The sequence below is a fragment of the Amycolatopsis sp. genome, from assembly GCF_035276945.1.
GTDB lineage: Bacteria > Actinomycetota > Actinomycetes > Mycobacteriales > Pseudonocardiaceae > Amycolatopsis_E.
Genome location: NZ_DATELF010000094.1, coordinates 1 through 85,779, shown reverse-complemented (window position 1 = coordinate 85,779; position 85,779 = coordinate 1). Strand labels below are relative to the sequence as shown.

The 85,779-nt window shown below is 69.4% G+C and carries 90 protein-coding genes and 2 pseudogenes; 53 read left to right on the top strand and 39 right to left on the bottom strand.

Translation table 11 applies throughout. The features are described 5' to 3' along the window. Positions 1 to 439: 439 nt before the first annotated feature. A complete protein-coding gene (locus tag VJT49_RS15865; protein ID WP_324165589.1) occupies positions 440 to 673 on the top strand; it encodes a hypothetical protein in 234 nt (77 codons plus the stop codon). Positions 674 to 675: 2 nt separating this feature from the next. Here the strand turns inward: VJT49_RS15865 and VJT49_RS15860 are convergent, their stop codons facing one another. Beyond that, a complete protein-coding gene (locus tag VJT49_RS15860) occupies positions 676 to 1,143 on the bottom strand; it encodes a hypothetical protein (RefSeq protein WP_324165588.1) in 468 nt (155 codons plus the stop codon). 99 nt (positions 1,144 to 1,242) lie between these two features. On the opposite strand from VJT49_RS15860, the gene VJT49_RS15855 reads away from it, so the two are divergent. Next, complete coding sequence (locus VJT49_RS15855) at positions 1,243 to 2,109, top strand: TetR family transcriptional regulator (RefSeq protein ID WP_324165587.1); 867 nt, start codon at positions 1,243 to 1,245, stop codon at positions 2,107 to 2,109. Between the two features lie 51 nt (positions 2,110 to 2,160). Here the strand turns inward: VJT49_RS15855 and VJT49_RS15850 are convergent, their stop codons facing one another. The 6 genes from VJT49_RS15850 to VJT49_RS15825 form a co-directional block, all read right to left on the bottom strand. Then, positions 2,161 to 2,583 carry a hypothetical protein gene (locus VJT49_RS15850; protein ID WP_324165586.1) on the bottom strand — a complete coding sequence of 141 codons (423 nt, stop codon included), beginning with the start codon at positions 2,581 to 2,583 and terminating at the stop codon, positions 2,161 to 2,163. Positions 2,584 to 2,669: 86 nt separating this feature from the next. Next, positions 2,670 to 3,242 carry a GTP-binding protein gene (locus VJT49_RS15845; protein ID WP_324165585.1) on the bottom strand — a complete coding sequence of 191 codons (573 nt, stop codon included), beginning with the start codon at positions 3,240 to 3,242 and terminating at the stop codon, positions 2,670 to 2,672. Further along, positions 3,226 to 3,567: a DUF742 domain-containing protein gene (locus tag VJT49_RS15840; RefSeq protein ID WP_324165584.1), complete on the bottom strand. Its 342-nt coding sequence runs from the start codon at positions 3,565 to 3,567 to the stop codon at positions 3,226 to 3,228. The genes VJT49_RS15845 and VJT49_RS15840 overlap by 17 nt, the downstream gene beginning before the upstream one ends. Next, complete coding sequence (locus VJT49_RS15835) at positions 3,564 to 3,989, bottom strand: roadblock/LC7 domain-containing protein (protein WP_324165583.1); 426 nt, start codon at positions 3,987 to 3,989, stop codon at positions 3,564 to 3,566. Before VJT49_RS15835 ends, VJT49_RS15840 begins: the two co-directional genes overlap by 4 nt. Next, on the bottom strand, positions 3,986 to 6,415 hold the full coding sequence (locus VJT49_RS15830; RefSeq protein WP_324165582.1) for a nitrate- and nitrite sensing domain-containing protein: 2,430 nt from the start codon (positions 6,413 to 6,415) through the stop codon (positions 3,986 to 3,988). The genes VJT49_RS15835 and VJT49_RS15830 overlap by 4 nt, the downstream gene beginning before the upstream one ends. Positions 6,416 to 6,599: 184 nt before the next feature. Beyond that, positions 6,600 to 7,700, bottom strand: coding sequence for a glycoside hydrolase family 172 protein (locus tag VJT49_RS15825; protein ID WP_324165581.1), 1,101 nt, complete (start codon positions 7,698 to 7,700; stop codon positions 6,600 to 6,602). Between the two features lie 141 nt (positions 7,701 to 7,841). On the opposite strand from VJT49_RS15825, the gene VJT49_RS15820 reads away from it, so the two are divergent. From VJT49_RS15820 to VJT49_RS15810, 3 genes are all read left to right on the top strand, one after another. After that, positions 7,842 to 9,923, top strand: a complete 2,082-nt coding sequence (locus VJT49_RS15820) for a prolyl oligopeptidase family serine peptidase (RefSeq protein ID WP_324165580.1) — start codon at positions 7,842 to 7,844, stop codon at positions 9,921 to 9,923. Between the two features lie 133 nt (positions 9,924 to 10,056). Further along, the gene (locus VJT49_RS15815; RefSeq protein WP_324165579.1) at positions 10,057 to 11,385 is read left to right on the top strand and encodes a ferredoxin reductase family protein; all 1,329 of its coding nucleotides are present in this window, start codon (positions 10,057 to 10,059) and stop codon (positions 11,383 to 11,385) included. A gap of 40 nt (positions 11,386 to 11,425) precedes the next feature. Beyond that, complete coding sequence (locus tag VJT49_RS15810; protein ID WP_324165578.1) at positions 11,426 to 12,085, top strand: response regulator transcription factor; 660 nt, start codon at positions 11,426 to 11,428, stop codon at positions 12,083 to 12,085. 47 nt (positions 12,086 to 12,132) lie between these two features. Here VJT49_RS15810 and VJT49_RS15805 read toward each other — a convergent pair whose 3' ends face one another. Next, a complete protein-coding gene (locus tag VJT49_RS15805; RefSeq protein WP_324165577.1) occupies positions 12,133 to 12,540 on the bottom strand; it encodes a hypothetical protein in 408 nt (135 codons plus the stop codon). A 308-nt stretch (positions 12,541 to 12,848) separates the two neighbouring features. Between VJT49_RS15805 and VJT49_RS15800 the strand changes: the two genes are divergently transcribed. From VJT49_RS15800 to VJT49_RS15785, 4 genes are all read left to right on the top strand, one after another. Next, positions 12,849 to 13,847 carry a LacI family DNA-binding transcriptional regulator gene (locus VJT49_RS15800; RefSeq protein WP_324165576.1) on the top strand — a complete coding sequence of 333 codons (999 nt, stop codon included), beginning with the start codon at positions 12,849 to 12,851 and terminating at the stop codon, positions 13,845 to 13,847. A 21-nt stretch (positions 13,848 to 13,868) separates the two neighbouring features. Continuing rightward, on the top strand, positions 13,869 to 14,225 hold the full coding sequence (locus VJT49_RS15795; RefSeq protein WP_324165575.1) for a hypothetical protein: 357 nt from the start codon (positions 13,869 to 13,871) through the stop codon (positions 14,223 to 14,225). Positions 14,226 to 14,807: 582 nt separating this feature from the next. Further along, on the top strand, positions 14,808 to 16,214 hold the full coding sequence (gene sthA, locus VJT49_RS15790; RefSeq protein ID WP_324165574.1) for a Si-specific NAD(P)(+) transhydrogenase: 1,407 nt from the start codon (positions 14,808 to 14,810) through the stop codon (positions 16,212 to 16,214). Positions 16,215 to 16,227: 13 nt separating this feature from the next. Further along, the gene (locus VJT49_RS15785; protein ID WP_324165573.1) at positions 16,228 to 16,989 is read left to right on the top strand and encodes a TIGR01458 family HAD-type hydrolase; all 762 of its coding nucleotides are present in this window, start codon (positions 16,228 to 16,230) and stop codon (positions 16,987 to 16,989) included. Here VJT49_RS15785 and VJT49_RS15780 read toward each other — a convergent pair whose 3' ends face one another. The 4 genes from VJT49_RS15780 to VJT49_RS15765 form a co-directional block, all read right to left on the bottom strand. Further along, positions 16,990 to 17,712 carry a WbqC family protein gene (locus VJT49_RS15780; protein WP_324165572.1) on the bottom strand — a complete coding sequence of 241 codons (723 nt, stop codon included), beginning with the start codon at positions 17,710 to 17,712 and terminating at the stop codon, positions 16,990 to 16,992. It abuts the gene before it with no gap. A 27-nt stretch (positions 17,713 to 17,739) separates the two neighbouring features. Continuing rightward, positions 17,740 to 18,393: a YdcF family protein gene (locus VJT49_RS15775; RefSeq protein ID WP_324165571.1), complete on the bottom strand. Its 654-nt coding sequence runs from the start codon at positions 18,391 to 18,393 to the stop codon at positions 17,740 to 17,742. A gap of 17 nt (positions 18,394 to 18,410) precedes the next feature. Further along, on the bottom strand, positions 18,411 to 19,502 hold the full coding sequence (locus VJT49_RS15770; RefSeq protein WP_324165569.1) for a hypothetical protein: 1,092 nt from the start codon (positions 19,500 to 19,502) through the stop codon (positions 18,411 to 18,413). A 174-nt stretch (positions 19,503 to 19,676) separates the two neighbouring features. Next, positions 19,677 to 20,735, bottom strand: coding sequence for a terpene synthase family protein (locus tag VJT49_RS15765; RefSeq protein ID WP_324165568.1), 1,059 nt, complete (start codon positions 20,733 to 20,735; stop codon positions 19,677 to 19,679). 784 nt (positions 20,736 to 21,519) lie between these two features. On the opposite strand from VJT49_RS15765, the gene VJT49_RS15760 reads away from it, so the two are divergent. The 3 genes from VJT49_RS15760 (at position 21,520) to VJT49_RS15750 (ending at position 24,066) form a co-directional block, all read left to right on the top strand. Continuing rightward, entirely contained in the window at positions 21,520 to 22,149 is a 630-nt protein-coding gene (locus tag VJT49_RS15760) for a helix-turn-helix domain-containing protein (RefSeq protein ID WP_324165567.1), read from the top strand. Continuing rightward, positions 22,110 to 23,030 (top strand): homocysteine S-methyltransferase, encoded by a 921-nt coding sequence (gene mmuM / locus VJT49_RS15755; RefSeq protein WP_324165566.1) that lies wholly within the window; start codon positions 22,110 to 22,112, stop codon positions 23,028 to 23,030. Before VJT49_RS15760 ends, mmuM begins: the two co-directional genes overlap by 40 nt. 226 nt (positions 23,031 to 23,256) lie before the next feature. Then, positions 23,257 to 24,066 (top strand): SAM-dependent methyltransferase, encoded by an 810-nt coding sequence (locus VJT49_RS15750; protein ID WP_324165565.1) that lies wholly within the window; start codon positions 23,257 to 23,259, stop codon positions 24,064 to 24,066. Here VJT49_RS15750 and VJT49_RS15745 read toward each other — a convergent pair. Genes VJT49_RS15745 through VJT49_RS15735 form a run of 3 tightly spaced genes read right to left on the bottom strand, consistent with a single transcriptional unit; the run spans position 24,063 to position 27,744 of the window. Beyond that, positions 24,063 to 24,971, bottom strand: coding sequence for a UbiA family prenyltransferase (locus tag VJT49_RS15745; protein ID WP_324165564.1), 909 nt, complete (start codon positions 24,969 to 24,971; stop codon positions 24,063 to 24,065). The genes VJT49_RS15750 and VJT49_RS15745 overlap by 4 nt on opposite strands. Continuing rightward, entirely contained in the window at positions 24,959 to 26,191 is a 1,233-nt protein-coding gene (locus tag VJT49_RS15740; RefSeq protein WP_324165562.1) for a cytochrome P450, read from the bottom strand. The genes VJT49_RS15745 and VJT49_RS15740 overlap by 13 nt, the downstream gene beginning before the upstream one ends. Further along, a complete protein-coding gene (locus VJT49_RS15735; protein ID WP_324165560.1) occupies positions 26,191 to 27,744 on the bottom strand; it encodes a prenyltransferase/squalene oxidase repeat-containing protein in 1,554 nt (517 codons plus the stop codon). Before VJT49_RS15735 ends, VJT49_RS15740 begins: the two co-directional genes overlap by 1 nt. Positions 27,745 to 27,955: 211 nt before the next feature. On the opposite strand from VJT49_RS15735, the gene VJT49_RS15730 reads away from it, so the two are divergent. Next, positions 27,956 to 28,861 (top strand): PAC2 family protein, encoded by a 906-nt coding sequence (locus VJT49_RS15730; RefSeq protein ID WP_324165559.1) that lies wholly within the window; start codon positions 27,956 to 27,958, stop codon positions 28,859 to 28,861. 76 nt (positions 28,862 to 28,937) lie between these two features. On the opposite strand, the gene VJT49_RS15725 is transcribed toward VJT49_RS15730, so the two are convergent. The 5 genes from VJT49_RS15725 to VJT49_RS15705 all read right to left on the bottom strand — a co-directional run bounded on the left by VJT49_RS15725 (position 28,938) and on the right by VJT49_RS15705 (position 33,181). Beyond that, positions 28,938 to 30,023 (bottom strand): glycoside hydrolase family 3 N-terminal domain-containing protein, encoded by a 1,086-nt coding sequence (locus VJT49_RS15725; RefSeq protein ID WP_324165557.1) that lies wholly within the window; start codon positions 30,021 to 30,023, stop codon positions 28,938 to 28,940. A 43-nt stretch (positions 30,024 to 30,066) separates the two neighbouring features. Further along, positions 30,067 to 31,422 carry a carboxylesterase/lipase family protein gene (locus tag VJT49_RS15720; RefSeq protein WP_324165556.1) on the bottom strand — a complete coding sequence of 452 codons (1,356 nt, stop codon included), beginning with the start codon at positions 31,420 to 31,422 and terminating at the stop codon, positions 30,067 to 30,069. A 228-nt stretch (positions 31,423 to 31,650) separates the two neighbouring features. After that, a complete protein-coding gene (locus tag VJT49_RS15715; RefSeq protein ID WP_324165555.1) occupies positions 31,651 to 32,280 on the bottom strand; it encodes a hypothetical protein in 630 nt (209 codons plus the stop codon). A 77-nt stretch (positions 32,281 to 32,357) separates the two neighbouring features. Further along, complete coding sequence (locus VJT49_RS15710) at positions 32,358 to 32,843, bottom strand: SRPBCC family protein (protein ID WP_324165554.1); 486 nt, start codon at positions 32,841 to 32,843, stop codon at positions 32,358 to 32,360. Further along, on the bottom strand, positions 32,840 to 33,181 hold the full coding sequence (locus tag VJT49_RS15705) for a metalloregulator ArsR/SmtB family transcription factor (protein WP_324165553.1): 342 nt from the start codon (positions 33,179 to 33,181) through the stop codon (positions 32,840 to 32,842). Before VJT49_RS15705 ends, VJT49_RS15710 begins: the two co-directional genes overlap by 4 nt. Before the next feature lie 109 nt (positions 33,182 to 33,290). Here VJT49_RS15705 and VJT49_RS15700 point away from each other — a divergent pair, with 109 nt between their 5' ends. Next, positions 33,291 to 33,692: a DUF4383 domain-containing protein gene (locus VJT49_RS15700; RefSeq protein WP_324165552.1), complete on the top strand. Its 402-nt coding sequence runs from the start codon at positions 33,291 to 33,293 to the stop codon at positions 33,690 to 33,692. On the opposite strand, the gene VJT49_RS15695 is transcribed toward VJT49_RS15700, so the two are convergent. Then, entirely contained in the window at positions 33,693 to 34,097 is a 405-nt protein-coding gene (locus VJT49_RS15695; RefSeq protein WP_324165551.1) for a hypothetical protein, read from the bottom strand. It lies immediately after the preceding gene. Between the two features lie 98 nt (positions 34,098 to 34,195). Then, complete coding sequence (locus VJT49_RS15690) at positions 34,196 to 35,395, bottom strand: glycosyltransferase 87 family protein (protein ID WP_324165550.1); 1,200 nt, start codon at positions 35,393 to 35,395, stop codon at positions 34,196 to 34,198. 113 nt (positions 35,396 to 35,508) lie between these two features. On the opposite strand from VJT49_RS15690, the gene VJT49_RS15685 reads away from it, so the two are divergent. Continuing rightward, positions 35,509 to 37,689 carry a transglycosylase domain-containing protein gene (locus VJT49_RS15685; RefSeq protein WP_324165549.1) on the top strand — a complete coding sequence of 727 codons (2,181 nt, stop codon included), beginning with the start codon at positions 35,509 to 35,511 and terminating at the stop codon, positions 37,687 to 37,689. A gap of 30 nt (positions 37,690 to 37,719) precedes the next feature. Here the strand turns inward: VJT49_RS15685 and VJT49_RS15680 are convergent, their stop codons facing one another. The 3 genes from VJT49_RS15680 to VJT49_RS15670 all read right to left on the bottom strand — a co-directional run bounded on the left by VJT49_RS15680 (position 37,720) and on the right by VJT49_RS15670 (position 41,058). Beyond that, a complete protein-coding gene (locus VJT49_RS15680) occupies positions 37,720 to 38,871 on the bottom strand; it encodes an acetyl-CoA C-acetyltransferase (RefSeq protein ID WP_324165548.1) in 1,152 nt (383 codons plus the stop codon). A 171-nt stretch (positions 38,872 to 39,042) separates the two neighbouring features. After that, positions 39,043 to 39,813: an SDR family oxidoreductase gene (locus tag VJT49_RS15675; protein WP_324165547.1), complete on the bottom strand. Its 771-nt coding sequence runs from the start codon at positions 39,811 to 39,813 to the stop codon at positions 39,043 to 39,045. 93 nt (positions 39,814 to 39,906) lie between these two features. Next, entirely contained in the window at positions 39,907 to 41,058 is a 1,152-nt protein-coding gene (locus VJT49_RS15670; RefSeq protein ID WP_324165546.1) for an acyl-CoA dehydrogenase family protein, read from the bottom strand. Between the two features lie 66 nt (positions 41,059 to 41,124). Here VJT49_RS15670 and VJT49_RS15665 point away from each other — a divergent pair. From VJT49_RS15665 to VJT49_RS15640, 6 genes and pseudogenes are all read left to right on the top strand, one after another. Further along, positions 41,125 to 42,615: pseudogene (locus tag VJT49_RS15665) on the top strand (FadD3 family acyl-CoA ligase); the annotation flags it as partial. Positions 42,616 to 42,678: 63 nt separating this feature from the next. After that, positions 42,679 to 43,512, top strand: a complete 834-nt coding sequence (locus tag VJT49_RS15660; RefSeq protein WP_324165591.1) for an enoyl-CoA hydratase — start codon at positions 42,679 to 42,681, stop codon at positions 43,510 to 43,512. Then, on the top strand, positions 43,512 to 44,666 hold the full coding sequence (locus VJT49_RS15655) for an acyl-CoA dehydrogenase family protein (RefSeq protein ID WP_324165545.1): 1,155 nt from the start codon (positions 43,512 to 43,514) through the stop codon (positions 44,664 to 44,666). The genes VJT49_RS15660 and VJT49_RS15655 overlap by 1 nt, the downstream gene beginning before the upstream one ends. After that, positions 44,663 to 45,577 carry an acyl-CoA dehydrogenase family protein gene (locus VJT49_RS15650; protein WP_324165544.1) on the top strand — a complete coding sequence of 305 codons (915 nt, stop codon included), beginning with the start codon at positions 44,663 to 44,665 and terminating at the stop codon, positions 45,575 to 45,577. The genes VJT49_RS15655 and VJT49_RS15650 overlap by 4 nt, the downstream gene beginning before the upstream one ends. Further along, entirely contained in the window at positions 45,577 to 46,611 is a 1,035-nt protein-coding gene (locus VJT49_RS15645) for an acyl-CoA dehydrogenase family protein (protein WP_324165543.1), read from the top strand. Before VJT49_RS15650 ends, VJT49_RS15645 begins: the two co-directional genes overlap by 1 nt. A 39-nt stretch (positions 46,612 to 46,650) precedes the next feature. Further along, positions 46,651 to 47,097 carry a hypothetical protein gene (locus VJT49_RS15640; protein ID WP_324165542.1) on the top strand — a complete coding sequence of 149 codons (447 nt, stop codon included), beginning with the start codon at positions 46,651 to 46,653 and terminating at the stop codon, positions 47,095 to 47,097. On the opposite strand, the gene VJT49_RS35270 is transcribed toward VJT49_RS15640, so the two are convergent. Together VJT49_RS35270 and VJT49_RS15635 are read right to left on the bottom strand one after the other, a co-directional pair. Then, entirely contained in the window at positions 47,078 to 47,557 is a 480-nt protein-coding gene (locus tag VJT49_RS35270; RefSeq protein ID WP_422652937.1) for a transposase, read from the bottom strand. The genes VJT49_RS15640 and VJT49_RS35270 overlap by 20 nt on opposite strands. 425 nt (positions 47,558 to 47,982) lie before the next feature. Beyond that, on the bottom strand, positions 47,983 to 48,690 hold the full coding sequence (locus VJT49_RS15635; protein ID WP_324165541.1) for an SIS domain-containing protein: 708 nt from the start codon (positions 48,688 to 48,690) through the stop codon (positions 47,983 to 47,985). 567 nt (positions 48,691 to 49,257) lie between these two features. Here VJT49_RS15635 and VJT49_RS15630 point away from each other — a divergent pair. Further along, a complete protein-coding gene (locus tag VJT49_RS15630; protein ID WP_324165540.1) occupies positions 49,258 to 49,638 on the top strand; it encodes a VOC family protein in 381 nt (126 codons plus the stop codon). Here the strand turns inward: VJT49_RS15630 and VJT49_RS15625 are convergent. Beyond that, entirely contained in the window at positions 49,633 to 50,025 is a 393-nt protein-coding gene (locus tag VJT49_RS15625; RefSeq protein WP_324165539.1) for an MmcQ/YjbR family DNA-binding protein, read from the bottom strand. The genes VJT49_RS15630 and VJT49_RS15625 overlap by 6 nt on opposite strands. A 138-nt stretch (positions 50,026 to 50,163) precedes the next feature. Here VJT49_RS15625 and VJT49_RS15620 point away from each other — a divergent pair, with 138 nt between their 5' ends. The 8 genes from VJT49_RS15620 to VJT49_RS15585 all read left to right on the top strand — a co-directional run bounded on the left by VJT49_RS15620 (position 50,164) and on the right by VJT49_RS15585 (position 58,987). Beyond that, the gene (locus tag VJT49_RS15620) at positions 50,164 to 51,447 is read left to right on the top strand and encodes a hypothetical protein (protein WP_324165538.1); all 1,284 of its coding nucleotides are present in this window, start codon (positions 50,164 to 50,166) and stop codon (positions 51,445 to 51,447) included. After that, positions 51,444 to 52,421, top strand: coding sequence for a glutamate ABC transporter substrate-binding protein (locus VJT49_RS15615; protein ID WP_324165537.1), 978 nt, complete (start codon positions 51,444 to 51,446; stop codon positions 52,419 to 52,421). The genes VJT49_RS15620 and VJT49_RS15615 overlap by 4 nt, the downstream gene beginning before the upstream one ends. Before the next feature lie 5 nt (positions 52,422 to 52,426). After that, on the top strand, positions 52,427 to 53,599 hold the full coding sequence (locus VJT49_RS15610) for a hypothetical protein (RefSeq protein ID WP_324165536.1): 1,173 nt from the start codon (positions 52,427 to 52,429) through the stop codon (positions 53,597 to 53,599). Further along, positions 53,596 to 55,812 (top strand): tetratricopeptide repeat protein, encoded by a 2,217-nt coding sequence (locus VJT49_RS15605; RefSeq protein WP_324165535.1) that lies wholly within the window; start codon positions 53,596 to 53,598, stop codon positions 55,810 to 55,812. Before VJT49_RS15610 ends, VJT49_RS15605 begins: the two co-directional genes overlap by 4 nt. After that, on the top strand, positions 55,812 to 56,663 hold the full coding sequence (locus VJT49_RS15600; RefSeq protein ID WP_324165534.1) for a PP2C family serine/threonine-protein phosphatase: 852 nt from the start codon (positions 55,812 to 55,814) through the stop codon (positions 56,661 to 56,663). The genes VJT49_RS15605 and VJT49_RS15600 overlap by 1 nt, the downstream gene beginning before the upstream one ends. Before the next feature lie 150 nt (positions 56,664 to 56,813). Next, complete coding sequence (locus tag VJT49_RS15595) at positions 56,814 to 58,109, top strand: vWA domain-containing protein (protein WP_324165533.1); 1,296 nt, start codon at positions 56,814 to 56,816, stop codon at positions 58,107 to 58,109. Next, complete coding sequence (locus tag VJT49_RS15590) at positions 58,109 to 58,786, top strand: FHA domain-containing protein (RefSeq protein WP_324165532.1); 678 nt, start codon at positions 58,109 to 58,111, stop codon at positions 58,784 to 58,786. Before VJT49_RS15595 ends, VJT49_RS15590 begins: the two co-directional genes overlap by 1 nt. A 48-nt stretch (positions 58,787 to 58,834) precedes the next feature. Then, entirely contained in the window at positions 58,835 to 58,987 is a 153-nt protein-coding gene (locus VJT49_RS15585) for a hypothetical protein (RefSeq protein ID WP_324165531.1), read from the top strand. On the opposite strand, the gene VJT49_RS15580 is transcribed toward VJT49_RS15585, so the two are convergent. The 4 genes from VJT49_RS15580 to VJT49_RS15565 are packed head-to-tail and all read right to left on the bottom strand — an operon-like array spanning position 58,977 to position 61,338. Further along, positions 58,977 to 60,128: a YncE family protein gene (locus tag VJT49_RS15580; RefSeq protein ID WP_324165530.1), complete on the bottom strand. Its 1,152-nt coding sequence runs from the start codon at positions 60,126 to 60,128 to the stop codon at positions 58,977 to 58,979. The genes VJT49_RS15585 and VJT49_RS15580 overlap by 11 nt on opposite strands. Positions 60,129 to 60,157: 29 nt before the next feature. Further along, positions 60,158 to 60,928: a polysaccharide deacetylase family protein gene (locus VJT49_RS15575; RefSeq protein ID WP_324165529.1), complete on the bottom strand. Its 771-nt coding sequence runs from the start codon at positions 60,926 to 60,928 to the stop codon at positions 60,158 to 60,160. 49 nt (positions 60,929 to 60,977) lie between these two features. Then, complete coding sequence (locus VJT49_RS15570) at positions 60,978 to 61,124, bottom strand: hypothetical protein (protein WP_324165528.1); 147 nt, start codon at positions 61,122 to 61,124, stop codon at positions 60,978 to 60,980. 40 nt (positions 61,125 to 61,164) lie between these two features. Further along, on the bottom strand, positions 61,165 to 61,338 hold the full coding sequence (locus VJT49_RS15565; RefSeq protein ID WP_324165527.1) for a hypothetical protein: 174 nt from the start codon (positions 61,336 to 61,338) through the stop codon (positions 61,165 to 61,167). A 209-nt stretch (positions 61,339 to 61,547) separates the two neighbouring features. On the opposite strand from VJT49_RS15565, the gene VJT49_RS15560 reads away from it, so the two are divergent. Both VJT49_RS15560 and VJT49_RS15555 read left to right on the top strand, forming a co-directional pair. Further along, entirely contained in the window at positions 61,548 to 62,003 is a 456-nt protein-coding gene (locus tag VJT49_RS15560; protein WP_324165526.1) for an SRPBCC family protein, read from the top strand. Positions 62,004 to 63,031: 1,028 nt separating this feature from the next. Then, the gene (locus VJT49_RS15555; protein WP_324165525.1) at positions 63,032 to 63,436 is read left to right on the top strand and encodes a PPOX class F420-dependent oxidoreductase; all 405 of its coding nucleotides are present in this window, start codon (positions 63,032 to 63,034) and stop codon (positions 63,434 to 63,436) included. Between the two features lie 41 nt (positions 63,437 to 63,477). On the opposite strand, the gene VJT49_RS15550 is transcribed toward VJT49_RS15555, so the two are convergent. Together VJT49_RS15550 and VJT49_RS15545 are read right to left on the bottom strand one after the other, a co-directional pair. Then, complete coding sequence (locus VJT49_RS15550) at positions 63,478 to 64,137, bottom strand: class I SAM-dependent methyltransferase (RefSeq protein WP_324165524.1); 660 nt, start codon at positions 64,135 to 64,137, stop codon at positions 63,478 to 63,480. A 5-nt stretch (positions 64,138 to 64,142) separates the two neighbouring features. Then, positions 64,143 to 64,850: an RraA family protein gene (locus VJT49_RS15545; RefSeq protein WP_324165590.1), complete on the bottom strand. Its 708-nt coding sequence runs from the start codon at positions 64,848 to 64,850 to the stop codon at positions 64,143 to 64,145. A gap of 145 nt (positions 64,851 to 64,995) precedes the next feature. Between VJT49_RS15545 and VJT49_RS15540 the strand changes: the two genes are divergently transcribed. The 10 genes from VJT49_RS15540 to VJT49_RS35265 all read left to right on the top strand — a co-directional run bounded on the left by VJT49_RS15540 (position 64,996) and on the right by VJT49_RS35265 (position 71,129). Continuing rightward, positions 64,996 to 65,268: a hypothetical protein gene (locus VJT49_RS15540; RefSeq protein ID WP_324165523.1), complete on the top strand. Its 273-nt coding sequence runs from the start codon at positions 64,996 to 64,998 to the stop codon at positions 65,266 to 65,268. Between the two features lie 15 nt (positions 65,269 to 65,283). After that, positions 65,284 to 65,421 carry a hypothetical protein gene (locus VJT49_RS15535; protein ID WP_324165522.1) on the top strand — a complete coding sequence of 46 codons (138 nt, stop codon included), beginning with the start codon at positions 65,284 to 65,286 and terminating at the stop codon, positions 65,419 to 65,421. A gap of 155 nt (positions 65,422 to 65,576) precedes the next feature. After that, the gene (locus VJT49_RS15530) at positions 65,577 to 66,197 is read left to right on the top strand and encodes a hypothetical protein (RefSeq protein ID WP_324165521.1); all 621 of its coding nucleotides are present in this window, start codon (positions 65,577 to 65,579) and stop codon (positions 66,195 to 66,197) included. Further along, positions 66,197 to 67,039: a DUF692 domain-containing protein gene (locus VJT49_RS15525; protein WP_324165520.1), complete on the top strand. Its 843-nt coding sequence runs from the start codon at positions 66,197 to 66,199 to the stop codon at positions 67,037 to 67,039. Before VJT49_RS15530 ends, VJT49_RS15525 begins: the two co-directional genes overlap by 1 nt. After that, positions 67,029 to 67,847 (top strand): DNA-binding domain-containing protein, encoded by an 819-nt coding sequence (locus VJT49_RS15520; RefSeq protein WP_324165519.1) that lies wholly within the window; start codon positions 67,029 to 67,031, stop codon positions 67,845 to 67,847. Before VJT49_RS15525 ends, VJT49_RS15520 begins: the two co-directional genes overlap by 11 nt. Next, a complete protein-coding gene (locus tag VJT49_RS15515) occupies positions 67,844 to 69,112 on the top strand; it encodes a ferritin-like protein (protein ID WP_324165518.1) in 1,269 nt (422 codons plus the stop codon). Before VJT49_RS15520 ends, VJT49_RS15515 begins: the two co-directional genes overlap by 4 nt. A 28-nt stretch (positions 69,113 to 69,140) precedes the next feature. Continuing rightward, positions 69,141 to 70,070 (top strand): non-homologous end-joining DNA ligase, encoded by a 930-nt coding sequence (ligD, locus tag VJT49_RS15510; RefSeq protein WP_324165517.1) that lies wholly within the window; start codon positions 69,141 to 69,143, stop codon positions 70,068 to 70,070. Positions 70,071 to 70,121: 51 nt separating this feature from the next. Further along, entirely contained in the window at positions 70,122 to 70,292 is a 171-nt protein-coding gene (locus VJT49_RS15505; RefSeq protein ID WP_324165516.1) for a hypothetical protein, read from the top strand. 342 nt (positions 70,293 to 70,634) lie between these two features. Continuing rightward, positions 70,635 to 70,997 (top strand): hypothetical protein, encoded by a 363-nt coding sequence (locus VJT49_RS15500; protein ID WP_324165515.1) that lies wholly within the window; start codon positions 70,635 to 70,637, stop codon positions 70,995 to 70,997. A gap of 12 nt (positions 70,998 to 71,009) precedes the next feature. Then, a complete protein-coding gene (locus VJT49_RS35265; protein ID WP_414635969.1) occupies positions 71,010 to 71,129 on the top strand; it encodes an AtzH-like domain-containing protein in 120 nt (39 codons plus the stop codon). Here the strand turns inward: VJT49_RS35265 and VJT49_RS15495 are convergent. Continuing rightward, entirely contained in the window at positions 71,093 to 72,214 is a 1,122-nt protein-coding gene (locus tag VJT49_RS15495) for a CdaR family transcriptional regulator (protein WP_324165514.1), read from the bottom strand. The two genes, VJT49_RS35265 and VJT49_RS15495, sit on opposite strands and share 37 nt — an antisense overlap. 135 nt (positions 72,215 to 72,349) lie before the next feature. Between VJT49_RS15495 and VJT49_RS15490 the strand changes: the two genes are divergently transcribed. The 4 genes from VJT49_RS15490 to VJT49_RS15475 all read left to right on the top strand — a co-directional run bounded on the left by VJT49_RS15490 (position 72,350) and on the right by VJT49_RS15475 (position 76,252). Next, a complete protein-coding gene (locus tag VJT49_RS15490; RefSeq protein ID WP_324165513.1) occupies positions 72,350 to 73,288 on the top strand; it encodes a transporter substrate-binding domain-containing protein in 939 nt (312 codons plus the stop codon). A gap of 158 nt (positions 73,289 to 73,446) precedes the next feature. Continuing rightward, positions 73,447 to 74,163, top strand: coding sequence for an amino acid ABC transporter permease (locus tag VJT49_RS15485; RefSeq protein ID WP_324165512.1), 717 nt, complete (start codon positions 73,447 to 73,449; stop codon positions 74,161 to 74,163). Next, positions 74,160 to 74,966 carry an amino acid ABC transporter ATP-binding protein gene (locus VJT49_RS15480; RefSeq protein ID WP_324165511.1) on the top strand — a complete coding sequence of 269 codons (807 nt, stop codon included), beginning with the start codon at positions 74,160 to 74,162 and terminating at the stop codon, positions 74,964 to 74,966. Before VJT49_RS15485 ends, VJT49_RS15480 begins: the two co-directional genes overlap by 4 nt. A gap of 2 nt (positions 74,967 to 74,968) precedes the next feature. Next, the gene (locus tag VJT49_RS15475) at positions 74,969 to 76,252 is read left to right on the top strand and encodes an NAD(P)/FAD-dependent oxidoreductase (RefSeq protein ID WP_324165510.1); all 1,284 of its coding nucleotides are present in this window, start codon (positions 74,969 to 74,971) and stop codon (positions 76,250 to 76,252) included. 175 nt (positions 76,253 to 76,427) lie between these two features. Here VJT49_RS15475 and VJT49_RS15470 read toward each other — a convergent pair whose 3' ends face one another. Further along, positions 76,428 to 76,643, bottom strand: coding sequence for a hypothetical protein (locus VJT49_RS15470; protein ID WP_324165509.1), 216 nt, complete (start codon positions 76,641 to 76,643; stop codon positions 76,428 to 76,430). A 127-nt stretch (positions 76,644 to 76,770) separates the two neighbouring features. Then, positions 76,771 to 77,466 (bottom strand): DUF899 family protein, encoded by a 696-nt coding sequence (locus VJT49_RS15465; protein ID WP_324165508.1) that lies wholly within the window; start codon positions 77,464 to 77,466, stop codon positions 76,771 to 76,773. A 374-nt stretch (positions 77,467 to 77,840) separates the two neighbouring features. Here VJT49_RS15465 and VJT49_RS15460 point away from each other — a divergent pair, with 374 nt between their 5' ends. Beyond that, the gene (locus VJT49_RS15460) at positions 77,841 to 78,524 is read left to right on the top strand and encodes a hypothetical protein (RefSeq protein WP_324165507.1); all 684 of its coding nucleotides are present in this window, start codon (positions 77,841 to 77,843) and stop codon (positions 78,522 to 78,524) included. A 204-nt stretch (positions 78,525 to 78,728) separates the two neighbouring features. Here VJT49_RS15460 and VJT49_RS15455 read toward each other — a convergent pair whose 3' ends face one another. Continuing rightward, a complete protein-coding gene (locus tag VJT49_RS15455) occupies positions 78,729 to 79,532 on the bottom strand; it encodes an SAM-dependent methyltransferase (protein ID WP_324165506.1) in 804 nt (267 codons plus the stop codon). A gap of 319 nt (positions 79,533 to 79,851) precedes the next feature. Between VJT49_RS15455 and VJT49_RS15450 the strand changes: the two genes are divergently transcribed. Next, the gene (locus tag VJT49_RS15450) at positions 79,852 to 80,238 is read left to right on the top strand and encodes a ribonuclease domain-containing protein (RefSeq protein WP_324165504.1); all 387 of its coding nucleotides are present in this window, start codon (positions 79,852 to 79,854) and stop codon (positions 80,236 to 80,238) included. Positions 80,239 to 80,303: 65 nt separating this feature from the next. Here the strand turns inward: VJT49_RS15450 and VJT49_RS15445 are convergent, their stop codons facing one another. Continuing rightward, the gene (locus VJT49_RS15445; RefSeq protein WP_324165503.1) at positions 80,304 to 80,756 is read right to left on the bottom strand and encodes a GntR family transcriptional regulator; all 453 of its coding nucleotides are present in this window, start codon (positions 80,754 to 80,756) and stop codon (positions 80,304 to 80,306) included. Between the two features lie 157 nt (positions 80,757 to 80,913). Here VJT49_RS15445 and VJT49_RS15440 point away from each other — a divergent pair, with 157 nt between their 5' ends. From VJT49_RS15440 to VJT49_RS15420, 5 genes and pseudogenes are all read left to right on the top strand, one after another. Beyond that, on the top strand, positions 80,914 to 81,756 hold the full coding sequence (locus VJT49_RS15440) for an FAS1-like dehydratase domain-containing protein (protein ID WP_324165502.1): 843 nt from the start codon (positions 80,914 to 80,916) through the stop codon (positions 81,754 to 81,756). Next, positions 81,753 to 82,565, top strand: a complete 813-nt coding sequence (locus VJT49_RS15435) for a CoA ester lyase (RefSeq protein WP_324165501.1) — start codon at positions 81,753 to 81,755, stop codon at positions 82,563 to 82,565. The genes VJT49_RS15440 and VJT49_RS15435 overlap by 4 nt, the downstream gene beginning before the upstream one ends. Positions 82,566 to 82,607: 42 nt before the next feature. Beyond that, the gene (locus tag VJT49_RS15430) at positions 82,608 to 83,759 is read left to right on the top strand and encodes an acyl-CoA dehydrogenase family protein (RefSeq protein ID WP_324165500.1); all 1,152 of its coding nucleotides are present in this window, start codon (positions 82,608 to 82,610) and stop codon (positions 83,757 to 83,759) included. A 124-nt stretch (positions 83,760 to 83,883) separates the two neighbouring features. Next, positions 83,884 to 85,203, top strand: coding sequence for a hypothetical protein (locus tag VJT49_RS15425; RefSeq protein WP_324165499.1), 1,320 nt, complete (start codon positions 83,884 to 83,886; stop codon positions 85,201 to 85,203). Positions 85,204 to 85,622: 419 nt separating this feature from the next. Continuing rightward, positions 85,623 to 85,779 (top strand): annotated as a pseudogene (locus VJT49_RS15420) (AraC family transcriptional regulator); the annotation flags it as partial.

Here is an 85,779-nt window from a genome sequence, read left to right as displayed (position 1 = left end):
CCCGCCACCGGTGGCCGCCGGGCCGCCCGCCCGCGGTCAGGAGCAGCACAACCCGGGCGGGGGCAAACACCACGGTCACGGCGGCGGCTGAGGGCCCCGGGGTAACGATTACCCGGCCGCCCGGCGATGGGCTTTGCGGATCCCGTCGTGCGTTGGGGGCACGTGAGATGTCTTTGCCGGAAGCCGCTGGCACGCAAAGCGCTCACCGAGGAGCCGGGGAAGGGGCTGGCGACCGCGTCCGTGTCGGTGTAGGTCGGCGCCGTCGCGCTGGTGCCGGCCGCCTCGACGTGGGCGGCCTGGCCGCTGGTCCGGCCCGAGGCGCAGGCCGCGTTGCGGAGCTTCTTCTGGCTGGCCGTGGTGCTCGACCTGGTACTCGGCGCGCTCTGGTTCGCCGCTCTGACGGCGGGAGTGCTCGCGATCGTCTGCGGTGTGCAGGCCGGTGCCCGCCGTCCCGGGGCGCCGGCCGCGGCCGTGCGGCACCTTCCTGGGCCTGTTCGCGGTGACGGGCGCGCTGGTCGGGGCACTCGTGTTCGTGCTGGCCACCAGGCAGTGGCCGCAGGTGATGTACCCGATGGTTCCCCGGGCGGGCGGTGAAGATCGGTGTGAAGTGGTCTGCGTGGCGGCGCGGGTGCCGTTCGGGGCAACCCCACCGCCAGCGGCTCCGCCGCTGTGAACCTAGCGGTGTGCGCTGGTTTCGAGCCGCACGCGGCAGGACGAGCGGATGCAGGTCAGCACGGCGGTGAGGCTGGGCAGCCAGCGCTGGCTGGTGTCCGGCGGGACGATCCAGTGGGCCAGCTCGTCGGCGCGGCGGTGTTCCGGCAGCGGGATCGAGGCGCCCGCGTTGAGCACCCGCACCCCGGTGGGCAGTGACTCCTCGCCCGAGGCCAGCGTGTCGGTCTCCACCAGGAGGATCACGACCACACCCTGCTTGGTCGGCAGGCTCAGCGCCGGCCCGGCGCAGCCCTGCCTGGCCAGGCTTTCCAGCACCTGATCGGACAACGCCCTGGGCACGGTGACCGCGCCGACCCCGGAGCCGGTCACGAGCATCAGCCCGCCGTTGTGCCAGCTCACCGGCCAGCCGAAGAGGCCACGGTAGTCCAGGCGTGGGGCGATCGCGGATACCGCGTTCTGCTCGGTCTGCATGAGGGGTCCCCTTGTGGGCTGGCGGCACTTCGTTGTCCGTACCAGTCCACTTTAATGGCACTGCGTGCCTTTAGGCAAGAGAGCTGTTAGGTTCAGGTCATGTCCGACGAGTCCAGGCAGGCGCCCCGGCCCCGGGCCGGCCGGACCACGGCGGGCCGCCGCAGGCTCCGGCACGCGCTGACCGTGGCCGCGATCGAGAAGTTCCTGGAGCAGGGCTATGAGGCGACCACCGTGGACGAGATCGCGTCCGCGGCCGGGGTCGGCAGGCGCACCTTCTTCCGGTACTTCCGGTCGAAGGAGGACGCGATCTTCCCCAACCATGACGAAGTACTGGCCGGCATCGAGCGGCTGTTCGAGACCGCGGGCGAGGCTCGGAATCCGGTGGAGGTCGCGTGCGCGGGGGTCGGCCTGGTGCTCGACCTCTACCTGTCCGACCCCGAGGTGTCGGTCAAGCGCTACGCACTGACCCGGACGGTGCCTTCCTTGCGGGACAAGGAGGTTGCCAGCGTCGACCGGTACCAGCGCGTGCTCGCGGGGTACCTGCGGAGCCGGTTCGAGGCGGCGGGTGACCCGCTGGCCGACCTCCGGGGCTCGGTCGCCGCGGCGGCCGTCGCGGCGGCGCACAACCACGTGTTGCGGAGGTGGCTGCGCGGCGGCGGCACGGTCGACGCGCACGCCCACGCGAAGGAGGCTTTCGGGCTCGTCATCGACGCCTTCGCAGTACCCTCCGGGGGTGCGGCCCCCGGGCTCCACCTGGGGACGGGCCCCCAGACCCCCTTGCCTTCCGGGGGTGCCACCCCCGGCCCCCAACTGGGGGCAAACCCCCAGGCCCCCTTGCCTTCCGGAGGTGCGGACTCCGGCGACACCGGCGACGAAACCGTGGTCGCGGTGCTGCGGACGTCGGCGCAGCTGTCGGAAGTGGTCCGCCAGATCAGCGCGGCACTCCGCGAGTCCGGCCGAAACTAGCCGTCAACGGCACCTCATGGCACCTCATGGCACCGCGTGCCGTTAGCGGTGTTACGCAGCCTGCCGCCGGTCCGGCACCGAGGCGAGCCGGCGGGACTTGCGGCGAGCGCCGGCGAGGCTGGCCTGGCAGGACCGGACGAGCTGGCGGTTCGCCATGCTGTCGGGGAACCGGCGGCAACGGGGGCAGGTCAGCGTGACGGTGCCGGAAAGCTCGTCGATCGCCACTTCGGCGGCGACGTTGCAGGAGCGGCACCAGCGGTGCCCGGTGACCGGCATGGCGTGCGCTGGCGAGGCCACGCACTGGTGCAGCCAGCGGCGGTGGAACGCGCAGGTGCACCGGGCGTGCGGGGACAGGGCGCCGCTCTCTTCGGCGGCGTCTTCCTGCGTCAGGGTGTCGGTGAGCCGATCCACGGTCTGGCTCGCCGCGATCCGTGGGTGGAGGACCAGCTGTCCTCGGTTCTCGAACTCGAACATGCACCCAGCATCGCGCCCGGCGGGCTCGCGCAAATCCGCTGTGCTGCGTATGTCGGTACGTACCTGCGTTACGTACGTGGCGTGCGTCACGAGGCGGAGTGCGTCACCAGGACCCGGTCGATGAGGGCCAGCAGCGTGCTCTTGACCGAGTTGCGTTCGCGGGCGTCGCAGGCCACCACGGGCACCTCCTCGTCGACCCCGACGGCTTCGCGGACCTCGCCGAGGTCGAACATGTCGGCGCCGTCGAACCGGTTGACCGCGAGCAGGAACGGCGTCGACCGCTGCTCGAAGTATTCGATGGTGGGGAAGCAGTCCTCGATCCGACGGGTGTCGGCGATGACGATAGCACCCAGCGCGCCCTCGGAGAGGTCGTCCCAAAGGAAGGTGAACCGGTCCTGGCCCGGCGTGCCGAACAGGTACAGCACGAGGGTGGGATCGAGGGTGATCCGGCCGAAGTCCAGCGCCACCGTGGTGGTGAGCTTGTCCGGCAGGTTGGTGGTGTCGTCGACGCCGACCGAGACCTCGGTCATCGCCGCTTCCGTGTCCAGTGGCTCGATCTCCGAAATCGACCCGATGAACGTCGTCTTCCCGACGCCGAAGCCGCCGCTGATGACGATCTTCACCGAGGACAGCGACTGCGCTTCAAAGGGCCTCGACAAGGTCCCGGATCCTTTCGATGACTCGCACCGGCACCCCTCTGGCCGACGCCAGGACCGACAGGAGGTTACTCGCCGCCAGGTCCGCGATGAGGACTCGTGCCACCCCGAGCGGCACGCCCAGCCCGGCCGCGATTTCGGCGAGCGACATCGGCACCTGGCAGATCTCCACGATCTTCCGGCGCTCGAACGACAACGGCGCGTGCCACGCGTCCGGCCGCGCGTGCACGAGTGTTTCCACGCGGAGGACGATCTTGGCGTGGGTGCGGCCTTCGGCGACGATGAACGGGCGGATGAACGCGCCGTCGGGGTCCGGTGGCTGTCTCATCTGGCCAGCGCTTCCCGGAGTTCGGAGACCAGTGCGGGTGTGAGCAGCCGGCCGGCGCGCTCGGCCAGCATGGCGATCTGGTAGCCGACCAGGCCGATGTCGCACTTGTCGTTGGCGATCACGGCGATGCAGCTCCCGCCCGCCATCGTGGAGACCAGCAGGAACCCGCGCCGCATCTCGATCATGATGAGCTTCAGCCCGGCGAAGTCGTAGCGGCGCGACGCGCTGCGTGCCAGGCTCGACAGCCCGGAAACCAGCGCGGCCAGCCGGTCGGCCTCCGCCCGGTCGAGGCCCTCCGACATCGCGATGAGCAGGCCGTCGGAGGAAACGGCCACGGCTTCGGTGACCCCGTCGGTGCTGCGCACGAAGTTGACCAGTAGCCAGTTGAAGGTGTCGGGGTCGGTCTTGAGCTCCGCGCTCACGGGATCTCCTCCTGGGGCCAGCTGAAGGGGGCCGGGGGGCGTGTCCCCAGCGGGGGTGTGGGGGCTGTGCCCCCATTGGACGGAGTGGTCTGGGGGCGTGTCCCCAGTGGGGGTGTGGGGGCTGTGTCCCCACTGGACGCTGCTGGGTTGGTTACCTGGGCGCGCTGCCTGCCGCGCTCGTGGCCGGCACGGAAGTTGCCGAGCATCGACCGCACGGCCTCGGGTGAGCGGGCCTCGGGGACCGGCTCTTCGTGGGCAAGGGGATCGTGCTGCGGGACCGGTGGGGGTACGGCCTTCCGGATGCGTTTGACCAGCCCGTTGCGGGTGCGGCCGGGTTCCGGCGGGTGGCCGTTGCCGTGGCCGTTGCCCCGGGTGTTCTGAGCGCCGCCGTTGCCGTTCGGCATGGTCATGACCGGCTTGAACATGTTGACGCGCGAGGGTTCCGCCGGTGCGGCGACGGGCTCGGGGTCGCGGGGTTCGGGTGCCTGGGCTTTGGCCTGCCGGGGTTCGGGGGCCTGCCGGACGAGCATGCCCTCCGGCAGCGACATCCGGGCCGTGATCCCGCTCGACGGCGACTCGAACAGCTTCACGTCCACGCCGAGCCGCTGGGCCAGCCGGCCGACCACGTAGTGGCCGAGGAACCGGGTCGGCGCGATCAGGAACCGCTCTTCGCCGCTCAGCCGCGCGTTCGCGGTGGCAAGCGCTTCGGGCGACATGCCCACGCCGTGGTCGACCACGGCCAGCAGGTAACCCGGCGGCAGCTCGCGGCCGTAGACCTCCACCTCGACCCCGGGCGGGGAGAACGACAGCGCGTTTTCCACCAGCTCGGCGAGCATGTGGGTGAGCTCGGTGGCGAACGTCCCGACCACGTGCACCTCGCCGACCCGCCGCAGTACGACCCGGCGGTATTCCTCCACTTCGGACAGTGCGGCCCGGATGATGTCGGTGATCGGCACCGGGTCCTCCACCCGGCGCGGGCTCGGCTCGCCGACCAGCACGAGCAGGCTCTCGGCGTTGCGGCGCATGCGGGTGGCCAGGTGGTCGAGCCGGAACAGCTTCGCCAGCGCATCCGGGTCGAGCTCCTTCTCCTCGAACTCGCTGATCAGCCCGAGCTGGCGGCGCACCAGGTTCTGGTTGCGGCGGCCCAGGTTGCTCAGCGACTCGGCGGTGTTCTGCCGGAGCAGGGCCTGCTCGCCCGCCAGTTCGAACGCGGTCCGCTGCACCCGGTCGAACGCCTCGGCCACCAGGCGGATCTCGGTGCCCGCCTGGTCGGGCAGTTCCAGCGGCGCGGGAGTCGGCGGGGCTTCCGCCGCGTCGTGCACCTTCGTGACCGCGTCGGGCAGGCGGCGGTCGGCGACCTGGTCGGCTTCCCGGGCCAGCGCGGCCAGGGGCCGGGTGATCGACCGCGCCGCGGCGATCACCAGGGCCACCTCGGCCGCGGCCACGAGCGCGGCGAGCACCAGCAGGCCGACGAGTTCGGCGGTCGCGCCGCCGCTGATCCGGTTGGCCTGGGCCACGCTGTCGTCGCCCACCGTCAGTTGCACGGTCCGCTCGTCGTCGATGACCTTCGTCATGGAGTTCCACCATGCGGCCGAATCGATATGCGCGGGCAGCGCGCCCGCTCCGCCGCCGACGGCCGTCGTCTCGTAGCCGGCCGCTACGGCCGCCGTCGGCGAGGTGAGTGCCGCGGTCAGCCGCGCCTGCTGGTCCGGAGTGGCCTGGCGGGCGAACTCGTCCAGCGCGGCCTGCTTGTTCGCCCGGATCTCCATGAACTGCTGGTATTCGGTGCCGGAGAACTTCCCGGCGGCGAACACCCCGTTGACGAACCCGCGCTCCTGGCCGGTGTACTCCTTGGCGTCGCCGAGCGCCCGCAGCGCGAGCAGGTTCCGCCGCAGCACGGGGTCCTGCGCCTGGTCGAAGCCGAGGTCCGGCTCGTTCAGCGCGGCGATGCTGTCCGTGTAGAACTGGAAGGTCTCCTGGCGGCCCGCCCTGTCGTAGTCGACCCCGCCGCGGACCGAACCCAGCCGGCCGAGCCCGCCGAGCGCCGCGCGCACGGTGTCGGACCCTTCCACGGTCGAGGAATCCACCTGCTGATGGAGCGAGGTCAGCGCGATGTCCGTCTGTACCCGCTGGGTGTCGACGCTCGACCGGTACTGGGTGTTCCCACCGAGCAGCCCGGTGCTGAGCCCACGCTCGCGTTGCAACTGGTGGATCAGGTTCTGGACCTCGACGTTCAGGCGAACCGCGGCGGAAAGGCGGCTCGCCGCCTGTGCGGTACCCACCGAGCCGGCGATCCCGGCACCCAGCAGCATCAGCGCGGTGGCCAGCGACAGCAGCATGATGCGGATGAGTTTCCAGCGGATCGTGCTGGGCCGGAACAAGGACCCGATGGCACGGCCCGACGTCGAATGGTGACGCGCGCTCACAGGGCTACCTCCGGATGTCCCACTCGAAGCCGCATCATAAAACCAGTGGGAAAACCGGGTGGCAATACTCCGAATAGCGCCATTTCCGGTGGAGAAATCAGCTCCGACAATCGAACGAAACCGGCCGGAAACATCGGCGAAACTTCACTTCTGGACGAGGTGTCCCGCTGCGCATCAATCGCGTTCACCAGATGCGGCGGCGGCGGAGGGAGCGCAGCAGGCCGCCCGCGGCCGGTGCGCGCCGGGCGACCGCCAGGTCGCCCAGTGGTGGGTGCGGGGCGTGCGGCTCGGTCTGGTACCACAGACCGACGGTGGCTATGTCGGCGTTTTCGAGTGGCAGGTAGCGTCCCTCGGACTGCCAGCCCAGCGCCTGCACGGTGACCCGCAGATCGGTGCCGAAGCAGATCGGATCGGGGGTGTGCCAGCGGTAGGCGCCGAAACGCTGCCGCGGCTGGTAGATCTGGTCGGCCGGCAGCACCTGCGGCAGTCCCAGCCAGGTGGTCGAATAGGGAACGTAGCGCCCGCCGAGATCGAAGTTCCAGGCGCCGCCGAAATAGTCCTCGGTACCCGTTCCGCAAATAGTGGGGAAATCGCCGTCGCCGTCGAGAAAGAATTTCAGCTCACCCTCGCCCCACCAGCCGGGCGCACCCGGTTCGATCGCCAGATAGGTGCCCACATAACGGCCGCGCCCACGCACACCGTCCACAATGGTGTGTACGGCCGGGCTGCCGAGCGGGTTGGCGCGCCGCCAGGTGGCGTGCAGGTACGCGGTGTCCTCGGGGAGTTCCTGGCCGGTGTAGGTGATCTGGTAGTAGACCCCAACGCCGTGCCCGCTCCGGTTTTCCAGGGTGATCCGGGCGTGATCGCGGAAGGGCATGGGCCAGTAGCTGTTCAGGCCGCCCGCCGGGGCGACCACGATCATGCCCGAGTCCACCAGCGCCGGCTCGCCCCAGCCGTTGCAGAAGAAGTCGCCCAGCGGCACCTCGACCGAGGGGTCCGGCTCGTCGTCCCAGAACATCCGCAGCACCAGGTGACGCAGGCTGGTGCGGTCGGTGGTCAGCCAGATGTGCCGGATCACGCCCGGCCCCGGCACGCCGGCCAGTGTCGCGGTGGTGGCGTCGGCGAGATCGATCGACGGCGAGACCTTCCAGCCCCGGCCCAGTTCTCTCGCCGCCCTGGCCCCGGTGCCCTCGGTCGCCATCCCGCCCGCGCCCTTCGCGCCGGTGAAGTTCTCGGGGCTCACCGAGCGCGTGGTGGAGTCGTCGAGTCGCCAGATCTCCGTCATGAGCCCTCCCAAAGTTTGCGGCATGAATGTGTTCAGGCGCACGAATTCCCTGGGCGACCGTACGTGTCCCCATCGCGGTTGGCGAAACCACCACGCGTTCGGAAGCTGACCGAGCGGCCTTCACGGTGGTAAGAAGGCAGAATGATCACCGACGCGTCCGCCGATCCCTTCGCCAACCTCGACGATTACGTCGGCCTGCCACGGCTGGCGGGATTGTGGCTGTCGCCGGACGGCCGCCGTCTCGTCGTCGGGGTGGGGCTGCCCGATGCCGAGCGAACCCGCTACAGCACGGCGCTGTGGGAGGTCGATCCGGAGGGCACCCGCCCGGCCCGCCGGCTGACCCGCAGTACGCAGGGCGAATCGACGGCCGCCTTCACGCCCTCGGGAGATCTGCTGTTCGTTTCGGCGCGGCCGGAGCCCGGCGGGAAGACCGACGACACCGACGACACCGACGACACCGACGACAAGGTGGCGGCGCTCTGGCTGCAGCCGGCCGGGGGTGGGGACGCTCGTGTGGTGGCCTCACCGCCCGGGGGCGTGCGTGACGTCGTCGTGAGCGCGAGCGGGACGGTCGTGGCCGGGTCGGCGATGATGCCGTCGGTTTCCGATCCCGCCGGGGACAAGAAGATCCGCGACCGCCGTAAGGACGCCTCGGTCACGGCGATCCTGCACGAGGAGTACCCGGTCCGGTACTGGGACCACGACCTCGGGCCGGACCGGACCCGCCTGCTCACCGCGCGGATCACCGAGGAGGTCACCGTCGGGGAGGCCGCGCTGGACTTCGCCGACCTCACCGGGCACGTCGGCCGCGCGCTGGACGACGCGAGCAGTTGGGACATCACGCCCGACGGCCGCACGGTGGTGGCCGCTTGGACGGTGGCCGAGCCCGCCGGGTCGCAGCGGAAGATCCTGATGGTGATCGATGTCGAAACGGGGGAGCGGCGCACACTGGCCGACGACCCTGGTCACGAGTACGAAGAACCCCGGCTTTCGCCCGACGGAACGCGCGTGGCGGTCGCGGTCACGCGCCGCTCGTCCCCGCACGATCCCGGTGACCGGTGGCTCGGCGTGGTCCCGCTCGACGGCGGCGAAGTGCGCGCGCTGACCGGCGCCTGGGACCGCTGGCCGCACTCGGCGCGCTGGACGCCGGACGGCACGGCGCTGGTCGTCGCCGCGGACGATCTCGGACGGTCACCGTTGTGGCGCGTGGACGCCGAGACCGGCCGGGTCGGCCGGCTGACGCCCGACCACGGCGCCTACGCCGACATCCGGATCTCCCCGGACGGGCAGTGGGCCTACGCGTTGCGCTCGGCGGTGGACGGCCCGCCCGCCCCCGTCCGGGTCGCGCTCGTCGGCGAGCCGGAGGTGACGCCGTTGCGCGGCCCGGCCGAGGCACTGGGGTTGAGCGCCGACCTGCCGGGAACATGCGCGGAAGTGACCACGACCGCCGAGGACGGCACACCGCTGCGCGCCTGGCTTGCGCTGCCGCACGGCGCGTGCGCCGACGAACCGGTTCCGCTGCTGCTGTGGATCCACGGCGGGCCCCTGAACTCGTGGAACGCGTGGCAGTGGCGCTGGAACCCGTGGCTCGCGGTGGCGCGGGGGTACGCGGTCCTGCTGCCGGACCCCGCGCTGTCGACCGGCTACGGCATCGAGTTCATCCGGCGCGGCTGGGGAGCTTGGGGCGCCGCGCCCTACACCGACCTGATGAGGATCACCGACGCCGCGCAGGATCGGCCCGACATCGACGCCAACCGCACCGCCGCGATGGGCGGTTCCTTCGGCGGCTACATGGCCAACTGGGTGGCCGGGCACACCGACCGGTTCTCCGCGATCGTCACGCACGCCTCGCTGTGGGCGCTCGACCAGTTCTGGCCCACCACGGACGTCGCGTACTTCTGGTACCGCGAGATGACCCCGGAGACGGCGGAAACCCATTCGCCGCACCGGTTCGCCGACGACATCACCACCCCGATGCTGGTCATCCACGGCGACAAGGACTATCGCGTCCCGGTCGGTGAGGCACTGCGCCTGTGGTGGGACCTGCTGTCCCGGTCCAAGGCCGAGGACGGGTCGAGTCCGCACAAGTTCCTGTATTTTCCGGACGAGAACCACTGGGTGCTGACACCCAACCACGCGAAGGTCTGGTATGAAACGGTTTTCGCCTTCCTCGCCCACCACGTGCTCGGCAAGGAGTGGGAACGGCCGGAACTTCTGGGCTGATCCGGGGACAGGTGCTTTCGAGGCGTTTTGACGCTTCACCTCACCCGGGCCATACGTCGACGGTCCTGTGGTGTTGGGTCGCTGTGAGCCGGTTCCAAGACTTCACCCAGAAAAACGCCCGACACTGGGAACCGTGACAGCGACCTGGTGGTTGTTCGGGTTGCTCGCGCTCAACGGCGCCGGGGCGACCGATCTGTTCATCCTGGGCAACGGGATCACCGATCTCGCTGCCCCAGGCGGCCTGCTGATCGGCTTGGGGAGGCTTACCGGGCTTTACGGCGCACTGGCGCTGGTGTTCCAGCTCGTGCTGGTCTCCCGGCTGCCCTGGCTGGAGGCCAGGCTGGGCTTGGACCGGCTCACCGGATGGCACCGGTGGAGCGGCTTCTGGGTACTCTGGCTGCTCCTGGCGCACGTGGTGTTCATCACACTCGGCTACTCCGCGCAGTCGAACACCACGTTCCTGCCGCAGCTCGGCACGATCGTCTTCGACCTCGACGACACCCTTCTGGCCGCCATCGCGTTCGTGCTGCTGATCCTGCTCGGCGCCACCTCGGCGCGCATGGTTCGCCGCCGGCTCCGGTACGAGAACTGGCATCTCGTGCACATCTGCGCGTACGGGGTGGTCGTGCTCGCCTTCCTGCACCAGATCACCATCGGCCGCGACTTCACCAACTCGCAAATGGGCCGGATCTACTGGTGGAGCCTGTACGGCGGGGCGCTGGCGGCCGTCCTGCTGTCCCGGGTGGCGCTGCCGCTGTACCGCAACCTGCGGCACCGGCTGCGGGTGGTGTCGGTGGTCCGTGAAAGCCCGAGCGTGGTCACGGTGTGGATCGGCGGCCGCCGGCTCGACAGGTGGCCCGCCCGCGCCGGGCAGTTCTTCCTGTGGCGCTTCCTGATGGAGAAACGCTGGCGGGAAGCGCATCCGTACTCGCTTTCGGCCATGCCCGACGGGAAATACCTGCGCATCACCGTGAAGGCGCTGGGAGACGGAAGCCAATGGCTGCAACAGGTCCAGCCGGGCACGCGCGTGTTCGCCGAAGGCCCCTACGGCGCCTTCACCACCAGGCAACGCGTCCGCCGGCATGCGCTGCTGGTCGCCGGCGGGGTTGGGGTGACGCCGATCCGGGCCCTCCTCGAGGAGTTCGCGCGAACCCGGCAGAACGTCGTGGTGATCTACCGCGCGAGCCGGCGGCAGGACGCGATCCTGGTGAACGAGCTGCACCAGCTCGCCCGCGTGTGCGGGGCCCGGCTGCACGTCGTGCTCGGTTCGTCCGCGGCGGTCGGCAGGTTCGGGCCGATGCTGGGCGCGCGGCACATCGTGGCGATGGTGCCCGACGTGCGCGACCGTGACGTGTTCGTTTGCGGGCCGCCGCCAATGACCAACGTGGTGAACCGCGCGCTTTTCGTGCTCGGGCTGCCCGCCTCCCAGCTCCACTCGGAACGCTTCGCGTTCGCGGCCTGACCGAACACCAGGTAAACCGGACCGGCGGCACAATCGCCGCGTGAATGCCCCACGGGTACTGGTCGTCGAGGACGACCCCCAGTTGCTAGGCGTGCTCGCCACCCTCCTGGGGGAGGAGGGCTACGCCGTCGATCCGGCCGCCGACGGTCAGCGAGGCCTGCACCTCGGGCTCACCCGGAGCTACGACGTGCTGGTGCTCGACCGCGGCCTGCCCGTCGTCGACGGCCTCGCTCTGCTGATGTGCCTGCGCGAACGCGGTGTCGTCACACCGACGCTGCTGCTGTCCGCGCTGGGCAACCCGGCCGACCTGATCGCCGTGCTGGACGCGGGCGCCGAGGACTACCTGGCGAAACCGTTCGACGTCGGCGAACTGCTGGCCCGTCTGCGCGCGCTGCGGCGCCGGCATCTGGACGTGGCGCGGTCGCTTCCGCTGCCGGGCGGTCGCGTGGACCTGGACGCCCAGCAGGTCGTGCGCGACGACGCGAGCGCGGTACGGCTGTCCCAGCGCGAGTGCGCGCTGCTGGCGACGCTGGCGACCCGGCCGCGGCACGTGTTCTCGCGCTCGCAACTGCTCGGGCTGGTCTTCGACGATGCCGGGAGCGAGGTGGTCGTGGACACCTACGTCCACTACCTGCGCCGCAAGCTGGGCCGCCAGATCATCGACACCGTGCGCGGACGCGGCTACCAGCTCGGCCGGTGATCGGTTCTGCCCGAGCGGGTGGTCACGTCACCTTTCGGCCTTGACGTTCAGTAGTCGTCACGGCCGGTGAAGATCTGTTCGAGGTCCTCGGCCGCGCCGGTGACCAGTTCGAGCGGGTCGACGAACTCGTTGATGTCGAGGTTGAGCAACGGCAGGGAGTGCCGCAGCACCAGGTACGGGCCCATGATCACGGCGCCGCCCACGATCGTCGTCGTGCCGATCTCCTCCAGCACCCTGGTGAGATCGACCTGATCCACCATGGCGAACGGCGACGCGATCTGGATCCAGTCTTCCCGGCCGTCCATGATCTCCCGCGCGACGACCACCGTCTGGGTCCGCTGCTGGACGTCGTCGTCCTCGCCGTAGGCGATCCGGATCCGGATCTCGTCCGGCTCGTCCCGGATGACTTCGTACTCACGTCTGATGAAATTCACAAGATCATGCCATGTCGCCACGGCAGTGATCAAAGCACAGGTGCTTCTCGTGTGGGGGGAGGTCCCGGCCGTCCTACCCGGACGGCCGCGCCGACCGGGCCGGATGGCGGGTCGGCGTCGTACCGCCGTCGCGGTGAGTGACGATCACGGCGTGCAGCTCGGCCGACCAGTTCGCTGTGCGGCGGGGCATGGTTGTGTCAATTCGTCATGTGAGCGCTAACACGGCATAGGGTGGCAAGTAGTGACATTACGGCCAAGGCAGAGCCGCGAACAACGTCCGATCGTCGGAAGCGGTCGATTTCGTCGAACAACCGGGAGAAGATGAACGCGTGGCCAGGCAACCAGCGTTAACGGACGTCGCCGCACTGGCGGGGGTGTCGCATATGACCGTGTCGCGGGTCATCAACGGCAACGGCCCGGTCCGCCCCGACACCCGGCGCCGCGTGCTCGCCGCCGTGGAGCAGTTGGGCTACCGGCCCAATTCGCTGGCCCGCGCACTGGCCACGGGCCGCTCGCACCGGCTCGGCGTGGTCGCGCTCGACTCCGTACTCTACGGGCCGGCAAGCACGCTGTTCGGTATCGAGAACGCCGCGCGCGAGTCGGGCTACGCGATTTCCATTACGAGTGTGAGCCGGCCCGACCGCGAGTCGATCGGGGAAGCGGTGGACGGCCTGTGCCGCCAGGGTGTGGAGGGAATCGTCGTCATCGCCCCGCACGTCGCCACCGGCCAGGCCCTCGAAGCCGCGGCCACCGATGTGCCGCTCGTGGCCGTCGCGGACAGTGACCAGGCCCCGGTCCCCGTGGTCGCCGTCGACCAGCACGACGGCGCGCGCCGGGTCACCGAGCACCTGCTGTCCTTCGGACACCCCACCGTCTGGCACGTCGCCGGCCCCTGCGACTGGCTCGACGCCCGCGCCCGCGAGAACGCGTGGCGGTCGGTGCTGACCGAGCGGGACACGCGCGTTCCGCCCGTGCTGCGTGGCGACTGGAGCCCGCGATCCGGCTATCTCGCCGGACTGGCACTGGTCGCGGAGGGCGAGGTCGGTGCCGTGTTCGTGGCCAACGACCAGATGGCGCTCGGCGTACTGCGCGCGTTTTCCGAGTCCGGGGTTTCGGTGCCGGACGATGTCAGCGTGGCCGGGTTCGACGACGTTCCGGAAGCCGCTTACTTCTCGCCGCCGTTGACCACCGTCCGGCAGGACTTCATCGCGCTCGGCCGGAAGACGTTTGACCGTCTGCTCCGGCAAATCGAGGGAACGCGTCCCTCGGCGCGGTCGATCGTGCCGCCGGAACTGATCGTCAGGGAAAGTACGGGGCCTGCTCGCTGAACCCTGGTAGAAATCGCAGGCGTGCGCGCTATCGTGATCCGTCCCGCCGAGGACGATGAACTGCCGATCGTCGCCCGGTTGCGCTGGCAGTGGATGCTGGAGGGCGGGGGCACGGCCGCGACCTCCAGCGACGATTTCGTCGATTTCTTCGTGCGGTGGGCTCGGGAGAATTCCTCTTCCCACCGGTGCCTGGGCTCCGCCAGTACCCCTGCGGGCACCCACCTCTCCCGCTACCCCCAAGCCCAACTCGGACGCCATCACCGACGACTCGAACGGCTACCCCCCGAACCCTCGACTGGCGCACACCACCGAAATCTTCACCAACCCGCTGCCACCAGCCAAACCAATCACTGGAAATTCTCGAACTGGTTTGCCTGAACGATCGGTTATGAAAGAGTCCACAATAGATATTAGCGGGGTCTCCTCGGGTGGCCGGGGAATTGCGCCCAGGCGGGAGGTGGAGGCGGCAACGCCAGTGCTCCGTCATAAAGGTTGCTCAGGGTGCCACCCCCTCGAGTTGGGGAACTCGCGGTGCGCGAACGGGCAACACGCTGGACTGGGAGGGCACCCCGTTCCTCCCGTGAGTTGCCTCCTCGCGACACCTGACTCGCCCTTCCAGGCAGCTGAATTGCCCGCTCGGGAACCCGAGATACTAGTCGCGACAACCGATTTCCGGAACAAGCATCGTCGACACGGCGCCAGGCGGTGACGCTCTTGTGCAGGTTGATCACCAAGGCGGTCGGCTCCGGCAAATCCCCAATGTCAGGCTCCGAAACCAAACCATTTTCCGTCAGTTCCGCCGCGATCCGTAGTCCTTCGCATCACCGACCGGTGTGGACCGTGCGGAGTCCGGTGTGGACGGTGAGGAGCACCTAACTTCAGAGTGGTAACCGGTTGAATACGATCAGTAGTCACGTCGGGTACTTGCGCGGAGGGCAGGGGGATGAGCAGGCTTGTCCCGTGACCGAATACGACTATGACCTGATCGTCATCGGCTCCGGCCCGGGCGGGCAGAAGGCGGCCATCGCGGCCGCGAAACTCGGCAGGCGTGTGGCCGTGGTCGACCGGCAGGAAATGGTCGGCGGGGTGTGCGTGAACACCGGGACCATCCCGTCGAAGACGCTGCGTGAGGCCGTGCTTTACCTCACCGGCATGAACCAGCGCGAGCTCTACGGCGCCAGCTACCGGGTGAAACAGGACATCACGATCTCCGACCTGCTGGCCCGTACCCGGCACGTGATCGGCCGCGAGGTGCAGGTGGTGCGTGCACAATTGCTGCGCAACCACATCGACCTGATTCCCGGCACCGGACGGTTCCTCGACGCGCACACCGTCATGGTCGAGGGGCGCGGCCGCGGCGAGCGCACGTCGTTGAGCGGGGCGTTCGTCGTGATCGCCACCGGGACCCGGCCGGCGAGGCCGCCCCAGGTCGACTTCGACGCGGCCAGGGTGCTCGACTCCGACGAGATCCTGCACCTGGAGGATATCCCGTCATCGCTGGTGGTGGTCGGTGCCGGGGTGATCGGCATCGAATACGCGTCGATGTTCGCCGCGCTCGGGTCGAGGGTGACCGTCGTCGAGCAGCGGGAGCGGATGCTCGAGTTCTGCGATCCGGAGATCGTGGAGTCGCTGAAGTTCCATCTTCGCGACCTGGCGGTGACCTTCCGGTTCGGCGAGAAGGTGGCCAATGTGGACGTCTCCGACCGGGCCACGGTCACCACGCTGGTCAGTGGCAAGCGGATCCCGGCGGACGCGGTCATGTACTCGGCGGGACGCCAGGGTACGACCGAGGAACTGGACCTCGCGGCGGCCGGGCTCGAGGCGGACCAGCGTGGCAGGCTCACCGTGGACGAGCACTTCCGCACCGAGGTCGACCACATTTACGCGGTCGGCGACGTGATCGGGTTTCCCGCGCTCGCGGCCACCTCGATGGACCAGGGCAGGCTGGCTGCCTACCACGCCTTCGGTGAACCGGCCCACGATCTGCTGGCCCTGCAGCCGATCGGCATCTACACGATCCCGGAAATCTCCTACTGCGGTGCCACCGAGGCCGAGCTGACCTCGTCGTCCGTGCCCTACGAGGTCGGCACCGCGCGTTACCGCGAGCTCGCCCGCGGCCAGATCGCCGGCGACTCCTACGGCATGCTGAAGCTGCTGGTGTCCACAACGGACCGGAAGCTGCTTGGCGTGCACGTGTTCGGTACCGGGGCGACCGATCTGGTCCACATCGGACAGGCCGTGATGGGCTGCGGCGGCACGGTGGACTACCTGGTGGACGCGGTGTTCAACTATCCGACGCTGTCCGAGGCGTACAAGGTCGCGGCGCTGGACGCGACCAACAAGATCCGCGCGCTCGAACGGTTCTGAAGGGAAAGAGGCGATGGGGGCGGTCCTGATCGACATCGACGGCGTGCTCACGGTGTCGTGGCAGCCGCTGCCCGGCGCTGTGGAGGCGGTCAGCCGGTTACGGGAGGACGGGTTCGCGCTCGCATTCCTGACCAACACCACCTCCCGGACCAGAGTGTCCATTGCGGACACTCTGCGCTCGGCCGGTTTCCCGGTCGAGGCCGGGGACATCTTCACCGCGCCGGCGCTGACCGCGGCCCATGTTCGCGAACATCTTCCGGACGCGCGCTGCTTCGTGCTCAACAGCGGGGACATCGCCGCCGACCTCGCCCCGCTCACCATCGTGGACGACGAGCCGGACGTGGTCATCGTCGGCGGCGCGGGAGAGGAGTTCGGCTACCCGGCGCTCAACCGCGTCTTCGGCTACCTCCAGCGCGGTGCACGGCTGCTGGCCATGCACCGCAACCTGTACTGGCGGACGGACGCGGGACTGCAACTGGACGCCGGTGCGTTCCTGATCGGCCTCGAACGCGCCGCCGGGGTCGAGGCCGAAGTGCTGGGCAAGCCCAGCGCCGCGTTCTTCACCGCGGCGCTGGACGCTCTTGGCGTTGAGCCGGGCGATGCGGTGATGATCGGCGACGACATCGAGGCCGATGTGCTCGCCGCGCAGCGTTGTGGCATCACCGGCGTACTCGTCAGGACCGGGAAGTACCGACCGGAGACGATCGAGTCCGCCCCCGGAGACCCCGACCACGTGCTGGACAGCATCGCCGGCCTGCCGGACCTGCTGGGCTGATCAGGACGGCCCGGCGATCGCGGGAAACGGGCTGGGCCGGACCACGTCGTGCACGGCAAGTTCCTCGCGCAGGGTCGCGGGGCCGAACACCGCCATGGCCCACAGCGCGCTGAGGGACCGGGTCCCCGGTTCGCGCGACCAGGCCGGGGGCGGCGGGTAGCTCACCGTGATGCCGGCATCGGCGAACGGCGTCTCGTCGAGGTACTTCGAGCCGCCGGGGCCGCACAGGTAGGTGTCCGCGCGGACGGCCTTGGTGAGGTCGGCGAGGCGGACGGATCGCCCGCACCGGGCGTCGAGAGTGCTGCTGCGGACCACGGTGCCGGGCCAGCCCAGCGCGGACAGCAGCGCCAGGGTGGAGGTTTCGGCGACGTCGGCGATCCGGTCGGAAACTTCCAGTGCGGCAAGGACTTTCGCGACACAGGCGTTCGTACCCGCCCAGTGCGCGCTCCGCCGGTAGCGGTGCCGGACGAGCTGGTCGAGATGCTTCATGCTGCGGTCCGGATCCACCAGTCGCAGCTCGTCGATCCGGCTGGCGCGCCCGTGCGGCCGGTGCACCGGCAGGGTCAGCCACTCTTGCGCGTCGGGGGCGGACAGCGGAGCCAGCCGTGCGCGGTGCTGGTAGTCGCGGGCGTTGAACTGGACATCGTCCAGCACGACCCAGATGTCGGCGCGGAACAGCTTGGCCAGCGTGGAGGAGCGGGGAAAGAAATTCGGTTGATGCACGGCGCAGGAGATCACGGCCGGACATGATTACAGCATCCGGCTCCGAAATCCAGCCGCCACGAGCCGTTGATACGCGGAATACACGATTGGGGGAACGTCCTGGGCGATCGCGAATCCCTGACCGGGGTACTCGATAATCCGTTGGAGGTCACCGATCAGCATATCAATTAATTCAGTTCCGTGGCATCGCGCTTCCGCGTACTCCGGAAGGGACAGCGGCACCGAGGCGCAGACCGGTTCGACCTCCGGCCACACCTTGCGGGTGGTCGCGTAGGCACGCCTTTCCATGTACGGCATGGTAACCAGCATCAGCGTCTTGACGTCGATTCCGGCCCCGGCCAGGACTTCCCGGGAGAGGATGATGTTCTCCCCGGTGTTGGTGGCCCGTGGTTCGACCAGAATCGCCTCGTTGGGCACGCCCAGCTCCAGCGCCCTCTCGCGGTAGTGAACCCCTTCGCCGCGGGGGAAGGTGACAAAGGTCTCCCTGCTGTTCCCGCCGGTGAACACGACGACCGGGAACAGCCCGCGATGGTAGAGCTCCGCGGCGTGCGTGGCGACCCCGAGGTCGTTGCAGCCCAGCGCGATCCCGGCACTGCAGGGGCGGAGCCGATGCCGCACGCGGTGGTATTCCCAGATTGTTTCCGCGTCGGCCCAAAAGTGGTCGGGCGAAGTTTTCCGCATTTTCCGGTTTCGTGGACTCAGGCCCGTTCGAAGACCCGGCGTATCCCGCCGATACTCTGCAACTGGTGCATCAGGCCGTACCGCTTGGAGGTCCGGGCGCACCTCTCGAGCAGGGTCATCCCGCTTTCCGTGGTGGCGCGGTCGGAGAGCAGGATGTGCGCGTGCGCGGTTTCCAGGCGCACTCGGTGCATCGGGGTGTCGGCGACCGGATGGCTCAGCGCGACCTCGATCGCGCGGCCGGCGGCGCTCAGTTCGCCGGCGCCCCGGTGCGCCAGCGCCAGTTTCTGGTGTGCGATGGACCAGTCCGCCGGTTCCTCCATCGACTCGAAGCTCCGGATCGCCGGGACGATGTGTCGGGTGGCGGATTCGTTGAGCCCGCGCTTGCTCAGCGCGGTGCCGACCCAGAGACGCGCGCGGGTGCGGTCGTGCTCGCTGAGCCGTTCGTCCGTGGTCAGCGATTCGTACCGGCGTGCCGCGGTGTCGAGCCTGCCCGCCATTTCCTCGAGCACAACGAGTTGGAGCTCCAGTTGCGCGACCCGCCGCGCGGTGCCCAGTTCGCTGAACACCCGCAGCGCCTTGCGGTAGGTCTGCTGGGCCGACGACGGACCTTGAATCACGCCCTGATCCTGCTGGAGTTCGCCGAACAGGCGCAGCGAGCGGCCGTAGAGGTACATACCACGGGTGTCGTTGCTGTTGGGCTCGAACCGGTTGAGCCAGCGGTCGAGCAGCAACCGGGCCTGCGGGAACTCCTGGCGGCCGAGGCCGGCCAGGGTGCGGTCGAGGTCGTCGGCCCAGGCGTCGTAGTCGTAGTGCGCCGGCGCTCGTTCGGGCACGGCGGCTTCGGCGGACTGCCGGATCAGCAGGTCGAACCGCCGCCGGGCGTCGGGGTGCGCGCGGGCCAGGGCCGTGTCGAGAATCGCCTGCGTGTCGGGGCGCGGCACGGTGCCGCTGCCGCCGCTTTCCCATTTTGCGACGGTGCGCGGGGCGACCCCCAGGTATCCGGCGAACGCGCGAACGGAGAGCCGGAGTGCGTGCCGGAGTAGTCGTGCTTCGCGACCGCTCCAGTGGTGGGCGGTCGCGGCCAACTGGTTTCCCTCGCCTGTGGCCACGCTTCCAGCGTAACGGGAACAGCCGAACAAAGTACACCAAAAGTGCAACGATGGTTCGTTTCCGTCAGGACACGGTTTCGGTCAGGCTGGAAACAGGCATCCGGCGCCGGGTTGACTCCTTTGTCCCGGGCCGATCCCCGACGTCGGATGTCGTTCCACTCTTTCCCGCCTGGGTTACAGCTTCCACCACCATTCTATGGACGGAATGTCGGGCGGTTCAGTGCTTTCCCCGGCCGGTCTTCCGGTGATCTTCAGATCCAGGTTCGTACTGGGTAAGGGCAGGTCATTGTGGGTGCGGGGACTGGCATAGCGGGGTGCGGAACTCATCCAGTCCAGTGTCCCGCGCACATAGCGGTTGAGGCTTTCGGCGTAACGGCGTAGTTCCGGCGTGCCAATCGTCGTAATGCGGTTTCGCAGGCTGAGAAAACGGGTGAGCACGCGATCCCGGATGGCCACTGCCTCGGCGACCGCGTGCTGAAACGAGCAGTGACGCTGGTGAATCAGCACATTGACCAAATTCTGTTCGGGAATTTCGCGGGCCTGGCCGGCCGCATACCCGACGAGGTCGTTGTCGCAGCTGACGACGAAACCGGCCGCGGAGGTCAGCGCGTGCACGTCCGGCGCCCACCGCCGACCGCCCGGGATTTCCAGGCCGTTGCCGATCTCCAGCCACGCGGCGAACAGCCGCGCGCCCTTGGCCAGCGGCCGTATGGCGGCGAAGTCGTCCAGTTCCGGCATGATCCGCCGCTCGCTGTTGGCGACGTGCCAGGACTGCGCGAGCAGCCAGTCCCGCAGGCCTTCGGTCAGCCGCCGGAACTGCGCCGCGGTGGTGCCGGCCCGGGTGCGGGCGATCAGTTCGGCGAGCGCCGCGGTGAGCCGGTTTCCGGCGGGCGGACGGTAGGCGGGTTCCTCGAGGGCGCGGATCACCCGGACGGTGAAATCCGTGACCCCGGCGGCCGAGGCGCGCTCGCGCTCACCGTCTTGCCAGTCGCTGAGCGCGAAAGACCAGTAGTTCCAGGCACTGAACAACCAGACGGTGTCCTCGGGGCCGGTGGGCAGCACCCGGCAGGCCAGCTCCGCGCTCCTGGTGGCGATGCCCCAGGCCCGCTCGACTTCGTCGCGGTAAAGGCCGATCTCGTCCGTCCAGGCGATCGCGCGCTGCTCGATCCGCGCGGCTTCCGGATGCACCGCGCGCCGGATCGGGCAGTAGAACGGCGGCAGCTCAGCGGTCACGGAACACCGGACCCGCGCCCCGGACGCACCGCGTCCGCGTCGTGAACTCGATTTCTGCCCATGTCCGTCATTCTTGGTCGGCGGAAACTCCCGGGAAAGAGCCGGAAGAGGTAAGACGTTTTCACGATCGTGGGTCGGGAGGGGGGACCAGGTGACCTAGAGTGTCCGTATGCAGCCGGGACGTTCCGCGCGGCGTGAGACCGGCACCTGGGTGAGGCGGGACACATCTGGTTGGAACCCGCGTTCGGCCAACCGGGCGATCGGGCCGGCGACGGTTTCCGGGGAGCCGCGGGCGATCCGCCCGATCGGGACCATGCCGTCCCGGGTGGCGTGTTTGGCGTCGGCCAGCGCAACCGACGCGTGCCCGGCACGGCTTTTCGGCTCGGGGCAGATAACCGGACGGCGAAGGGCGTTCCGGCGGCACCCGGTGAAACCATTCAAAGAGGCGCGCGACGTGCGGATCGCATTCGGCGATCGTCTGCTCGTCGGCCTCGGCGACATAGACGATCATCGTGAAGATCAGCTTGTCGGGCCGTACCCCGTTCGGCGGCCAATCGACGGAACTCGTCGAACGCGCGCGGTTTTCCGGATAGTGGCGGGTTTCCGCTGAATTTGGTTCGAAAAGTGAAATTCGTAGGGTGGTGAGGAGAAGCGCGCCCGCGAGGTAACGGGGGTGCTGCTACACGCCACGATCGCGGGCCGAGGAAGGAGACCACGGCCTGACTGCCCGCACAGTGGGTGCGTTGAATACGGGGAGAAAGTCCGTGCCACTATGATGAAAAAGGTGACCGGGACCGAGACAGCCGAGCCGCCACGAAACGCATTTCGCGAGCAGCAGTGGCGTGAGGCGCACGAGCGCTATCTCGACTGCGCCCGCAGGATTTTCGACGACCTCGGCTACCACGCCGCCACCGTCGGCGACATCGTCGAAGCGGCCAATGGCAGCCGTGCCACGTTCTACGCACATTTCCGCGACAAGGCGGACATCGCCGCCTGCCTCTTCGAGCGGGTGCTGTCCGCGGGCGCGGAGATCTACCGGCAGGTGGCCGAGTTCCCCGAGCTGACCAGGAAGAACGTGCGCGAGTGGCTCGACGGGCAGGTGCTGGCCTTCTGGTGCCGGTACCGGGTCGAGGTCAAGGTGATCAACGAGGCGATGGCCGCCGATCCCGGCGTGGCGGCCCGGCATTACCAATGGGGTATCGAGGCGGTGCGCCAGCTGAAGCCGTACCTGGCGAAATGGACCGGGGAGCAGGAGCAGGTCGCGCTGACCCGGGCCCTGCTGCTGGTGCTCCAGCTCGAGCGGTTGTGCTACCACTGGCTGGTGCGCGGCGTCGAGCACAACCGGGAGATGGTGCTCGATATCCTGGCGGACCTATGGTTCCGGGAACTGGAGTACCTGCGCGCGGGCCCGTGATCGTGCTCGACGGTGGCCTCGCCACCGAGCTCGAGGCGCGTGGCCACGACCTGTCGGACGAGTTGTGGTCGGCGCGGTTGCTGATGGACGATCCGGACGGGATCATCTCGGCGCACGAGACCTTCTTCCGTGCCGGAGCCGAAGTCGCCACGACGGCCAGCTACCAGGCCAGCTTCGAGGGGTTCGCGGCGCGGGGGATCGGCGACCGGCAGGCCGCCGCGCTGCTGCGCAGGAGCGTCGAACTGGCCAAGGCCGCGCGCGAGCGGGCCGGCATCGCGACGGGACGGGTCGCGGCGTCGGTCGGGCCCTACGGGGCGACGCTCGCCGACGGCTCGGAGTACCGCGGGCGGTATGGCCTCAGCGTCGCCGAGTTGACCGCGTTCCACCGGCCGCGCGTGGAGGCGCTGGCCGCTGCCGGTCCCGACCTGCTGGCCCTGGAGACGGTGCCGGACATCGACGAGGCGGTCGCGCTGCTGGCGGCGATCGAGGGAATCGGCGTGCCCGCGTGGCTTTCGTACACGATTTCCGGCGACCGCACCCGTGCCGGGCAGCCTCTCGAGGAGGCCTTCGCGGTCGCGGCGGGCAACGACGAAATCGTCGCGGTGGGCGTGAACTGCTGTGCCCCGGACGACGTCGAACCGGCCGTCGCGCTGGCCAGGCGGACCACCCGCAAGCCCGTGATCGTCTACCCGAACAGCGGCGAGGAATGGGACGCCGGCCGCCGGGCGTGGTCCGGCGCGTCCCGGTTCACCGCCCAGGCCGCCGAACGCTGGATCCGGGCCGGGGCCGATTTCGTGGGTGGCTGCTGCCGCGTGCGCCCGGCCGACATCGCCGTGATCAGCCGCGCGGCGGCCGGGTACGCGGCGCGGGGCGCGCGTTAGCGATTTGCCGGGGTTGTCAAGCCTGTCGGGACATTACGGAAAGTTACTTGGCGATCCGAAAAGCCCTGGTGACCATTTCCCCGAAATGGTCTGTGCCAGGAAAAACGGTAGCAAGACGCGTTGCGTCCCGGTGCGGTATACCACGCTTTGTCGCAGTAGAATCCCGTCGGCTGGTCGACAGTCCGTCACCGCCAGGGAAACCTAAGTACGAGGAGGCGTACCGGCAGTGGCTCCGCCCGTTGGTTCGCAAAACCTGCACACGCCCCAGGCCCATCCGAGCATCGCGCGGGTCAACGACTGCTGGCTGGACGGACATCACCACGATCAGCGTGACAACGACTACGCCGACCAGATCGCGGTCTGCGCACCGCACATCCCTTACCTGGTGCGCGCCTCACGGGCGCTGACCGGGCGGATGGTGCGTTACATGCTCGACCAGGGTGTCCGCCAGTTCCTCGACCTCGGCTCGGGTATCCCGACGATGGGCCATGTGCACGAGGTCGCCCAAGCCGTCGATCCGGGCAGCCGGGTCGTCTACGTCGATGCCGATCCGCACGTGGCGGCGGAAGGCCGGGCGATCCTCAGCGAGGTCGGCAACGTCGCCTACCTGGCGGCCGACATCCGGCAGCCCGGCCAGATCCTGTCGTCCCCGGAATTCCGCGGCCTGATCGACCTGACGGAGCCGGTGGGCCTGCTGGCCGTCGAAACCCTGTTGTACCTGACCGAAGGCGACGATCCACGCCGGCTGGTCGCCACCTACGCCGACGCGCTGGCCCCGGGCAGCTTCGTCGGTCTGACCCACTGTAGTGAGAACGCCGAGTTACGGAAGGGCTTGAGCCTGTTCAGCAAGATCTACGGCAAGCCACCGGTAGTTACGTTGCGCGATGCCGACGAGCTTCGAGCCTGTTTCCGCGGTTTGGACCTCGTCGATCCCGGGGTCGTGCCGGTGCCGCTGTGGAATCCGCTGACCGAGGACGACGTCGGCCAGAACCCGGAGCTCGCCCCCATGGCCGCCGGTCTCGGCAAGAAAGCCTAGGCCGCGAAGGCGATCACGGTGAGAACGACCTCGCCGAGCGTGACCACGGGCAGGGTCCGTCGCAGCAGGACGCCGGCTGTGGGCGGGTTTCTTCGCGCGGTCTGGCTCAGTTGTCGGATCGCGCGGCCCAGGAACAGCGCGTGGACCGCGAGTCCGAGAACGCTCCAAACCGGACCGTAACGCCGCCACAGTCCCCAGCCGAGCAGGAAGAGGCCCGCCTGCAGGAGAAGGCAGGCCACGCCGAGCGCGCGGACCGGACCACACCGCACGGCCGGGGTCATGACGCCGGTCTCGGCGTCGGCGGCGTGGTCGGGAATGGCCCACCAGACCGTGCGCCCGACGGAGAGCACGGCGGCTCCCGTGAAGATCAGCCACACGGTGGTGTCGAGCGAAGTCCCGGTGGCCGTGTATCCGAGCAGAGCGGGGAACCCGACCGACGCGACGCCGAACGCGGTGGACCCGAGGAGTCCCCGCCGTTTGAGGCGGACGGGTTCGACGTTGTACAGCACCTGCGCTCCGACGATGGCGGCGGCGATCGCCAAGGGCCACCACCGGTCCCGTCCGAGTCCCACGCCGGCGGTGGTGAGCAGGCCGAGCGCCATTTCCGTCCATGACAGAGCCAGCGCCCGACGGCGCCCGAGACGTGCGGCGGCGATGGCGAGATAGCCCTTGTCGGCATGGCGCGTGTCGGTGGGCATGTCGATGGCCACGTTGAGCGCGAGCGGGCCGATGATCAGCAGCAGATTCGCCAGGATCGCCGCCAGCACGGCCGGTTCGAGGATCCGCGCCGCGTCGCCCGTCGCGAAACCGCACCCCCAGACCGCGTAGCAGAGGTAGTTGACCGGCAACGGGAACTGCAGGCGGTGCACGACCACCAGGTCCGGCCACGAGGCTAACCGCGGCACGGTACCACTTTCATCTTCAGCTTCGCCGAAGGTGCCATCGCGTGTCCGCGCAACTGGGGAACACCGGCGCGAGGGTTCACACACCGCAGTTCCCGGCGGCGCATCAGCGCGGCCACGATCATCCGGACCTCCAGCTGGCCGAGCCGGCTGCCGAGGCAGTGACGGATGCCGCCGCCGAACGGGAAGTAGTCGTGCGAAGGCACGCGCTGGCCCAGGAAACGGCCTGAATCGAACCTTCGTGGATCCGGAAAGGGCCCGGGCCTGCGGTGCGCCAGGTAGATGCTCGGGGTCAGCACGGTGCCCGCCGGGAATTCGCGCCCACCGAACGCGCAGGCCTCGGTCAGCACGCGGTTGCCCGCCGCGGGCACCGGGGGAGTGAGGCGCAGGGTTTCCGAGACCACGGCCTGCAGGAGCGGAACCTTGTCCACATTGGACCCATCGTCGGTGGTGGCGGCCAGTTCGGCGAGCACGCCCACCCGCACTTTTTCGTGCCGGTCCAGCCAGAACAGCGTCCACGCCGCGGTCGACGCGGTGGTCTCGTGGCCGGCGAACAGCAGGGAGACGAGCTGGTCCCGCAACTCTCCGTCGTGGAGGTCGGAAAATCTGTCGCTGGCGAGCAGGCGGCCCGCGAGGGTGGTTGCGTCCTTCCGAGCCGCCACGCGGGCGCGATGGACCAGCAACTCCTTGAGCTCGGCGTCCGGCTGGGGTAGCCCACCGCGAAGGTAGCGGTAGGCGAGCGTGCGCGCCCGTGAACCGAGCGCCCTGTGCATCCACTGTCCGAACGGCACGATCACGTCATCTCCCGCGCGGCCGAAGACGATCCGCGCCATGACGCGCAGAGCCAGCCCGCGTGTCCAGTCGGCGACCGAAAACTCCGCGCCGATGGGGAGGGCGTCGATCGCGGCGTCGGTCGCCTGGGAGATCAGGTTGCGATAGCCGCTCAGCTGGCGGCCTCGCAGGGGACCACCGAGCACACGGCGGTAGTCGGCGTGCCGCGAGCCTTCCTGCCACAACAACGACCGCGGGCCCAGCAGCGGCTTGAACGAGCGGCTGCCTGGGTGGCGGAGCCGCTGATCGGCGCGAAAGATCCCGTCGATCGCGCCCGGATCCCAGACCAGCACGCGTCCCGGACGTAGTTCCAGGAACCCGGCGGGGTCGTCGGCGTGCCCGTCGAGGAACGGCAGCGTGCGGAACGCGAGCTGGAACTCCGAGCGGTTCATCAGGCCGTCCGTCCGGCGACGGCGTCGGCCCACGGGCCGACGAGCATCCCGATCCGCGGGTTGGCGGTGGCGGCGTGCAGCACGGCGATCCGCTGGGCCAGCACGATCCTGTCCGGTGTGTACAGATCCTTGTCGTGCCACAGTGGAGGGTTCGGCACACCTTCGGTGGCGAGCAGGTACGCGCACCCCCGCGCGGCCGCCTGCTCGATCGCCGGGTCCGGCTTGCCTCCGTTGGCGTGCAACAGGATCTGCACCGCGTAGGCGGTTTCCTCCGGCGTGCCCTCCCACCGGCCCCAGGAGCCGTCCGTGCGCTGCGTGCCGACGACCCAGCGCACCGCCTTGCGGACCGCGGCCGTGCTCTCGCCGTCGGATGTGAGAGCGCTCACACAACAGAAGGTCGCGTAGTACTCCGAAGCGTGCCATTTGTCCGACCAGGTGCCGTCGCCGCCCTGCCGCCCGCACAGCCAGGTGGTTAGCATGCGCATCGCCTTGGTGACCCGGCGGGTGGGGGGTCCCGTGGTCGCGAAGGCTTGCAGCACATGGGCATTCGTGGTGACCGAGGGCGTGCGTTCTTCGGGATAGGTGACGAAGTGATCGTCGTGCTGGTAGGCCCACAGGCAGTCCAGCGGCAGGGGCGTGCCGAGCAGGGCGAGCGCGTGGAGGGTGCACGCGGTGTCGTCGGCGTCCGGGAGCAGGCCGGTGCCGCCTGCCACCCCGTCGTCGCCGACCGCCTGGTACAGGCTCGTCGCGACCGCGGGCGGGACCCGCGGCTCGACGCCCGCACCGAGCAAAGTGGCCAGTACCCAGGACCGCTCGAACACGCCCAGTGGCGCGGCGACCGGAACGGGTCCGCCGTGCCGGGCCTGTACCGTCTTCAGGTACCGCACGCCCGGCTGGTCGGTGGTCATGGCGTCGTTTCCCAGCCACGCGGCCGTCGCCGCCGGTGAGCAGCCGAGGCCGTCGATGCCCGGTCGGACGGAGGAAAACCCTTGTGCCGCTGGGCCGATCGCCTCCAGTGAGTGCACGAGCTTGGGCGGCAAGGGCTTTCCCTGCCGCACCGCTTCCCGCAGCGCCCACAGCGGTTCGGGGTTCGTCCCTTTCGGATAGGGGAGGCGCCGGCCGTGGAGCGCGGGCCAGGGCTGCGCGTCGAGGTCGTCGAGCCTCGTGTTGATGTCCAGGACGAGCCCGGGTACCAGGACTTCCACCGCGACCGTGTCCGGTAGTGTGGTGTCGTCCGTGGCCAGGCGGGTGAGCAGGGCCTGCAGGCCCCGGCCCGCGGCGAGCCCGACGGTCACGTCGCGGGTCCGGTGCAGTTCGGCGAGCAGCGCCTCGGTCGCGCTCAGGGTCGGCAGCAGGCCGTAGCCGTCCGGCCGGCCCCAGCCGCCGTCGCCGTTCTGTTCGGCGAGCAGAAAACGCATTCTCCCGGCATGCCCGGCGAGATCCGGTGCGAGGGTCACCAGCCTGGCCGTTTCGTACGGGGAGGGGGAGAATTGGCCGTACGGATCGGCAGACAGGTCGGCCAGGACGCCGGCAGCGGCTGCTGGGTCCATCATCGGTGCCCCCGACACGGATCAGCGCAGCAGTGGAAGAGTTGAGATTCAAAGTATCATGGCAGCCTGCCAACAAGGCTGGTTTTCGACCGGACGGCCCAATTCTTCCCCCGGTTGGCCGCTCGGCCACGCGACGGGTGCTTGCGGGATGAATTCGGGGCCCGGCTACGTTCACTCTTCAGAAGGCAGACTCCGAAGGCGGCAGGAGGCTAAGGTGTTCGACCCGGAGGAACTCTACGAGGTGGACTCCGCGCTGCCCGAGTTGAGCGGCGCGGTGCTGCTGCACCAGCTGGACGGGTTCATCGACGCCGGCATGGCGGGCAAGGCGGTCACCAACCACCTGCTGGGCGTGCTCCACCACAAGATCATCGCGCGGTTCGACGTGGACCGGCTCATCGACTACCGGCTTCGCCGCCCGATGATGACCTTCGCCGCCGACCACTGGGCGGAGTACGAGGCACCGGAGCTGGTGGTGCGGCTGTTCCACGACGACGCGGGAAGCCCGTTCCTGCTGCTGTCCGGTCCGGAACCGGACCACGAGTGGGAGCGCTACGCGACCGCCGTGCGCAGCCTGGTGGAGCGATGGAATGTCCGGATGACCGTAGCGTTCCAGGGCATTCCGATGGGCGCGCCGCACACGCGCCCGCTCGGTGTCACCGCGCACGCGACGCGCGCCGAGTTGATCGGGGAATTCACGCCGGTGTTCAACCGGATTCAGGTGCCCGGTTCCGCCGTGTCGCTGACGGAATTCCGGCTCGGTGAGGAAGGTCACGACGCCGCGGGCTTCGCCGCGCACGTACCGCATTACCTGGCCCAGTCGAAGTATCCGGCGGCCGGCCTGACCTTGCTCGGCTCCATCGCCCGGATCACCGGTCTCGCCGTCCCTGACGACGCGCTCCGCGAGGCCGCGCGTTTCACCGACGAGGAGATCGAGCGGCAGGTCGCCAAGTCCGGAGAGGTTGCCGAAGTGGTGCGTGCGCTGGAGCGCCAGTACGACACCTTCGTCGAGGCGGTGGACCGCAAGAACCTGCTGGCCGACGACGTTTCGATGCCCACCGCCGAGGAATTGGGCGCGGAGTTCGAGCGGTTCCTCGCCGAGCAGCAGGAGCGCGGCGACTAGGTTGTGCTCCACAGCGGCGGAGCCGCTTGTGGTGAGGCACGCAACCCCGCACCGCCGCGCAACTTCGGGGCAGTCCCTACGGCAGGGACGAGCGCAGGGTGCTCACCCGGTCGGCGGCGGCGGTGAAGTCGGCCTGGTCCAGCTGCCCCGACTGGTAGACCGAGGCGAGCGCGGCCACCGCGTCGCTGCCCTGGCTGGGGTCGCGGGCAGAGCACAGAATCAGGTCCATCCCGGCGGAAGCCGCGGAAACCGCGCGCTGCCCGGTGGTGCCGAACGCTTGCAGCGATGCGGCTTCCAGCGCGTCGGTGATCGTGACGCCGTCGTAGCCGAGGCGCTGGCGCAGTTCCTGCCGCACCACCGCGGGGGACAGCCCGGCGGGATGTGCCGCGTCGAGTGCCGGATAGGTCGCCCAGGACACCATGATCAACTTTGCCCCCGCGCCGATCGCCGCCGGGTAGGGTGCTTCGTCGACCGACCGCAGCGTGGACAGCGGGACGTTCAGCGTGACCGGCTGCGTGTCCGTGTTCTGGCCGGTGGCCGCCGAGCCCAGGCCGGGAAAGTGCTTGGCGGTGGCGGCGACGCCGACCTGCTGCTGCGCGGTGAGGAAAGCCTTGCCGAGATCGGAAACCGCGGCCGGGTCCTTGCTGTAGGAGCGGCCGAACTGATCCATGAAGTCGCCCTCCGTGCGATACACGTCGAGCACCGGCGCGAGGTTGACGTTCATGCCCACGCTCGCCAGGTTCTGCCCGGCGCCCGTGCCGGCCCGAGTGGCGGCGGCCCGGGGGTCGGCGGCCTGGCCGACCTGCTTCTCCGACAGCGCCGGTTCCCCGGGCAGCCGGCGGACCTGGCCGCCTTCCTGGTCGGTCATCAGCAGCAGTGGTGCCCTGACCGGACTGGCCGCGTTGGCCTGCTTCAGTTGCTGGATCACCGAGGCGATCTGGGTCGTGCTGGAGATGTTGTCCTTGAAGAAGATCACCCCGGCGGCCTCGCCCGCGCGGATCCGGTCCAGCAGGCTCTGCGGCGGGGTGAGGCTGGCATAGGAGTAGATCACCCGTTCCCCGGCGAGCTGCCGCGGCGTGAGCGCGGCGGCGTGCGGGTTGCCGGGCATCGTGCAGGTCGCGGCGAGCAGGGCCGCGAGGACCCAGCCGAGCAGAGCTCCCATTCTGTGAAAAACCCTCAGCCTTGGTGTTCGTTGCGTGGGGTGGTCACGGTACCGCAACCGGTGTCCCGGGGGAACCCGCCGCCGCCCAACACCTGCCCGGCACGGCGCCGGGGGAGTGCACCGGCCACGAATCCGCGGTGCCGTTGCGGGCGAAGGAAATCCATGCCGCGCGCATCGCCCGCCCCATCCGGTCGACGGTTTCCCGGTCCGCCCCCTCCAGCATCGGGGACTTCGCCCATGCCTCGCGCTCGCCGAGCAGGAACGGCAGCTCGATGCAGTGACACGCGCCGAAGACCGATCGCGCCGCCGCCCAGTCGAACCGGTAGGTGAACACCCGGCGCCCGGCCGCGGAGAGCACGTCCGCGAGCTTCCGGGACGGCGTTTCGAACACCCACCGGCCGGCGATCGTCTTGACCGCCGCGACGCCGCGGCCGAGCACGGGAAGGCGCTCCATCCGCCGGACCGCCGGATTGCCGTTGAGAAAGCCGTTCATCTCCGACCGGGTCACCCCGATCATCACGTCGGCCTCCGCGGCGGCCGCGGCGGCGAGCCAGGAGCGTACCGGGGGCAACGGGCCGGTGCCCCCGGTCGGGCAGAACGGCGGAGACACCAGCCCGCCGGGACCGGCGACCTTGACGATGGTTTCCGTTTGCGCGCGCAGGATTTCGCCGACGGGCGCGGTGCGCGGGTCGGCCTTGAGCGCGTTCGTGAAATGGCGTGCCATCCGTGCCGAGCGGGCCGGGCTGCCGAGCTTCAAACCGAGCGGTGCGCTCTGCAGGATCGCCCGCCGGAAAAGACTCCGGGCGGCGGGCATCGCCATCAGGCAGGCGAGGGAGTGCGCGCCGGCCGACTGGCCGAACACCGTGACGCATTCGGGGGCACCACCGAACGCTTCGATGTTCTCTTTGATCCAGCGCAGTGCCGAGACCTGGTCGAGCAACCCGAGATTGCCCGGCGAAACGCCGGGAAGCCGCAGATAGCCGAGCGCGCCGAGGCGGTAGTTGATCGCCACGAACACGATGTCGCCTTCGGCGGCGAGGCGGCGACCCTCGTAGAAGGCGAACGAGGACGCACCGGTCACGTAGGCGCCGCCGTGAATCCAGACCATCACCGGGCGCCGCGTGCCGTCGACACCGGGTGTGACCACGGTGAGGTTGAGGCAATCCTCGTCCTGCACGAGGCCGTTCTGCGGCGGGCCCATCACACCGTCGACGCGAACCGGGGGCTGTGGGCAGATCGGGCCGTGGCGGGTGGCGTCCCGGGTGCCCGTCCAGGGCTCGGCCGGCTCGGGCGGCGCGAACCGGCGGGCACGGGCGTACGGTACCCCGCGGAACACCACCAGCCCGTCTCCGGAGAGCTCGCCGCGGAGTCTTCCCCCCGCCACCGTCGTTTCGATCACCCTCGCCGCCTCTCGCGCCGCTTGGTCCGACGGATCAACCTTAGCCGCCGGGCGCACCCCGCAGCCGGCGCCGCGAGTTCGCGCGAGTCCCCCATTCCGCGCGCCCGAGTTCCACGTTCGGCGTGCCCGAGTTCTGCCTTCGCGTCGTCGTGATTCCCCGTTACCGAGAGAGCGGAACACGCAGGACGGGAAGGCGGAACTCGCGCGCCGCGAGTGTGGGACCCGCGATCAGATGTGCTGGAGGATGCGGTCGAGGGCGGCTTGCCGGTGCTGGGCGGTGGCAAGGCTGTACAGCAGGTGCGGGTCGGCCCGGCCGACGAGCCCCACGATGCCGGCCTCGGCGAGATCGGGACGGCCGCCCAGCTGCGAATACGACGCCAGGTCGAGCAAGGTCTGCTCCACCGTGGTGATCCAGCCCTGCCCGAGTTCATTGGTGTGGCGCTGGATCCGCAGCCGGGCGGGATCCCGGCGGACGAACGAGACCCGGGCGGCGTGGTCGATGAGCCGGACCGGTGCGCGGTTGCGGGTCGTCGCGATGACGCCCGCGCCCGGGGACTCGGTGAACGCGCCGTGAGCCTTGGCCGCGGACAGACCCATCAGCGACACGGAACGGGGACCGTCGTCGGCCGCGGCGATTCCCCACGCGGCCGCTTCGAGTTCCGGGAGCCACGGCTGCCCGATCTTGCCGCTGGGTACCAGCGCGTAGTACCCAGCGGCGATCCGGCGCAGCAGGCCCCGGCGAACCAGGGCCGCGAACGCCGGATGCGTGGGCATGGGGTCGGTGGCTTCTGGGAGGGAAACGACTTTCACGGCACGGCGAAGCAGGGCCGGCAACGGGTCGTACACCGCATGTGTCATATCAATCACCCCGAGTAGAGGGTAGGTGCCCTACCGCCCGCCTGCCAAGACCGGTTCGTCGCCGGTTCAACGCGGTTTCAGGTGCGTGCCTTCCGGACGAGCACGTCGAGCCGTTCCATCGTCTGGCGCGCGCCGCCCTCCATGCCCGAGGCCAGCACGGCGTCCCGGTCCTCGACCGACTGGTAGACCGAGGTGGTCGTCAGCCGGGTCTTGCCGTCGACGTCCTCGAAGACCGCGGTCTCCAGCGACACGTGTCCCGGCGCACCCTCGAACTCGAAGGTGCGGACCACCCGCTCGGGTGCGGTGATGTCGTGGTGCACGCCGTGGAAGGCGAAGCCGTTGCCGTCGGTGTCGTGGTGCACCAGGCGCCAGTAGCCGCCGGGTCGCAGGTCCATCACGTCCACCGTGGTCGACAACCGATCGGGACCCCACCAGTCGGGCAGGAGATCGGGGTCGGTGGCGGTGGCGAAGACGAGTTCGCGCGGCGCGTCGAAGGTGTGGCGGAGCACGATCTCCTGCTTGCCGGGTTCGGCGGTGATCTCGGTGATCTCGGTCTGGCTCATGACTTCTCCTGTTCCCCCTGCAGTTTCCGCAGGGTTTCTTCCAGCCGCTGGTACCTGCCCTGCCACAGCAGCCGGTGGTTCTCGATCCATTTCGCGGCGACCTCGAGTGGGGCCGCTTCCAGCCGGCACGGCCGGAACTGGGCGTCACGGCCTCGCGTGATCAGCCCGGCCTTCTCCAGCACCTTGAGGTGCTTGGAAATCGCCTGAAGGCTGATTTCGAACGGGGCCGCCAGCTCGTTCACCGTCGCTTCGCCGGTCTTGGCCAGATGAGCCAGGATGGCCCGCCGGGTCGGATCGGCCAGTGCGGCGAACGTGGTGCTCAGCTCGTCCTCGGCCATGCCTTCATCAACCTTCTAGTTAATCAACCTTATGGTTTAGTATCGACTCTGCCGCGGCCGGTGTCAAGACCCGGTGAACCGGCCGGCGGCAGGGTGCGTGCATCACGGCATGACGACCAACACGGGGTTCCGGGTCGGCTCGGTCAACCGGCTCGCCGGTTATGTCTTCGGGGCGGTCTACCTGCTCGTCGGCATGATCGGCTTCGCGATCACCACGAACATGACCTTCACCTCACACACCGGCAAGCACCTGTTCATCTTCGGGCTCAACCCGCTGCACAACTTCGTACACGTGCTCGTGGGCATCGCGCTCGCGGGCGCGGCGGGGATCGGCGTCGGTTGCTCGAAGGCGGTCAACAGCCTGGTGGGCGCGGTCTACCTGCTGGTCGGCGCCGCCGGGTTCTTCCTGACGCAGTCCGGGCTGAACCTGCTCGCCGTGAACCATCCGGACAACGTGCTGCACGTGGTCTCGGCGGGACTGCTGCTCGCCATCGGCGTGACCCGGCAGTGATCAGGTGCCGGCGCCCGAACGGGGGCCGGGACGCCCGCGCGGGGGAGGCGGCGCCTGCCGGGGAATGGGACGGGAATCCAGGCGGGGCGCCTGCTGACGGGGGACCGGACGGTTTCGCGCGGCCGGTGGGGGAGGACTGGTGCGAGGCTGTTCCCGCGGGCGCCGGGCCCGGTTCTCCGGGAGGGGGCGCCGCGCGGGCGCGGCCTCGGGATCCGGCCGGTTCACCCACGAATCGAACAGCAGGAGCAGAAGCGCGAACACGACAAGCCCGACACCGATCGGCGCGGCACCGCTGACGATCATCAGCGCCGCGATGGTGATCAGGGAGACCACGGGGATCCAGGCGAACGGGTCGATGCGGCCGAACCGCTGGGGTCGCGAAGAACGTTGAGGGCCCCGATCCATGAGCATCCCTTCCCGTCGCGCTAACAGTCCGGACAAGATAACGCTACGCGATGCTTACACCGGCCGTGCCGGGGATCCCACATCCGGAAGATACCGGGTCACCCGACGATTTCGAAGTCGCGCTCCGTGACGGGACGAACGGCGGCTCGGACGGTCATCACGGCCAGCAGGGCCAGCGCGAGCAACTGGTAGGTACTGCCGACGATCTTGTCCGTCCAGGTCCACCGGACGACCGGTGGCAGGCTGTAGTGCGGCGCGAGCCACACGACCACCACCGCCACCCAGCCGGTGAGCAGCAGCGGGCCGTTGTGCCGCTGGTAGCCCCGCGCGAGCACGAGCGCGGCGGTGGGCAGCGCGAGCACCCAGTGATGCGACCACGAGATCGGCGACACCAGCAGCACCCCGGCGGCGTTGACGCCGAGCGCCATGGCGAGGTCGTCCTCGGCCAGCGCGCGGCGGGTGCCCAACCACGTCATCGCCAGCACCGCCAGCACCCCGAGCAGGCCGAGGACGTCCAGCCACTGGCCGGTCAGGCCCAGCTTCTCCAGGCTGGCGAACACCGACTCGTTGGCCAGCGGCCCGCCGATCCGCATCGAGGTCGCGTTGAACACCCGGTCGGTCCAGTAGGACAGCGAGTCTTCCGGCATCAGCAGGAAGGCGAGGCCCGTGGCCGCCGCGAACCCGGCGGCCGTGCCGAGCAGCGCACGCCGGTCCCGGCGCAGCAGGAAGATCAGGGCGAACCCGGCCGGGGTCAGCTTGACCGCGGCGGCGATGCCGACCAGCAGCCCGCGTGGCCAGCGTGGGTTCGGCAGCAGGACGTCCAGGGCGACCATGGTCATCAGCAGGACGTTGATCTGGCCCCAGTAGACCGTGTTGGCCACGGGATGTCCGAGCAGCAGCGCGATCGCGGCGGCCACCACCATCGCCGAGTTCCCGAGCAGCCCGCGCAGTTCGGGGGTGGCGGCGCGGTAGGCGTGCACCAGCGGGATCAGCGCGAACGCGCTGACCGCGGTGATCAGCGGGTAGCCGAGCCAGGTCGGGACCAGCGCGAGTGGTACGAACAACAGCGCCGACGAGGGCGGGTAGGTGTAGGGCAGGGGCCCGCCGATGTCCGAAACGGGCAGTTGGTGGTAGATCGACTTCCCGTCGAGGAAGGTCAGCGCGCCGAGCCGGTACACGTCCACGTCGGCGTAGAGCTTCGGCAGCCCGGCCGCGACGCAGCCGAGCACGAGGAGTAATACGCAGGTGAGCACAACGTCCGCACGTGCCCGGACGGCTTGCCTGAACACCGAGGTCACTGGTCCGCCCGCGAGAATTTCCGACTGTGGTTTCCTGGTTTTTCTGGCCTTTCCATCTTTTTACACCACGGCCCAACACCGATCCCACCCGGACGCCATTAGGGTCACCGTCCATGCGGAAAAAGGTGTTCTGGCGCCGGACCCGCCGTGTGCTTTACGTACTGGCGGGGGTGGGGCTGCTGGCGCCGGTGGTGGCCTTTGTGGTCACCTACCAGTCGGTGAGCGTGCCGGACCCGAGCCTCGTGGCGGCCAGCCACGACCAGGAGGTCACGCTGTACTACGCGGACGGGTCCGTGATGTACAAGAAGTCGGCTTCGGGCAGCCAGGAGATGGCCACCTGGGAGCAGATCCCGGACATCATGAAGAAGGCACAGATGGCGGCCGAGGACGCCACCTTCATGACGAACAACGGTTTCGACGTCAACGCCATCGTCCGCACGGTCTGGAACCGGCTCTCCGGCGGCACCGGTGGTGGGTCGACCATCGGCCAGCAGTACGTCAAGAACGCCGTCGACGACAGGGAGGACACGCTCAAGCGCAAGTTCGTGGAGATGGTCACCTCCTACAAAATGACCCGGACCTACTCGAAGGCGGACATTCTCACCGCGTACCTGAACACCGTCTACTTCGGACGGGGCGCGTACGGGATCAAGGCGGCCGCGCAGGCCTTCTTCGGTGAGGATGTCAGCAAGCTCACCACCGAGCAGGCCGCACTGCTCGCCGGAATGGTGCAGGCGCCCGCCTCCGCGAACAACTCCGCCTACCAGCACCGCCGCTACGACTACGTGATGGGCCGCCTGCTGGCCAACAACTGGATCACCCGCGCGGAGTACGACTCGGCGCAGTTCCCCGCGCCCGTGGCGGACAGCGACACCAGTGCGCCAGGCGGCCTTTCGAAGGTGCGGAAGTACATCGTGGACGCGGTGTTCGAGGAACTGGCCCAGGACGGGCAGAAGGAAGAAGACCTGTACTCCTCGGGCGCGAAGATCTACACCACGATCAACCCGGCCGCCCAGGAGGACGCGGAGCAGGCCGTGACCAAGATCATGGCGGCAAACGCGCAGTACCCGGACGAGGCTTCGGCGCTCGTCTCGGTCGACCCCAGGTCCGGCGGCGTCCTGGCCTACTACGGCGGCGACGGGTCGACGTCCTACGACCTCGCGCAGACCCCGCAGCAGCCGGGTTCGTCGTTCAAGCCGTACGTGCTCGCGGCCGCCCTGCGGAAAAGTCCGGACACCATCGGGCTGAACACGATGTACGACGGCAGCGACAACCAGACCATCGCCGGCCAGGTGGTGCACAACTCGGAAGGGGAGAGCGCCGGCCGGATCAGCGTCAAGGACGCCATGACCGAGTCGATCAACACCGTCTTCTACCAGATGGGCGCCCAGGTCGGGGTGAACAGCGTGCGCCAGGCGGCGTGGGACGCCGGTATTCCCAAGCAGATCACCTCCTCGATCGGGTCCACTTTCGACTCGCTGCAGAACGTCGATCCGAAGACCGGGCAGGGCAGCGGGGTCACCGAACTGGGCATTTCGATCGGGCAGTACCAGGTTCGCCCGATCGACCAGGCCCAGGGGTACGCCACCTTGGCCAACGACGGAATGTATGTCCCGGTGCATTTCGTCGGCCGGGTCACCGATTCCAGCGGCGGACGGATCTACCAGTTCAACAGCGCGCCCGCCCAGGCATTCTCGTCCGACGCGAGTGAGAACGCCGCGATCGCGCACACGGTCTCGGCCGCGATGACCGATGTGGCGGAGCACTCGGATCTCAGCCTCGGCGGTAACCGCCCGAGCGCCGTCAAGACCGGTACCGCGCAGTTCGGCGACACCGGGCACAACTCGGAGGCGTGGACGGTCGGCTATACCCCGCAGGCCGTCACGGCGGTGTGGTTCGGCAACAAGAAACAGCCGGCGCCGATCTTCGGCAACTACCACAACGGGAAGGGCAAGGAGCGCGGCTACGACGTCTACGGGCGCGAGGAGCCGGGTTACATCTGGCAGGAGTTCATGAACGCCTACCTCACCGGCAAGCCCGTCAAGCAACTGTCCCTGACCGGGCTCATCAGGGGCACTTCGAACGACGGTGACGACAGCGATGGCGACGATGGCGACAACCGCAACGGGGACTCGACCTTCCCGGACTTCACCACGACCGAGTCGCAGCAACCGCCCCGGGGCCGGGACCGCAATCCCGGCACGGGAGTACCCACGTTCGGGACCACGTTCCCGACCTGCTTCGACCTCAGTTGCCTGACCACGTCGTCGCCCGGCCGCCGCCATCGAGGCTGACCGCCGCCCCGGCCGGTGACCGTCTTCCGCTCACAGCCGTTCGATGATGGTGACGTTGGCGGTGCCACCGCCCTCGCACATGGTCTGCAGGCCGTAGCGTCCGCCACGGCGTTCGAGTTCGTGCAGGAGGGTGGCCAGCAGTCTGGCGCCGCTCGCGCCGATCGGGTGGCCGAGCGCGATGGCGCCGCCGTTGACGTTGACGCGTGCGGGGTCGGCGCCGGTCTCCTCCAGCCAGGCCAGGACGACGCTGGCGAAGGCCTCGTTCACCTCGAACAGGTCGATGTCCTGAATGGACAGACCGGTTCTGCGGAGAGCGTGCGCGGTGGCGGGGATGGGCCCGGTGAGCATCCACACCGGATCCGCGGCGCGCACCGACAGGTGGTGGATCCTGGCTCGGGGAGTGAGGTCGTGCTCGCGCACGAACGCTTCGGACGCCATGAGCGCCGCGCTGGCCCCGTCGGAGATCTGGCTGGCCACCGCGGCGGTGAGGCGTGATCCCTCGGCGAGCGGCTTGAGCCCGGCCATCCGTGCCAGGCTCGTGTCCCGGCGCGGCCCCTCGTCGCGTCGAAAGTCGTGCACGGGAAGGATTTCGCGGTCGAAACGACCCTCGTCGGCCGCGGCGATGGCGCGCTGGTGACTCGAACAGGCGAACTCCTCCATGGCCTCCCGGGTGATGTCCCAGTGCTCCGCGATCGTTTCGGCGGCCCGGAACTGGGAAACCTCGGCGCTGCCGTACCGTTCCTGCCAGCCCTCGGACCCGCTGAACGGGTCTTCGAAGCCGTACTCCCGGCCGGCGAGCATGGCGGCGCTGATCGGGATCTGGCTCATGTTCTGTACACCACCGGCCAGCACCAGGTCCATCGTCCCGGACATCACCGCCTGTGCGGCGAAATGGACCGCCTGCTGGCTGGAACCGCATTGACGGTCGACGGTCACGCCCGGCACATGGTCGGGAAATCCGGCGGCGAGCCAGCCGGTGCGGGCGATGTTGCCGGACTGGGGGCCGAGGGTGTCGGTGCAGCCGAGGATGACGTCCTCGACGAGCGCGGGGTCGAGGTCGTTGCGTTCCACGATTCCCTTGATGACGTGCGCGGCGAGGTCGGCGGAGTGCCTCGCGGACAGTGCGCCGCCACGCTTGCCGATCGGGGTGCGGGCGGCGTCGAGAAGGTAGGCCTCGGGCACGAAAACTCCTGGCTCTTCGGGGCCTGCGCGCGGACACGATCGTGTCGCCGAAGCGCCACGTTCGAGCCGGGCAGGCCTTTGGTCGCATGGCGTCCCGCCGCCACGATCGCAGGGGCGCGCTCTGCTGTCGCCCTGGTCGCCGCGATGATCGCCGGCGCTTCGTCTCCCTTGCTAGGGATGCTGGCTGGACACGGAAACGACTTCGCCGGTCAGATACGACGCGTAGTCGCTGGCGAGGAAGACCATCACGTTGCCGACCTCCCACGGCTGGGCGGCGCGGCCGAACGCCTCGCGCTGCTCGAGTTCGGTGAGCAGTTCGTCGCTGGTGACCTTGGCGAGGAAGGGGTGCCTGGCCAGGCTGGGAGCGACCGCGTTGACCCGGACGCCGTGCTCGGCGGCGTCGAGCGCGGAACAGCGGGTCAGGGCCATGACCCCGGCCTTGGCCGCCGCGTAGTGGGCCTGCCCGGCCTGGGCGCGCCAGCCGATCACGGAGGCGTTGTTGACGATCGCGCCGCCGCCACCCTGCTCGACGAACTGGCGCAGCGCCGCGCGGGTGCAGCGGAAGGTGCCGGTGAGCGTGATGTCGAGGACCCGTGACCATTCCTCGTCGGTCATGTCGAGCACGGATTTCGTGCCGCCCAGGCCGGCGTTGTTGATCACCACGTCGATCCGGCCGAACTGTCCGACGGCCGCGGTGATCAGGCCCCGCACCTGGTCTTCGTCGGTGACGTCGCAGGCGATCGCGTGCACCTTGCCCAGTTCGGCGAGTTCCGCCGCCTTTTCGGCCAGGCGGCGCTCGTGCCAGTCGCTGATGACCACGCTCGCGCCTTCTTCGAGGCACCGCTTGGCGACGGCGGAGCCGATGCCCGTCCCGGCGGCCGCGGTGATCACGACGATCTTGCCCGCGAGCAGGCCGTGACCGGGCGGGTAGGCGGGAATCATTTACGGGCCTCCGGTGTCTTGCGGGACGCCCGCACCCGGTTTCTTCGCGGGGCACCCGCACCCGGGCTGGCCCGCCTGATCGGGACGTCGTCATTATCGATCACGGCGTGCCTCCTTTGGCAGGCCGAGTACGCGCTCGGCGATGATGTCGCGTTCGATCTCGTCGGAGCCGCCGTAGATGGTGTCGGCGCGGGTGAACAAGAACAGCCGTTGCCACTCGTCCAGTTCGGGATCCGCGACAAGCGAAGCGGCGCCCCGGGCCCGGACGGCCAGTTCGCCGAGGCGACGGTGCCACCGCGCCCACAGGAGCTTGCCTACCGCGACTTCGGGACCGGCGTCCTCGCCGAGGGTGCGCAGTGCGTGGGCGCGCAGCACACGCAGCCCGATCGCGGCGCGGTCGAGGTCCTCGCGCAGCGCCGGGTCGCCGATCGTGCCGGTTCGCCTGGCTTCGGCGACGATGCCGTCCAGCTCGCGGCGGAAACCGATCTGCTGGCCCAATGTGGACACTCCGCGCTCGAAGGAGAGCGTGGCCATGGCCACCCGCCACCCATCACCGGGTGCGCCGACCACCAAACCGGTGGGGGTCCGGGCACGGTCGAAAAACACCTCGTCGAACTCGCTGGTCCCGGTCAGCTGGCGGATCGGGTGAACCGTGACGCCTTCCTGTTCCAGCGGCACCAGCAGGTACGAAAGCCCGTGATGTCGTTTCGACCCCGCTTCCGTGCGGGCCAGCACGAAACACCAGTCCGCCACCTGGGCGAGCGACGTCCACACCTTCTGCCCGGTGATCACCCACTCTCCGCCCTCGCGCACCGCCGAGGTCGACACGGCGGCGAGATCGGAGCCGGCACCGGGCTCGGAGTAGCCCTGGCACCACAGTTCTTCGACGGCGACGATCTTCGGCAGGAACCGCGCGCGCTGCTCCGGTGTGCCGAACGCGATCAACGTGGGCCCGAGCAGTTGCTCACCCAGGTGGTTGACCCGTGCCGGGGCGCCCGAGGCCGCGTACTCCTCGTGAAAGACCACCTGCTCGGCCACCGACAGGCCCCGGCCGCCGAACTCGGCCGGCCAGCCGACGCACGTCCACCCCGCCGAGGCCAGGTGCCGCTCCCACGCCAGGCGCAGGTCGAACGCCTCGTGCTCCCGGCCCGGACCGCCCAGCCCCCGCGACCGGGTGAACTCGCCGGTGAAGTTCTCCGCCAGCCAGTCGCGGACTTCGGTCCGGAATCGCTCGAGATCGTTCACTCCCACCTCCGTGCGCTAGCATCCCAATGAGAACACGTTCTAGATTTGGCGTCCAGTGCGGGAGGTGTGCTGACGGTGTCCACGATCCCGGCCGCCATCAGGCAGGCAGCCGAGCGCTTCGGGCGGGCGGAGGCGTTGGTGGACGGCTCCGTCCGGCTCACCTACACCGATTTGTTAGAACACGTTCGGCAGGCCGCGAGGATGTTCGCGGCGGAGGGCGTCCGCCCCGGTGACCGGGTCGCGCTGAACGCGCCGAACAGCCACCAGTGGGTGATCGCCGCGCTGGGCGCCCTGTACGCCGGGGCGGCCATCGTGCCGGTCAACACCCGGTTCACCGGCGTGGAGACGGTCGACCTGCTGCGGCGCAGCCGCGCCCGCGCGCTGGTCGTCGCGGGTGACTTCCTCGGGGTCGACCGGCTGTCCGGGATCCACCGCGCCGTGGGCGAGGACGGGCTGCCCTGCTTGCGGTCGGTGGTGCGCATCGGCGGTCCCGGCGAAGGTGCGCTCGACTGGGAGGACGTCGGCTCGCGCGCGGCGGAAGTACCGCTCGCCGACATCGAGGCGGTGGCCGATGCCGTGTCGCCCGACGACGTCAGCGACATCCTGTTCACCTCCGGCACCACGGGCCGCAGCAAGGGCGTGATGTCGGCGCATCGCCAGGGCCTGGCCGTCGCCGCCGCGTGGGCAGACCGCGGGCAGCTGACCGACGCCGACCGGTACCTGGTGGTCAACCCGTTCTTCCACAGCTTCGGCTACAAAGCCGGAATCCTGGTCTGCCTGCTGACCGGCGCCACGCTCATCCCGCAGGCGGTCTTCGACGTCAAGCGGACCGCCGAGCTGATCGAGAAGGAGCGGGTCTCCGTGCTGCCGGGGGCACCGACGATCTTCCAGACCCTGCTGCGGGAACCGCCCCGCGACTCCTCCTCGCTCCGGTTGGCCGTGACCGGCGCGGCGACGGTGCCCGTGGCCCTGGTCGAGACGATGCGAACCGAACTCGGCTTCGACACCGTGCTGACCGCCTACGGCCTGACCGAGGCCGTGGTGGTCACGATGTGCCGTCCCGGGGACGACGCGGAGATCGTCTCGCGGACCTCCGGACGCGCCACCGCCGGATGCGAGGTCGCCATCCACGGCGAGGAGGTCGTGGTGCGCGGGCCGAACGTGATGCTGGGCTACCTCGACGACCCCGAGGCGACCGCGAAGGCCATCGACGCGGACGGCTGGCTCCACACCGGCGACGTCGGCAGGCTCGACGCCGACGGGAACCTCACCATCACCGACCGGCTCAAGGACATGTACATCAGCGGTGGCTTCAACGTCTATCCCGCCGAAGTCGAACAGGCGCTGTCGCGGCTCGCGGGGGTGCGCGAAGTGGCGGTCGTCGGCGTGCCGGACGAGCGGCTCGGCGAGGTGGGCAAGGCGTTCGTGGTCGGGGACGGCCTGGCCGAAGAGGACGTTTTCGCGTTCTGCGAGGAATGCCTGGCGAACTACAAGCGGCCACGGTCTGTGGCGTTCGTGGACCAGTTGCCCCGCAACGCTTCGGGCAAGGTGGTCAAGCGATTGCTCAAGGAAGAGCATGAAAGGCCCCGTGGCCACAAGCAAAATCTCGGAGGAACGCAGATGACCGTGCTTTATGAACGTCGTGGTCCGGTCGCGCTGGTCACGATGAACCGCCCGGAGTACCGCAACGCGCAGAACTCGGCGATGACCTATGCGCTCGACGACGCGTTCTCCCGGGCGGTCGACGACGTGCAGGTGAAGGTGATCGTGCTCGCGGGCGCGGGCCAGCACTTCTCGGCCGGGCACGACATCGGCACCCCGGACCGTGACGTGGACAAGTCTTTCGACCGGAGGGCGGTGGTGTGGTGGGACCACACCGACAAGGAGGGCGGGAACCAGCGGTTCGCCCGGGAGTCCGAAGTGTACCTGGGGATGTGCCGGCGGTGGCGGGAGATCCCGAAGCCGATGATCGCGAGCGTGCAGGGCGCGTGCATCGCGGGCGGGCTGATGCTGGCCTGGATGTGCGACCTGATCGTGGCCTCGGACGACGCCTTCTTCGCCGATCCCGTGGTACGCATGGGAATTCCCGGCGTCGAGTATTTCGCGCACCCCTGGGTGCTGGGCCCGCGGGCCGCCAGGGAAATCCTGTTCACCGGTGACCGGTTCACCGCGGCGCAGGCGAAGGAATGGGGTATGGTCAACCGGATCGTGCCTCGTGAGGACCTCGAAGACGAAACCTTCGAACTGGCCGGTCGGATCGCGGAAATGCCACCGTTCGGGCTGTCGCTGGCGAAGAAGGCGGTCAACCAGGCCGAGGATCTGATGGGTATGCGATCCGGAATGGACTCGGTGTTCGGGTTGCACCATTTCGCCCACGCGCACAACGCGGAGACTTCGAAGGATTCGCTGGCCGGGGAGTCCGCCCGGTCGATGCGGGACGCGGGGGCGCGCTGATGGATCTCGACATCGACGAATCCTCGGCCGCGTTCCGTGACGAGGTCCGGGAGTGGCTGGCCGGCAACGTACCGCGGCCCGGGTTGCCGTCGATGGACACGGCCGAGGGATTCGCCGCACACCGCGCGTGGGAGGCGAAACTGGCGGACGCGCGGCTTTCGGTGGTGACGTGGCCGCGTGCCTACCACGGGCGGGACGCGTCCTTGTCGCAGTGGGTGCTGTTCGAGGAGGAGTACTACGCGGCGGGCGCGCCGGGCCGGGTGAGCCAGAACGGCATCTTCATGCTCGGGCCGACGCTGTTCGCGCACGGCACGGCCGAGCAACGGGACCGGATCCTCCCGGCGATGGCGCGTGGTGAGCAGGTGTGGGCGCAGGCGTGGTCGGAGCCGGAGGCGGGCAGCGACATCGCCGCGCTGCGCAGCCGGGCGGTGCGCACCGACGGGGGATGGCTGCTGTCCGGGCAGAAGACGTGGAGCTCCCGCGCGGCCTACGCCGATCGCGCGTTCGGCCTCTTCCGGACCGGCCCGGATCAGGACCGGCACGGTGCCGGTGCCGGCAGGCACGGTGGCCTGACCTACTTCATGTTCGACCTGCGCGCGGACGGGGTCACCGTGCGGCCGATCCCGCAACTCGACGGTGAGCCCGGGTTCGCCGAGATCTTCCTCGACGAGGTGTTCGTCCCGGATGCGGACGTGATCGGCGCCGTGGGGGAGGGCTGGAAGGTCGCGATGACCACGGCCAACAACGAGCGCGGCCTGTCGCTGCGCAGTCCCGGCCGGTTCCTGGCCGCCGTCGGGCGCCTCGCCGCTCTGTGGCGGGAAAAAGGCGGGCCCGCGTCGGTCGCCGATCGGGTGGTGGACGCGTGGATCGGGGCGCGCGCCTACCAGCTGTACACCTTCGAAACGGTGACCCGCCTGGCCGCCGGCGGCGAACTGGGGCCGGAGTCCAGTGTGAACAAGCTCTTCTGGTCGCGTTTGGACGTCGAGCTGCACGAGACCGCGCTCGATCTCCTTGGCCCGGAAGGGGAACTGGCCGGACCGTGGACGGACGGTTACCTGTTCTCCCTGGCCGGCCCGATCTACGGCGGGACCGACCAGATCCAGCGCAACACGATCGCCGAGCTGCTGCTGAACCTGCCCAGGGAGAAGCGATGAAATTCGCACTGTCCACCGGGCAGCGGCAGTTCGCCGCGAGCCTGCACGACCTGCTGTCCGGATCGGACACTCCCGCGGTGGTCCGGGCGTGGGGACAGGGCAGGCGCGAGCCGGGCCTGAAGCTGTGGCGCGGCCTGGGAGATCTGGGTGTGCTCGACCTACTCGGGGAACTCGGCGCGGAAGCCGCCGACGTGGTGGTGGCGTTCGAGGCGCTCGGGTATCACGCGGTGCCGGGGCCGCTGGTGGAGTCGGTGGTCGTTGCGCCGCTCCTGCTGCCGGAACCACCCGAGTTCGCGACCGTGCTGGCTCCCGAGGTGCCGCTCGCCTTGGACGCGGACCTCGCGCAGGTGGTGTTGCGGCTGGACGGTCCGGCCGCCGGGCGGGTCGAAGTCGAGAAGGTCGAGCCGGTTTCCTCGATCGATCCGGCCCGGCGGCTGTTCCGGGTGACCGGACGGGACACGCCCGTGCCCGGGGATGCCGCACGGGCCTTCGATTACGCCGTGCTCGCGGTGTCGGCGCAACTGGTCGGAGCGGGACGGCGGTTGCTGGACCTGGCGGTCGCGTACGCGAAGCAGCGCGAGCAGTACGGCCGGCCGATCGGGCAGTACCAGGCGATCAAGCACCTGCTGGCCGACGTGGTGACCCGGCTCGAACTCGCCCGGCCGCTGCTTTACGGCGCGGCGGTCGCGATTCAGGCCGGTGAAGCGACGCGTGACGTGTCGGCGGCGAAGGTCGCTGCGGGAGACGCGGCGTATCTCGCGGCGCGGACGGCTCTACAGGTGCACGGCGCCATCGGGTACACGGCCGAGCACGATCTCGGCCTGTGGCTGACGAAGGTGAGGGCGCTCGCCGGGGCCTGGGGCGGGGCCGCGTTCCACCGGCGGCGGGTGCTCGCGGCCTTGGAGGGGTGATGGGGAACGAGGAAATCCGGGCGCTGCGGGATTCGGTGCGGGGGCTGCTGTCGAAGCGGTCGAACGTCCGGGCGGCGATCGAGACGCCGTTGGGATACGACGACAAGCTCTGGTCGACCCTGTGTGAGCAGATCGGGGTCGCGGCGCTGGCGGTGCCCGAGGAATACGGCGGGTTCGGGGCGGGCCTCGCGGAGGTCGCCGTGGTGCTGGAGGAACTCGGGCGGACACTGACTCCCTCGCCGATGCTGGGCTCGGTGCTGTGCACCTACGCCCTGCTCGCCACCGGCAACCCGGAGGCGTGTGCCCGGCTGTTGCCGTCGATCGCCGATGGGAGCCGGATCGCGGCACTCGCCTGGGCGGGCGAGCAGGGCTGGTCCTCGCCAGGTTGCTCGGCCGCCGGGACGAAGATCCACGGTTCCGCTTGCTACGTGCTGGACGGGGACATCGCGGACGTCCTGCTGGTGCCGGCGAGAACCGGAGACGAGGTGGGGCTGTTCGAGGTCGCCGCTTCCGGCGTGTCCCGGCGCCACACGCCGGGCATGGACCTGACGCGACGGCTCGCCGTGGCCGATTTCCCCGGTGTGTCCGCCGTTCGGCTGGATCGCGGGGGTTTTCCGCTGCGCCGGGTGCACGACCTGGCGCTGGTGGCGCTCTCGGCCGAGCAGGTCGGCGTGGCCGCGCGGGCGCTGGAGCTGACCGTGGACTACACCAAGCAGCGGCGGCAGTTCGGCCGCCCGATCGGATCCTTCCAGGCGCTGAAGCACCGGATGGCCGATGCGTTCGTACGTGTCGAGGCCGCCCGGTCCGCTTCGCACGCCGCGCTGCGGTCGGAGTCCTCTTTGGACGCAGCCGTGGCCAAGGTCGTCTGCTCGGAGGCCGCGGAGTTCGTCACGGCCGAGATGATCCAGCTGCACGGCGGCATCGCGATCACCTGGGAGCACGACGCGCACCTGTACTTCAAACGGGCGCACGGCAGTGCTCAGCTTTTCGGCTCCGTTTCGGAAACGATGGCGGGCGTCGACTGGCTTTCGTAGCGCGTGGCCGCCTCTCGCCGGGTGCGGGCACGCTCCGCGGTGATCTTCTACTCCCGGGTGCACGAAATTCGTCAACGGTTCTTGACGGCGTTACGTTGCGTCGGGTCATACCCTGACGACACGGGAGCCTTTTCAAGGAGGAAAAGACGAGTCGCGCTGATTGCCGCCTGCGCATTCTTCGCGAGCGCCGGCCTGACCACCGGTTCGGTCGCCGCCGCGCCGGCCACGCGCACTGCCACGGATTCGGAAATCTACACCGCACCGGCTTCCGTATCGGCCATATCGGGAACATCGCTGGCATGCGAGCCGGTCACCCTCAGCCAGGTGCCCGGATCGATTCCGATGAAAGTGTGGAAGGTGCGGTACGCGTCCAAGGATGCGGCCGGAAAACCGATCGCGGTCCCCGTCAACCTCGCGGTGCCGACGGCCGCGTGGACCGGCGGCGGCACCCGGCCGGTGATCGCGTTCAATCCGGGCACACTCTGACTCGGCGCGCAATGCGCTTTTTCCAAGCAAGTCGCGGGTGCCTGTCAGGACGAGTACGAGGGCGACCAGATCGCCGCCGCGCTGAAGGCGGGCGCCCGCCGCGCCCGGGTCCGCTCGGCGAGGTCAGGGTCGTCGATCGTTTCCTGGTTTGGAACGGAGGGCGAAACAGTCGCCAGTTCGCCGCCAGCGAAGCGTGATCAGTGACCATCCGCCCGCTCACCCTGACCTGGCAGCTCCCGACCTTGTCCAAAATGCCCGAGTACTGGCGGGCCGCACACGGCGATGCCACGCCGTCCTTGGCGAATCCACTGTCGTCGACCACGTACGCATCCGGTGCGATCGCGCCGGCCGCCCACGATGCCACATTCGCCCGCACCCGCCGGTAAATCCCAGGCGAGGAGGTGACGAACTGCTGCAACCCCCGATGATCCACACCGAGCCGCTCGGCCACGGGCTGCATCGACTCCCGCCCCCCATCGCGGTAGCACAGCATGCGAAGCCCTTGCGTAGGATGTGGATCTTGGTCGATTGCTGCCCTACCAAGGACTTCGCCACGTTCCCGGCAGCGACACCCCGGTGATCAGCCAGCCCCTGACCTACAACCCTTACCCACCAACATATCCAGACCAGGATGAAAACAGCTCACTCTCCGCGGTCCAGAATGCCAGCGCAAGAATCTCAGTGGAGGGCACTGGTCTCGTGTTCGCGGCCGGGTGCACCTCCGGTGTCCACAGTGGCCAGTAGTCCGACTGGAATCGGCGATTCGCCATCCTCGCCATCCTCGCCGGACGGTGACGCATCTTCAGTATCTGGAACGATTCGTCCGATCCGTTCCGACCGAACCGACCCGGCGGGTTCGGATCTTTTCCCGGTGTGTGCGCCAGTTCAGCCGAGTTCGGGGATCCTGTCGGCGTAACGTGCCATCAGTGCCGCGTTGTGTTCGTCGCCGCCCGGGACGTTCGAACTGGTCCACACCGGCAGCGTGACGCCCCGGGTGGTGGCGAGGCGGTCGAGTTCGGCGAGCAGGGTGGACCACAGGTATGCGCCCAGGATCGTGGACACCGCCGACGTCCGGGGCGTGTCCGGCGGGTAGACCACGTCGCCGGGCGGGACGCGGGTGTCGAGGACGACCGTCGCGTGGTCGGCGAGCCGAGTGCCGGAGCGGTCGGTCGCGGTGGCCGAGGCCGCCAGCGAGGTCACCGCGATCACGGGCACTCCCCGGGCCAGCGACTCCTGTGCGACCTCCACCGGGTACGGGTTCCGCCCGCTGGTCGAGAAGACGACCATCGCATCGGGTGGCGCCGGGTTGGCCGACGCGACCGCGGCGCGGCCCCGGCCCGGCTCGCGCTCGGCGACCGAACTGTGCCGCGCGCCGGCGAGGGGCAGGATCGCCGTGTCCCACAGTGGCCGCACCGGCGCGAGCCCGCCCGCACGGTAGAACATCTCGGCCACCATGGCGAGCGAGTGCCCGGCCCCCGCCGCGTGCACGATCCCGTCCGCCTCGACCGTGTCGAGCAGCACGGTGGCCGCACGCTCGATGTCGGCCTGCCGACGGTCCACTTCGTCCAACAGTTCCCGGACGTACTTCCGCATCGAATCCCTCCGACCTCGCGAAACCAGCGGCCGCAACGCTAGGGCCTAACCGAAAACTTGTCCAGACCAATCGCGTCACACGACCGGCGGACGGCAAGCGTAGCCGCGCGCACTCCTCATGCCCGCGTCATCCGGACGGCGAGCCAACGGACACCCGGCACGCACAGGGGGAGCCGGTCGGCGACTCGTCCCACGACCGGCGCAACAGCGGGTCGCCGACCGGTCGCTGGTCGAGTTCGGCGGTGGCCGGCGCGGGAGCCCCGAGATCCGCGGAACGCCTTTCCGCCGGACGAGCCCCCAACTCCACCTCGCCGGACAGGACATGTCGCCAGCGGCGCCCACTCGACCCCGATCACGATCTCCGCGGGATTCCGAACCGGCCGGGCCGCCCGCACCCAGCGCTCCACCAGCCCGTCCGGGCGGCACCACCACGGGTACGCCGTCCAGCGCCACCCGGTCCGATCGGATTCGTCGGCTTCGCATCGTGCCACAAACGGGGGCACAAACGGGGCAGGAAGAGCACCCGGAAGTTGTGCTCCAGTGCGGTGGAGGTTTTAACCTGGAGGCATGGCTGTTCAGCTCAACCACACAATTGTTTCGGCGCACGACAAAAGCGTTTCGGCGAGGTTCATGGCGGGGATTCTCGGCCTGCCGGAGCCGGAGCCGTTCGGGCCGTTTCTGGTCGTCCAGGTGGACAACGACGTGTCGCTGGACTTCCTCGACAGCGACCGGGTCACCAGCCAGCACTACGCGTTCCTGGTCAGCGAAAGTGAGTTCGACGAGATCTTCGGGCGCATCAAGGACCGGGGCCTGGATTACTGGGCCGACCCTTCCCAACGTCGTCCCGCTGAGATCAACACCAACGACGGCGGACGGGGGGTGTATTTCGACGACCCCGACGGGCACAAGCTCGAGATCATCACCCGCCCGTACGGCAGCGGTTCATGACGGGCTCGCTTCGAGGTACTGTCTGGCGAGCCGCTTCGGGGCCTGGGTGAGCCAGGCGTCCAGGACCAGCTCGCCGAGTTCGGCGAACTCGATCTCCTCGAGGCGCACCAGGACCGCCGGATAGCCGTCGAAATGGGGTGTCGTGAAATAGACACCCGGATCGTCGGCGATCAGTGCTTCTTTCACGCCGACGTCGGCGACCCGGACCCCCAGGATGGGCCCGTCCGGCGCGGCGTCACCGAGCGCCTTGTGGTCGGCTCGCGTCAGGGGCCGCTCCCACACGAATCCCTTCTCCTTGACACGCCACTGCATCGAGTCGCGTGAGCGCCGTTCGCTGGTTTCCGGCGGCGCCAGCGCCAGCCGGCGGACATCGTCCCAGGTCGCCACGCCACGACCCTACCGGCCGCCGGGGTGGCCGACCCCTCCGTTGATCACGCGGAGGGCGCGGTGTTGCTGCGAAATGGGCTCGATCGTTAACAGCGCCGGGTGAAATCGCGATGCTCAGCGGCAAAAGGGGGTGATCTCATGACCGCCACTACGGCGGAAAGACGGGTTCGCGAGTTCACCACCCTGGCCAGGACCACCCCGGGAATCCTGGGTGGTTTCGCGGTCGCCCTGGTCGCCGTGGCACTGCTGGCCGGCGCGTTCAGCGGGCTCAGCGTGCAGAGCCGGGCCCAGGCCCTCGACGACCTCGCCACCCGCAGCGGTCCGTTGAGCGTCGCGGCCCAGGAGATCTACCGGTCACTGTCCGACGCCGACGCCACGGCTACCGGCGCGCTCCTGTCCGGTGGGCTCGAACCGGCGGAGACCCGGAAGCGCTACGAAGACGACATCGCGCAGGCCACCACCGCTCTCGCGATTGCGGTGGCGGCGGAGGAACCGGCCGACATCACACCCGGCAGCGCGTTGGCAACGCTTTCCCAGCAGCTTCCCCAGTACGCGGGGGTGGTGGAGACCGCGCGTGCCAACAACCGGCAGGGCCTACCCGTCGGCGGTTCGTACCAGGGTGAGGCCACGCATCTCCTGCGAGCCACCCTGCTGCCCGCGGCCCAGGAGCTGTACCGGGCCGAGGCGGGCCGGGTCGACACGGACCAGGACCGGGCCGGCGCGTTTCCGGTTGTGGAGCTTTTGCTCGGGCTGCTCGTACTCGGCGCGCTCGTGGCCGCGCAGGTCGTCCTGCGCCGCCGGACGAACCGCGTTTTCAACCTGGGCCTGCTCGCGGCGACCGCGGCGGGACTGGTCTGGCTGGTCTGGACGTTGACCGCCGGCTTCGTGGTGATGGCCGACGTCGGCGACAGCCGCACGCAGGGTTCGGCCCAGGTGGATGTTCTGGCGCAGGCCAGGATCTCGACGTTGGCCGCTCGCGCCGACGAGACGCTGACCCTGGTCAACCCCGGCAACGGCAAGTCCTACCAGGACGACTACGTCACCGTCAGCCGGAAGCTCGGCACGCTGCTCGCGACCGCCGGTTCGCTGGCCACGAGCCAGGACGTGCAGGCGAAGATCGACGCGGCGAAGGCCGACAGCACGGCCTGGGCGAACGCGCACGACGCCCTCCGCAAGGCCGACGACGGCGGCGACCATGGCAAGGCGGTCGCACTGGCCCTCGGGGACGCCGGTGCCACCTTCGACCGGGTCGACGCCGACCTGCAGGGCGCGATCGAGCAGACCAGGCAGGCGTTCAGCGCGAACGTGTCCGCCGCCGAAGGCGCGCTGGCCGGGACGGTCGTGGGGGTGTCCGTGCTGGCGGTGCTGGTGGCGGTGGGCTCGGTGGCCGGTATCTGGCGACGACTCAAGGAATACCGATGACCAGGAGAGCAACGGCCGGGCTGCTGGCGGTGTTCGCGTTCGCGCTGGCCGGCTGTGCGCCGGTTTCGGGCACCACCATCCCGCAGGTGTCCGCGGACGTGCCCGCCCCGGCGGGCGCCGCCGAGGTGACCTCGCCACCGCCGGCACCCGTGCAGAGCTGCCCGAACCTGCTGGCCAGCCGGCGCCCCCCCAGCCCGATGCCGGCGCCGGGCCAGATGCCGGCCGGCTCGACCATGGCGAAGATCGTCCAGTACGGCAAGCTGCGCGTCGGTGTCGACCAGAACACCTACAACGTCGGTTTCCGAGACCCGCTCAACGGCCGGATCCAGGGCTTCGACATCGACATGGCGCACGCCATCGCGAAAGCGCTCTTCGGTGACCCGGACAAGATCGAACTGCACGCGATCACCTCCGCGCAACGAATTCCGATGCTGCAGAGCGGCGAAATCGATATCGTGGTGCGAACCATGAGCATCACGTGCGACCGGTTGCAGCAGGTGGACTTCTCGGCCGTCTACTACGACGCCAAGCAGCGGATCCTGGTCAAGACCAACTCGGCCATCCAGGGGGCGGCCGACCTCGGTGGCAAGCGGGTCTGCGCCACCAACGGCTCGACCTCGCTCAGCCGGATCGCCGCGCTGGCCGCCAAACCGGTGGCCATCGGGGTGCCGGACTGGACCGACTGCCTGGTGATGCTGCAGCAGGGCCAGGTGGACGCGGTGTCCACCGACGACGTGATCCTGGCCGGGATGGCCGCGCAGGACCCCTACACCCGGGTGGTCGGCGACCCGCTGGCCGACGAGCCTTACGGGATCGCGATTCCCCAGCACAAAGAGGACTTCGTGCGGTTCGTCAACGGCGTGCTCGCCGAGATCGAGGCCGACGGCACCTGGACCGCCGCCTACCAGCGCTGGTTGGGGAGCCTGCTACCTGGTGCCGCGCCCGCCCCGCCGGCCCCGCAGTACCGGGATTGATCCGCGTGCTCACCGTGGCGGAGGCGGATCGGGCGCTGGCCGAGCTCGGCGCGGAAAGCGATCGGATGGCCGAGGCACTGGTGGCCATGGATGCGCATCCCGGCCACCAGCTGCTCACCGCCGGGACCCTGACCGGCTTGACCCAGCGCCGCTGGACCGAAGCGAGCGTCGCGATGAGCGTGCTGTGGGAGCGGTTCGGCGCGCACCGGGCGGTGCTCGACCAGGCCAGGGAGGTGCGGGCGCGCAGGACACGGCCCGGTGAGGACGAGTTGACCGAGTTGACCAGGCTGCTGACCGAGCCGGTGGTGGAGCTGCGCGCGGAGCGATTGCCGCTCGAACGCCGTGGCCTCACCGGCCCCGCCACGGTGGTCGAGCGGGCCACCCTGACCGATCTCGTCGCGAGGATGAAGGCCTCGTACGCGATGGTCACCGAAGTGCTCGCGGCGGCGGAAAAGGCCTGGCACACCACGGTCGAGCAGCTCGACCCGCTGGACACCGAACTGCGCGCGGCCTCGTCGCTCGCCGGGTCGCTGGGGGTGGCGGAGCCCGAACTGGACCGGATCGCCGAAGATCTGGCGCGGGTGCGGCGGCTGGCCGTCGCCGACCCGCTCGCCGCCGCAGGCCCGCCCGAAAGCCTTTCCGCCCGGATCGCCACGATCCGGGGGGAGCTGAAAAGGCTTGCCGCGGCACGGGACGCGCTCGACGAACGGCTCGGCAGGCTCGCGTCGCTGATCGGGGAGGTCGCCGGAATCGGCACCGAGACCAGGGCCGCGCACGCGATCGTCCTGGAGAAGATCGCCTCACCAGGCGTGCCGCCGTTGACCGATCCGGTGCCGGCGCTGCGCGCGAGACTTGCCGGGCTGCCCGAGTTGACCGGCCGGTGGCGTGATCTCGCGGCGGCACTCGAAAACCTGGAGCGTGACGCGGGCACCGCGCTCGCCGAGGCCCGGGACCACCGCGATCTGGTCACGGGCCTGCTCGATCGGCGCCTCGAATTGCGGGGACGGCTGGACGCCTACCGCGCGAAGGCGAAACATCTGGGGTACGCCGAAGATCTCGAGTTGGCCGCGCTGCACCGCGAGGCCCGCGAACTGCTGTACACGGTTCCGTGCGACCTGCGGGTGGCTACCCGGGCGGTGAAGCGGTACCAGGACGCTTTGCGGAGGGTGGAGAGATGAGGACCTGCCCGCGCACCGGGTGCGACGGTGTGATCGACGAGGACGGCTTCTGCGACACCTGCGGTCTGGCCGCTCCTGCGCCGGTCACGGCGGCCACCGTCTCGTCGTCGAGCGGGCCGTCCACGAGCACCAGCACCGGTCCGGTCACGTCGACGTCGTGGAGCGCGCCGATCGCCGGTTCCGAGCCCACCCGGTCGTCGCGCGGATCCACCCGGTCGTCCGGCCGCACGCCGCTGGGACGCGGGATCGTCGAGGTGCCGAGCGTGCCCCGCCGCGATCCGCGCGAAGCGGTGATGAAAGACCCGAAGGTGCCGGAGAGCAAGCGATTCTGCAGCAACTGCGGCGCCAAGGTGGGCCGAGGGCGGGACGGGAGGCCGGGCCGGTTCGAGGGGTTCTGCGCCAAGTGCGGCCACCGGTTTTCCTTCACCCCCAAGCTCGCGCCCGGTGACCTGGTACAGGGCCAGTACGAGGTGCTGGGCTGTCTCGCGCACGGCGGGCTCGGCTGGATCTACCTCGCGCTCGACCACGCCGTGGCCGACCGGTGGGTGGTGCTCAAGGGCCTGCTCGACTCCGGAGACGCGGACGCGATGGCTGCCGCCGTGGCGGAAAAGCGCTTTCTCGCCCAGGTCGAGCATCCGACGATCGTGCGGATCTTCAACTTCGTCGAGCACGAGGGCACCGGCTACATCGTGATGGAGTACGTTGGCGGCACCTCGCTCAAGGACATGATCAAGCAGAGCCGGGAGCGGGAGGACCCGGCCGCCTGCCTGCCGCTGACGCAGGCGATCGCCTACCTGCTGGAGATCCTGCCCGCGCTGGGTTACCTGCATGCCAACGGCCTGGTCTACTGCGACTTCAAGCCCGACAACGCGATCCAGGTCGAGGAGCAGCTCAAGCTGATCGATCTCGGCGCGGTACGGCACGTCGACGACCAGGACAGCGCGATCTACGGCACGGTCGGCTACCAGGCGCCGGAGATCGGCAGGGAGCTGCCTTCGCCAGCGTCCGATTTGTACACCGTCGGCCGGGCACTGGCCGTGATGACCTTCCCGTTCGACTTCCACACCACCTACCGCGACAGCCTGCCCAGCCCCTCGGTGGTCCCGCTGCTCGCCCAGCACGAGTCGTTCCGCCGGCTGCTGTGCCGGGCCACCCAGCGCGATCCCGCCCAGCGGTTCGGGTCCGTGGAGGAAATGCGGGAACAGCTCGAAGGGGTGTTCCGGGAGGTGGCCGCCGCCGAGGACGGGCAGCCGCGGCCGGGGCCGTCGGTGGAGTTCACCCCGGAACGGCGGAGTTTCGGGGTCGCGGGCGCACCGAGGCTCGCCGAAGTCGCCGTCGCGCTCCCTGTGTCCAAAGTGGACGTGACCGATCCGGGTGCGGTGTATCTGGCTTCAGTGGGCGCGACGGATCCGGCCGCGCTGGCCGAAGAGCTGGCCGCGGCGCCGGTGACCAGCGTCGAGGTCCGGCTGAGACTGGCCAGGGCGCGCATCGGGCTGGGCGACATCTCCGGTGCGCGACAGGAGCTCAACGCCGCGAAGATCGAGCCGGGTGACTGGCGTGTCGAGTGGCACCGCGGACTGGCCGCGCTCGCCGAGGGCCGGCCGCACCAGGCGCGGCAGGCGTTCGAGGCGGTCTACGACCTGGTGCCGGGCGAGACCGCGCCGAAGCTGGCCATCGCGGCCTGCGCCGAAGCCGTGGGCGATCCGACCGGCGCGGACCGGTACTACCGGCTGGTGTGGCGAACCGACCGCGCTTTCATCAGCGCCGCCTTCGGCCTGGCTCGGGCGTTGCTGGCCCGGGGCGAGCGGCGCGAGGCGGTCGACGTGCTCGAATCGGTGCCCGAGACGTCGATCCACTACCTGGCCGCGCAGCTGGCCGCGATCCGGGCGCGGACCGGGGACGGCCGGGCCGACGGACTGTCCGAAGAGGACCTCGTGATCGCCGGAAAGCAGCTCGCCGGCCTGGATCTGGACGAGACCCGCCGGGCCAACGCGGCGCGGGAACTGCTGGAGTCGGCGTTCGGCTGGGTGGCCGGCGGGGGAAGGAACGGGAGGGAGGCGAGCAGGGTGCTGGGGTACCGGCTCGTGGAGGACGACCTGAGGCTCGGGCTGGAGCGCTGCTACCTGACCCTGGCCGGGCAGGCGGCGACGCGCCTGGACCGGATCGCGCTGGTCGACCAGGCCAACCGCATCCGCCCCAAGACGTGGTTCTGATGACGCTCGCGGGATGTCCCGGATGCGGGGAGGCGATCACCCCCGAAGACCGGTTCTGCGAAGGCTGCGGTACCAGCCTCCGGTTCAGCCGGACGCCGGCGGGTGGGCCGCCCTGGCGCGACCGGATGGAGTACGACCTCGGCCCGGTGGCCGGGGTCAGCGACCGCGGTTCCGCGCGCGCCCGCAACGAGGACGCGATGGCGCTGGCCGTGGTGGGCGCGAAACAGGCACCGGAGGCGGTCGTCGCCGTGGTCTGCGACGGTGTCGGGTCGACGGCACACGCCGATGCCGCCGCCCAGGCCGCGGTCGATGCCGCGCTGGACGGCATCGTCGAACACCTGCTGACGGACAGCGATCCCACGGAGGCGACGGTGCACGGCTCCGCCGGCGCCTATGCCTCCGTCGCGGAACTCGCCCGGCCGAGCTCCGCCCGTGCCGATCTCGCGCCGTCGTGCACGTTCGTCTCCGCCGTGGTGACCCCGGGTGGGATCACGGTGGGCTGGATCGGAGACAGCCGGGCGTACTGGGTGTCGGATTCCGGGTCACGCCTGCTCACCACCGACGACGCCGAGCCGGTGGCCGGCGCGCTGACCCGCTGGGTCGGCGCGGACGCCGAACCGGCGCCGCCGCACCTGGTCACGCTCCCGCCCGGCCTGCCCGGCCGGCTTGTGGTGTGCAGCGACGGGTTGTGGAACTACCTGCCCACCGCGGAGATCCTGGCCACCCAGGTGCCCGCCGCGCCCCCGTCGAAGGTCGCCGCGGAGTTGACGGCCGTCGCGCTGCACGCGGGTGGGCGCGACAACATCACGGTCGTGGTGATCCCCTGGCCCCTGGAGGGAGAGAATGCGTAGCCGAAGGCGCGGCAGTCAAGGTGACCACAGAGCGCGCCTTTTTCCGCTGTCGGAGCGGCAGGGCGCCGTTGTCGTTGTGGCGGCCGTGCTCTTCGAAGGGCGCCCTGTCGACACGATCGCGGTCGCGCGCAAATTCGCTGAGGAGCAGCAGTGAGCGAGTTCAAGGTCGACGTCTACCAGAACGAGTACCTGCCGCAAGGCGCCGCCGAGGTCAACGCGATCGTCTCGGTCACCTCGACCGGCGGAGGCACGGCCCGCTCCGCGAGTGGCCCGGCGGCCGAGGTGATCATCGTCGACTGTTCCGGCTCGATGGACTATCCCGGCACCAAGCTGGCCGCCGCGAAACGGGCGACCGCGGCCGCGATCGACACCCTGCGCGACGGGGTTGCCTTCGCCGTCGTCGCGGGCACGGACCTGGCCGAACTCGTTTACCCGCGCAAGTTCGGGATGGTCCCGGCCGGCCCGGAGACCAGGGCGGCGGCCAAGCGGGCGGTGAACCGGTTGCGCGCCGATCGGGGCACGGCGATGGGGGAGTGGCTGCTGCTGGCCTCGAGACTGTTCGCCACCCGGGGGGATGCGCTGCGGCACGCGATCCTGCTGACCGACGGCAAGAACGTGCACGAGACGGCCGGCAAGCTCGACCGGATCCTGCGCCAGGTGTCGGGGCAGTTCGTCTGCGACTGCCGGGGCGTGGGCACCGACTGGGAGGTCAAGGAACTGCGGAAGATCTCCGAAGCGCTGCTCGGCTCGGTGGACATCGTGGCCGAGCCCCAGGACCTCGAAGCCGACTTCCGCGCGATGACCGCCGCCGCGATGGGCAAGGAGGTCGCGGACGTGGCGCTGCGGCTGTGGACCCCGGAGGGCGCGAGGGTCAAGTTCGTCAAGCAGGTCGAACCGTCCCTTGTGGACCTGACCGGGCGGCGCACCGAGTCCGTGCCGCGCAGCGGGGACTACCCGACCGGTTCGTGGGGCGCGGAAAGCCGCGACTACCACGTGAACGTCGAGGTCGAGCCCGCCGGGATCGGGGACAAGATGCTGGCGGCGCGGGCGAGCATGGTCGTGCCCGCCACCGGTGAGGTGCTCGGCAAGGGACAGGTGATCGCGATCTGGACCGACGACACCGAACTGTCCACCAGGATCAGTCCCGAGGTGGCGCACTACACCGGACAAGCCGAACTGGCCGGCGCCATCGAGGAGGGGCTGGCCGCGCAGAAAGCCGGAGACATCGAAAGGGCCACCGCGAAACTCGGCCGCGCGGTCGCGCTCGCGCACTCGTCCGGGCACGAGGACACCGCGAAGCTGCTGGCCAAGGTCGTCGAGGTGGTCGACCCGGCGCGCGGCACGATCCGGCTGAAGCGGGCCGTCAGCGCGGTGGACGCGATGACCCTGGAGAGCCGGTCGCAGGTGACCAAGCGGGTCGGTCGGGCGACGGAAGAAGGGCACTGATGCCCACCTGTGCCCAGGGCCACGGCTCGGCCGACGAGGAGTTCTGCGACGTGTGCGGGCTGGCGTTCGGCACCCCCGCCGCGTCCCCGGTGCCCACGGTGGCCGAGCCCGAACCGGCCGACCGCGAGTGCCCCGCGTGCGGAGCGCCGCTGTCGGGCCGGTTCTGCGAGGACTGCGGCGCCGACTCGCTGACCGCCTCACCCCCGAACCCGGCCGTGGCCACGGAATCACCCGCACCGCCCGAGGCCGTCGAGTCCACCGCGTCCGCCGAGCCGGTGACGTGGTCCGTCGTGGTGTCGGCGGATCGCCGGTACTACAACAGCGTGTGCGCCGAGGGCGGCCCGGACGCCGGCGCGATCGGCTTCCCGCCCTTCTGCCCGGAGCGGCGGTTCGTGCTGGCAGGCGAGCAGGTCACGATCGGCCGCCGCAGCCGCACCCGGGGCATCGAGCCGGACATCGACCTCACCGGTCCGCCCGAGGACCCCGGCGTGTCCCGCCTGCACGCGCTGCTCGTCGCGGACGCGACCGGATGGTCCATTGTGGATATGAACTCGGCGAACGGGACCTACGTCAACTACACTCGCGAAAGCCTCAAGCCGAACACGCCCCGGCCGCTCGCCAACGGTGATTGCATCCACGTCGGTGCGTGGACCACCATCACCGTCCACGGATCGTGAGAAACACAAAGGTGGGCAGCGATACTGGCGCCGCACCGGCAGGTCGACGTGACGGCCCGGCACGCAACCGGCCTCGGCCTCACCGCCTACGTGGTCACCGACCGCGTGGCGGCGGTCCACGAGACCGCCCACCTGGCTTCGCCGGTGAACCTGGGACCCACCACGGCGCGGCGGAAAGCGCCGGCCCGGCTCAGCGCGTGATGCCGGTGTGCCCCAGGGAGTAGTGGCCCGGCTGCGGCCACACGCACAGCCCGTGCGGCTGGTTGCCCACCGGGATCTTCCCGATCAGCGAACCGTCCTTTGTGGATAGCACGTAGACCGCCCGGTCGTACCGGCCGGACAGCCACAGTTGTGCGCCGTCCGCGGTCACGTTGCCCATGTCCGGGCTGCCGCCACCCGGAATCATCCACTTCGTGACGATTTCGCCGGTGTAGGCGTCGAGCACGCTCACGCTGCCTTCGTGCCGGTTGGTCACGTAAAGCTGCCGCGCGTCCCGTGACAGGTAGAGCCCGTGGGCGCCCATCCCGGTGGGGATGAACCGCAGCACCTTCGTCGCGGCGCCGTCGAGCACCCATACCCCGTCGGCGTCGGAGTCGGCGATGTAGTACACGGAACCGTCCGGTGCCAGCTTGATGTCCTGCGGGCCCATGTGGGTGTGCCGCTGCGGCATCGGGACCAGCCGCAGCACCTTGTGCGACGGGACGTCGACCACCGCGACCTGCCCGGCGAACTCGCAGGTGAACACCGCGGTGGTGCCGTCGGGGGAGAAGTCGGCGTGGTCGATCCCGGCGCAGCCGGGCACCGGGGTGACGTCGCGTCGCGCCCAGGTGTGCGGGTCGTACCAGACCAGCTGGCGCCGCGCTTCGGCCACCGAGATCGCGTACTGCCCGTCGAGCGTGAAGTACATGTTGTACGGGTCCGTGACGGGAATCTCGGGGCCCGGCTGACCGGTCTTCGGATCGAACGGCACCAGGTGGTTTTTCAGGTCGTCGGTGGCGTACAGGGTGTTCATGTCCCAGGACGGCACCACGTGCTGGATTTCCTTGCCCGCGGGGTACTTCGCGACCACGGCGAAGGTGGCCGGGTCGATCACCCACACATCCCCGGAACCGGTGTGCGGCACGTAGACCAGTTGCTTGGCGGCCTTCGCGGTGGCGCTGAGCATGTCCGCGCCCGCGTCGGCGTAGATGTTGTGTGCGTTGGCCGCGGCGGGGTTCCCGTCCACGGTCGCCGGCGCGGGAGCCGGTGTACCGGCGGCCGGCGGGGTCGCGGGCGGGGTGGACGAGCACGCGGCGAGCGCGGCGACGGCCAGCAGGGCCAGGACGAGGCACGGATTTCTCACGGGGATCTCTCTCGGGGATTCGGGGGTGATCAGGCGAAAAGCTGAGACGCGGTGACCGGCCGCAGCCCCCGGCCGGCGAGGTCGGCGAGCACGCCGGGGAGCGCGGCGACGGTGCCGGGATGGCCGAGGTGCATGCTCACGACGCTGCCCGCCCTGGCTGTCGCGACCGCCTTGCGGATCCGGTCCGCTCCGGCGTCCTGCCAGTCCAGGGAATCGACGTCGTAGGACAGCACCTGGGAATAGCCGGCCTTGGCCGCCTCGGCGAGTTCGGCCGGCGTAGCGTACTGGCCCTGGGACGGGCGGAAGAACGTGCCCGGTGTGCCGAGAACCGCGTCGAGCCGGTCGCGGCACTTTTCGATCTCGGTGAGCATCGGGCCCTCGGTCATGCCGGCCAGATCGCCGTGACTCCACGTGTGGTTGCCGACCTCGTGCCCGCCGTCGCGCACCATCCGGACGCCGTCCGGGGTGGCGGCCACCCAGGTGCCGACCGCGAGCACGGTGACCCGCGCGCCGTGCCGGGCCAGCACGTCGAGAACCCGCCGCGTGATCGACAGCTCGCCCGCGCCGTGGAAGGTCAGTGCGATCTCGGGGCGGCCGGACTCCGCGCGGACGAGCTGGGTCGCCGGCCCGGACGGCCCGGACGGCGCCGTCCGGGCCGACGTCGAGGTCACCGCCGGGCTGTTGGGGGCGCTGGGCGGTGCCGGGGCGGGGGATGGTGGGGTCTCGCATCCCGCCAGCACGGTCGCGCCCAGGCCGAGCCCGAATCCCAGCACCGACCGGCGGTGGATCCTGCGGTTCACGGCAGCAGACGTTAGAGCACGCGGATTTCCCCGAACGGGTCAAGTCACCCTATGGGCTCGAGACGAGCAGGCAAAGCCCCGCCACCACGCCGGTCAGGAAATACCACGCGTCGCCGAGCGCCGCCGCCGCCACGATGCCGAGCACGGTGACGCCGATGGCGAACGGCATTCTCAGCCGGTCCTGGGTCTCGTCCACCCTCCCATCGTCCCGCCAGTTCCCGCCGAGGGAAAGGGCATCAGGCGAGGTGGACGCGGACGGGCAGCGACGCCAAGGTGCGGAGCGTGTCGTTGTGGTGACGGCGAGGTGGCCAGGTCAGCTCCCAGCGGCCGACCCGGCGGGCGAGGGCCGACGGCAGCGCCTCGGCCTCCCGCCGTGCGACGTGCTGTCCGGCGCGCTGGTGCAGGCCCATGCCGAAGCCCGGAGGACCGGCTCGTCCGGGATGAACGCTTCGAAGATCCGCACCGTGCGCGACAACACTGATTCGCCGGTGGCCCACCGCGCCATGGCACCGAGTGTGCCTTTACGGCCGGCCTGTCCTGCGCGGGATGTGTCGTGCGGGCGTCTGGCGGGTAGCCGAGCGAGAGGAGCGAAATGCCCGAATCAAGGAGGTCGAAGGTCATGGCTACCGTGACCGAATCCGTGGATGTGCACGTGCCGATTTCGACGGCTTACAACCAGTGGACCCAGTTCGAGTCCTTTCCGAAGTTCATGAGCGGAGTGGAGTCGATACGGCAGATCGACGACACGCACACGCACTGGACCACGTCGATCGCCGGCGTGAAGCGGGAATTCGACGCGGAAATCACCGAGCAGCACCCCGATGAGCGGGTGGCCTGGAAGAGCACGGACGGCACGACGCACGCGGGCGTGGTGACGTTCCACCGGCTGGACGACGCGACGACGCGGGTCACGGCCCAGCTCGACTGGGAGCCCGAGGGGCTGGTGGAGAAGGCCGGCGCGATCATCGGTGTCGACGACCGGCAGATCAAGAACGACATGCGGCGGTTCCAGCAGTTCATCGAGGAGCGGGGCCACGAGACCGGTGGCTGGCGCGGCGACGTGGACCGCCCGTGAGCGGTGGCCGCGCGTCGTGCCTGGCGTGCCCCGTGCCGGTTCGCCCGGCGTGCCAACCCCGTCGACCCGCACCTCCAGCGGGTCGACGGGATCGCGCTGACAGCGTGGCGCGCCGCCGCAGCGCTACCGGCAGTGCTCACGGGTTTCGCTGGCGCGACAAGATTTCCTCGTTGATCCACGGTTTGTCGCTGATTTCGCGGTGAGAATTTTTTCATCCACAATCGACATAGCTCGGAACCTATCGCCGCACAGGGTTCGAGTGGGCGAGTCCGCGCCCTTCGGCCTAGAGAATCCATTCGTTGAGCCCAACCCGTTCGGCGCAGCGTGAACCACGCATCAGCCGATCGAGGGGCGCCGATCTCCCCTTATGGGCTACAGCCGCACCGTGGTCAGTCGCCCGCCGGGCACCCCCATGGTCCGGAACACGCGAAGGGCCAGCCCCGCGGTCCGCACCAGCGTGGGCGACTCGGCGACCAGGATCAGCGCACCGTCGGGGCCGCTGCCGTCGAGCGCTCGCCGGACCAGCGGAAGGACGGCACGCTTCGTCGTCCGCGACCACCTCGCACTGCCAGCTCACGATATCCACCCATGCCGTCGCGGCTTCCCGTTCGCAGGCCGCGACCAGTTCGGCGATCCCCGCCCGGCCCGTCCCATGCCGTCCGGCAGAAGGCGACGTGCAGGGGCGGATCATGCTGACTCCCGTCGTTGGGGTATGGACGCCAGCCGCGAACAGACGTGGGCGCGTTTCTCTCCGGGTAACTACTTGATCTTACCGGCCCCCGGGAGGGGGTGGGAAATTTTCGGAAACTTCTGGTGTGAACCAATTTCTTACCTGGATGGGGTCCACTGTGGACTTATCGTGACAGCTTGCCCCCGCCCTTCTTTGAGACCTTCTGCTTGAAATTTCAGGACGTCGGTGCCGGCCGCGCCAGAGGTCGCGCGGGGGTGTGGCGTGGTGTCAGCTACAACGGAATACGCTTCGTGGCACCGGTGTTGGGGAGCAACGACACGAACCGACAGGAGATGAGATGACGACTGTGACCGAGATCATCCCAGAGGAGCTTCGCGACCTGCTGGAGCGGCCGCTGATCGCCGACCTCGCGACCGTCCGCGAGGACGGCACCCCACAGGTCAACCCGATGTGGTTCGCGTGGGACGGCGAGTTCATCCGCTTCACCCACACCAACTTTCGCCGCAAGTTCCGCAACATCAGGGCGAACCCGGCCGTGGCGGTCTCGATCATCGACCCGGAGAACCCGTACCGGTACCTCGAGGTGCGCGGCGTCGTCGAACGCATCGACCCGGACCCCACGGGCGCGTTCTTCGTCGAACTGGCCAAGCGTTACGACGCTCCGTTCGGCACGAACGCGCCGCCGGACGCCGCCGACCGCGTCATCTTCGTCGTCCGTCCGGCAGCGGTGGGCAAGGGCTGAACCGTCCACATGCGGCCAGCGGGAAGGCGCGCCCGCCGCGCTCATCCCGGAAGAGTTTGCGTGATCCGCCAGAGCCGGCGGGGCAGTACGCCTTCCTCGAACGCGTGGACTTCGCGCAACCGCCACCCTTCGGCGAGGGCGTCGACCAGTTGACGGGAGAAGAAGTGCACGGCGAAACCGCCGCTTTCGTAGATGTCGTCACCGTGGCTGGTGCCGGCGCCGTACTGGGCGTCGCCGGTGTGCCGCACGGTGTAGACGAAGGCGCCGCCGGGCCGGAGTACGCGGCGGACCTCGTCCACCAGCGCGTGGAGTTGCGGAGTGGTCAGCGTCATGCACAGCAGCATGTGGGCGAACACCGCGTCGACGGAGGCATCGGGCAGCGGCGACTGATGGCGAACGTCGTACTCGCCGGTGCTCACCTTGTCGGCCAGCCCCAGGGCGGTGGCCGCCGCACGTAGTTGAGCCAGAGCCGCCGGGCTGAAATCAGTGGCGTGCACGGTGAAGCCGCGGTGGGCGAGGAACAGGGCGTCGCGGCCATGCCCCGCGCCAAGTTCCAGCACGGTGTCCACGCCGGACTCAGCGAACACTTCCGCCGCGTGCACGGCGGCGGAGGACGGCATTGTTCCGTACATGCCGGGGTGCGCGAGGTAGGTGTCCTGCCACTGCTGACGCTGCGCGGCGGACAGTTCGTCGTCGGCCATCGAGGTCATTCCTCGATGGCCGCACCGCCGGCTCGCAGGTGCTCACGGAACGTGAAGGAGGGCACTTGCCCGCGCCGGGCGAGGTAGTCGCCGAATTTCAGCTGGCCGCGCAAGGACACTCCGGAGCGGACCCGTTCGGCTTGGCGGCGCTCGGTGTCGCAGATGGTTTCCGCGAGGGTGAAGAGTTCTCCGGCGCGGGCGGCGGGGACGAAGAGTACGCCGTCGTCGTCGCCGAGGCTCAGGTCACTGCGGCCGACACGCCAATCGCCCACGGTGGCCGAGTTCAGGGCGTCCGGGGGACGGGCGTCGAGCCGTTGCGGGCCTGCCGGGAGGGCGCCCAGGCTGAACACCGGTAGCCCGATCGCGCGGATGTCGGCGGTGTCGCGGTGCAGCCCCCAGATCACGATTCCGGCCAGTCCGGCGGCCTGCGCCTCCAAGACCACGAGGTCGCCGACGCACGCTTCGTCGAGGCGCCCGTCGTTGTCGACCACCAGCACGTCGCCCGGTGTGGCTTCCTCGAAAGCCTCGAGGAAAACGTCGACGCTGCCGGCGTGCCGGGCCGGGAGCACGCGCCCCATCAGCCGGCTCCCGGGCCATACCGGGCGCAGGTGCGCCGGGGCGCAGCGCACCGGTATCTTGGCGCGGATGCACGCGTCCGCCAGGTGGGCCGTGGTCAGGGTGTCGAACCGCTGTTGAAGCTCCTGGTAGTCGATCGTGGTCACAGTGCCAATCTAACCGTGGTACCGGAGCCGGTACCCGTGTCCGTGGCGTCGGTACCTACTTACGTAGTTCGTGGGATGTTCGCCCCGCTTTCCGAGCGGAAGCTGGTTGGTGCAGGAAGGACTGCGAGGTATCGAGATGAATGACCAAGAACTCACCGCATTGCAGCACGTGGCAGACAACGAGGTGCTTTTCCACCGCGGGATGTGGAGCGGCCCGGCGGGTTACCGCTGGCGTGGCCCGGACGGAATCGAGGCCGGCTCGGTCCCGCAATGGGAGACCGAGGTGCTCGATCTGCTCATCTTCCGCGGCATGATCAGGACCGAGCGGCGCCTCGGCCCCCTCGACCGCGAGCTCGCCGTCACCCCCACCGGTGAGGCCGCCCTGGGCCGGCTGGCCGCCGCGGCCTGATCCAGGAGAAACACCGTGCTCGTCCAAGCCCTCACCTTTCCGGTGCGCGTGACCGTCCACCTGATGTTCGCGCTGGCCAACCACTGGCAGGCCACGTCCGAGACGTGCGAACTGGCCACGTGGCCCGATGACGACGAAGCTGCCGACCGCTGAAAAGCGCCGGCGCCGCTGAAGAAGCACCGTAGTCCGTTCGTGTCCACCCGGACGAGTCGATTGGTCCGTCCGGTCTGGACTGTCCACAGTGGGCGCGGCGAGACTCGATGTCACGACGGGAGGGGTGGACATCGAGTCTGACAGGTGGTGCTGTTTTGGCGAAAAAGGCGAAGAGTGTTGGTGACGGTGGCCTGACCCCCCAAGAGGCCACGCTGATGGCCTCCGGCGGGCAGCTCGGCGCCGCGATCCGTGTTTCGGCGCACGAAGCCGGCGGCGAGCGACCGCACAAGATCGTCAAGCAGGTGCTCGAACTGCACGTCTGCATGGGGCTCAATGCCTGTGTCGGGCATGACGTCAACGTCGACAGGACCCGGATCGCCGGCGCCGGCCAGTGCGCGACGGCGCTCCACGTGTGCCACGGCGACAACGAGTGCCGGGGCCAGGGCGGCTGCGGCTATCTCGGCGACGAGTACGAGCAGGCCATTCCCGGCGAACAGTCCTGCTGCCAGAACGGCAGTTGCGGCAGCCCGATCAACGAGAGCCGGGTCGCCTCCGCGGGCCCGTTCAAGGGCACGGGGGTCTGGAAGCTCGCGCGGAAACGCTTCGAGCAGCGCATGTGGCGGGCCGGTCTCCCGTTCGGCGAGCCGCCGGGGGAGGGCTACCCCGACGACCTGGTCCCGCCGTTCGAAACGAAACGGGAAATACCGGGAGACCCGGTGCCCGCCCCGCGGGGCGCTCAGCAGGATCCGCTGCCCGAGTACCGGGGAAGGGCCTGATGACGGCGGACCGGCTCGGCCTTCCCCATCTCGGCTTCGGCGCCGGGCTGCGCTCCTGCCACTTCTCGCACATCCTCACCCACCGGCCCCCGGTCGGCTTCTTCGAGATCATCACCGAGAACTTCCTCGGCCACGGCGGCTATGCCCGGCACGTGCTGACCGAAATCGCGGCCGCCTACCCGGTGGTCATGCACGGGGTTTCGCTGTCGATCGGCAGCACCGATCCCTTGGACCTGGACTACCTCTCGGCGCTACGAAGGCTGGCCGACGGCATCGGCGCGGAATGGGTGTCCGACCATGTCTGCTGGACCGGGGTGCGCGGCCTCAACACGCACGACCTGCTGCCGTTGCCGCTGACCGAGGACGCGCTGCGGCATGTCGTGGCCAGGATCCGCGTCGTGCAGGACCTCCTGGAACGGCCCCTGGTGCTGGAAAACCCGAGTACGTACCTCGGTTTCACGGCGTCGACCATGCCGGAGTGGGAGTTCTTGAGCCGGATGGCCGAGGACGCCGACTGCGGCCTGCTGCTGGACGTCAACAACGTCTACGTCTCGGCCCGCAACCACGACTTCGATCCCCGTGCCTATGTCAGCGCGCTCCCCGCGGAACGAGTCGTGCAACTGCACCTCGCGGGCCACACCGACCGGGGCACCGACGTCATCGACACCCATGACCGGCCGGTCGCCGACCCGGTGTGGGAACTGTACGGGTTCACCACCGCCCTGCTGCCCGAGGTGTCGACGCTGCTGGAATGGGACGAGCACATCCCGCCGTTCGACGATCTGCTGGCCGAACTGGAGAAGGCCCGCCGCTACGCGGCGGCCCGGTGCCATGCGGGGTGAGCTGGCCCGGCAGCAGGAATGGCTGCAGGCGGCGATCCTCTGGTCCGCGGACACGGCCGAGGCCGGGACCGTGATCACTCCGTCCGCGGCGCTGAGCGCGTCCGCCCGGCTCGCGATCTACCAGCACGGTTACCGATCGCGGTTGCTGCACTGCATGCGGGCGCACTACCCGGTGCTGTGCCACCTGCTCGGCCGTGACCTGTTCGACGCCTTCACGCTGGACTACCTGCGGGCCAACCCGTCCCACAGCCGGAGCCTGGACTCCTTCGGCGCGCGCTTCGCCGATCACCTCCAGGCGACCCGCCCGGACCCCGGCCCGGACTGGTCTGACCTGATGGTCGACATCGCCCGGCTGGAGCGGGCGTTCGCCGAAGTGAACACCGGCCCGGGAATCGAAGGCGAGGAGCGGGCGGTCGTGCCCCGCTCCGGATGGCTGGACGCGGTCGTCCTACCGGCGCCGTGTCTCCGGCTGCTTACCTTGGATTTCCCGGCGCACCACTACCTCACCGCCGTGCGGCGCGGTGACCACTCGTACCCGCTGCCCCGGCGGGCACGGACTCATCTCGTGCTGTTCCGCGACGAATACCTGGTCACGGCGACCGAGCTGGACCCGTCGCGGTGGCGGCTACTGGCCGCGCTCGTCGCGGGGAACGACCCGAGGACGGCCGCGCGGCTGACCGGAACGAACGGCGAGAACGCCGTCGACTACCTGCGGGAGTGGGCTGCGCGCCGGTTCGTCGCGATCGATCTGCCGGGTCCGGTGGGAGCCGGAGCGGATCTCGAAAACTGGAAGGAGCCCCGTCCGTGACCACGATCCAGGCATCGGCACACCTGCCCCTGGTCCCGATCAGAGCCGACGAACCGATCGACACCGTCGAAAAGCTGTACTCCCACCTGTATCTGGCGGCGAAGCTGGAACTGTCGACGATTCCCCTCTACCTCTACGCGGGCTATTCCATCAAGACGCAGAACGCGTCGCAGTGGGCGCCTGGGCCCGGGGCCTTCCGGCTGATCAAGAGCATCGTCATCGAAGAGATGCTGCACCTGTCGCTGGCCCGGAACCTGATCATCGCCATCGGCTACGGCGACAGCGTCCCGTTCTGCGATCCGCTGTTCGTGCCCGCCTATCCCGGTGACATGCTCAACCGGATCCCGAAACTCCAGCTCCGGCTCGCCCCGCTGACCCGGGAACTGGTGCGGGACGTGTTCATGGAATTCGAACTGCCCGCCAAGGCCGACGCCGCACCGGAATCCGAGGAGTACCACACGATCGGCCAGTTCTACCAAGCGATCCACGACGGGTTCGGAAACCTGTGCGGGGCCGGCAAGGCCAACCCCTGGGGCGATCCGGACCGGACCCGGGAACTGTTCAAGAGCAACCGGCCGGACCTGCAGTACGTGAGCGCCTACTGGAACCAGGGCGGGGGAGGGGAGCCGCAACTGGTCCACGACCTGCGCAGCGCGCTGACCGCGATCAACACCATCGTCGAGCAGGGCGAGGGCATGAATCCCGACCTGCAGAAGGTGCCCCTGCGCCCGGAAGCTCCCCAGCCCGGCCAGTTCGAGGAACCGCACTACCAAAAGTTCCAGCGGATCGCCCGTGGCTGGGAACCCATCGGCGAGGTCTACCCGGTGCCTGAGAACCCCAGGGTCGAGGACTATCCCGCCGGCCCCGTGCGTGACCTGGGTCTGTTGTGCAACGCCGCCTACACCTACGTGCTCCGCCTGCTCGACGAGGTGTACAGCAGTTCCTGGGAGGATGTCGACGGCGGCAGGACGAGCAGGCGGTACGGCCTGGAACGCAAGTTCATCGCGGCGATGCAGGGCCTGCTGTTCGGGGTGGTGAACCAGCTCGTGCGGGTCCCGATCGACAAGGGCACGTACAAGGGCTGCCACGCGGCGCCGACCTTCGAGTTCTACGACGGATTTCCCGAAGGCGAGCCGATGACCGATCATCTGCGGGAGCTGTGCGACAAGGTCGTGCCGCACTTCCCCGGGCTCGGCGGCGACAACAGCGTGCTGTGGCTGATCGGGAAGATGCCGCCGTTGACTTTGGCACGTCCATACGCCTGAGGGTGCTCGCGGCATTACGGTCTCTGGTATGGCCAAGGACTCCGCGATCGAGGTCGAGGTCTGTGGCCGCACGGTGCGGATCACCCACCCGGACCGGGTGTACTTCCCGTCGTGCGGCGTGACCAAGCTCGACCTGGTGCGCTACTACCTGTCGGTCGGTGACGGCATCGTGCGGGCGCTCCACGAGCGGCCGTGCATGCTGCACCGGTTCCCGTCCGGGGTGACCGGCGAAAAGGTGCACCAGAAGCGGATCCCGCACGGCGCACCGGAGTGGCTCGAGACCGTGCGGGTGCACTTCCCCCGTTACCACCGTTACGCGGACGAACTGTGCGTGACCGACCTGGCGCACGTGGTGTGGGCCGTGCAGATGTCCACAGTGGAGTTCCATCCGTGGAACTCCCGGCGTGCCGGCGTCGAGCGGCCGGACGAGTGGCGCATCGACCTCGACCCCATGCCGCGCTGCGGTTTCGACCGGGTCCGCCGGACCGCGCACGTCGTGCGCGAGATTCTCGGCGAGCTGGGCGCGGTGGGATGGCCGAAGACCTCTGGCGGCAACGGCCTGCACGTCTACGTCCGGATCGAGCCGCGGTGGGGGTTCGCCGAGGTGCGGCGGGCAGCGCTCGCGTTCGCGCTGGAAGTCGAGCGCCGCGCGCCCGCCGACGTGACGACCACCTGGTGGCGCAAGGATCGTGACCCCGAAAAGGTGTTCGTGGACTACAACCAGAACGCCAGGGACCACACGATCGCGAGCGCCTACTCGGTGCGGGGCGCGCCGGAGGCCACCGTGTCGACCCCGATCACCTGGGACGAGGTGGACGACGTGGACCCGCGCGAGTGCACCGTCGCGACCGTGCCCGGCCGGTTCGCCCGCTTCGGCGACCTGCACGCGGGCATCGACGAAGCCGTGTACTCGCTGGACACTCTCCTGGAGTGGGCGGACCGTGACGGTCTCGAGTAGTTCGACATCCAGTGGGAGTTCAAGGCCTCGCACAGCGGCTACCTGAGCCGCGTGATCAAGGACGGCGGCACCACTGTAGCCAACCGTCGCAAGAACGCCGACCTGCGGCGGGACGCCAACTACCTCCGGCCGAAATGGGGCGTCTACCGCGGCCTGGAAATCTCGGGCCCGAAGAACACCTACCAGCTCATCCGCAACGACAAGGGCTACCAGCTCCAGTGACCCGCGAGAGTCCCACCCTCCCGTCGCGCGTGCGGGCGCGCGAACGCAGAACTCGCGCGCGGCGAACGTCGGACTCGCGCGCGGCGAACGTCGGACTCGGGCGTGGCGGGTGTGGGACTCGGGCGTGGCGGGTGTGGGACTCGCGACCGGCGCGGCCGTCGCGAGTCCTCGTCCGTATCGTGAACGACAAGGTTGCCGGTACACGGCTCGCCAGGGAGGCTCCTCGTGACCGCTGAGGGCGTTGGAGGCACAGAGCCTTGTCGAGCTCGCGGTCCTGAGGTTGCGCGGCGAGATCCTCAGCGGCGCGCTCACGCCCGGCGAGCGTCTCGTCGAAGAGCAGCTGTGCGGCGCTCCGGCACCAGCCGTGCCCCGCTGCGGGAGGCGCTGCGGCTGCTCGGGCAGCGGGGGCTCGTCGAGCACCTGCCGCGCCGCGGAGTCCGGGTGGCGCGACTTTCCGCGCGGGAGGTCAGTGAGCTGTTCGGACTGCGTGACGTGCTCGAACGGTTCGCCGTCGACCTGGCGCTGGGGCCCGGGCTACCGCCCGACCCGCTGCGGCTCGGTGTCGCCGACCGGCGGCACGGGGCGGCGCAGATCGCGGCGTGGCGCCGGGCGCATCCAGGCGTCCCGCCCGGTCGGAGGCTGTCGGAGACGGTGATCGTCGCGGTAGACGAGCGGACCGCGGTCGTGAGCACGCTGTCCGGCTAGCCGGACTCCACTGTGGAGGGTCGTCGGGCCCAGACCTGGGTCCGGTTCGCCGACGGCTGGCGGGTCGTCGCCGCGCACGTCTCGGAGGTGCCCGCTCACGAGTCGAGTTCGTCGATGAGCGCGGCGACATAGAGCGCGAGGGCGAACCGGTGCTCACGCGGGCTGCGGCCCGTGACGCGCTCGATCTTGCCGAGCCGGTAGATCAGGGTGTTGCGGTGGATGTGCAGCGCCTTGGCCGCGTTGACGAGGTGGAAACCGTTGTCGCACCAGGCAAGCAGGGTCGAGCGCAGCGCCGGCCAGTCCGGCTGCTCGCGCAGGTCGCCGAGCATTTCGGTCAGATACCGGGCGCGGGTCCGGCTTCCCGCGGCCGCGAGCAACTCGTGCAGCCGGAAGTCCGCGATGTGGTGGATCCGCTCGGGCCCGCCCAGCCGGCCGCCGAGCCGTACGGCCGTCACGGCGTCACCATAGGACGCACACAGTTGCGGCACGTTCCGGGCCGTAGGCCCGATACCGACCCGGACGGCGAGACCCTCGTGCCGCGCCTGAATTCCTTCGACGGCCGCGCGCCACAGCTCGGTGCTGGCGGCCGGACTGGTGGCACGGTGGAGCACGACGAGCCGGGACGGCCCGATGACGCCTACCACGTCCTGGGCGTCGCGGAAGACTCCCCGCAGCACCCGCAGCGCGGCCGCCTGCGGAGCTTCGCCGATTTCCATCACGGCGGCCGCCCTGGGCGCGGTGAGGTCGAAACCGAGGTCGGACGCGGTCTCCGCGAGTACCTCGGGTTCCAGCACGTCCGGGTCGTAGTGGGCGATGTCGCGCAACAGGTCGGCGACGGCCTTCTCCCGGATGATGCGTGACTGCAGCATCCGGGACTCGCGCAGCAGGATTTCGGTCTGGTTCTTCACGAGCAGGCCGAAGCGGCGCACCACGGACGGGGAACCGGTGATGCCGACGGTGCCGATGGCCTCGTCGTCGAGCACGATCGGCAGCGTGATGCCGGGGCGCACGCCGGACAGCCGGCGTGCGGCGGCCGCGTCGTGGGCCGCGGCCCGCATCGTGCGGGCGACTTCCACCGAAGCCTCGTGGAACTGCCCGATCCGGCGGGGGTCGCCGCTGCCGATGATGACGCCGTCCCGGCCGGTGATCACCACGTTGAACCCGCACACCTCGCTGGTTTCGCGGGCGATCTCCTGAGCCAGTGAAGGGGTCAGCATGGCTGGGGGAGCGTAGTACGACTCATACAGCGAAACCAGGGCAAAAACGGTCAGATTTGGCCGAAACGTCCAGTGCCAACCATCCGGGCCGCGATCTAGCGTGTGCTGACTCCCAGCAGGAAGGTGGCCAGGAGAATGATCCGCACTCCCTTGGTTCGCTGGCGTGGCACGGTGAAGGCGATGGCGGCTGTCCTGGCCGTCGCTCTCGCGGTTTCCGCGTGCTCGCCGGCCAGCCCCTCACAGCCGGTCTCCGCCGCCGCTGCCGATCTCGACACGATCGAACCCGGCGTCCTCAACGTCGCCATCCAGCCCTACGCCCCCTACACCTCGCTCGTGGGGGACAAGCTGACCGGTTTGGACAGTGACATCCTGAATGCCGTAGCGGCGAAGCTGGGCTTGACCGTGAAAGCCCAGAACACCGACTTCGCCGGCATGCTCGCGTCCGTGCAGTCCCGCCGGGTGGACATCACCGTCGGTGGTGTGGCATGGACGGCCGAGCGGCAGAAGCAGGGGCTGTTCACCGATCCGCCCTACTACTCACCGCCGGCGATGGCCGTGCGCTCGGGGCAGACGTACCGCACCGTCGGGGATCTGGCGGGACATCAGCTCGGCACCGTCGAGGGCTATGTGTGGGTCAAGGCGATCCAGGCCGTGCCGGGGGCGACGCTGCGGGCCTTCCCCGACGCGAACGGCGTTTTCGACGACCTGCGTGCCGGGCGGCTCGACGTCGGCTTCCTCGACCCGCTGGTCGTGATCGCGGCTCAACAGGAACGGCCGGAACTGAACGTCCGGACCCAGTACCTGACGCCGCCGACCGACGAGGAAGTCAAGCAGCATCCCGAGTACGCCTACTTCCAGCCCTACATGACCAGTTTCTACCTGCCGAAGCAGTCACCCAAGCTGGAGCAGGCGATCTCCGCGGAGATCAGGAAGATGTACGCGGACGGCGAGCTGACCAAGCTGATCCGGAAATATGGTGGTGACCCGGAGCAGTTCCTCAGGCCCTCGCCCGAAATGGCCGCCACTCGGCGCGGTGTCGACCGGACCGCCGACTGGACACCCCCGTCGATCTGAGAAAGCCGTTCGCGCACCATGAGACGTGGTCAACGTGCGTGGACGTCCGAAGGTGGGCGATTTCGGGGCTGCGGTCGGGAAAGGCGGAGACAGGTAGTCGGGAGAGCCCTGGCCACGAGAGCGGCTGGGCGCGTTGACAAACACCGAGGAGGGTCGCGATGTTCCAGGTCCCATGGTCGGACTACGCGCCGGCGTTGCTCGAAGGTCTGGCACAGACGGCGTTGTTCACGCTGGTCGGGTTCGCCGGCGCCGCGGTGGCCGGCCTGCTGCTCGCGCTGACCCGGCTGAGCGGCCTTCGCGTCCTGCGGATCCCGGCCGCCGTCTACACCGAGGTGTTCAAGAACATCCCACTGCTGGCGATCATTTTCCTGACCTACTTCGGCCTCGCTTCGGTCGGCGTTCGGTTCGACGTGTTCCAGGCGGGCAGTCTCAGCCTGATCATCTTCTACGGCGCCTACCTGTCGGAGACCTTCCGCGCCGCGATCAGCGGTGTCCACAGTGGACAAAGGGAGGCGTCCGACGCGCTCGGGCTCGGCTCGCTGCGCACGTTGGGCGACGTGATCCTGCCCCAGGCGCTGCGCCTGGCACTGCCCGGAACCAACACGATGCTGGTCGACATGCTCAAGTCCACTTCGCTGCTGGTCACCATCTCGGCCGCCGAGCTGATGTCGCAGGGCAGGCTGATCACGTCGGCGACCTTCCGCGCGCTCGAGGTGTACCTGGTGATCGCGGCGATCTACTTCGCCATCTGCTACCCGCTTTCGCAGTGCCTGCTGTGGCTGGAACGGCGGATCCGCTCCGGCGTCCCGCTTTCCCCGCGCCGCAGGCGCCGCCTGCGCACCGCCCGCCTTCTGCTCGCCGAGGAGGCGGTGTGACCTCCGCCAGCACCGAACGTGACGGGGTCGGCGCGGCCGTCACCGAGGAGCCCGTCGTCCTGATCGAGCACTTGACGAAGTCCTTCGACGGCCGGGTCGTGCTCGACGACGTGCACCTGCGGGTCGAGCACAGCAAGATCGTGAGCATCATCGGGCAGAGCGGTGGCGGCAAGACCACCTTGCTGCGCTGCGTCAACCTGCTCGAACGGCCCGATCGCGCGCACCTGCGGGTCGCCGGGGAGACGATCTTCTCGGGCGGGGACCTGCTCTGCCGCGACCTGGCGCGGCTGCGCCGGAAGGTCGGCATGGTCTTCCAGCGCTTCAACCTGTTCCCGCACCTGACCGCGGTGGAGAACGTGATCCTGGGGCAGGTGCGCGCCGGCATTCCGGAGCAGCCCGCGGTGCGGCGGGCGGTCGAGTTGCTGCGCCGGGTCGGGCTCGGGCACCGGGCGCTGGCCTACCCGGAACAGATGTCGGGCGGCGAGCAGCAGCGCGTGGCCATCGCCCGGGCGCTGGCGCTCAGGCCCGAGGTGCTGCTGTTCGACGAGCCGACCTCCTCGCTCGATCCGGAGTCGACGGGCGAGGTGCTGCGGGTGATGCGGGAGCTGGCCTCGGACGGTATGACGATGATCCTGGTGACCCACGAACTGCCCTTCGCCAAGGAAGTGTCGGACTGGACCGTGTTCGTCGACGGCGGTCGCATCGTCGAGGAGGGGGAGCCCGGCCAGGTTCTCGTCCGGCCCGTGCAGGAGCGCACGAGCGCCTTCCTTACGTCCTACCGCGCTTCACAGCAGGGCGGTTAGCCGTGACGAATGCTTCGCATCGAGGCGACGGACCGGTCCTCGTCGTCGGCGGGGGAATTGTGGGTCTGGCCACGGCCTACTACCTGCTGCGGGCCGGGGTACCGGTCGAAGTGGTCGAGCGCAGCTCGGTCGCGTCCGGCGCGTCACTGGGCAACGCCGGCTGGGTGTGCGCGACCCATTCGGCGCCGGTCGCGTCGCCGGGAGTCGCCGGGTACGCGCTGCGGTCGCTCGGCCGGCCGGACTCGCCGCTCTACCTGCGACCGTCCGCCGGGCTGCTGCCCTGGCTGCTGCGGTTTTGGCGCAGCAGCGGGAGATCGCGGTTCGAACGTGGCTATGCCGCGGTGGTCGAGCTCAACCGCGAGACCTTCGCCTTGTTCGACGAGCTGGCGGAGTCCAGTGTGGACACCGGGTTGTCGCGGCCGGGGATGGTGCACGCCTTTCTGTCGGTCGCGCAGGCCCGCCACTACCTGAACGTCCAGCGGCTGATGGCCCGCGGGCGCTACGAGGTCCCGGACGACGTCGAAGTCGGTGACGCCGCCCGGGAGCTTGACCCCTCCCTGAAATCACCGGTCGCGGCCGCCTATTTCGTGCCCGGCGAGGGGATCGTTCATCCCGAACGGTTCGCCCGCTCATTGCGGGACCAGGTCGAGGCCGTCGGCGGCAAGGTGCACGAAGACGTCGAGGTCTCCGGGTTCCAACGGTCGGCAGGCCGCATCGCCGGCCTGTACACCAGCCGGGGCGACATCGCGTGCGGCGCGGTGGTGATCGCGGCGGGCATGTGGTCGGGGCAGGTGCTGCGGTGGATGGACCGCCACCTGCCGTTGCAGACCGGTAAGGGCTACAGCTTCTCCATCGACCTCGACCCACCTCCGGCGCATTCGATCTACTTCGGTGACCACAATCTCGTCGCCTCGCCGATGGCCGGCACCACCAGGATCGCGGGCACGATGGAGTTGAGCGGCAACAACAACCGCCTCGACTGGCGCCGGATCGTGGCACTGGCCAAGGCGAGCCGCCACTACCTTGGCGACTGGTTCAGCCACGCCGACGAACTGCCCGGCCTGATCCGCGACCCGTGGGTCGGGGGACGGCCGCTGCTCCCGGACACCCTGCCCGTGATCGACCAGGTTCCGGGGTATGCCAACGCGTTCGTCAACACCGGGCACGGGATGCTGGGCGTCACCCTCGGACCGGCCTCCGGCCGGGCGCTCACCGAATTCGTGGTGACGGGGCGGCGTCCGGGTCTGCTCGAGCCGTTCCGGTTCGACCGGCTCCGGACGAGATGACCTGCCGGGGATGCAGACGGGTGGCGCGCCCAAGGTCCGCGCGAGTCCCACTCAGCGGTGCGCGAGTCGGGCTTTGCGTGCGCGCGAGTTCTACGTTCGCGGCACGAATGGGCAATTCGGGCTCGGCGATCGGGGGCCTCGCGCACGGCCAACGGGGGGACTCGCGCGTGGCGCGCTATCTGACGGCTGTCCGTTCCTTTCGCGTGTGTGCGGAACGGGCGCAGACATCGCCGACATCCACGGTCTGGCCACGGTCGGCGTAGACGTCCGCCACCCCGACGAGCTTCTTGCGGGCCAGGTCCTTCATCTTGTACTCGTAGCCGGACTCGGGTGTCGGGTGAGCTGGACTCGGGTGTCGGGTGAGCTGGACTCGCGCGGCCGGACCGGTCATTTTCGGATCAGGGGCGGTCGGGCCGGAAGTGGGAAAATCCGAGGTTGTCGACGTCCAGGTTGAGGGGAGGTTGAGGGTGGCGCCGCCTTGTTCGGGCCGCACCGCGTGGTGGACGGCATCGAGTCGCTTATCCGGCAGCGGTCTGGTAGCCGAGTGCGGGGAACCAGTTGTCCCGGCCCTGTGGGGTGAGGTCGAGCATGTGCCACACAGGGCTGAGCAGGTCGATGCCGCGCTGGTCGATGTCTTCGGACATCCGGGGATGCACCGAGTAGAAGTGGCGCGCCGACCCGTCGTCGTCGCGGATGAACACCGAAACCGTCGAGTCCTGGTTGCCTTCGGCGTCTTCGCTGCCGAGGTCGTATTTGAAGGTGCTGCTCCCGGCGCTGAGCAGGCGCAGATTCGTCCACTGCCGGTTTCGGGCGTGCTCGCGGAGCGTGGGCAGGCCGGCCGCGGCGACGATGGCGAAGTCGACGTTCTGCGTGACATGCCGGGCGATCCCGTTGAACCCGTCGATCCACATCGTGCACATGGGACACGCCTGGGTTTGCCGCTTGCCGTACATGAAGTGATAGATGAGCAGGTCGCGCCCGGGTGCGGTGAACAGCTGGCTCAGCCGTACGGTCCGCGTCGGCGCGTCACCGGAGTCCAGGTCGGCGGGCCCTTCCTCGAACACGTAGTCGTCGACGACAGGTCCCGGCGGCAGACGGCGGCGGAGACCGGCGACGCGTTCCCGATGGCGCATCAGCTCGATCTCGGCTTGGCGCAGTTCCTCGCGGGCGCCGGCGTATTCGGCCGACTCCCCGGTGAGATTGGTTTGGCGCATCGTTACCTCCTCCGAACGCCGCCACCTCTGTCCACATTGTCTGCTCGTGATGGCGGGATCGCCAGTGCTCGCCGGCCGAGACGGGCCTGACTGGCGGAGTCGAAGCAGAAGCCGGGGGAGTGCGGTCGATACGCCCCCGTTCCTCGACGCCGGCGCTTTACCGCTCCCCTCCTGCCGGAGGGCCAGGTGCTGCCAGATCGCGTCGGTGACCAGGTCATTACGCTACGGATCTGTATGTGCAGGTCGATTCCGCGGTGCCCGAGGTCGTTCCTTGTTGACGCAGGTTGTCGCCTCGCGCTGGATTACGGAGACGCTTCCGCTTCCTACGCTTCGGTGCTGTCGTAACGGAAACGAGCACGGAGAACAAGGGGCGTATGGGCAAGGCGAATCGGTGGCGGCAGTCGGCGGTGTGGCTGCCCATTCTTACGTCGGTGGGCTGGATGACGTTGGCGCTGGTCCTGTTCACGTTGATGGTGACCGCGTCGGCCAGCGACGATCCGGTCGTGCGGGTGGGCGCGATGTCGATGGCGCACCGGTTGGATCTCCGCCTGCTCGCGCCGTTGGCGAACACGTCGGCGCTGACTGGTTTCCTGCTCGCGGCGGCGACGCCGTGGGGGTTCTTCCGGAACTGGTGGGTGCTGGTCAAGTTCGTCATCACCACCGTCCAGCTCAACCTGGGCATCTTCCTGCTGTCCCCGGCGCTTCAGGCGGCGGAGGAGGCCGCTCGGGCGGGGGAGCCGAATCCGGTGGCCGGGCCGCAGATGGCCGGGTCGGCGTTCATGGCCGGCGCGATCTCCTTCCAGGCCTGGCTGTCGGTGACCAAGCCGTGGCGCCGGACTCCGTGGGCGGGCGCCGGGAAACTGCCGGCCGCGCCGAGGTGGGTGTTGGTGGGTGCGGTGTGCGGGCCGCTGGCCGACCTCGCGATCGGTGCGCGGCCGGTCCCGGTGCGCTCTCCGGGTCCTCGCGGGTCGGCACGATCAACGGCATCCCGATCGGCGTCGGCTCCGGGCAGCTCACCATCCCACTGGTGGCGACGGTGTACTTCAACGAAACCGTGACCACCCCGGACGGGCAACTGTTCCAGCACGCGATCCGGGTTCGGACGTTGCTCGGGCAGCAGATCGTCCTGTCCGGATGCCATCTCGGACAACTCGATGACGTATCGCCGAGGAACCGGCTGACTGGCCGCTGTGACGCTGAGGAAGGCGCCCCTGGTGCAGTGCGTCACCAGGGGCGCTCGCCAGCGTCAAGGAGCGAGGGCGTCAGGGCTTGCGGCCGACGCCGGCCCAGACTGTCGATTGTTCGGGGGTGTCGAACGCGATCTTGGGCGCAGCTGGGCCGCTGTCCTCCGGATGCCACAACGGAGTCCGGGTCATGCCGGGCTCCATGAGCGTGAAATCGCCCAGCAGATCGCGGATCTGCTGATGGGAGCGCCAGATCATGGGGCCGCTGGACGTGTCGTACATCCGCTTGAGCTCGACCAGCTTCTCGTCCAGGTCCGGCGGAACGCCTTCGTCGGTGATACGCGAGATCACCAGATGGGACCCGGAGGGAAGAAGCTGCCGGTACTCCTCGACGGCGCGCGGTCCGATGTCGGTCCCGTTCCTGCCAGGTTGCCGGATGTGCAGCAGTGCCACCAGCAGCAGCGCGACCGGCTCGCTGAAGTCGATCACGCGGGTCTCCTGGATGCGGTGCCACAGCTCGTGGGGTTCGCGCATGTCTCCCCGCACCACGGCGTGCCGCTCGACGTCCCCGTGCCGTTCGAGCAACACCTGCGAATGCGCGACCGCGACCGGCTCGTTGTCGACGTAGACGACACGCGAGTCCGGGGCGACCTGTTCGGCGATCTCGTGGGTGTTGCCCATGGTCGGGATGCCGGAGCCGATGTCGATGAACTGTCGCACGCCGAGCCCTACCGGGTGCCGCACCGCGCGGTGCAGGAACAGGCGGTTGGCTCTGGCGGCCGACTTGAGCAGAGGGAACGCGTCGACGACCCTCGCGCCGAACGCGCGGTCCACCGCCCAGTTCGAGGTGCCGCCGAGCAGCCAGTCGTACACGCGCCACATTCGGCCGCTCCAGGCTTTCCCGTGAGCTTCGCACCCGACCGGGCAGGACCCGGCCACGCATGTCACGGTAGGGAGCGAGCCTCGGACACTGGCCCGGATCACGTCTCCGACGTCAGTCGAACCTCCTTCAACGCCATCACTCACTACGTGGGACCTCACGTCGCACTCGCCTCGCGAATTCTGGCAAGGATCACTTGGCCCAGCAGGTCGTGGCGGCCTCCGGTTCCTTGGTCGGAAGTTCACGCGGAAGCAGTTGACCTTGTGAACGCCGGGCCCGATCATCGAGCCGGTCACGCTGCCGATTTCCGGAGGTTCGCCGGTGTTCCGAAAGTCTCTGTCGGTACTCGCGCTCCTGTTCGCCCTGTTCGCCACAGTTCTCGTCACTCCGGCCAACGCGGCCGTCTACGGCACATGCTCGGTGTCCGGCTGCTCGGCCGCCAAAACCGCCTACGAAGGATGGAGTCAGCTCGGCTTCCCGCGCTCAGCAGGCTGGTATGCCTGGCCCTACGGCCAGTACAACTACACCGGCGGCCAGTTCCACAACCGTGAAGGCGAACTGCCCTCCGGTCACACCTTCTACGAGTACGACGTCAACCCGCGGGCGAAGGGCGCATCCCGGGACGCGCGACGGATCGTCCGTGACGTGACCACCGGCGTGGTCTGGTTCTCTCCCGACCACTACGCCAACTTCTACCGCATCGTCTGATTCCCCGTCCTCGACGTTCAATGGCGGCGCGGGCGCTCTCCGCCCGCGCCGGCCGGGGTCAGGACTCAGCGGTGTTGCAAAGCGCTGCGGACCAGGCCGATTGTCTGGTCTGGAGTGAGGCCGAGGTGGCGGCATGCGGCGGTGAATTCGCGGGCGAGTTGGGCGGTGCGGGCGCTCAGGGAGTTCCCGGCGTCGGTGACGATGGCTCCGCGTCCTCGGCGTAGTTCGACCAATCCCTCGTCGCGCAGTTGCTGGTATCCGCGCAGGATGGTGTGCAGGCCGACACCAAGGGCCGCGGCGGCTTCCCGGGCTCCGGGCAGGCGGTCGCCCGCCCGGATCGAGCCGTCGGCGATTTCCGCGCGTACCGACTGGGCGTTCTGAGCACGTCCGCACGCTCGCTCGGTCTGGTACCTGTCGGCCGCGGCGGCGGCCCGCTGGCGGCGCCATTGCCAGCGGCCGAGTAGCGCGACAAGCACCGAGACCACCGCGGCGATGATCGCCGGCACGATGCTGGCCACGAACCGCTTTAGGCGCCGATGTCGACGCCGGTGCGCGAAATGTGCCCGATCCCGCGGTAACCGCCATGATGAGTCTTGTTGTCTCGAGCGAAGGAGATGTACCTGTGAGCACCCCCGATGCCGACCGGACTCGACGATCGCGCCGGAAGAGATCTCCGTGACCAGCGATCTTGACGAGCGTCTGGCGGACTGGCGGCCGGAGCCGCGGACGCGGCACGACGTCCTCACCGCCGGGCCCGTGGCCGCGCTGTCCGCCGTGCTCGACCAGCCGGCTGCTGCCGCCGAGGGCGATCCGCTGCCGCCGCTGTGGCATTGGCTGTACTTTCTTGACTGGCCGCCGCAGGCGGAACTGGGTGTGGACGGCCACCCGGCGGTGGGTCACTTCCTGCCACCGATTCCCGACCGGCGGCGGATGTTCGCGGGCGGCCGCCTGCGCGTCCACCGGCCCTTGACCGTGGGGGAGCGGGCCGAGCAGGTCGCCACCCTTGCCAGTGCGGTGGTCAAGCGGGGCCGGACCGGCGAAATGGTGTTCGTGACGGTGCGGAGCGAGTTCTGTCAGCGCGCGGAGACCTGCCTTGTCGAGGAACTCGACTATGTCTACCGCTCGGGCGAGGACGCGCGCCGCTCGTTCACCGCTGCGGGCGCGCCCGTGCCCTCGTCCGAAGCGGCCTGGCAACTCGTGCCCCGGATCTCGCCGACCCTGCTCTTCCGATTCAGCGCGCTGACCGCGAACGCACACCGGATCCACTACGACGCACCGTACGCGCGCGGGACGGAAGGGTACCCGGGCCTCGTCGTGCACGGTCCACTTCTCGTGCTGCTGATGCTGGAACTGGTGCGCCGTACCGATTCCCGCTCGGTCGCCGAGGTCGACTTCCGGTTACGTCGTCCGGTCTTCGCGGGGGATGGCGTCCTCGCCCGTGGCGGCCCGGACGGCCGGTTGGCCATCGCCACCAGCGTGGACGAGCGGCACGCGACCGCGGAGGTGCGGTTCGCATGAGGGAGCGTCTCGCCGCCGCACGCACGCTGCTGTTCGTACCCGGCCACCGGCCGGACCGGTTCGCCAAGGCCATGGCGGCTGGGGCGGACGGCGTCGTGCTCGACCTCGAGGACGCGGTGGGTCCGGACGACAAGCCCGCCGCACGTGCGGCCGTCGCCGAGTGGCTGGCTCAGCACGGCACGGATGTACTCGTCCGGATCAACGCGCCGGGCACGCCGTGGTTCGATGAGGACCTCGAACTCGTCGCGAAACACGGCTGCGCCGCGATGATCCCGAAGGCGGAGGACCGCGGCACCCTCGAAGGCCTCGAACTGCCCCTGGTCATCCCGCTCGTGGAGACCGCGGCCGGTGTGCTGAAAGCCGCCGAGATCTGCGCGGCGCGCGGCGTGGTCCGCGCGGCCTTCGGCAGCGTCGACCTCGCCGGTCAACTGGGCGTCGCCCCCGACGACCATCTCGCCCTGACACACGCGCGGTCCGCGCTGGTGCTGGCATCGGCCTCGGCCGGGGTGGCGTCGCCGCTGGACGGGGTCACGACGAACCTGTCCGACCTGGAAGTCCTGCGCGAAGACATGCGGATGGCCCGGCGGCTCGGCTACACCGGCAAGCTGTGCATCCACCCGCGTCAGGTCGAACCGCTCCACGCCCTGCTCGCGCCGACACCGGAGGAGTTGGCCTGGGCCGAGGAGGTGATCGCCGCGGGTGGTGACGGCGCGGCCACGGCTGTCGCCGGCCACATGGTGGACAAGCCGGTGCTCGAGCGGGCCCGGCGGCTGCTGGAGCGCGCCGGGCTCACCGCGCCACCCCGCTGAACGTCCGGCGATCCCGGTTCCGCCAACAGAAAAGGAATTCCGATGTATGCGTTGGACGCCGACGAAGCGACCATTGTGGACACTGTTCGGGAGTTCGTCGACCGGGACGTCCGCCCGGTCGTTCAGGAGCTGGAACACACCGACACCTACCCGGAGAAGCTCATCGGGCGGATGAAGGAGATGGGCATCTACGGCCTGGCCATCCCGGAGCCCTACGGGGACGTCAGGGTGTCGACTCCCTGCTATGCCCTGGTGACCGAGGAACTGGCGCGTGGCTGGATGAGCCTTGCCGGAGCGATGGGCGGCCACACCGTCGTCGCGAAACTTCTCCTGGAACACGGCACCGAGGAGCAACGACGGCGGTACTTGCCCCGCATGGCCACCGGCGAACTGCGGGCGACCATGGCGTTGACCGAGCCCGGGGGTGGGTCGGACCTCCAGGCCATGCGTACCGTCGCTCGTCGAGACGCTGACGGCTGGGTGATCAACGGAACCAAGACGTGGATCTCCAATGCCCGGCGGTCGGGCCTGATCGCGTTGCTCTGCAAGACCGATCCTGAGTCCGACCCGCCCCACAAGGGAATCAGCATCCTGCTGGTCGAAAAGGGCCCCGGCCTGACCGTGTCGCGGGATCTGCCCAAGCTCGGCTACAGGGGAGTGGAGAGCTGCGAGCTGTCCTTCGACCACTGTCGTGTTCCGGCTGACGCGGTGCTGGGTGGCGCCGAGGGCCGGGGGTTCCCGCAGATGATGCACGGCCTCGAAGTCGGCCGCATCCAGGTGGCCGCTCGTGCCACCGGGGTCGCCCGGGCGGCGTTCGACGACGCGCTCAGCTACGCGCAGCAGCGTGAGGCCTTCGGCAAGCCGATCTGGCAGCACCAGTCCGTGGGCAACTACCTGGCGGACATGGCGACGAAACTGACCGCCGCCCGGCAGTTGTTGCTGCACGCCGCCCGTACCTACGACGCTGGGGAACGCTCGGACATGGAAGCGGGCATGGCGAAACTGTTCTGCTCCGAAACCGCGATGGAGATCACCCTGAACGCGATCCGCGTCCACGGCGGTTACGGTTACTCCACCGAGTTCGACGTCGAACGCTACTTCCGCGACGCGCCCCTCATGATCGTCGGCGAAGGAACCAACGAAATCCAGCGAACCGTCATCACACGCCAGCTCGTCGCCCGCGGCGGGTTGTAGTGCGGACCGGATGGGTCGCTTACCGGCCGGTCCATCCAGCCTCGCTCAGTGTGTCGCCCTCGTCGTGGCCCCTCCTCGTGGCCCCTCCTCGTAGCACTGTCCCGCCGGGCCACGACTGATGGGCGTGACTGGTGATCGTCGTCGTTGGGTCTCGCTGCTGCTCGCTCTGCTGCTCGCGGGGTCGGCCGTCGTCGTGAAGGGGGTGACACGCGGCCGGCGCCCGGAACCGCCTTCCCCGCCGCGTGCACCTCAGCCGGCTCCCGAACCGGCCACGACGAGGGTAGGGCGTTCCGGTCGGGCCACGGCTGGTCTGGTCCTCGCCGATCTCGTGGCGCTCGGCGCGAGTCTGCTGGCCGCATACCGGATGCGTGAAGAACTCGCGGGTGTGTTCTCGCTGCTCACCGTGTTGATCTCCGCGATCGGCCTCCGTGGTCCGGTCCGGCGGAGCCGGCTGCCGGCGACAATTTTGTTCACTTTGACCGGTTTCGCCGCGGTGCTGTTCGTCGAGCTCCTGTTGCTACTCGCCCTCGACAACATCGACGACGTCACGTTCTTGCTGCTGGAGACGATGATCGGGCTCAGCGTGATCGGTGTGGCCGGTTGGCTCACGGCCACCTGGTCAAGCAGCCGCTACCTCGAGCCGGTCGCGTTGGTGCTGGCGGCGGCCCTGCTCGGTGGTTTGTCGTTGGCCGGGCTGCGCTCGCTCACCGCCCCCATCGTGTCCGCGCCGACCGAGGGAGGCGCCACGCTGTACGTATCCGACCCCAGCGTGCCGCTTTCCTGGCAGGTGCAGGCAGCCGCCGAGCGCTTCCTGCCTGGTCAGGAGCCATCTGGGCCGATGACCTCCATGGCCGTCACCACCGAACCCGGTCGCACCGTCCGGTGGGTCATGGTGCTGAGTGGAGCAGCCCGCTTGGACTCTCAGGTGCGATGGGGTTTCGACACCGGTCTTGTCCGGATGATCACTTTGCCGGGGCGACAGCAGGCGGTGATCGGTACCACAAGCGGCTTCGGCGCGACCGAGTTCGGGGGCTACACCCAAGCCCCCTGGGCCGTGACCACCGCATCAAGGGCCGCGGTCTGGTTACCGTTCTTCGCCAGCCAACCCCCTTCGACCTTGAGTGAGGACGTCCGCAGCGCACTGACCGACGCGCTCGGGACGGCGCCGCAGCGGCCGGCGCGGCTCGGCATCGAGTTCCACGGTGGTGACCTCGGGCCCCTGCGCACGCTGACCAGCGCATCCCCGCCATCCGCTGACCCCGGTCAACTGATCTGGAAGGCGCCGGGCGCCCTGCGCGCGGTCACGTACGTGATCTTCGATCAGTCGGCGGACGACGTTGCCCGCAATGGCCTGTTCGTGGTCGCGATCCTTCTGGGCACTGCCGCGGCAAGCCTGCTCGCGGCCATGCAGGCGTTGGTACATCCCCGCAACCGGGACAGATAGCCGTGGCGGACGCCCGGCGCCTTGTGTCAGGGCACTACCTGAAGATCTTGGAGGACGCGTAACCGGTCGGTCCGTCGTAGCCGTCAAGTTCCCGGCGAGGCGTCCCTGCGGACCACCGATCGTCTTGCCCAGGTCGCGGGCCGCCATCCGAGACGGCGGAACCCCGCCATGCCGCTCGGCGATCAGCGACCAGACATGCTCACGGGTCTTCGCGCGAGTCCGGGCGATCTTGCCGCGCTGCGGCTCGCCGATCTCGTCCAGAGCGCGCCACAGCGTGGGATCCGAGGCGATCGGCCCGCACAGCTCACCCCGGTCGCGCAGGGTCGACGGATCCCACAGGACCCGGCATCAGCACCGCCGTATCCGCCACTCATGCGTCAGGGCTCGGCCGCTGGCTGCGATGTGGCACGATCTGGCAGGTGAGCAGCAGAACCGCCGCGGCGCGGCGTCTGGGTGATTTGGTGTTGTTGCGTCGTGTTCGTGATCGGATTGATCGGGAGTATGCGGGGCCGTTGAGTGTGGAGGTTCTGGCGAGGGGGGTGGGGATGTCGGCGGGGCATCTGAGTCGGCAGTTCC

Coding starts and splice junctions, on each gene's coding strand:
- VJT49_RS15675 (WP_324165547.1), bottom strand. CDS start 39,813: ATGATTCCCGCCTACCCGCCCGGTCACGGCCTGCTCGCGGGCAAGATC.
- VJT49_RS15555 (WP_324165525.1), top strand. CDS start 63,032: ATGACGACTGTGACCGAGATCATCCCAGAGGAGCTTCGCGACCTGCTG.
- VJT49_RS15860 (WP_324165588.1), bottom strand. CDS start 1,143: ATGCAGACCGAGCAGAACGCGGTATCCGCGATCGCCCCACGCCTGGAC.
- VJT49_RS15465 (WP_324165508.1), bottom strand. CDS start 77,466: ATGCGCCAAACCAATCTCACCGGGGAGTCGGCCGAATACGCCGGCGCC.
- VJT49_RS15820 (WP_324165580.1), top strand. CDS start 7,842: ATGATCACCGACGCGTCCGCCGATCCCTTCGCCAACCTCGACGATTAC.
- VJT49_RS15600 (WP_324165534.1), top strand. CDS start 55,812: ATGACGCTCGCGGGATGTCCCGGATGCGGGGAGGCGATCACCCCCGAA.
- VJT49_RS15565 (WP_324165527.1), bottom strand. CDS start 61,338: ATGGGCCTGCACCAGCGCGCCGGACAGCACGTCGCACGGCGGGAGGCC.
- VJT49_RS15630 (WP_324165540.1), top strand. CDS start 49,258: ATGGCTGTTCAGCTCAACCACACAATTGTTTCGGCGCACGACAAAAGC.
- VJT49_RS15840 (WP_324165584.1), bottom strand. CDS start 3,567: ATGAGACAGCCACCGGACCCCGACGGCGCGTTCATCCGCCCGTTCATC.
- VJT49_RS15855 (WP_324165587.1), top strand. CDS start 1,243: ATGTCCGACGAGTCCAGGCAGGCGCCCCGGCCCCGGGCCGGCCGGACC.
- VJT49_RS15705 (WP_324165553.1), bottom strand. CDS start 33,181: ATGGCCGAGGACGAGCTGAGCACCACGTTCGCCGCACTGGCCGATCCG.
- VJT49_RS15620 (WP_324165538.1), top strand. CDS start 50,164: ATGACCGCCACTACGGCGGAAAGACGGGTTCGCGAGTTCACCACCCTG.
- VJT49_RS15490 (WP_324165513.1), top strand. CDS start 72,350: ATGATCCGCACTCCCTTGGTTCGCTGGCGTGGCACGGTGAAGGCGATG.
- mmuM (WP_324165566.1), top strand. CDS start 22,110: ATGGTTCCGGGAACTGGAGTACCTGCGCGCGGGCCCGTGATCGTGCTC.
- VJT49_RS15695 (WP_324165551.1), bottom strand. CDS start 34,097: ATGGATCGGGGCCCTCAACGTTCTTCGCGACCCCAGCGGTTCGGCCGC.
- VJT49_RS15525 (WP_324165520.1), top strand. CDS start 66,197: ATGACGGCGGACCGGCTCGGCCTTCCCCATCTCGGCTTCGGCGCCGGG.
- VJT49_RS15550 (WP_324165524.1), bottom strand. CDS start 64,137: ATGGCCGACGACGAACTGTCCGCCGCGCAGCGTCAGCAGTGGCAGGAC.
- VJT49_RS15460 (WP_324165507.1), top strand. CDS start 77,841: ATGGGCAAGGCGAATCGGTGGCGGCAGTCGGCGGTGTGGCTGCCCATT.
- VJT49_RS15470 (WP_324165509.1), bottom strand. CDS start 76,643: ATGACCGGTCCGGCCGCGCGAGTCCAGCTCACCCGACACCCGAGTCCA.
- VJT49_RS15645 (WP_324165543.1), top strand. CDS start 45,577: ATGGGGAACGAGGAAATCCGGGCGCTGCGGGATTCGGTGCGGGGGCTG.
- VJT49_RS15785 (WP_324165573.1), top strand. CDS start 16,228: ATGGGGGCGGTCCTGATCGACATCGACGGCGTGCTCACGGTGTCGTGG.
- VJT49_RS15615 (WP_324165537.1), top strand. CDS start 51,444: ATGACCAGGAGAGCAACGGCCGGGCTGCTGGCGGTGTTCGCGTTCGCG.
- VJT49_RS15710 (WP_324165554.1), bottom strand. CDS start 32,843: ATGAGCCAGACCGAGATCACCGAGATCACCGCCGAACCCGGCAAGCAG.
- VJT49_RS15520 (WP_324165519.1), top strand. CDS start 67,029: ATGCGGGGTGAGCTGGCCCGGCAGCAGGAATGGCTGCAGGCGGCGATC.
- VJT49_RS15715 (WP_324165555.1), bottom strand. CDS start 32,280: ATGACACATGCGGTGTACGACCCGTTGCCGGCCCTGCTTCGCCGTGCC.
- VJT49_RS15430 (WP_324165500.1), top strand. CDS start 82,608: ATGTATGCGTTGGACGCCGACGAAGCGACCATTGTGGACACTGTTCGG.
- VJT49_RS15485 (WP_324165512.1), top strand. CDS start 73,447: ATGTTCCAGGTCCCATGGTCGGACTACGCGCCGGCGTTGCTCGAAGGT.
- VJT49_RS15740 (WP_324165562.1), bottom strand. CDS start 26,191: ATGAACCGCTCGGAGTTCCAGCTCGCGTTCCGCACGCTGCCGTTCCTC.
- VJT49_RS15825 (WP_324165581.1), bottom strand. CDS start 7,700: ATGACGGAGATCTGGCGACTCGACGACTCCACCACGCGCTCGGTGAGC.
- VJT49_RS15725 (WP_324165557.1), bottom strand. CDS start 30,023: ATGGGAGCTCTGCTCGGCTGGGTCCTCGCGGCCCTGCTCGCCGCGACC.
- VJT49_RS15435 (WP_324165501.1), top strand. CDS start 81,753: ATGAGGGAGCGTCTCGCCGCCGCACGCACGCTGCTGTTCGTACCCGGC.
- VJT49_RS15775 (WP_324165571.1), bottom strand. CDS start 18,393: ATGCGGAAAACTTCGCCCGACCACTTTTGGGCCGACGCGGAAACAATC.
- VJT49_RS15650 (WP_324165544.1), top strand. CDS start 44,663: ATGAAATTCGCACTGTCCACCGGGCAGCGGCAGTTCGCCGCGAGCCTG.
- VJT49_RS15605 (WP_324165535.1), top strand. CDS start 53,596: ATGAGGACCTGCCCGCGCACCGGGTGCGACGGTGTGATCGACGAGGAC.
- VJT49_RS15455 (WP_324165506.1), bottom strand. CDS start 79,532: ATGTGGCGCGTGTACGACTGGCTGCTCGGCGGCACCTCGAACTGGGCG.
- VJT49_RS35270 (WP_422652937.1), bottom strand. CDS start 47,557: ATGCAGCCCGTGGCCGAGCGGCTCGGTGTGGATCATCGGGGGTTGCAG.
- VJT49_RS15700 (WP_324165552.1), top strand. CDS start 33,291: ATGACGACCAACACGGGGTTCCGGGTCGGCTCGGTCAACCGGCTCGCC.
- VJT49_RS15660 (WP_324165591.1), top strand. CDS start 42,679: ATGACCGTGCTTTATGAACGTCGTGGTCCGGTCGCGCTGGTCACGATG.
- VJT49_RS15540 (WP_324165523.1), top strand. CDS start 64,996: ATGAATGACCAAGAACTCACCGCATTGCAGCACGTGGCAGACAACGAG.
- VJT49_RS15685 (WP_324165549.1), top strand. CDS start 35,509: ATGCGGAAAAAGGTGTTCTGGCGCCGGACCCGCCGTGTGCTTTACGTA.
- ligD (WP_324165517.1), top strand. CDS start 69,141: ATGGCCAAGGACTCCGCGATCGAGGTCGAGGTCTGTGGCCGCACGGTG.
- VJT49_RS15590 (WP_324165532.1), top strand. CDS start 58,109: ATGCCCACCTGTGCCCAGGGCCACGGCTCGGCCGACGAGGAGTTCTGC.
- VJT49_RS15635 (WP_324165541.1), bottom strand. CDS start 48,690: ATGCGGAAGTACGTCCGGGAACTGTTGGACGAAGTGGACCGTCGGCAG.
- VJT49_RS15495 (WP_324165514.1), bottom strand. CDS start 72,214: ATGCTGACCCCTTCACTGGCTCAGGAGATCGCCCGCGAAACCAGCGAG.
- VJT49_RS15850 (WP_324165586.1), bottom strand. CDS start 2,583: ATGTTCGAGTTCGAGAACCGAGGACAGCTGGTCCTCCACCCACGGATC.
- VJT49_RS15655 (WP_324165545.1), top strand. CDS start 43,512: ATGGATCTCGACATCGACGAATCCTCGGCCGCGTTCCGTGACGAGGTC.
- VJT49_RS15560 (WP_324165526.1), top strand. CDS start 61,548: ATGGCTACCGTGACCGAATCCGTGGATGTGCACGTGCCGATTTCGACG.
- VJT49_RS15735 (WP_324165560.1), bottom strand. CDS start 27,744: ATGATGGACCCAGCAGCCGCTGCCGGCGTCCTGGCCGACCTGTCTGCC.